The following is a 99732-nucleotide window of genomic DNA, read 5'->3' as shown; positions in this document are numbered from 1 at the left end:
AAAAGGAACCAAGATCCGAACCAGTCCGAAAAACCCGGCCGACAAAACGCCGCCCACGTCTCTCTTTCTTTCTCGCTTTATTCAATTGTCAAAGAGCCCGCCGGAAATCCGGCGCCGGAGACAACAAACCACCGCCCCTCGATACAAGGGGTGCAGGCGACCCATTCAACCCGAAAAAACAAACAACGAGCGGCGCAAAACCGAACCGGCCGCCTCCTTCAGGAGTTCAACCAGTTCGTGACTGCCTCAGGGCCGCTCATCCGATCCGCAGAACCGCCCGAAGGCAACCCGTCCGATCCGTCTCGCTTCCCTCTTCCGAGGCCGCCGCGGCGCCACCGCCGTCGTCGATGAGCGCCATATAGGCCCCAGCTCCGCGCCCCGTCAACACCCCTCTTCGTAAAAAGTTCAAAAAAGTTCGGGCACGGTCTGAATGGGCGCCCATGCGGCTGTGTGGCGGCTGGAGCCTATAGGGAATCGCGCGTGCTCGCTCGCGAGCGCGACGCGTCCATGGGAAGAACAGGCCCAATCGCCCTCCCGCCCTTGCACAGGGCCGGGGACAGCCGTCCAGTCCCCATACAAAATCCCCCGCCTTGCTTGCGGCTTAGTGGTCGAGGCGCTCCGTCAGCTCGGCCCCGCCTCAGGACGGCGTTGGCCGTCGCTCGCTCTCGCCGTCTTTTGCTCAGCGTCCGGGCTAGACGGAAGTGCGAAACGGCCAAGCGTATTGTCCCATGCGTCTCGACCTCTCGGCGTCCCGAGCGCCCCCCCTTCCACTGACCGTTCCCCTTCGCGTGGTTTCGTCGCTCGTCATCGATCCAGAAGCCCACATCCATGAGAACGGCATGAAGCCGGAGCCCGGATCGAATTCGTCGATGACGAAGGGTCCGCGTGCGCTCTTGCTTCTGCCTGTCGCCGAGCGTCACAATCCGAAGAGGGAGTGCGTCGGTATCTCGGCCGTGGTCACGAGGACGTATGACCGTCGCGGATAATGAGATGCGATTGCCCGCAAGCGGCGCCAAGCAGTCTGCGACGCGGGCGTTATCGAGACGCGCAGAGTTTCGATGGTGACGCCTAAGTGCTTGGGAACGAGCGCTCGTGAACTCGGCTCTCGCGGGCCCCATGAGCGCGACGCCCAGAACCGCGTGATGGACGATCCGGCCAAGCGGTCCATCGCGCTCTTGTCGTGATCGCGTGCCTCCGCTATAGGCTGCGGCGTCCGCGCGGACACCCTTGGAGGCAGCGCGGAGAAAGCGGTTCCCGGCCGGGTGCCGCTTTTCGTCGTTTCCGGGACAGCGCGTCCCTTGAGCGACCACCTCGATCAAAAAAGGACAAGAACCATGCACCAGACCTTCACGGTCAAGGCCGAGAAGCGCGATAAGGTCGGCAAGGGGGCCGCCAGGCATCTGCGCAATAATGGCCTGATCCCCGCCGTCATCTATGGCGACAAGCAGGAGCCCCTGTCGATCGCTCTCCCCTATAAGGAGACGTTCCTGGCGCTTCATGGCGGCGGCTTCATGACCAATATCGCCACGATCGAAGTGGACGGCAAGAAGATCAAGGTCCTGCCGAAGGACTACCAGCTCGAGCCGGTCCGCGACTTCCTCATGCATGTCGACTTCCTGCGCGTCTCGGAAAAGACCCGGGTCACCGTCGAGGTGCCCGTGCATTTTGAGAACGAGGACGAGGCTCCGGGTCTGACCCGTGGCGGCGTGCTCAATGTCGTGCGCCATGCGGTGGAAGTCGAATGCCCGGCCGGAGACATTCCGGAGGCCTTCACGCTCGATCTGACCGGTCTCGATATTGGCGACTCGATCCATGCCTCGGCTCTGAAGCTGGCGAAGGGCGTCGAGCTGACCATCACCGACCGCGACTTCACCATCGCGACGATTGCGGCGCCGGCGGCTCTGCGCTCCGAGGAGGACGAGGCCGAGGGGACGGAAGAGACCGAGGTCATCGAGCAGACCGACGACACCGTCGAGGACGAAGACAAGGGCGAGTAAGCGGCCTCAAGCCCCTCCCCTATCGACATCAAAGAGCGGCTGGGTTTCGATCCGGCCGCTCTTCCTTTATGTGCAACGACCGCAATGGGCCGCTTGTCGCCGACAAACCAAGCCGGCCGATCGAGGCGCCCGCTTCGCCCTGCCCTTTCCATACGGGCCCCAACCGAAGGAGACTGGCATGATGCTCGTTGCAGGCCTCGGCAATCCCGGCGGTCGTTATGCCGGCAATCGGCACAATATCGGCTTCATGGCGATCGACGAGATCGCTCGCGATCCGGCCTTCTCGCCTTTCTCCAAGAAGTTTTCGGGCGAGATCGCGGAAGGCGTGATCGACGGCGAAAAGATCGTGCTTCTCAAACCCCTCACCTTCATGAACGAGTCCGGTCGTTCGGTCGGCGAGGCGGCGCGCTTCTTCAAGATCGAGCCGAAGGACGTCGTTGTCATTCATGACGAACTGGACCTGGCGGCCGGGCGGGTTCGCGTGAAGACCGGAGGCGGCCATGGCGGCCATAACGGCCTTCGCTCGATCGACGCTCACCTCGGGACCCGGGATTACAAGCGCGTGCGTCTCGGCATCGGCCATCCTGGTCACAACGACCAGGTGAGCCCTTACGTCTTGAGCGACTTTCACAAGGTCGACCGCGAATGGCTCGATCCCCTCATCGAGAATGTGCGCCGTCATTTCGGCCTTTTGGTGAAAGGCGACGACGCGCTTTTCATGAACCGTCTGGCGCCGACCGGCAAAGTTCCGGAGAAAGGCGAGGCGACGGTCTCGGCCGAAAAGCGCAAGGGCAAGAGCCATATCCACCAGGCCCGGTCCGGCAAGCCGTCCGTCGCCATTCCTGAAAAGGGCCCGATGGCCGAGATGCTGAAGCGCATGTTCGGCAAGACCGACAGCTGAGCGCGGCGAAACTCAAGGTTGCCGCGATGTCGCATTCTGAAGACGCGCTACGTGGACGATTGCGGGCAATGAGCGTTTCGCGCGCCTATCACCCACCGTCACACGGCCCCTCTAAGTCCGGCCCTGTGCCGCATCGAAGTCTCAGGGCGCGCCGCGGTCGTGCGCCCACCTGACGGTGGCCGTCGTCAGATCGTGCCGATCAGGATGAGGACGAGCACGAGAACCAGCAGAAGTCCGATGATCATCGTCGGTCCGATGGTCCAACGGCGCGAAAACGGCCAGATAGGCAGAGCGACGATCAGAGCGATCAAAAGGACGAGGAAGAGAAATCCGCCGGTGGACATGAAGGCACTCCAAAGACATGTCGGACACGAGGGCCGGAGTGCTCCGCGAGAATTCCCGCATGGAGCCTCGGCAAACGCGATGATCGGTGAGCCTCGTAGCGGTCCGGGCTGCGCGGCGCAATCGACCAAAAGAGGATAATACGTCAACGCGACGCCGGAAGAGGCCTTAGCTTCCTTCCAAGGTCGACGTTCGGCGTTCGACAGGACCCGATTGGCGCATGCCGCGTCAGATCGGCTCGCCCCGCAAGAGACGCGGGCTCGGTCCCCTGCTGAGCCCTGCGGCTTGGGAGATGAAAAATTCCTTCAAAGGCGGCGCCCGGTCGACGAGCGAGAGACCGAAGGAGCGAATCGAGCGCAAGAGGCTGTTGTCATTGGAAAACAGGCGGTTGAGCACGTCCGTCGTGACGCCCATCTGCATCGTGTCGAAGCGGCGCCAGCGCTGATACTCTTCCAGAACGTCGATCGCGCCGATATCGAGGCCGCGTCGTTCGGCCTCCACAATGGTCTCGGCCAGGGCCGCAGCGTCCTTGAAACCGAGATTAAGCCCCTGGCCCGCGATCGGATGAATGCCATGGGCCGCGTCGCCAGCGAGCGCCAGGCGCGGCTTCACAAAATCGCGGGCGAGTGTCAGCCCGAGCGGAAAAGCGCGTTTTCCACCTTCAAGCGTCAGCTTTCCGAGCTTGTGTCCGAATCGCTGTTCGAGCTCCAATTCGAACAGCAGGTCGTCGCCATTCACCAGCCGCTCGGCATCGCGTGTCGATTCGGTCCAGACCAGCGATGATCGATTTCCCTTCAGTGGCAAGATGGCGAAAGGCCCGGAGGGCAGGAAATGCTCCTCGGCTCGCCCTTCATGGGGGCGCTCATGGGCGACCGTTGCGACAATGCCCGACTGGTCGTAGCGCCAGGATACCGTGCGAATACCCGCCATGTCGCGGATCGCGGAACGCACGCCGTCACAGGCGACGAGGAGACGGGCCGTCACATGACGACCGTCGGAGAGGTCGACGCCGATCGCGCCCGATCGCGGATCGATCGCGCTGACCCCGACCCCTTGCTCGATCGCAATCCCCAGTTCCGAGGCCCGCTTCCGAAGCGCGCCGTTCAAGACCTTGTTGGCCAGCATATTGGCAAAGGGCTCGCCCGGCTGCGCTTCCCCGCCAAAGGTCAGGAAGACGGGGCGCACGACGTCGCTCGTCTTCGAATCGGTGACAATCATCTCGTTGATCGGCTGGGCCTTACCGGCGACCTCATTCCAGACATCGAGGCGCTCCAGCATACGTACGGCAGCCGCCGCGATGGCCGAGGCGCGCTCGTCGCGCTCGAAGGCGCCCTCGGGCGCGAGATCGACGACCCGCAGAGACAGATGCGGCGCGGCGGCCTTCACCGCGACGGCGAGCGTCAGGCCCACATAGCCGGCGCCTGCAACGAGAATGTCACATCGCTCACTCTCGCCTGCCACGGCCCGCTCTTGCCACTCGTCGGCCATTCGGCCCTCCTTCATCAGATGTCGGCCGCGCCGTCATGCGAGACGCCCAGCCATCTCCCGTCGACGCGGGCACCGTTTCACAATAGGTGTCCGCTTATCGCCTTGCCAGCGCCGCAACGCCGCAATCGGCGTCGGAGCTTGGTAAAGCCAACAAACAGAGAGAAGGGTAGGATGCAGGACGCGGTCGAAAAGCTCTTGGGAATTCTCGATCTCGAACGTCTCGAGGATAATCTATTTCGCGGCGTCAGCCCGGATCAGAGTTGGCAGCGTGTCTTTGGCGGACAGGTCGTCGCCCAGGCCTTGGTCGCGGCCCAAAGAACTGTCGACCCGGCACGGTCCTGCCACTCTCTCCATTCCTATTTCCTGCGGCCGGGCGATCCGGCAACGCCTATCGTCTACGATGTGGAGCGAATACGCGACGGTGGCTCCTTCACGACAAGACGCGTGGTCGCGATCCAGCATGGGCGCGCGATCTTCTCCCTTTCCGCCTCGTTCCAGATCATGGAAGAGGGCTTCGATCACCAGATGCCAATGGCCGAGGTGCCGGGGCCAGACGAGGTTCCGCATGGCAAGGACTTGAAGGAGCGAATTTTGAGAGACGCTCCCCCCGCCGTGCAGCGCTACTGGATGCGGCCAAGGCCGATCGAGTTCCGCCCGATCCTGTTCGATCACTATCTGACCGAGAACAAGCTCGATCCGGTCCAGCGCATCTGGGTCCGCTGCAATCGGTCGGTCGGCGACGACCAGCCGCTCAACGCCGCCGTTCTCGCCTATCTCTCCGATATGACGCTGCTCGACACGTCTTTGTTCGCCCATGGGCTGTCGGTCTTCGATGAACGGGTGCAAGCGGCGAGCCTTGATCACGCCATGTGGTTTCATCGGCCGGTCGATGTGGGCGAGTGGCTGCTTTACGCTCAGGACAGCCCCTCCTCGTCCGGCGGGCGCGGCCTCACACGCGGGAGCCTCTATCAGCGAGACGGAACGCTCGTCGCTTCGGTCGCTCAGGAAGGTCTGATCCGTCCTGTGCGCAGGGGCTGATATCTCGGCGTTGCGGTAGCTCTCACACAATCGGACTTTTGAAAGAATTGGTTGCGAAGCGCCGCCGGGCTTTACGTGCGGCGTTTGCTCGACGAACTCCTTGATCAATAAACGTCTTCATACGAAATCCGTTTGATCGCTTCGCGATGCGGATTTTTAAAGCCGCTCAAGAACTGCGCGGGCTTTGATGCGGAAGCCACACTAAATCCTTCAGACGCCGGCCATTCTCAAACTCCGCGAAGCACCCTGCCTGCGTCTTCTGCCCGCGAGGCCGGCAGCGTGGGTTGATGCGTCTGATGAGCAGGCAACTTCGCCCGTATGCCGGCAATCCCCTACCCCCTAGTGATCACCATTGCCGCGCCTCTCTGCCTCATCGAGAGGCGTCCGAGGCTGCAGGCGGAGACAGACCTCCTCTGAATGCACAGAAATTGAGCACACTGTTCATCGCAGTGGCGCTCGCAACGTGTCGAATCGGTGGCAACCTTGCACACCATCGTCGTGCATGGCCGCAAGTAACTGATTTAAAATTTTTTTCTGCCCCGCACCCCGTTTGGCACGGGCCTTGATTCAACAAAGTCAGTCGTCGCGTGCTGCGGTGCGCAACGTCTCATTGGCATTCCACCTGCGGCAGAGCCACGCCGCGACAGGTTCGAGGTGAACATGAAAATTGTGATGGCGATCATCAAGCCATTCAAACTCGACGAGGTGCGTGAAGCCCTCACGGGTGTCGGGATCCAAGGTCTGACCGTGACCGAGGTCAAGGGATATGGCCGCCAGAAGGGTCACACCGAAATCTATCGCGGCACCGAATATGCCGTGAGCTTCCTGCCCAAACTGAAGATCGAGGTGGCGGTGCCGATCGACATGGTCGATCGGGCCGTCGAGGCGATTCAGGGCGCGGCCAAGACCGGCCAGATCGGCGACGGCAAAATCTTCGTCTTCGGCATCGATCAGGCCGTGCGGATCCGCACAGGCGAAACCGACGCAAACGCGCTTTGAGCCCCAAGGAGATTATGCCGAGTATGACGTTTAAAAAGACGCTCTTCACAGGCGGCCTGATTGCGGGACTGGCCGCGACCGCCGCTTTCGCCCAAGATGCGACCGCTCCGGCTGCCGATGCCGCAGCCGCGGCCGCCGAAGCTGCGCCGGCTGCCGCCGGCGGGGTCTCGCCCGAGACCGCCTATATTCTCAATACGTTGCTCTTCTTGATCGGCGGCTTCCTGGTCATGTGGATGGCCGCTGGGTTCGCCATGCTCGAGGCGGGCCTCGTCCGCTCTAAGAACGTTTCCATGCAGTGCCTCAAGAACATCGCGCTCTATGCGATCGCGGGCCTGATGTACTGGATCGTGGGCTATAGCCTCATGTATACGGGGGTCGACGGCGGCTATATCGGCACCTTCGCGCCCTATGCCTTCGATCCGGTCGGCGGCAATGCACTGGACACCGGCTATTCGACGGCGTCTGACTGGTTCTTCCAGATGGTGTTCGTCGCGACGGCCGCCTCGATCGTTTCGGGCACTCTGGCCGAGCGCATCAAGCTCTGGCCCTTCCTGCTTTTTACCGTCCTTCTGACCGGCTTCATTTATCCAATCGCCGGCTCTTGGAAGTGGGGCGGCGGTTGGCTGAACGAGATGGGCTTCCAGGACTTTGCCGGCTCAACGCTCGTCCACTCGGTCGGCGGCTGGGCGGCTCTCGCCGGCGCGCTTCTTCTCGGCGCTCGTAAGGGCCGTTTCCCGAAAGAAGGCGCTCCGACCGCCATGCCGGGCTCCTCGATCCCGCTGGCGACCCTCGGCACCTTCATCCTGTGGCTCGGTTGGTTCGGCTTCAACGGCGCCTCGCAGCTGGCGATGGGCACGATCAACGACGTCTCCGACGTATCGCGGATTTTCGCCAACACCAATCTCGCCGCCGCTGGCGGTGTGGTTGCGGCCCTCATCCTGCTGCAGGTCATCTATAAGCGCGTCGACGTCACCATGGTGCTGAACGGCGCTCTGGCGGGCCTCGTCTCGATCACCGCCGAGCCGCTGACGCCTTCGCCGCTCGCCGCGATCCTGATCGGCGCCGTCGGTGGTGTCATCGTGGTCTTCGCCGTGCCGATGCTCGACAAGCTGAAGATCGACGATGTGGTGGGTGCGATCCCGGTCCACCTTCTCGCCGGCATCTGGGGCACGATCGCCGTGCCGCTGACCAATAGCGGCGCCAGCTTCTCGGTCCAGCTCATCGGCATCGTCGCCTATGGCGTCTTCACCTTCGTTGTCAGCTTGGTGGTCTGGGGCATCCTCAAGGCGACCATCGGCATCCGCGTCTCGGAGGAAGAAGAGGCCCTTGGTCTCGACCGCACGGAAGTCGGCGTCGAAGCATATCCGGAATTCGCGGTCGGCCGCGCCTGATCGCTCGATCGCCTGGCAAGTTTGAAAAGGGCCCGCGCGGGCCCTTTTCTCGTTTCGGACATCTGCCAATCGGCCATCGGTCTCGTGAGCCGCGCCTGCGTTAGGGCATCAAAGCGGCCGGATCACTGCAGATGAAAAATTGTGCAGAAGACTTAGGCATCCTGCATAGAAAACGCGCAGCACAAGCCGCCATCACGTCAAAATCACAAGAATGTGGGCCGTTTTACATCATGCAGCGCAGCAAACCGCTTTTGGCACGGCTTTTGATTCAGGGCTTCTGGACGCGCCTCGATCTGGCAGCGCCGATCCTTATGGAAAGCAAGGCACGGATGCTCACGACCCCTCCCTTCAAGCGGCCCCTTGCGACGGTCGCCGCGGCTTGCGCCGCATTTCTCAGCACAACAAGCGTCTTCGCGCAGGATACGGTCGCCGCAGGCGGCGCCGGCGTCGAAGCGGCTGCCGAAACCGCGATCTCGACCGTCAACAAGGGCGATGTCGCCTGGATGATGACGGCGACGATCCTCGTCCTCTTCATGACAATGCCCGGCCTGGCCCTGTTCTATGGCGGCCTCGTGCGCGCCAAGAACATGCTGTCGGTCCTGATGCAATGCACGGTCATCTGCGGACTGATGATCGTGGTCTGGACGCTTTACGGCTATTCCTTCGCCTTCGGCGGCGGCACCAGCCCGTTCTGGGGCGGTTTCGGCAAGCTCTTCCTCGCCGGTGTGACGACGGACACGCTCTCGGCCACCTTTACCGACGGCGTCGAAATCCCCGAATATCTCTTCATCGCCTTCCAGATGACCTTCGCCGTCATCACGCCCGCCCTGATCGTCGGCGCCTTTGCCGAACGCATCAAATTCTCGGCGGTCGTTCTGTTCACGTTGATCTGGGCGACGTTCTCCTACTTCCCCGTTGCCCACATGGTCTGGGACGCGGCCGGCCTCATCTTCAACGGCACGCTTGCCGGAGGCGTCGCTGCCATCGACTTTGCCGGCGGCACGGTCGTTCACATCAATGCCGGCATCGCGGCACTTGTCGGCTGCATCATGGTCGGCAAGCGCACGGGCTTTGGCCGGGACATGATGGCGCCGCACTCCATGACGCTCACCATGGTCGGCGCCTCCATGCTCTGGGTCGGTTGGTTCGGCTTCAATGCCGGCTCCAACCTTGAATCGACGGCCGCGGCCGTTCTGGCGATGATCAACACCTTCACGGCAACGGCCGGCGCGCTTCTCGCCTGGTGCGCCATCGAGGCGGTGATGCGCGGCAAAGCCTCCATGCTGGGCGGCGCGTCCGGCATTGTTGCCGGCCTCGTCGCGGTAACGCCGGCTTGCGGCACGATCGGCCCGGTCGGCGCGATCGTTCTCGGCGTCATCGCCAGCGCGTGCTGCTACTTCTTCGTCTCCGTGGTCAAGAACGCGCTTCGCTATGACGACTCGCTGGACGTGTTCGGCGTCCATGGCATCGGCGGCATCATCGGCGCCATTCTCACCGGCGTCTTCACCTCCACCTCACTCGGCGGCATCGGCTACGCCGAAGGCGTCACGATGGCCTCCCAGGTTTGGGCGCAAGTCACGGCCGTCCTCATCACCATCGTCTGGAGCGGCGTCGTCTCGATTATCGCCTTCAAGATCGTCGATCTCATCGTAGGCCTCCGGCCGTCGGTCGAAGCCGAACGCGAAGGCCTCGACCTCAGCTATCACGGCGAGGTCGCCTACCATTCTTGATGGGTAAGGCCGGCAACGGCCCGTTTGACGACGATGCTCTTCGAAAGGTGCGCTGGCCAAGCGCCCCTTTCAGCCATTCTCGGTATATGTCGACCTCGGAGTTGACACCGTCTCAGCCGCGCGGGGGCCTTGGACACCATATCGCAGTGCTTCGCCTACACACCGATATCGCTCGAAAATGCTTGGAAAGCCGGCGAAATGGCATTCCTTCTGTTCCCAAGAATTGCCCGATCTCCCTATGGTGTTTGAGTCTATAACGGGCGATAGGCTGACTGGAACTTGTGCAAAAGCGAGCACACGGGACGCCCCGGGGATTTGGTCTGACATCTGAGGTCATTGAATTACGGCCTCGACCACTGAATGACCGCATTCTTTCGTTCGAAGGGCAACACGAACACGTGAACCATCCCGCCAGCCGGACGAGACCATGACGAAACAATCAAAGGGGTGGACGCAAAGCGCCCTGCCCTTCCTGTCCGTATGCGCGGCGGCGATCCTCTTTGCAGTGGCGCTCGCACTTTTTCAGGGTCAGGATCAGAATTACGATCAAGGCAATTATCACATCTATGACGCCTTTGCGTTTCTAAACGACAGGGCGAATAACGATGTGACTGCGGCGGGAATTCTGACCTTCCAGAATCCCCTGGTCTATGTGCCGCCTTTTCTGCTCATCGATCGCTTGTCGCCTGCTGTCGCCTCGGCCCTGATCGCCGGTGTTCAAGCGCTGAACATCGCGCTAGCCTTTCTGATCGGCCGGATCCTGTTGGTCGCACAGTCCGCCAGTTCACGGCGTCTGGCGGATCTTCTGTCCGTCTTCGGTGCCGTGATCGCAGCTGCGGCGCCGATGTTTTTATCGGAAATCGGCACGACATTCGCGGATTCGTCGACGAGTCTTCTTTGCCTTCTCGGCCTTCTGCTCGTTCTACGGGCAGGTCACGATCGCTCGAGCGCGAACCGGATCGCTTGGCTTCTGCTCCTTCTTGGCGGCCTCCTCGTCGGGTCGGCGGCCGGTCTGAAACTGACCAACGCGACTTTTGCCGTCGCTATTCCGATCGCTGCGCTTTTTGGCTGGCACCGCTTTGGCGATCGCCTGAAGGCGGCCATTCTCGTCGGCGTCGGCGTCGGCCTCGGCTACATCCTGACAGGCGGATATTGGTCGCTTAAGCTGTATCTCGACTACGGTAGCCCGGTCTTTCCCTTCTTCAACGAAATCTTCAAATCACCGGATTTTCCGCTGACAGACATTCGCGACGCACGTTGGCAGATCGAGAGTCCTCTCGAAATCATCACCGCCCCTTTCGGATGGGCGGTGGGTGAACAGCGCTCGAACGAGCTCTACTTCCGAGACATGCGATTTGCGGTCGCCATCATGGTCGCCGTCGTCTGGCTCGTCGTCATTGCATGGCAGCGGGCGCGCGCACGACCCCAAATCGCCCTTTCCAATGCCAGCGGTATCGGAGACCCATCTGGCGAAACAGATCGGCCGGGTCTTCGAATTGCGCCGGACCGCTTGGTCCGACTGATCGTCTTTTGCGCCATCGCTTACTTTCTTTGGGCCAAGCTTTTCTACATCCAGCGCTATCTCGTCGTGGTCGAGCTCCTGATCGGACCGCTCACGCTCGGGCTCATCGTCGCTATCGTCACCGAGATCGGGCTTCGCGCCCGCTATGCGGCCTATGGGATCGGAGCGCTGACATTGGTCGTGGTCGCGACTGCGCGCTTTCCCGACTGGGGCCACGTCCCGTTCGACGAAGATTGGTATGCGGTCCCGGACACTCCCCCTTTCGAGGAGCCCGCCGCCTTGATCGTCTTCGATCGAGACGCGCGTCTGGCCTGGGTTGCGACGAAGCTGCCGGACGCGTCGACATTTTCAAGAGTCGGAAATCTCCCGATCATACCCGGCGGCCAGTTCGATCAGGCGATCCGTCGCAATCTGAACAATGCGCCGAATGGGCGCGTCTTCGTGGTGACCGTCGATGGTAGGAATGCGGATCGCGATGGGGGCTTACGCGCCTTCGATTTGCTGCCGGCATCGAACTGCCGCGAGGTTCACCTGGAAACCGACATCCTGCATGTCTGCGAAACGGGGCCGGACAATCGCCCATCCTGGACGATCGCGGTCGGCGATCCCGAGTTCAATGACATGCTGGGCGAAGGCTGGACCTGGATCGATGGCCATTTCATCTGGTCGGACTCCCCGCTCACCAAGTTGTCGATTCCCGTCCCGCCCGAGCTGCGCGGCCGACCGGTAGAGCTTCTTCTCGATCTCGAACGCTTCCAGGGGTTGCTCACGCCGGAGGGCGAGCCTGACATCCGAATCGTGGTAGACGGTGGCGATCCGCAGGACAGGAACTTCATTGAAGGAAGTCCGCGACGTCTGCAGCCGGTCTGTCTACCCGCAAACGTTACCGATCACGCTGATGGGAGAGTGTCGGTCGACATCCTGGCGAAGCCCGGCAAGACCCCGCGCGAGACCGGATACGGGCCCGACGACCGGACGCTAACAGTCGCCCTGCGCAGCATCACCATGAAGCCCGCCAAAGACTGTCCGGCCGAGGATCCGGCCTGATGCCCGCAAAGCCCGATCACCGCACCTGCCGGTCCGTCGGGGTCTTCAGTACGTGCCATTGTCCTCTTCGAGCTTGCATTGCCCGGCCTGGAAGTCCAATCGGAACATGATGCCTATGTCTGAACACGAGCGCAGCGAGTATGAGAGCGACGCCATCGCAGGTCTTGCGGTCGCGGTTCTCATCCCATGCTACAACGAAGAGAGCACTGTTGGCGCCGTCATAGACGGTTTTCGCACAGCGCTCCCGTCCGCCACCATTCATGTCTTCGACAACGCCTCGAGCGATCGCACGTCCGAAGTGGCGCTTGCCCATGGTGCTCAGCTGTCGCGCGTCGTCCGCCGGGGCAAGGGAAATGTCATCCGACGGATGTTTGCCGATGTGGAGGCTGACATCTATGTCCTCGTCGATGGCGATGCGACTTACGACGCCTCTCGCGCGCCCGATCTCATTCGCTGCCTCGTCGAGAACGGAAACGACCTCGTGAACGGCGCGCGGAAATCGGAGGCCGTCGGCGCCTATCGCTTGGGTCATCGCTTCGGAAATCGTCTGCTCAGCGGCATGGTACGAACCATGTTCGGTAGCCAGATCTCCGATATGCTGTCGGGCTACAAGGTCTTTTCGCGCCGTTTCGCGAAGTCCTTCCCCGCCATGTCCAACGGTTTCGAGATCGAAACCGAGCTGACGGTCCATGCTCTGGAATTGCGGATGCCGATCGGAGAGATCGAGACCAATTACGGCGAGCGGCCGGAAGGCTCCTACAGCAAGCTTTCGACCTATCGCGACGGCGCTCGCATCCTGCGCACGATCATCCGCCTCCTCCGCATCGAGCGGCCACGCCTCTTCTATGGTGGTCTTGGGGTCGCATCGGGTTTGCTCGGCGTGCTCCTCGCCGTGCCGCTCTTCATCACCTACTCCCAGACGGGTACCGTGCCGCGCCTGCCAACGGCGGTTCTGTCGACCGGTCTCGTGCTGCTCGGCGGGATTTTGGTTGTCGCCGGCCTCATCATGGATCTCGTCACGCGTGTGCGCCAGGAAATGAAATGCCTAAGCTATCTGACCATCCCATCGATTCGAAGCATGGCAGAGGTCAAGAAGCGGACGTGACGGCGCCGCAAGCATCGCGCGCGCAGTTTCTACGATTTGCGGTCATTGGCGCAATCGGCTTCGCTCTCGATGGCGGTGGCTTGTTGATCCTGACGGAAGGGTTCGACGCCGACCCGATCGCGTCCCGATTCGCGACGTTTTCCTGCGCGGTCGTAACCACGTGGCTCCTCAACCGCCGCTTTGCCTTTGTCGGCGGCGGGCGAAGCCTCATAGCTGAATTCGGAGCCTATCTCGGCGTGCAGGGATTCGGTTTCCTCTGCAATCTCGCCGTCTACTCCATCGCGGTGCTTTTGCTGCCTTATCCGTTGGACATTCCGATTGTCGCGTTGGTTATGGCGGCAGGCGTGGGCCTTCTCGCCAATTTTCTCGGCTTGAAGCACCTCGTCTTCATTCGGCCGGAAAAAAGCGGTCGCCGCGAAGGCTGAAACGTCGGGAGGTCGGTTGGCCTCTTCGTGCTTGCGAATTACATGTGGCCGTGCCGCCGCCCTGCCCGCGCGGCCGCTGCTATCTAGCAGCGATCCAGTCCTCGATCTTTCAGAGAGCCCATGGACCGTCTTCGCCTCCTCGCCGTCGATCCGGACGATCTTGCGGTTCTTTCCGCCACCTGCCAGGACGCCGTCGTCCATCCGAAGGACTGCGTCCATCGCAGCCGGCAGAAGCAGTTCGTGATGGAGTTCAACCGCTTCGTCTGGGAATCCGCGCAGAAGCGACGGTTCGGCCTGTTTTCCAAGCCGAGCTATGAGCGACGACGCGCGGTCCTGCATTTCGACAGGGTGAATGAGGTCAAGAGCACCGGCTTCGATGGCCAGGACTCGGACGCGGTCCTTGTTCTTCTTGCGATTCGTTTCACGCCCTCGCAAGACCCATCGGGCGTGATCGATCTGGTTTTCGCAGGCGGCGCCACGATCCGTCTCTCCGTCGAGGTGATCGAGGCCCAACTGACCGATATTGGCGGGGCTTGGTCGACAAAATTCAAGCCGGATCACGATCGCGATCCGGCTTGAAGCCTTGTGTCGTTCAGAGGTGACGGGCGCCGCCTTCGGGCAGCGCCATCGGTCTCAGATGTGGATTGGCTTGCCGTAAGCGGCGGCCATCGCCGCCTCGCGCATCGCCTCCGAAAGCGAGGGATGGGCATGGCTGGTCAGAGCCACGTCTTCGGCCGAGCCGCCGAACTCCATGACCAGCGCAGCTTCCACGATGAGATCGCCGGCGCCCGCCCCCAGAATATGGCAGCCGAGCAGCTTGTCGGTCTTGGCATCGGTGAGCATCTTCACGAAGCCGTCCGTCGCCAGCATGGCGCGGGCGCGCCCATTGGCCATGAAAGGGAATTTGCCGACCTTATAGTCGATGCCGGCCTTCTTCAGCTCTTCCTCGGTCTTGCCGACCGAGGCGACTTCCGGCGCCGTATAGACCACCGACGGGATTGCGTCGTAATTCACGTGACCCGACTGGCCGGCCAGGATTTCGGCGAGCGCGACACCCTCGTCCTCCGCCTTATGGGCAAGCATCGCGCCGCGCACCACGTCGCCGATCGCATAAATGCCGCCCACATTGGTGCGGAAATGCTCGTCGATATGGACCCGGCCGCGATCGTCGAGCTCGACCCCGGCACTCTCGAGGCCGAGACCTGCGGTGTAAGGCTTACGGCCCGTGGCAACGAGCACGACATCGGCCGACAGCGTTTCCGCCTCGCCGCCCTTGGCCGGCTCGAAGGTGACGGAACCCTTGTCGCCATCCTTGGAGACGGCGGTCACCTTGGCGCCCAGCTTGAAGGTGAAGCCCTGTTTGACGAGAAGCTTCTGGAAAGCGGTTGATACCTCTGCATCCATCGGGCCGAGCACCTTGTCGAGATATTCGACGACGGTGACCTTGGCGCCGAGACGCGACCAGACGGAGCCGAGCTCAAGGCCGATGACGCCGCCGCCGACGATCACCATCTCGCCGGGGACCTGGGACAGGGCTATCGCTTCGTCGGAGGAGACGATCGTATCGGCGTCGAACTGAACCTCGACGCCCGGAATGCCGGCGACCTCGGAGCCGGTCGCAATGACAATGTTTTTCGTCTCCAAGGTCTCGGTCGAGCCGTCGTCCTTGGTCACCTCTACGGTTCCCTTGCCGGTGATCTTACCGGTCCCGACGACGCCGGTGACTTTATTCTTCTTGAACAGATAGGCGATGCCGTCGACATTCGACTTCACCGTCTTGTCCTTGTGACCCATCATCGTCGGCAGATCGAGCTCGGGGCTCACCTTGATGCCGAGATCGGCAAGCTGATGGCCGGCTTCGTGAAAGCGCTCCGAGGCATGGAGCAGAGCCTTGGACGGTATGCAGCCAACATTGAGGCAGGTGCCGCCATAGGTCTTGCGCTTCTCGACGCAGGCGACCTTCAGGCCGAGCTGCGCGGCTTTGATGGCGCAGACATAGCCGCCTGGCCCCGAGCCGATGACGACAAGATCATAGGTGTCAGACATGGTGTGCCGTTCCTGTTCGAAATTCGTATTCAACGTGTCTGTTTATGTGATCGACCCTAATGCGGCGATTCGCTCTTTCGCACCACCGATCAGGAGCCCAATCCGACGATCGAGACGCGAAGCTCATTGCAAGCCCCGTCAGGACAGTTGCCTCTTGCCTTATCGAAACTTAGCTCGGTCGATTGCAAATGCGCAGCTTCGATCTGCAGGGGACGAAAAGGCGGCTCCGCCTGAACGCTCGGCTGGACGAGACGGGTCTGGTAGCAACCAGCGAAGATTTTTCTATCACCGTTCGTGGAGAGCGATTCGATGACGGTCGGAACGCTCGAATAGACGGTGCCCGCCGCCCCCTCAGAGACAACGTCGCCGAGTTTCACGCGAACGCTTTTCGTCGTCTCACAGCCCGAAGCGAATGTCTCGAAATCGGCGCGGCCAGACTGGCCCGTGAAATAGCTCCACGCTCTCAGATATTCCTGTCGATCGATCGCATTATAGAGCGACTTGATCAGCGTCTCCGGCGAGGAGCGGTCGTCCATATATTCGGGGATGGTCTCGCTTGTGGTCGCCGCCGCGAGCGTCGGTGTGGCTCCGCTTATCGCGATCATGAGAGTAACAAGATCGAAGGCTTTGGGACACTTCCTCATGGCAAGATCGACCTCGCTCCAGAGACGTCGAGGATCGCGCCAGTCGAATAGGACGCTTCGGACGAGGCCAGCCAGAGGATCGCCTTTGCGACTTCTTCCGCGGTTCCAGCGCGTTTCATAGGGAGCGTCGGCGCAAGATCGGCGACCCGGTGCGGCTGACCGCCGGACGCATGAATTTCGGTATCTATGATCCCGGGCCTCACGCCATAGACGCGGATATCCTCCTCCACGACCTCCTTGGCGAGGCCCACCGTGAAGGTGTCGATCGCGCCTTTCGACGCGGCATAGTCGACATATTGGCCCGATCCGCCGAGCTTGGCGGCGACCGAGGAAACACTGACGATTGCGCCGCCCTCCCCGCCACGACTCTTCGACATGCGGCGGACGGCTTCGCGAGCACAAAGAATACTTCCGGTCACATTGACCCGCATCATCCGGTCGATGCGCGCGATGTCCATCTCGGCGACGGTTTGAGCGCGGTAGACGATCCCGGCATTGTTGACGAGACCCGAGAGACGCCCGAAGCGATCGGCAGCCTCGAAGAGGTGAAGCACATCGCGCTCCTCGGCCACATCGCCCTTGACCGCGATGGCGCTGCCGCCAGCCGTTTTGATCGAGGCGACGACATCCTCGGCTGCAGTCTTGTTCGACACGTAATTGACGACGACCGCATAGCCGCGCTCTGCCGCAAGGCGCGCGGTCGCAGCCCCAATTCCGCGCGAGCCTCCGGTGACGATCATGACATTGGCCAAGACATGTCCCTTCGCGTCTTCGTCAATCCACCGGCGTCAGCGTCAGACGCGCGCAGTCGATATAAACGGGAATCTTCGTGGTCTTGTCGACGCTGGCCGTCTGAAGCTGCTCCATCACATGGACCCGCCGGGCGAGTGTCCCCTAAAAAGCCGCGGAGCCAGCCTGGATCGTCTCCGGACCGAGCTTCTTCGAAGCGAGAGATGCGCCGACGGCGGCGGCCGCCGTCAGCGTCAGATTGCGAAGGATCTCAGAGACATCGACCAGGGTCTTCATCTCGAAAATCCTTCACCCCCGGATCAAAGATCGAGAATCAGCCGCTCGGGATCTTCCAGGTTCTCCTTGACGCGCACCAGGAAGGTCACGGCCTCCTTGCCGTCGACGATCCGGTGGTCGTAGCTGAGCGCCAGATACATCATCGGGCGAATGACCACCTGGCCGCCGATCGCCATCGGCCGCTCCTGGATCTTGTGCATGCCGAGAATGCCGGATTGGGGCGCGTTGATGATCGGCGTCGACATCAGCGAGCCATAGACGCCGCCATTGGTCAGGGTGAAGGTGCCGCCCTGCATGTCGGCGACGCCGAGCTTGCCGTCGCGGGCGGCCTTGGCCAGACGCCCCAGCTCCTTCTCGACCTCGGCGATGGTCATCTGGTCGGCGTCGCGGATGACCGGGACGACAAGGCCCTTATCCGTGCCGACGGCCATGCCGATATGGCAGAAGTTCTTATAGATGATGTCCGTGCCGTCGATCTCGGCATTGACCGCGGGGATCTCCTTCAGGGCATGCGTGACCGCCTTGGTGAAGAAGCCCATGAAGCCGAGCTTCACGCCATGCTTCTTCTCGAAGAGATCCTTGTATTTCTTCCGCATTTCCATGGTCGCGGTCATGTCCACCTCGTTGAAGGTGGTCAGCATCGCGGCCGTGTCCTGCGCATTCTTCAGACGCTTGGCGATGGTCTGGCGAAGCTTGGTCATCTTGACCCGCTCTTCGCGTGCCGCGTCGTCTGGCGCCGATTGCGGACGGGCCGCAGCCTGGCTCGGCTTTTCCTGGGCCGACGATGGCGCCCCCTTGGCGACCGCTTCGAGAACGTCGCCCTTCAGGATCTGACCGTCTCGGCCCGAACCCGAAACCTGCGACGCCGAAACGCCCTTTTCGTCCATCATCTTGCGGGCAGAGGGTGCCGGCGGGCGACCCGCACTTTGGTCCCGCACCTCCTCGCGCGCGGTCGCACCAGCGCCCGGGGTCGGCGCGGCGGCCTCACTCTTCGGGGTCTCTTGGCCGCTTCCGGCAGACGCGCCTTCTTCGATCTTCATCAACAGCGCGCCAACCTGCACATCGTCGCCTTCCGAGACGAGCACTTCGCGGATGACACCGGCGACGGGCGACGGCACTTCCTGAGCGGCCTTGTCGGTCTCGAGTTCGAGGAGCGCCTCGTCGACGGCGACCGCTTCGCCGACCTTCTTGAAGATCGAACCGACCTGGGCCTCGGTCACGCTTTCGCCTGCCGCCGGAACATTCACCTCGACGAGCTTACCGCTACCCGAGCCGCTTGCCTGCGAACCGGACGCTGATTCACCGCCATAGCCGCCGGCATCATCGGACGCAGCCTCCGCTTTCGCCTCGTTCGAAGGCGCCTCGGTCGCGTTGTCCGTGCTGGTGGAGGAGCCCTCGCCTTCGCCGAGCGTGCCGATCAAGGCACCAACCTCGACAGTCTCACCTTCCTTGGCAACGATTTCCTGCAGAACGCCTGCGGCCGGCGCGGGCACTTCGACCGTGACCTTGTCGGTCTCCAGTTCCGCAATCGTCTCGTCCTGCTCGACGCGATCGCCGACCTTTTTGAACCACTGGCCGATCGTCGCCTCGGTCACGGATTCTCCGAGGGTCGGAACTTTGATGTCGGTGCTCATGACTTAATGGTCTCTCGCCGTCTCGTATCGGTCGGATAATGGCTGATGGGAAACGCGCCGGCGATCAGCCGAGCGCGTCTTCGAGGAATGCTTCGAGCTGCTTCATATGGGTGCTCATCGTTCCGGCGGCCGGAGACGCGGCAGCCGGGCGGCCGGCATAACGCACTCGGCGCTTGTCCGCCTCGATATGGTCGAGCACCCACTCGAGATAGGGATCGATGAAGGACCAGGCGCCCATATTCTTGGGCTCCTCCTGGCACCACACCATCTCGGCCTGCTTGAAGCGCGACAGTTCCGTGATCAGGGCCTTGGCCGGGAACGGATAAAGCTGCTCCAAGCGCAGGAGATAGACGTCGTCGACACCGCGCTTCTCGCGCTCTTCGTAAAGGTCGTAATAGACCTTACCCGAGCACATTACGACGCGGCGAATCTTGTCGTCCGGAACCAACGAAATCCCACCATCCTTGAAGCGCTGGGCGTCGTCCCACAGAAGGCGGTGGAAGCTCGTATCGCCCGACATCTCGGAGAGTTCGGAAATCGCCCGCTTGTGGCGCAGCAGTGATTTCGGGGTCATCAGAATCAGCGGCTTGCGGAAGTTGCGCTTCAGCTGACGGCGAAGGATATGGAAATAGTTGGCCGGCGTCGTGCAGTTGGCGACCTGCATGTTGTCCTCGGCGCAGAGCTGGAGGAAACGCTCCAACCTCGCGGAGGAATGCTCCGGTCCCTGGCCCTCATAGCCATGGGGCAGCAGCATGACGAGGCCGGACATGCGTAGCCATTTGCGCTCGCCCGACGAGATGAACTGGTCGATCACCACCTGGGCGCCATTGGCGAAATCGCCGAACTGGGCCTCCCAGAGCGTCAGAGCGTTGGGCTCGGAGAGCGAATAGCCGTATTCGAAGCCGAGCACCGCTTCTTCCGAGAGCATCGAATTGATGACCTCGTAGATCGCCTGACCCTTGGAGACATTGGCAAGCGGAACGTAACGCTCCTCGGTTTCCTGATCGTAGAGAACCGAATGGCGCTGGGAGAAGGTGCCGCGCTCGCAGTCCTGACCGGACAGGCGGACGGGATGGCCTTCGGAGACCAGCGAGCCGAAGGCCAGCGCCTCGGCCGTCGCCCAATCGATCCCCTCGCCCGAGTCGATCATCTTGGCGCGGTTGTCCATGAAGCGTTGGACCGTGCGATGGACGTTGAAGCCATCCGGCACGCGGCAGAGCTTGGAGCCGATGTCCTTCAGCGTCTTCATCGGAACGCCGGTCCTGCCACGACGCGGCTCGTCCTCTTCCTCGGCGCGGCGCAGGCCCGACCAAGCCCCGTCCAGCCAATCCGCCTTGTTGGGCAGATAGGCTTGACCGGCCTCGAATTCCTCGTCGAGCTTCTGACGCCATTCGGCTTTGCGCTTATCCACGTCCTCCTCCGAGAGGAGGCCTTCGGAGACAAGCTTCTTGGCATAGATTTCCAGCGTCGAAGGGTGATTGCGGATCACCTTGTACATCTTCGGCTGGGTGAATGCCGGCTCGTCGCCTTCGTTGTGACCGAAGCGCCGGTAGCAGAACATGTCTATGACGACCGGCTTGTGGAACTTCATCCGGAATTCGGTCGCGATCTTCGCCGCATAGACCACCGCTTCCGGATCGTCGCCATTGACGTGGAAGATCGGTGCCTCGACCATCTTGGCGACGTCCGAGGGATAGGGCGAGGAGCGCGAGAAGCGCGGATTGGTTGTGAAGCCGATCTGATTGTTGATGATGAAGTGGATCGAACCCGCGACCCTATGGCCGCGAAGTGCCGACAGATTGAAGCATTCCGGCACAACGCCCTGGCCGGCAAAGGCCGCATCGCCATGAAGCAAGAGCGGCAGAATGCGCCCGCGGGTTTCCAGCGGCACGATATCCGTGCGCGTCGCGCCGGCGATCTGGTCCTGCTTCGCCCGAGCCTTGCCCATAACAACCGGATCGACGATCTCCAAATGCGAAGGGTTCGCCGTCAGGGATAGATGGACATTGTTGTCATCGAAGGTGCGATCGGAAGACGCACCGAGATGGTATTTGACGTCGCCCGAGCCTTCCACATCCTCGGGCTTGAAAGACCCGCCCTTGAACTCGTGGAAGATGGCTCGATGCGGCTTGGCCATCACCTGGCTAAGGACGTTCAGGCGGCCGCGATGGGCCATGCCGAAGACGATCTCTTTGAGCCCCAGCTGACCGCCGCGCTTGATGATCTGCTCTAGCGCCGGGATCAAAGCCTCGCCGCCATCCAGGCCGAAACGCTTCGTCCCCTTATATTTGACGTCGAGGAACTTCTCGAAACCCTCGGCTTCGATCAGCTTGTTGAGAATCGCGCGCTTGCCTTCGTCGGTGAAGGCGACGCCCTTGTCCGGCCCCTCGATCCGCTCCTGGATCCAGGCCTTCTCCTGCGGATTGGAGATATGCATGAATTCGACGCCGAGGGTCGAGCAATAGGTGCGCTGGAGGATCTCCAGCATCTGGCGGATCGTCGCGAATTTCAGGCCGAGGACGTTGTCGATATAGATCTGCCGATCGTAGTCGGCCTCGCTGAATCCATAGGCCTTGGGCGACAACTCGTTGTAATCGTCGTCGGCGGGCTTTGCGATACCGAGAGGATCGAGCTTGGCGTGAAGATGGCCGCGCACGCGATAGGCGCGGATCAGCATAAGGGCGCGCACCGAATCCTGGCGCGCTTGGTTGAGCGCGGCCTCGCTCAGCTCGACACCCTGCTTCTGGGCTTCCTTCTTGACCTTCGTCTCGATCTTCTGGTCGACCGCGCCCCAGTCGCCATCGAGAGCGGAGACGAGTTCGCCATTCTGCGCGATCGGCCAGTTGGTCCGCTGCCAGGACGGGCCGTCCGCATTCTTCTTCACGACGGCCGCGTCGTCCTTCAGGCCGCCGAAGAAATCGCTCCAGTCCTGCGAAACGGAGGACGGATCGGCTTCATACTGCGCGTAGAGTTCCTCGATATAGTCGGCATTGCCGCCATAGAGAAACGAGGTCTCGGCAAAAATATCGTTGGCTTGATTGCTGCGTGCCATCTGGACGTTGCGGTGCCCGGCGAAGGGGCCCGCCTCCTCGTTCTGTTACCGAATGCAGAACCCGCTGGGTTCTGCCCTTGCATCCTGTTCAAAACCCTGCCGCAACGGCAAGGCCATAACCGCATTTTAGAAGCGGCGCGCGATCTCGGCAGGCAAATAGAACGTGTTCATGGTTTGCCTATCGCCGAGCCTCAGCGTCATGCCGTCATAATGGGCGGCTTCGTAGCCTGCGGGCAGATGGGCGAGCATGTCGACATCGTGCCGCGACTCCAGCATAACCACCGGGCGAGCGCGCTCCAGAAGAGCCCGGCCACCGTCGAGAACGTTGGGCTCGAAGCCTTGCACGTCGATCTTGACGAAGACAGGGCTCAAACCCGGACATTCTGCATCGAGCGTCGAAACCTGACAGGTGACCTCGCGGATCGTCACCTTTTGAGGGTCGAAACCGGCCAGATTGTCGGCGCTCAACCAGCTTTCCGCCTCGGCTCGATCGAGCGAGGCGAGGCCGTCAAACATCCAGCCATTATAATAGGGAATGAAAAGAGTGAATTCACCAGGGCGATCGCCGAGCGCGCGCTGGCGAATCTCCACATTCGCATCGGCCTTGAACAGGTCCTTCAAGTCGTCCGCGAGCTGAGGATTCGGCTCGAAAGAGATGATCGGCGCGCGGGGAAGCGTCAGCCGCACCGCATCGATGCTCTGCCCGCGATTGCCGCCAATATCGAGAATGAGGCCGCTGGGATCGAACCCGAGCGCCCTCAGCGCTTCGAAGTCCTGTTCGAAAGGACGTTTGAGGCGGCGACGCACGCCCCGCTGGACGGCATTCTTCAGTCCGAACAGCCAGGGCGCCCGAACCTGGGCACCCCGAATCTGACGCGCGATCGCCTCTCGCATGGTGGTCAGCCCTTCAGGACTTCGACAAGGGTCTTGCCGAGCTGGGCGGGCGAGGGCGACACACGGATGCCCGCAGCCTCCATGGCCGCGATCTTGTCTTCCGCGCCGCCTTTGCCGCCGGAGACGACGGCGCCGGCATGGCCCATGGTGCGGCCCTTCGGCGCGGTGCGTCCGGCGATGAAGCCGACCATCGGCTTCTTGCGGCCCTTCTTCGCCTCGTCAGCGAGGAACTGCGCCGCGTCCTCCTCGGCCGAGCCGCCGATCTCGCCGATCATGATGATCGACTTGGTCGCCTCGTCCGCCAGGAACATTTCGAGGACATCAATGAACTCGGTACCCTTGACCGGATCGCCGCCGATGCCGACGGCCGTCGTCTGGCCGAGACCGGCATTGGAGGTCTGGAAAACGGCCTCATAGGTCAGGGTACCGGAGCGCGAGACGATGCCGACCGAGCCCTTCTTGAAGATATTGCCCGGCATGATGCCGATCTTGCACTCTTCCGGTGTCAGAACGCCCGGGCAGTTCGGGCCGATCAGACGCGAGGATGACTTGGCGAGCTTGGCCTTCACCTTGACCATGTCGGTCACGGGAATGCCCTCGGTGATGCAGGTGATGAGGTCGATCCCCGCCTCGATCGCCTCTTCGATGGCCGCAGCCGCGCCTGCCGGCGGGACATAGATCACCGAAGCGCTCGCGCCGGTCTTTTCCTTGGCTTCAGCGACCGAAGTAAAGATCGGCAGCTCGGCGCCAGCTTTCGCGCCGGCCCCCTCGCCCGCGGTCCAGGTCTCGCCGCCCTTCTTGGGATGGATACCGGCCACCATCTGGGTGCCGTGATAGGCGAGCGCCTGCTCGGTGTGGAAGGTGCCGGTCTTGCCGGTCAAGCCCTGCACAATGACCTTGGTGTTCTTGTCGACCAGAATGGACATGGGTTGATACTCCTTGACGGTCACCCAGCTCAAAGAAGAGGGCGTTACAGAAAGGGATTGATCGCGGTCACCGACCCGTAGACCTGATCATGACTGAGGTCTTCGGTGTAAAGCGTCTTGGCGCCGAGACGCTCCGCAGCGGCGATGATGGCGCCGTCCCAGTAGGAAATCTTGTAGCGCTGGGAAAAATCGATCCCCGCAAGAACGAGCCTGTCATCAACGACGACAAACGGCTTTCGCCCAAGCAGCGAAACCCATCGCCGCGCCTCTTCCGGAGAAACCGGCACCGGCTTCGTACGGACGGCATTTGCATAAAATTCAGCGAGAACCTGACCGCTGGTACCGAACTGCGTCGTGAGGAGACCATGGGCAACTTCCCATTTCGCCGGCTCGCTCCACTGAGCGCTCGCAGCGTAAATGAGGATGTTGGTGTCAAGAAAGACATCAGCGCCAGCGATCAAAACGCGGCTCTCCGGAATAGGTCTCTTCACGACTGGGACGCCAGCTCCCCATATCCGCCTTGCTTTCACGAGAGAGCTTCAGAAGCTCTTCGGTAATCTCGTCATGCTCTTGCTCCAGCGCCACGAGCCGCTGCAGATAACTGCGCACCATCTCGTTGACGCTCGTGCGCTTCATCGCAGCGAGAACCCGGACCTTGTCGAGCAGGTCCTCATCGATCGCGAGAGTGATGTTTTTCGCCATGGCAACCCCACACGGATTATGTGCTACACATAACCCGTGTGGCTCCCATATTCAAATCGAAAAGCGCCTCAGCCGACAGCCGCGACGATCTTCTGGGCCGCGTCGTCGAGATCGTCGGCCGCCGTGATGGCGAGGCCACTCTCATTGAGGATCGCCTTGCCCTTCTCGACATTCGTGCCTTCGAGACGCACGACCAGCGGCACCTGCAGGCCCACATCCTTCACCGCCGCTACGACGCCCTCGGCGATAACGTCGCAGCGCATGATGCCACCGAAGATGTTGACGAGAATGCCTTTGACGTTCGGATCAGCGGTAATGATCTTGAAGGCGGCCGTCACCTTCTCCTTGGACGCACCACCGCCCACATCGAGGAAGTTCGCCGGCTCTTTGCCGTAGAGCTTGATGATGTCCATCGTCGCCATGGCGAGGCCGGCACCGTTCACCATGCAGCCGATATTGCCGTCGAGTGCCACATAAGCGAGGTCGTATTTCGACGCCTCGATCTCCTTGGCATCCTCTTCGCTCTCGTCGCGCAGCGCCTTGATGTCGTCGTGACGGAACAGCGCGTTACCATCGAAAGAGACCTTGGCGTCGAGCACCCGCAGATGACCATCGGTCATGACGATGAGCGGATTGATCTCCAGAAGGCTCATATCCTTCTCGACGAAGGCCTTGTAGAGGATCGGGAAGAGCTGCATCCCATCGACCTTGGCCGCGCCACCGAGCTTCAGTGCATTGCAGAGCTCTTCGGCATTGGCCGCCGTCACGCCCGCGACAGGATCGATCGGCAGAGTGAGGATCTTCTCTGGCGTCTCTTCGGCGACCGTCTCGATGTCCATGCCACCTTCGGTGGAGGCGACGAAGGCGATCTGACCGACCGTACGGTCGACGAGCAGCGAGAGATAGAGTTCGCGATCGATATCGGCACCATCCTCGATATAGAGGCGGTTGACCTGCTTGCCGGCATCGCCCGTCTGCTTGGTGACGAGCGTGTTGCCCAGCATGTCCTTCGCGTTGGCGACGACCTCTTCGACGGACTTCGCGAGGCGAACACCGCCCTTGGCATCGGGCCCGAGTTCCTTGAACTTGCCCTTACCGCGACCGCCGGCATGGATCTGGCTCTTGACCACATAAAGGGGGCCTGGAAGCTGCTTGGCAGCAGCCTCGGCTTCGTCCGCGCTGGTGATGGCAACACCGGAAGCGACCGGCGCGCCATAGCCCTTCAGGACTTCCTTGGCCTGATATTCGTGAATGTTCATGAAAGTGTCCTCGTCCCTTGCGGCGAGCAGAGTTAAAAACGGGCCACCTACAAGAGGCGGCCCGGACAGGTTCGATCAGCCGAGATTGGGCGCGATGCCGCGGCAGGCTTCCATCAGGCCCTTCACCGAATCCACCGACTTGTCGAAATTGGCGCGCTCGTCCGTGTCGAGTTCGATCTCGATCACGCGCTCGACGCCGCCTTCGCCAATGACGCAGGGCACGCCCACATACATGTCGTTGAGGCCGTATTCGCCCTTGAGCGCTGCGGCGCAGGGCAGAACGCGCTTCTTGTCCTTTAAATAGGACTCGGCCATCTGGATCGCTGAGGCGGCCGGCGCGTAATAGGCCGAGCCGGTCTTCAGAAGGCCGACGATCTCGGCGCCGCCGTCGCGGGTGCGCTGGATGATCTCTTCCAGGCGCTCATTGGTGCACCAGCCCATCTTGACGAGATCGGTCAGCGGAATGCCGGCAACGGTCGAATAGCGGGCGAGCGGAACCATCGTATCGCCATGGCCGCCAAGCACGAAGGCGGTGACGTCCTCGACCGAGACCTTGAATTCGGATGCGAGGAAATGACGGAAGCGCGCCGAATCGAGGACGCCAGCCATGCCGACGACCTTATTGGTCGGAAGACCGGAGAACTTCTGCAACGCCCAGACCATCGCGTCGAGCGGATTGGTGATGCAGATGACGAAGGCGTTCGGCGCATATTTGGCGATGCCGGCGCCGACCTGCTCCATGACCTTCAGATTGATGCCGAGAAGATCGTCGCGGCTCATGCCGGGCTTGCGGGCGACACCGGCGGTGACGATGCAGACATCGGCGCCTTCGATCGCGGCATAGTCGTTCGCGCCGGAGAAAGTGCCATCGAACCCTTCGACCGGACCGGACTCGGCGATGTCGAGCGCCTTGCCCTGCGGCGTGCCTTCCGCGATGTCGAAGAGAACGACGTCGCCGAGGTCTTTCAGACCTGCGAGATGGGCAAGCGTTCCGCCGATCATGCCGGAACCGATCAATGCGATTTTATTGCGGGCCAAGGTCGAGCCATCCTTCTTTCAGGCGATGCCCAAGGGCCATGGATCGACATCCACGCCGGGCACCTTCTGCGATTGACACCAGTGCCGCGCCCGCATTCAATACAGGTGCGCCGTTACGTCAGGTGGCGATCCGTCAAGAGACGGCCGGCCGAAGCAGGCCTGAACCCAACTGTCGAAAGTTGGACTCCAACGATGCGCCACCTATTCGGCGTCGCAATATACCGCACCTGAAATGCAATCAACCGCCCCAAAAGTCGCTTCAACAAACTCAATCGGTTAGAGACAACGGGACTTACGTAAACGTCAATATGAACCGTCAATGATGTCAGTGGGAAGCCGGCTACAGCGGTAATCCGCAAGGAGCTTTAAGTTTTTTCGATAAACGCCTCAAAAATCGAATTGAGGCTTACGAGGAAAGGTCGGATCGCGTTCCTTCATAGGCTGACCGGTGGCTCATCACCGTTGGAGCGGCAGGGGTTCGAAGGCTCGACAAGCGCTTCTTCAGCGCAGAGCGACAAGGGTTCGACCGAGCGGCGCAGGACCTGCCCAAGGCCTATGAGACCCTCATTCGCCGGAATTCTCCCCGAAATTTCGGCACATCGCATCCGACACGTGCTTCGAGGTGAGTCGATTCGACAATCGCCTCTCCCCGGAAGGGCTATGCCTCGCCTTTGTCGTGGCTGAAATAATCCTCACTGCGCATCTCAAAGAGTCGGGACACCGTGCGCTCGAATTCGAAGCGCTCCGTCCCCGATGGCGCGGTGTAAAGCTCTTTGGCCGGCACTTCCGCCGAGAGGATGAGACGCCGGCGCCCGTCATAAAAGGTGTCGACCAGATTGATCAGACGTTTGGCCTCATTGCGCTGGGAGACGTCCATGGCGGGGACATTCTCGACCACGACCGTATGGAATCGGCGTGCGAGAGCCAGATAGTCCTGGGCGCCAAGCGGTCGCTGAAGGAGATCACCGAAAGAGAAGCGCGCTGCACCATTGCCGGCGCGCGGCACCGGGATTGTCCGGCCCTTGACCGACAATGAGGCAGTCCCCTCCTTCTCGCCCGAAAGAAGCGTCGTCCAGACCGCGTCGATCCGAGCAACCGCTTCCTCACCGAGCGGCGTGACATAAAGGTCTTCCGAACCGATTGCGGCAAGCCGATAATCCTCGGTGCCGTCCAGGGCCAAGACTTCGACATGGTCCTTAAGCCTGTCGACGAAGGGCAGGAAGAGGCCGCGATTGAGGCCGTCCTTGTAGAGATCGTCCGGCGCCACATTGGAGGTCGCGACGAGGACGACACCCTCGGCAAAGAGGGCGTCGAAGAGCCGCGAAAGGATCATTGCGTCAGCAACGTCCGTAACGGAGAATTCGTCGAAACAAAGGAGCAGGCTCTCTCGAGCAATCTGTTCGGCGACCGGCGGGATCGGATCGTCCTGCTTGGCCGTACCGTCGCGAACCTTGTCGCGATGCGCGCCGATACGATCATGGACGTCGCCCATGAAGGCGTGGAAGTGGACTCGACGCTTCTTCGAGACCGAACTCTGGCGGAAGAACATGTCCATGAGCATGGTTTTTCCGCGCCCGACCGATCCATGGACATAGAGGCCGCGGACCGGCTCGCGCTTACTCTTCTTGCCGAACAGCCAGCCAAGCGCGCTCGACTTGGTCGCAAGGCTCGTCGCCGAAAGGTCCTTGTCGAGCCGGTCGAGGCGATCGGCCAGAAGGCGCTGGGCCGGGTCCGCCTCTATCTCGCCGGTGCCGATCAAATGCTCGAGGGCCGTCCGCACTGGACCCCAATTCTTGCGATCGCTTTCGAAACGGCTTGCGGGCATTGGAACTCCGGTCGGCACTTAAGAGATACCGTCTCCATAGCGAAGGTGCAGCCTCGGCTGCAACGCGTCGCCTCCACACTCCGTAGGCGGCTATATGACGCCCGACGGCATCATCCCTGAAACTTCACTCAGCGCAAGATGATGCGATCGCATCCTTGCGATGATGCGAAAGCGCTTTTCACGCTTCCGCTCGATGCTCTAGAAGCACGAAGGACAATCAAAGGCGTAAGAGGATCATTATGGCAGGCAATGCCGGGCGGCGCGATGCCACGATCGAGCGGACCACCAAGGAAACGGCGATCCGCACGCGAGTCGATCTAGACGGGAGCGGCCGCTCGACGATCGAGACCGGCATCGGCTTCTTCGACCATATGCTCGACCAGCTCTCGCGCCACTCGCTGATCGACATGGAGATTGAGGCGAAGGGCGACCTGCATATCGACGATCATCACACGGTCGAAGACACCGGTATCGTCATAGGTCAGGCGATTCGCCAAGCATTGGGCGACAGGCGCGGGATTCGCCGCTACGCCTCGCTCGATCTCGCCATGGACGAATGCCTGACCCGCGCGGCGATCGACGTCTCAGGGCGGCCTTTCCTGGTGTTTTCAGCCGAGTTCCCGCGAGAGAAGATTGGCACCTTCGACACGGAGCTCGTGCGCGAGTTCTTTCAGGCCTTTGCCCAGAATGCCGGCGTGACCCTCCACATTACAAACCTCTATGGCGCGAATGCCCATCATATTGCGGAGACCTGCTTCAAGGCCGTGGCGCGGGTGCTGGGCGATGCCATCGCCATTGATCCGCGCCAGGCGGACCTTGTCCCGTCCACGAAGGGAATGCTGGCGTGAGGCTCGCGCGCTGGATTGTCTTGGAGCCGCCTGGTGGCGGGCCATCCGACAGCGGAGGGGCGAAGCCAAGCGAGAATGCCCGCTTCATCAAGGATCGCTTCTCACCGCTTGCCTTCTTCTTCACGTTTCTCTGGCTCTTCTGGCACCGTCTCTGGATCGCAGGTCTCGTCGTCCTCGGCCTCGACATCGGCCTTTATGTCCTGATGGCCGGGTCGGATCTTGAACTTCTCTCCTCCGCCATCCAGATCGGTCTGGCGCTTCTGATCGGCCTAGAAGGCAGAAACCTCGTCTGCGAGCGGCTGCGCTGCAAAGGTTGGCGCGAGGCGACCGTCATCCATGCCGGCAATCTGTCAGAGGCCGAGACGATCTATTTTCACGGGCAGAGCCCCGTGCTGGAGGGGGCCGGCAACAAGCGCGCGCTGAAGAGAACGCCGCCACCGGTAAGCCCGCCAGTCACCCTGCCCTGGACTGCACCGACGCCGCCCGCCTCGCCCCCCAGCGCCTGAAGCCCATCGGAGACATTCATGCAGACCGTTGCGATCATCGACTACGGCTCCGGCAATTTGCGCTCGGCGACCAAGGCCTTCGAACGAGCGGCCCGCGAAAGCGGGGTCGATGCGGATATCATCCTCACCGACGATGCCGAGGTCGCCCGCAAGGCCGACCGGATCGTGCTTCCGGGGGTCGGCGCCTATGCCGACTGCCGCGCCGGGCTCGACGGGGTCTCTGGAATGGCTGAAGCCCTGCAAGAGGTGATCGAGACCGCTGGCCGCCCCTTTCTGGGCATTTGCGTTGGCATGCAGCTGATGGCCGAACGGGGCTTGGAGAAAGCGACAACGGCGGGTTTCGGCTGGGTAGACGGCGATGTCGTCAAGATCGAGCCGGACGATGCGAAGCTGAAAATCCCCCAGATCGGCTGGAACACGCTCTCCGTCGTCACCGACCACCCGCTTCTGAACGGAATCGAGACCGGCCCGGACGGGCTCCACGCCTATTTCGTCCACTCCTATCACCTGGCCGCGGCACGCGCCGACCAGTTGGTGGCAACGACCGATTACGGCGGCGATGTCACTGCCATGGTGGCGAGCGGCAACAAGGTCGGAACGCAGTTCCACCCTGAAAAAAGCCAGACGCTCGGCCTCAAGCTGATTTCCAACTTCCTGACCTGGACGCCTTGAAAGCTATGCCAATTCTCTTCCCAGCCATCGACCTTAAGGACGGTGCTTGTGTGCGCCTCAAACTCGGCCTGATGGACGAGGCAACTGTGTACAATGCCGATCCCGCGGCCCAGGCCCGTAGCTTTCAGGCTGATGGGTTCAGCCATCTTCATGTGGTCGATCTCAATGGCGCATTCGCTGGCACCGCCATCAATGGCGAGGCGGTCGATGCCATTCTCACCGAGGTCGGCGGGTTGATGAAGGTCCAGCTCGGCGGCGGTATCCGCACCATGGCCGATATCGAAAGATGGCTCGGCAAGGGCTTGGCGCGCGTCATTCTCGGAACGGTCGCCGTGCGCGACCCCGATCTCGTCATCGAGGCCTCGCGCCGCTTTCCCGGTCAGATCGCCGTCGGCATCGACGCCAAAGGCGGCAAGGTCGCGGTGGAAGGCTGGGCGGAGACGTCCGAACTTTCGGCCATCGAACTCGCCAAACGCTTCGAGGACGCCGGCGTCGCCGCGATCGTCTATACGGATATTGACCGCGACGGCGTCCTTGCCGGCATCAATTGGGAGGCGACGATCGATCTGGCCGAAGCCGTCTCAATCCCGGTCATCGCCTCGGGCGGCCTTGCCTCGATGGCCGATGTGGTTCGGCTGACGATGCCGGACGCCGCCCGCCTGGAAGGCGCCATCTCCGGCCGCGCTCTCTATGACGGCCGCATCGATACGAAGGAAGCATTACGGGTTCTCGGCGGGGACTGTTGACGGAGGTTCCAGCACCGCATTTTGGCTGAGCCAAAGAGGCAAACTATTCCGGCGCCAGCCCACTCTTCTCCAAGACCTCGCCGACGAGATAGAGCGAGCCGCAGATGAGGAAGCGGGGGGCAGGCTGGACCTGCCAGTTGTCTGAAACAAGGCGCAGTGCGGCCTCGACGCTCTCGACTGCTTCGCCGTCGAGGCCTGTATCGAGAGCGAATTCGGCAAGCTCTTCCGGATCGATCCCGGCGTCGGTCGTCGAAAGCGGCACGGTCAGGACGCGCCGGGCGATCCCGCCGAACGCCTCGAAGAACCCCGTCGGGTCCTTGGTGTTAAGCATGCCGCAGATGAGAAAGAGCGGCCGGGACACCTTGTCTTCGAGATTGGCGAAAACCTCCGAGATGACCGCCCCGGCGCCCGGATTGTGCCCGCCATCGATCCAAAGTTCGCCGCCGGGAACCATCGCGTCGAAGAGCGGGCCCGAGGTGATTTTCTGTAGACGACCTGGCCATGAGACGGTTCCCATGGCAGCCGCGATCGCGTCTTCGCTTGGATCGAAGCCGGCGCTGCGAAGCGCCGCGATGGCCGTGGCGGCGTTCGACAGCTGGTGGCGTCCGGGAAGCCTCGGCAGGGGAAGATCGAGCAGTCCGATATCGTCCTGAAAGACCAGACGTCCGCGTTCTTCGAAGGCGAAGAAGTCCTCGCCATAGAGTTTGACAGGCGCGCCATTGCGGTCGGCGATCGATGTGATCACGTCGACGGCGACCCGCTCGCTCTGCTGGCCGATGACGAGCGGCACGCCGGGCTTGATGATCCCCGCCTTTTCCGCGGCGATGAGTTCGACCCGGTCGCCGAGGAAGGACTGGTGGTCGAGGGATACCGGCGTGATGATTGAAACGGCCGGGCGTTCCAAGACGTTGGTCGCGTCGAAGCGCCCGCCCAGTCCGACCTCGATTACGGCCACATCGGCCGGGTTTTCCGAAAACAGGAGAAACGTCACGGCCGTCAGCACTTCGAAGACGGTAATGGAATCGTCGCCATTGGCCCGGGCAGCGCGCATCACCGCGTCGGCCAAGACATCGTCGGCGACCAGACGGCCCGGCTCGCCCTGGCGGCCCAGCCGGTATCGCTCATGCCACGAGACGAGATGGGGCGAGGTGTGCACATGGACCGAACGGGTGTCGGCTTCGAGGATCGCGCGGCAAAAGGCGGAGACCGACCCCTTGCCGTTGGTTCCCGCCACATGGACCACGGGCGGCAGACGCTTTTGCGGATCGCCAAGCTTGGCGAGCAGCTGGCGAATTCGATCGAGCGAAAGATCGTAACCTTTCGGATGGCGGGCAAGGAGCCGCTCGATCTCCATGGTGGCGAGGGAAGTGGTCGTCATATCCTCACGACTTATGCCAGCCGAAGAGGGTTTGCAAAGCGCAAACCCCTTCAAGAGATCGCCATTGGGGTGTTTTCAAACCACGCCGTGACGGAGGGTCGCATCGCGATAAGACACGGCGGAAGACCAGCCTGAAAGGCGGCGCAAGATCGCGCCCCGCAGGATATCAGCTCGGTTGCGCCTCGGCTTGTTTGACGTCCTTCTCGGTCAGGCTCGCCGCCTCAACGCTGCCGTCGCTCGACGCGGCCGCATCCGCCGGCGTCTTGGTCAGGAGTTTCAAAAGCCCGGCGATCTTCGCCTTCAACTCATGGCGATGGACGACCATGTCGACCATCCCGTGCTCCATCAGATATTCGGCCCGCTGGAAGCCTTCCGGCAGTTTTTCGCGGATCGTCTGCTCGATGACCCGGGCCCCGGCAAAGCCGATGACCGCGCCGGGCTCGGCGATATGCACGTCGCCAAGCATCGCATAGGAGGCCGACACGCCGCCTGCCGTCGGGTTGGTCAACACGACGATATAGGGAAGTCCCGCTTCCTTCAGCATCTCGACGGCGACCGTCGTGCGTGGAAGCTGCATGAGAGAGAGAATGCCCTCCTGCATGCGGGCGCCGCCAGAGGCAGAGAATAGGACCAGCGGACGGCGCTCTTCGATCGCGGTCTCGAAGCCGCGGACGATAGCCTCGCCCGCCGCCATGCCGAGAGAGCCGCCCATGAAAGCGAAATCCTGAACCGTCGCGACGATTGGCAGACCTTCGATCGCACCCTTTGCGACGAGAACCGCATCATCCATCTCGGTCTTGGCGCGATACTCCTTCAAGCGATCGGTGTAGCGCTTAGAATCCCGGAATTTCAGCGGGTCGCTCGCGACTGGCGGCAGATCAATCGTCTCGAAGGCGCCGTCGTCAAAGAAGGCCGTCAGCCGGTCCTTCGCGCGAATCTTCATGTGGAAGCCGGAGGACGGGACCACCCACTGATTGGCTTCGAGATCCTTGTGAAACACCATTTCACCGGTCTCGGGACATTTGATCCAGAGATTGTCCGGCACTTGCCGAGGACCCAGAAGGCTGGAGAATTTCGGACGGACGTAGTTGGTGATCCAGTTCACGGGGCTCAGGCCTTCGTCAGCATGTCTCGTTTCAGTGTGCGGATGTGGTCTATCCGTCAGGCTTTCGCAAGTCGCGCGGCAGAAACACCCTTCGAGAGCTCGCCCACGATGCGCAGGACGTCGGAAACTGTCGTCTCGCCCGCATGTCCGTTCACAAGCGAGGCCTCGATCGCCGAAACGATCGCCGAGCCGACGACGACGCCATCGGCTCCCTTGCCGATCTCCTCGGCCTGTTCAGCCGTCCGGACGCCGAAGCCGACGCAGACGGGAAGACTGGTATGGCCCTTGATCCGTGTGACGGCAGCCGCGACCTTGCCGGCGTCCGGGGCAGCTGCGCCGGTGATCCCGGTGATCGAGACGTAATAAACGAAACCGGACGTGTTCTTCAGCACAGCCGGGAGGCGCTTGTCGTCGGTCGTCGGGGTCGCAAGGCGAATGAAGTTGAGCCCGGCCTTCAGAGCCGGCAGGCAGAGCTCCTCGTCCATTTCCGGCGGCAGATCGACGACTATGAGGCCGTCAACGCCGGCATCCAACGCGTCACGGACGAAAGCGTCGACGCCGTAGATATAGATGGGGTTGAAATAGCCCATGAGGATTAGCGGGGTCTGTGCATCGTCGTCCCGGAAGGAGCGGACGATGTCGAGCGTCTTCTTCAGGCTCGCACCGGCCTGAAGCGCTCGAAGGCCCGCTTTCTGGATCGAGGGACCATCGGCCATCGGATCGGAGAAGGGCATGCCAAGTTCGATAATGTCCGCACCGGCGCCCGGCAGAGCCTTGACGATGTCGAGCGACGTCTGATGATCAGGATCGCCTCCCATGACGAATGTCACGAGCGCCGGACGTCCCTCGTTCTTCAATTTCGCGAAGCGGTCCTCGATGCGTGTCGTCATGGCTGTCTTTCAGGCGCTGTCTTCGGGCGAACCAGGGCCGGTTTGGAGGTCGCCTTGATGCGACCGGCCCAGTCTGTGTGATGCGCTCCTTACGCCATTCGCCGCAGCCATGCCAAGCATAAGCCGCCTTTGGCCTCATGCTTTCGCCCGAACGCAACCCACCATTCGCATTTGGCATTGATGGCGCGGACATTAGCTTTCGGGTTAGGTGTTCAAGCCTCGCCCGTACAGGTCTCGACGATCCAGGCGACTGTCGCCTCGTCCGCATAATCGGGCTTGAAACCGATAATAGCGGGTGTCTCGTAACTGTGGCTTTCACGGATCACCGCCGCGACCTTGTCGAAAAAGTCGCCACGCGTCTTGATGACCAGCGGGCTTTCATCGCCTCGATGCTGCTTGCCGCCATACCAATAGCGGCTGTCGATATCCTTGCCGATCTGGCAACAGGCCGCGAGCTTCGCGTCCAGCAATTGATGCGAGAGCTGACGCGCCTCCTCGAGAGTCGAGCAGGTCACGTGGATATCGACGATTTCAGTCATGATCGGCTGCCATTCGGTTTGCTGCCACCCAAGGGGTCAAAACCGGACATAAGATCGGTATGAGACTGTTCAATCCTTCAGCCAAGGGTGACGGCCGGAGATTGACGTCACAAGACGCCTTCTCCGCTATCGTAAGGGATGAAGCAGGTCTCCGGCGTCAGAGATCGACGCCCAGATGTTTGGCGGCGGTGAAGACGTCCTTGTCCCCTCGCCCGCACAGATTCATCAGGATGATCTGGTCCTTGTCCATCTGCGGAGCGCGCTTGACCACCTCTGCGAGCGCATGGGCCGGCTCCAGTGCCGGGATGATACCCTCGGTGCGAGTCAGAAGCTGGAAGGCCGATAGGGCCTCGTCATCCATGATCGGCACATAATCGACGCGGCCGGTCTCCTTCAGCCATGAATGCTCAGGCCCGATGCCGGGATAATCGAGACCGGCGGAGATCGAATGGCCTTCCTTGATCTGCCCATCTCCCGTTTGCAGGAGATAAGTGCGATTGCCATGGAGGACGCCCGGCGAGCCAGCCGTCAGAGACGCGCAATGCTCTTCGCCGTCGAGGCCCTTGCCGCCGGCTTCGACGCCGACGATGGAAACGTCCTTGTCGTCGAGGAAGGGGTGGAACAGGCCGATCGCGTTTGAACCGCCGCCGACGGCGGCCACGAGCATGTCCGGCAACCGGCCTTCAGCGGCGAGCATCTGCTCCTTGGCCTCCTTGCCGATCACCGACTGGAACTCGCGCACGAGTTCGGGATAGGGATGCGGGCCGGCGGCCGTGCCGATCAGATAATAGGTCGAATCGACATTGGTGACCCAGTCGCGCAGCGCCTCGTTCATGGCGTCCTTCAGCGTGCCATGGCCAGCCGTCACCGGTTTCACCTCAGCGCCGAGCAGCTTCATGCGGAAGACATTGGGCGCCTGACGCTCCACGTCGGTGGCGCCCATATAGACGACGCAAGGCAGGCCAAAGCGGGCACAGACCGTTGCCGTCGCCACGCCGTGCTGCCCGGCCCCGGTCTCGGCGATGATCCGCGTCTTCCCCATCTTGCGGGCGAGCAGGATCTGGCCAAGGCAATTGTTGATCTTGTGCGAACCGGTGTGATTGAGCTCATCGCGCTTGAAATAGATCTTCGCGCCGCCGAGTTTCTCGGTCAGCCGTTCCGCGAAATAGAGCGGCGACGGCCGGCCTGTATAAGTCGCGTTGAGGCCGTCGAGCTCGCGCTCGAACTCAGGGTCCTTTCGCGCCGTCTCCCAAGCCTCCTGCAGATCGAGGATCAGCGGCATCAGCGTCTCGGCAACGAAGCGGCCGCCGAAAATGCCGAAGCGACCATCCTCGTCGGGGCCGGCGCGGAAGGAATTCGGTGTGAGAGGCTGGTTCATCGTCTTGGAGACCTTCAATTCAAAAGGGGCGCTTGGCAAACGACATGATGGGCGATCAAGCGGCGCGCTCAAGCGAGCGTTCGAGAGCGTCGAAAAACGCATGAATGCGCCCGATATCCTTGACGCCCGGCGCGCTTTCGACGCCAGACGAAATATCGAGGCCGGCCGGACGCGCAATCCGCAGCGCATCCGAGACATTGTCGGCGTTCAGACCACCGGAGAGCATGAAGCCGATCGCGGGGTCAAGCGCTGCAAGGATCTGCCAGTCGAAGGACAGCCCATTGCCGCCCGGCAGCACCGAGCCTTTTGGGCGCTTGGAATCGAGAAGCAGCGCGTCGGCGACCGGCCGATAGGCGTCGACTGGCAAGAGATCGTCATAGGTGGAGACGGCCAGGGCCTTCATGACTTTCAGGCCAGAGCGATCCTTGATGGCGGCGACGCGCTCGGGGCTTTCCTTGCCATGCAGTTGCAACCAATCCGGCCTGACCTCACCGCAGATTTTGTCGACGAGATCGTCACCCGGATCGACAGTCACGATAACGATCTGCGCCCGGCCGCGCGCGATCTCGGCGAGCTCCGCCATCGCACTCAAAGCCAGATGGCGCGGGCTTCGTTCGAAGTGGACGAAACCCACATGGCTCGCGCCGCGCAAAATCGCCGCATCCAGTGCCTCAGGGGACTTCAAGCCGCAAATTTTCACGTCGAGCGTCAAAGCGCCTCTCTTTCCGCACCATTCCTCTCTGCAAAGCTATACACCCGGCAAAGGGCCAAAATCGACCCTTTCGAGCGGAGCTGGAGCCAGATGACGCGGAGCAGCGGAATATAAGCGCTCAAATCATAAACCAGTTGAAAGACGCGACGGATTAAGCGTGCGAATCTACCCGAACCTCGCGCGATGGAGACCGCCCGTGTCCACCGAATCCGATCGAGAATTGGCCGAGCTTGTCGGTGACGCGCTTCGATCCCTGGAGATCGTCAGAGCCCCCAAAAGCGACGAGAGTTATGGCCGCATCCTCGGTGAACTCGCCGATGGCGGAGAAGTGACGTCGATCGTTCCCGCCGAAGCAGATCGGGAAAACGGCGCGGCTTCTTGATCGTTCGCGTGTTCATGATCGATTGCTGACGAACGAGCCGAACGTTCCCTGACCGGCTCCGCCGAGGTCATGCGACTGCAGTCCCTCGACCATTCTCTTTCAACCAATCGCCAAGCCGACGGAATTGGAACGCAGGGCAAAGAAGTGCGTGCCGGTTTGTCGGCCACCCGGCGAGGCGTCAAAGCCATCAACAGCATCTGCCGGCGCCGATTGATCGCCTGACGCTTTAGTCCTCCGCGTCGTGTCCCTGATCGGATGAGACCGCGGGTCCGGGAATCACATAACGCCCAGACAGCCAGCGATTGAGATCGACCGACTTGCAGCGATCGGAGCAGAACGGAAAATGCACGCGATCGGCAGCGCGGCCGCATTCCGGACAACGGCGCTTCGGACGAAGCGGCGTCACCTTGGCGTTGTCACCACTCATGCTCGCACCTCCTGATCGCCTCGAATCTCGGCGGCGTCCGTTTCTTCCGTTTCGGTGACGCGCTCGTCCTCCGTCTCACGGAGCGCCTGCGAAGGACCGACCTCGTCGTCCTCATCAAGCGACAGGCCGCTCCGTGAATCGATGTCGTAGCCCTCGCCGGACAGAAGATTGACCGTCTCATAGAGAGGCAGTCCGACCACATTCGAATAAGATCCCACCAGACGAACGACGAAGGAATCCGCGCGCCCCTGGATTGCGTAGCCGCCCGCCTTGCCCCGCCATTCGTCCGAGGCGATATATCGCTCGATATCGATCCGCGAGAGGCGCTTGAAGCGCACGCGTGTCTCCACCAAGCGCTGGCGCAAGGCGCCGCGCGGCGTAATCAGAGCCACACCCGTATAGACCCGATGCGAGCGCCCCGACAGCATTCGCAGACTCGCCACCGCATCGTCGATGATCTCGGCCTTGGGAAGGATATCTCGGCCGACGCTGACCACCGTATCGGCGGCGAGAATATAGGCGTTGGCATAATTCAGCTGATCGACGCGCTTGGCTGTCGCCAAGGCCTTATCCTTTGACAGGCGCTTGGCCAGCGAACGTGGGTGTTCGCCGCGCGCCGGGGTCTCGTCGAGATCGGCGGGCATCATCTGGTCGGGCTCGATTCCGGCCTGCTGGAGCAAGGCCAGGCGCCTCGGCGAAGCAGATGCGAGAACGAGCATGAAAGGCCTCGGGCGTCGTTGAGCGAGTAAAGAGCGGTCCGATCCGAACGGCTCTCACTTGAAGCGGTAGGTGATCCGACCCTTGGTCAGGTCATAGGGAGTCATCTCGACGAGGACCTTGTCACCGGTCAGAACGCGGATGCGGTTCTTGCGCATGCGGCCCGCCGTATGGGCGATGATCTCGTGGTCGTTCTCCAGCTTGATGCGGAAGGTCGCATTGGGCAGGAGCTCGGTGACGACACCGGGAAATTCCAGGACTTCTTCTTTAGCCATTCGCTATCCTAACTCATATCCTGACGACGACGAGCCGCCCAAGGCGGCCCGCGAATATCCATCTGTGGCGCGCATTCAGCGCGTCATCTAAACGGGGATTGGGCTCTAGATCGTAAGAATCGGGAGAAAAAGCAAGTTGCGCCAATGAGAATGGCACCCTTGGACCCGAACGCGACCGGCAGAACAGGCGGCGAGTCTAATTGCATGGGAGGCGCGCCGACATGAAAAGGCCGGACATCTCCCCCGAGATGCCCGGCCACGGCGTCCCCCGCCGTCGATTCGTTGCCGTCAGCCTTATCAGCTGAACATGGCCTCAACGTTGCGCAAGCCGCTCATTGCCCTGCTTGACGATGACCTTGGCCTTGAGCGGAACGCGCTCATAGAGATCGATCACGTCCTGGTTGATCATGCGGATACAACCTGACGAAGCGGCTGTTCCGATCGTCCACCATTCCGGCGTGCCGTGAATGCGGAAGAGCGTGTCGCGACCGTTCTGGAAGAGATAGAGAGCACGGGCGCCGAGCGGGTTGGTGAGGCCTGGCTCCATACCGCCATTGCGATACTCTTCGAGTTCCGGCTTGCGGTCGATCATCTCTGCAGGCGGATGCCACTTAGGCCAATGCTGCTTCGAATTCACGTAGGCATCGCCCGCCCAGGAAAAGCCGGCGCGGCCGACGCCGATGCCGTAACGCATCGCCATGCCGTCGCCTTCGACGAGGTAGAGGAAGCGATTCGGCGTGTCGATGATCACCGTGCCGGGCTCGTGCTGAGCACCCTCCGGGAAGGAGACGCGCTGGCGCAGATATTGCGGATCGATCTTCTGCGCGGGCACGGCCGGCAACGCATAGCCATCGTCGACCATGGCGGCGTAGTCGGGATTGGTCACGGCATTGACGCTGCCGCTGACCGGCATGGACGTCGGCGCGGTATAGGCCGCAGCGACCTCCGCGGACATTGGCGGGACGCTGACGACCTTCGAACGATTGGTCGCCGAGCAAGCCGACAGCGCCGCAAGCGCAAGGAGGACCGCACTGGCCCTGAGAATGGAATGAGTCGTCATCAGTCTGGCCACTTAAGGTGATGGGCCGCGCATTAGAAGCGCGCTCTACGGGTCCTGGTCGTTACGCAACGCGAGAAACAAGGCGCATCCAGGACGAAGCCTTCGTGAAACTGGATAGGCGCCTGCGACTTGCGAGGCAATGTCGAGAGCATGGCATTCCATGGTTAAGAAAGGTTTTGTTGCGATGCCGACACAGTTGACGCCCCCCACTTTCGCCTCATCTCACGCCAGAGGGTCGCCAGACGCGCGGCAGCCGAAAAAGACGAGGACGATCATGAACATCGGCGAAGCGTCGAAGCGCTCGGGCCTGCCGCCGAAGACGATCCGATACTATGAACAGGTAGGGCTGTTGCGTCCGCGCCGCGCGTCCAATGGCTATCGGGACTATGGCGATCGGGACATCCATATCCTTCGCTTTCTGCAGCGCTCGCGCTCGCTCGGCTTTTCCATCGAAGAAGCCCGCCATCTCCTCTCCCTCTACGCCGACGAGAATCGCCATTCCCAGGACGTGAAGACCGTGACCCGGCGACGCATTAGCGAGATCGATCGGAAGATCGAGGAATTACAGAGCCTAAAACGCGCGCTTGCCGAACTCGAAGAGCGCTGCCACGGAGACGCCGCTCCCGACTGTCCGATCCTGGAAGAAATCGGCGGTGCGAAGAAACTCTGACAAGCGGCTCCGGCCCTTCGACAATCGGACGTTCGTTCTTCTTTTGTCTTGCCGCGTGATTCGTCTTGCGCCATAAACGATCCATGCCCCTGGTCTCGCCTTTCCCATACGAGCCTTTAATCGACGGTCGCCAATCGGATCGTGCCATGATGGTCCGCAGGGGTGTCCAACGTCTGATGATTGCGCGGCGGGTATCCGTGCTTCCCGAACTCTCGCTCGCTTCGGGACGGCGCGCCGATCTCGTCTGCCTGTCGGAAAAGGGCGAGATCACAATCGTCGAGATCAAGACGTCGATCGAGGACTTTCGCGTCGATACGAAATGGCCGGACTACCGCCTCCATTGCGACAAGCTTTACTTCGCCACCCATCCCGGCGTGCCGCGCGAGATCTTTCCCGAAAGCTGCGGGCTCATCGTCTCGGATGGTTATGACGCCGAGATTCTGCGGGAGGCAGAGGAAGATAAACTCGCTCCCGCGACGCGCCGCGCCATGACGCTGCGCTTTGCCAAGGCCTCGGCAGACAGGCTCCTGAACGCGGAATGGGCCGCCAATCCGTTCTTTACGGACTGACGGCCCCGCCAAAACGTCAGGCGATGCTTCCGACTACGGTCAACGCGGCGCGCGCTTGGCGAGAATGCGCTGCAAGGTCCGGCGATGCATGGAAAGGCGCCGTGCCGTCTCAGAGACGTTGCGGTCGCAGAGCTCGTAGATGCGCTGAATATGCTCCCAGCGAACGCGGTCTGCAGACATCGGGTTCTCCGGCGGCTCCGGTCGCTCATCCGGTTCGCGCATCAAGGCGGCAATGACTTCGTCGGCATCGGCTGGCTTTGCGAGATAGTCGATCGCACCGAGTTTCACTGCAGTCACGGCCGTCGCGATATTGCCATAGCCGGTGAGAACCACCGCACGCGCATCCTCGCGCGCGCTGCGCAAAGCCTGGACGACATCGAGCCCGTTGCCGTCGCCAAGCCGCATGTCGACAACCGCGTAGGCGGGAGCTGACGCCTTGAGAGCCGCGATGCCCTCGCTGACGCCTTCGGCGGTGGTCACCGCAAACCCGCGCTGTTCCAGAGCCCGGCTGAGCCGTTGCAGGAAGGGTCGATCGTCATCGACGAGAAGCATCGACATGTCACCGGTAGGCGCCATGGCGGGGCGTGGAGCGAAGGCTGTTTCTGTCTGCATGGTCAACTCCCATTCGCGGCCCGGTCGAGCAGTATCGCCGGAGAGGACGAAGCACGACTGCCGAGGTTCAACGTGCCTTCGGCAGCGACGGACTGCCAAGACCCAGACCGCCAATGCTCCTAGCAAAGAACTGTTCATGTCTGAATTGGTCCATGCAACCGCTCCGTTCAATGGGTAAATTCGTTTGGATGCGACCGTTCCGGCTAAATGTTCCGTGATCGCAAACCGAAACTTGATTCGTTCAGGGACATTTCGCTTCGATGAAGAGCGAGGTTTGATCCCAATGCGCGTCGAGACGGCCCCAAAACCGTTCCGGCGCTGTCTAAGCCCATTCGCTCGCTCAGACGTCGGGTTCGTCGAGATCGATCCCATAGGGGTGTACGGCTTCGAAAGCCGATCGGGTCCAGGCGATAGTGACGATCGCACCCGATGCGCCATCATATTCGCGATTGGCGAAGGTGATGTCCGCCCCAGATCGCTCCAGGAGCGTTTTGGCGATGAAAAGGCCCAAGCCAAGACCGCCGCCATTGCGCCGCTCGCCGCGCAAGCGGTCGGACATATAGGGATCGCCGATCCGGGCGAGCACGTCGGGATCGTATCCCGGTCCATCGTCGGCAACGGTGATCGTCACACGTTCGTGGCTCCAGGCCGCCCGAATCGTGACAGAGCCTGATGCGAAATCCACCGCGTTCTCGACGATGTTGCCGAGGCCGTAGACGACGCCGGCATTGCGACGCGTCACGGGTTCGGGGCCGTCGCGTTCGACTTCGACCGAGATCGAGACGCCGAAATGGCGATGGGGCTCGGCGACTTCGTCGATCAAGGCGAGCATCGTCAATTGCGCCATATGGCTCTCCGACGATGACGAGAGCGAGGAGAGCCGACGCAGGATTTCGCGGCATCGTTCCGATTGCTGCAAGAGAAGATCGACGTCTTCGCGCATCGGGCTCTCGCGTGGCACCGTCCGCGCCATTTCCTTCGAGACGAGCGCAATCGTCGCAAGCGGCGTGCCCAGCTCATGGGCGGCCGCGGCAGCAAGGCCGTCAAGCGCGGAGAGATGTTGCTCGCGCTGGAGTACGAGCTCCGTGGCACTGAGCGCGTCGGCGAGAGCTCGGGATTCGGCTGCGACGCGATAGACATAGGTCGCCGAGAAGATCAGCGTGCCGACGATCGCATACCAAAGGCCCGCAACATAGATCGGCGGCAGGGAGAAAATCACGCCATCGGGCCATGGCAATGGCAAGTGGAAAACCGCGAGAAGCGTCGCGGCCAGCGCGGCCAGCACACCGAGGCCGAGCGTCGTCGCGGGGGGCTGGGTCGCCGAGGCGATCAGAGTCGGGACGATCAAAAAGACCGAGAATGGGTTGTGGATGCCGCCGGTCAGAAAGAGGAGGCCGGTTGGCTGGAGAATGTCGAATGTCAGAACCCCAGCCGCCGCCATCGGCGACAGGCGCCGACTCGCCGGGTATCGTGCCGTCAGCCAAAGATTGAGGCCGATGGACATCGCGACCAGGCCGAGACAGGCCCAGACGGGGAACGGCCACCAGACACCCCAGGCGACAAAGACAATCGTGGCGACCTGCCCGGCGACCGAAAGCCAACGCAGGCGCACGAGGGTCGCCAGCCGTAGACGCTGGCTTTCCCGCATCGTCGTGGTGAAGCTCGGCAGGCTCAGATTGAAACTGTCGCGATTGGTCGCATCCATGGATGGCGGGCCCCTATATGGCAAACCGGCGGCGGTGACGGGCGCCCGATGCGCGAGCGATAGGCAGTCGCAGGATCTACAGGCTTCCGCGTCCCGCAGACATGGGGCGCAAAGGCGCAGGCGCCAGGACCCCTCCTCTCCTCAGATGCGGACGACTTTACCGTTCCCACCCATGACCGGCCGCCCGCGACGCACTTTCCGGACCGACCCTTGCGAAGTGGAACCAATCGGCCTCGGAGGCGCTAACGGGGCACGCAAACACCAATCGAAGGGAGGCCCCACTCATGGCCCTCGACAGTCTCAAGGACCTCTATCTCGACCAGGCCGAGGACATATTCAGCGCGTGCAAGCAGTCCGAGGCCGCGACGCGCGAGCTCGCCTCGGCCGCCAATGACAGCGACCTAAAGAAAGCGCTCGAAGCCGGCGTCGATGGCATAGAGGACGGCATGAAGACGCTGACCGAGATCATCCGCAGCCACGGCGGCGATCCGAAGGGCGAATTCTGCAAGGGCATGGAAGGCCTGGTAAAGGAGGCGCGTGCCCATGGGATCGAGGAGGAGATCAGCGATCCGCACGTCCGGGACGCCATGATCATCACCCAATATCAGCGCATGACCCATTATGCGATCGCCGGCTATGGTTGCCTCCTGGCCTTCGCCGATCGTCTTGGCCTCAAGGACGATGCCGAGAAGCTGCGAAAGGCGCTTGAAGCCACGCGTCATGGCGACAAGACCATGACGGAGCTCGCGACCGGCGGCATCAACAAGGCCGCGGCCTGATCGGCTTTTATGAACGGCCGATCGTCGCTCAGACGATCAAGCAAAAGAGGGCTGTCGGTTCCGACCGGCGGCCTTTTTTTTGTTTTGGCCAGCATGCCTCGTCGATCAGCGTTTTTCATCTCTTTTTGGATGTGTCGATAGACAGACGAGTTACCCACCTGCTCCGCCCAATGCTAAGCAATACCGTCTAAAGGCAAGCTTTCTTAACCAATAGAAGGCAGGATGTCCGATGGGACCAGCCGGGCGGATGGCGAAGACCCTGTTGCAACTTCTCGATCGAAGCTCTTAGCAGCCACATCCGTCAGGCGATGAGGGTGGGACACGGTACGACAATGCGATTCAAGACTCCCTTTTCGGGCTCGGACGCCGAGCATATCCTGGAAGCCGTCGGCAAGACGCTGATCATGATGGAAATGGATCTCGACGGGACGATCCGCTCCGCCAACAAGATGTTCTTCGACTATTTCGACTTCGATGCGAAGACGATCGCCGGCCGACCGCATTCGACCTTTCACGACGCCGACTATGCGGCGAGCGCCGAATATCGAACGATGTGGCAAAAGCTCGCGGCAGGCGAATTCCAGTGGTGCGAAGCCAAGCGCCGGAATCGCTTGGGCGAATGGGTCTGGATGCAGGTCTGGTACTACCCGATCCTGGGTCGAAACCAGAAGCCCTACAAAATCGTCATGCTCGCCGCCGATGTGACCTATGAAAAGGTCCAGCATGCCGAGGCGCAAAGCCAAATCGACGCCATCGACAAGGTCCAGGCGATCATCGAATTCTCGATCGACGGGACGATCCTGAGGGCCAATCGCAAGTTCCTCGACTGCATCGGCTATGAACAGAACGAGATCGTCGGCAAGAAGCACGCGCTCTTCATCGACCCTGCCGAGGCCGGGACGCCTCAATATCAGGAGCATTGGCAGAAGCTGACGCGCGGTGAAGCGGTGACGGGTGAGTTCCGGCGGATCGGCAAGGGCGGACGGGAGGTCTTCATCCAAGGTTCCTACAACCCCGTCTTCGATATGCAAGGGCGCGTCGCCAAGGTGGTGAAATACGCGACCGAGGTGACGGGTCGAGTGATCGCCGTCAGGGCGATCGGAAACGGTCTGCGCGACCTTGCCGTTGGCCAGGTCACGCAGCGTATCCAGACCCCCTTCATTTCCGAACTCGAACAGCTGCGGACGGATTTCAACGCCTCGATGCAGGCTTTGGAGGACGCACTTCGCCAGGTCGGCGAAACCGCCTCCTCGATCAGCGGCGCAACCTCGGAAATCCGCGTCGCGTCGGATGATCTGTCCCGCCGCACCGAACAACAGGCGGCCTCGGTCGAACAGACGGCTGCTGCGCTTCAGGAACTAAGCGATACCGTCCGTCAGTCGACCCAGAAAGCCGTCCAGGCCGGCGATCTCGTTACGCGCACCAAATCGGGCGCGGAGAAATCCGGCGAGGTGGTGCGCCACGCCGTCGAGGCGATGAGCAAGATCGAAGCCTCCTCCGATCAGATCGTCTCGATCATCGGCATGATCGACGACATCGCATTCCAGACCAATCTTCTGGCGCTGAATGCCGGCGTCGAGGCCGCGCGTGCAGGTGAGGCTGGCAAGGGCTTTGCCGTTGTCGCCCAGGAGGTCCGTGAGCTTGCCCAGCGCTCGGCGAATGCGGCCAAGGAGATCAAGGATCTGATCAATCAGTCGAGCGAGCAGGTCAAGGAAGGCGTCGGCCTCGTCGGCGAAACCGGCCGCTCCTTGGAGACGATCGTCGCCGAGGTCAAAGCGATCGACGAGAATGTACGGGCGATCGTCGAAAATGCCCGCAATCAGGAGACGGGTCTTTCGGAGATCAACAAGGCGGTCGGCTCCATCGACGAAGGGACCCAGCAGAACGCCACGATGGTCGAAGAGACCGCCGCAGCCTGCGGGCATCTGGCATCTCAGGCCGGCGATCTGACCGAGCTTCTGAGCCGTTTCGACATCGCCCAGACCAAGGCGGCAAGCCTGGCACGCCCATCGGCGCCTCGCGCGGCATCGGGTTTTACGCCCGCCGCTGCCAAGCCGAAACTGCCGGCGGCAAAACCGACTGCCATTAAGGCGATCAAGCCGGCTTCCGCCGTCTCGCGGCCGGCCGCATCGCCGGCCCGAAAGCTGGTCGGCTCCCTGGAAAACGCCTTTTCGGGCGGGCGTCCGGCCGGTGGGTCCGGCGGCGGCGCGGCAAGGGCCGCGACCGCACGCGCCGAGGACAGCTGGGAAGAATTCTGATCGGATAAGCCGATCACCACCTCTCGGTCGAGCGCGCCCGGCTGACACCGTCTGCGCTCATGCTTCGGGTGCTCGGTTCCGAGACCGGAAAATCCTCAGCGGTCTGAACCATTCAGCATAGGGGGCTGCGAACCGACGCGTTCGTGGCCCCTTTTCGTTGCGTCTCGAAGTGCGGACGAATGGTGGTCAGCGTCTTGCCCGCATGAGGGAAAGCGGCTCAGACGCCGCTTCCAATCCCAAACGATCGCTCGATCGATCAAAACCCGAAGATATGGGTAGCGATGCCGAAGATTTGCGGCGGCTCGGCCCCTTGCCGGCTGGCGAGATCGCGCGAGGTTTGACCCGTCACGCAGGTCATGGCGTGCCGATGCCGGCCGAACGCTTCGCATCGCACCGCTTTCGAGCCTGATCTCACCTCCTGCTTCGCTTTTCGGGCAATTGATGGCTGACTTTCTGACCGACTATTCGGCCTATGTGGGACTTGCGATCATCGTCGCCGTCTTCGTCGGCTTTGCTTTGGAGCGCTTCCCGCCGGAAGTGATCGCTTTGGCGGGCGCCGTCTCCTTCATGGTGCTCGGCTATATGAACAGTGCCGAGATCTCGACGGTCTTCGCCAACCCGGCGCCGATTACCATCGCCGCCATGTTCGTGCTGTCCGGCGCTCTCTTGCGCACGGGAACCCTCGAAGCGGCGGCCAGTTGGCTCGTATCGCGCGTCGACGAACGTCCGGCCGGGACGCTGATCATCCTGACGATCGGCGTCATGATCGCCTCGGCCTTCATGAACAACACGCCGGTCGTCATCGTCATGATCCCGATCATGGTCGAGATCGCGCGGAAGCTGAACATGGGTTCATCCCGGCTTTTGATGCCTTTGTCCTTCGTCACCATTCTCGGCGGGACCTGCACCCTCATCGGCACCTCGACAAACCTCCTCGTCGATGGTGTGGCACGGCAACAGGGCCTCGAAGCTTTTTCGATCTTCGAGATCACGCCGATCGGCCTTTTCTCCGCCGCCGTTGGCCTCGTTTATCTAACGATCGCCGGCCCGCTTCTTCTCCCGGACCGCACGAGCCCCGATCAGACCCTCGACGAAACCGGCGAGGACAAGTTCCTCACCGAGATCGTCGTGCGGGACAAGTCCAACGCCATCGGCCGAGCGGTCAAGGATATCGGCAGTCTGGCCGCCCGGGGCATCAAGGTGGTGGCCGTCAAGCGCGGCAACGCCACCTTCAGACGCGAGATCGCCGATATCGTCGTGGAAAAAGCCGATCGCATCGTGCTGTTCGCCACGGCGGAAGAGTTGTTGACCCTCAATAACAGCGAGAATTATCGGGTCGCCCGCGTTTCGCGCCAGAACGAGAGCGAAGACCGGGTCGTGGTCGAAGCGACCGTCGCGCCCCATCGGCGAGGGATCGGCCGCAAGATTGCCGAACTGATCGGAATTTCCGGCTCCGGCGTCGCGGTTCTTGGGGTCCAGCGCCATCGCCACAGCCCCGGCCCGTCGCTGCAGGAAACCCGCCTTCGCCCGGCCGACAGGCTGCTTTTAGAAGGTCCGGCCGATGCCATCGCCCAAGTTGCCGAGGCCAATGATCTGATCGGCGTCGATATTGCCAGGGCCCGGCCCTTTCGCCGCCATAAGGCACCGCTGGCAATCGGAGCACTCGTCGCCGTCGTGGCCCTTGCCGCCTTCAATGTGGCGAGCATCCAGGGTCTCGCCTTTGTGGCCATTGCCGGCCTTCTCCTCTTGCGTGTCCTCGATTCGGACGAAGCCTGGCGTTCGATCCGGGCCGATCTCCTCATCCTCATCTTTGCCATGCTCGCCATTGGCGAGGGTCTTGCGAGGACAGGCACGGTCGACCTCATCGTGTCCATCGTCGAACCAGCGATCGCGAACGCTCCGCCCTTCGTCGTCCTACTTCTGATCTATGCCCTCGCATCGCTCCTGACGGAGATCGTCACCAACAATGCGGTCGCCGTTATTATAACGCCCGTGGCGATAAGCCTCGGCAACTCAGTTGGGATCGAGCCACGCGCGCTGGTTGTCGCGGTCATGTTTGGTGCCTCGGCCTCCTTTGCGACCCCGATCGGCTATCAGACGAATACGCTCGTCTATGCGTCCGGCAACTACCGTTTCATGGACTTCGTGCGGATCGGAGCGCCGATGAACATCATCGTCGGCATTGCGAGCTGCATCGCCATTTCGTTCTATTACGGCACCTAGAGCGCCAGGCGATAAATCAGACTCGCCCGGTGCCCTCTAAATCTTTGATAATCCGCAGGGCTGTCGAAAAACGGTATCCACTTTATCGCACGGTGCGCTAAGGCCCTGAGCCTCAGCGCCACGACCGTCCGCGCGAAGCGCGCGCCTCGCGGATCGTCGATTGGGCGGCGGCAAGACGCGCGATCGGAACGCGGAAGGGCGAGCACGACACATAGTCCAGCCCGGCCTGTTCAAAGAACGCGATCGAGGCGGGATCGCCCCCCTGCTCGCCGCAGACGCCGAGAGAGATGTCCGGCTTGGTGCGCCGGGCCTTCTGAACCGCCATCGCGATCAGTTCGCCGACGCCTTCCACATCCACCGTTTGGAACGGATCGCGCTCGATGATCCCTTCGCGCACATAGGTGGACAGGAAATTGGCGGCATCGTCGCGGGAGATCCCGTAGACGGTCTGGGTCAGATCGTTGGTGCCGAAAGAGAAGAAGTCGGCGACCTCGGCGATCGTATCGGCCCGCACGACGGCGCGCGGCAGCTCGATCATCGTCCCGACCGTATAGGTAAAGCGGCTGCCGCTTTCGGCCGTCACTTCCGCGGCCACCCGGTCGATCCGCTCCTTCACGAAGTCGAGTTCGCGCCTGAGGCTCACCAGCGGCACCATGATTTCCGGCACAACCGCGCTGCCGGTCTTCTCTCCCGCCGCTATCGCCGCCTCGAAGATCGCACGGCTCTGCATTTCGACGATCTCGGGGTGGGAGATCGCCAAGCGACATCCCCGATGGCCGAGCATCGGATTGAACTCTTGGAGAGCGGCGATCCGCTGGCGCACGCTAGCTTCGTCGATGCCGAGCATCTCGGCCGTTTCGAGGATATCGCTTTCCCCTTGCGGCAAAAATTCGTGCAAAGGCGGATCGAGGAGCCGGATCATTACCGGAAGGCCCGCCATGATCTCGAAGAGCTCGATGAAATCGGCGCGTTGGATCGGCAGAAGACCGTTCAAGGCGGCCCGGCGACCCTTTTCGTCCGGTGCGAGAATCATTTCGCGCATGGCGCGGATTCGGTCGCCCTCGAAGAACATGTGCTCGGTCCGCGACAGGCCGATACCCTCCGCGCCGAAGCCGCGCGCGGCCCGCGCCTCCGCCGGCGTTTCGGCATTGGTGCGCACGCCCATGCGCCGAGCCCTATCGGCCATCTCCATCAAAGTCGCAAAATCGCCATCGAGCGAAGGGCGAACCAGCGGCACGGCGCCTTCGATGACCTCGCCGGAGGTTCCGTCAATGGTGATCTCGGCGCCTTCCTTCAGGATCGTGCCGGCCGCGTGGAGTTCACGCGCATCGGAGAGGATACGCAGGGTACCGGCACCGGTGACGCAGGGCTTGCCTATGCCCCGGGCAACGACCGCCGCGTGGCTCGTCGTGCCGCCGCGAATGGTCAGGACGCCCTCGGACACGTGCATGCCGTGGATATCCTCGGGATGGGTCTCGTGACGCACCAGAATGACACCTCGCCCATCCGACGCGAGCCGTTGCGCGGCATCGGACGAAAAGACGATCACCCCCGTCGCCGCGCCCGGCGAGGCCGGCATGCCGCGGGCAAGGACGCGGTAATCGGCGGGGCGCTGGATCGTAGGATGAAGAAGCTGGTCGAGCGAGGCGGCATCGATGCGCAGAAGCGCCTCCTCCTCCTCGATCAGGCCTTCGCGGACGAATTCGACGGCAAGGCGAACGCCTTCGGCGACCGAGCGGCGCGCGATCCGGGACTGGAGGAGAAACAGTTCGCCGTCGCCGACCATGAAGTCGACTTCGACGACATCGCCGAGATGGGCCTCCAGAACCTTCACGCATCGCGTGAGCTCGCCGACCTCGCCCGGAAAGCGCTCTGACGTCTTGCCGCCCAGCTCGCCGAGGTCGATGGGGGCCGCGCGCTCGATCTTCTCCAGGAGATCGCGCGAGCCGAGCAAGAATTCGCCGGTCAGTCGTGAGCGCCCCGTCGCGAGATCACGGGATAACGCACGCCCCCGACCCGAATGCCGGTTGCGCTCGTTGAAGATCATCGCATGGACCGTAACCGCAAGACCCGCATTTTCGGGGATCCCATGCAAAATCCGGTGCGCTGCCGCCGCCGGGCTGCGCCAACTGGCGAAGCTCGCCGAGACGACCTCGACCAGCTGCTCGAAGGGCGTCTGAGGCATGACGACGCCGAGCTCGCTGTCGAGAAAGGCGTGATAGCGTGCCATTAGGGCTCGCCAATCCTCGATCGTCGAAGGCTCACCGCTCCAGCCGCGCTCGGCCGCCTCGGCATCGGAAAGCTCTTCGAACTCGGTCGGATCGGCGTCATGAACGATCTGGGCGTAGCTTTCGACCAAACGGCGATAATTGCGAAAGGCGAAATCCGTATCACTCAGTTCCCGGGCGAGAATCTCCACCGTCCGGTCGTTGAGGCCGATATCGAGCACGCTGTCGGCCAGCCCCGGCATCGCCGTTGGTCCGCTTGTGCGCACGGCCAGGAGCAGGGGCCGCCGATCCCCGTCGAAACGCCGGTCCGTCACGCGCTCCAGCCATTCGACCATGGCGTTGAGGTCCGAACGCAGCGCGATCGGCATCGATTCGCCGCTTGCCTTAGCTTCGCGCCAGGCGGCGGTCGAGATCGTGAAGCCGGGCGGAACCGGCAGATCGAGGGAGGCCAAAAGCGCCAGATTGGCGCCCTTCAACCCCAGGGATTCGATGGCGTCCGCCGGCCTTTCGGCCTCGCCTTTGCGAAATGTGAAAATGCGTTTGGGCATGCGGACCGCCGGGAATGACCTCTCAATGGCGGCGAAACCCTAACGCCGCAGGCTCTTCCCTAAAAGAAATCAGACGAAAGGCCAATCACCGCATCTCGGTCATCCACGACGTCAGAGAGGCGGTGATGTCTTCGTCTGAGACCGAGCCCCATTCCTAAACGAGGGCCCCGGCTCCTCTGCATCAGTTCGAGGGCGTCGCGGCCTCAATCACCGCCGCCATCTGAGGCGCGCTCATCTCGCCTGAATATTTCTTGCCATTGACGAAGAATGTCGGCGTCGCACTGACACCGAACGTGTTCTGAGCGCGCTGCTGGACGGCAACGATCTTCTCTTGAAGTTCGCGATTGTTGAGGCAGGCGACGAATTCGTCCTGGCTCAGTCCCGCCATGCGCCAGATCTTCAAGAGAGCCTCGGAGGCATTCTCGGCACCGGCCCAGGCGCGCTGCTGATCGAACAATACGTCGACCATGGCGGTCCGCTTAGCGTCGTCCCCGGCGCAACGCGCCAGCATGAAGGCAGCCAATGCACGCGGATCAAAGGGGAATTCGCGGATGATCAGCTTGGCCTTGCCCGTGTCGAGATAGGCCTTCTTGATCGCAGGATAGGTCGTCTCGTGGAAGTTTGCGCAATGGCTGCAGGTCATCGAGGCATATTCGACGATCGTCACCGGCGCATTCGGATCGCCGATCACGACGTCCGGCAGCGCCTCTTCGGCCATCAGGTCTTTCACGTCGACCGAACCATCGGCTTCAGGCACTTCGGAGGCCGGCGTGATCGTGGTCTCCGACTTCGACGCATCCGCTGCGCCGTCGCTCGCCGGTGCTGCATTGCCCGTATCGGCCTGGGCGATGAGCACTGAGTCGGGCTGCACAAGCGCGTTGGCCGAGGTCTTCTCGTCGCTGCAGGCCGTCATCGCCAGCAAACCGGCGCCCGTCATCAAAAGCGCGGCCCGCTTGGCGAGGGTCGAGGTGGATCTGGAGGAAGCGTTCGTCACCGGAATTCTCCGTCGTCGCGTCAGGAATGGTCTTTGGCTCGGATGTACAGGGCGGATCGCCATTTTCCAACCGCGCTATTCGGCACCTGGGCGACGAGCAAGCGTCACGAATGCGTCATGGCGAGGGCAGCGCGCTTTCGCGATCTGCGTTCAGTCCCCATCGCGGCGTTTGCGCGAAAGCGTGGCTTCGGCAAAGGCCTTCAGCGTCTCGCGCAGGCCCTCGTCCTCGATATGGCCGGTCATCGCCTCGATACTCTCGCGGTCTGCGGCACTCAAAGGTCGGATCGAGACGCGTCGATTAATCGGGGCCTCCCGAACCGTGCCCTGGACGATTTTTAGACGGGCCACTGCCGCATATCCGTAGAAGCGGTTGACGCGCGAGACCAGTTCGCCGGCTTGTTGCTGGAGGCGAAGCGCCGCTGGGCCCTCGCAGGCGACGATGAGCGTGGCCGGCTCGAAGGCGTTCTCCTCGCCGGGATTACCGCGCGCCGGCGGCCAGGCGAGCTTGATTGGGCGAGACGCGTCGCCCAGTCGAAGGCCGGCGATTACCGGCCAGGCCGCCAGAAGATCGGCCGTCATTCCGGCCTTTCGGCGCAAGACCGGATCCATGACCTTGGAGGCAATGTCCGCCAAAGGCCGTGCACCGAAGCGCCGATCACTGGCCATAACGCATCGTCCTTTAATTATCGGCGTGTCCGACGCCGAAGAAGCCGCCGAAGGCAGCGTTCTCGCGCTTCACAGAGGCCGCCTCATGGTCTAGGCGAAGACATAGACCATGAGCGCAGGCGCTCTCAACCATCGCCGCTCCGCGCCCTTCGCGGATCGGCCATCGTCCAGAGCAGGGACCATCGCGCATTGCGGCTCTATGTCATCAATCTCGATGGATCGACGGATCGATGGGACGGCTTTCAGGAAGCCGCCGAGGGGATGGACGCTGTCATCACGCGCCTGTCCGCCGTCGATGGGCGGACCGTCGATCGCGACGATTGGATCGATGTCGATCACAAGCGCTTCGTCCGATGCCATGGCCGCACGATCCTGCCGGGCGAATATGGCTGCTACCGCTCCCATCTGAAAGCGCTCGACGCGATCATAGCATCAGACGATCGCCATGCGATCATCTGCGAGGATGATATCGCGCCCCATCGTGACATGATCGACATCGTGCGGACAGTGTTGACCGAGAAGCCCGATCTCCACCTTCTCAAGCTCGCCAACCACCGGATTCAGGGCTTCATCCGCCACGGCGGGGCAAGCGAAGCGGCGACGTTCGGCCGATGCGTCCACGGGCCCCAAGGCTCGGCCGCTGCCTATGTGGTGACCAAGGAGGGCGCAAAGAAGCTTCGAGCGGCCCTGGCGACCATGTGGTTGCCCTATGACGTCGCTTTCGAACGCGGCTGGGCGATGAATACGCGGGTCTATACGCTGAAGAATGACGCCGTCGACATCGTGAAGAAGCGCTATCGCTCGACGATCTCTTCGGGCCCGAAGATCAATTATCGCACGACGAAGCTCTTCTGGCTGAAACGGGCGCCGACGGCTGTCTTTCGCGGCATGGACTATCTGGCCCGGGCGAGGTACGCGCTGCGATGAGGGGTCTCGCCGCCCGCGGTTTGCGTGGTCTCTCGCTTCTCAACCTGCTATGCCTGTTCGGCCTCGTCTCGGCGGTCTGGGTCGAGAGCGACTTCTATCGCTACACGGCGCCCTTCCTCCTCCTCGAAGCAATTCTGATCTATTATTTCGTCGATCCGAAACGTCCGCCGATCGGGCCTATGGGATGGCTTTGCGCGGCCTGGGGCGCCTTCGTCGCTTATCGCCTGGCCGATGGCTATCTGATCCACCCTTTGGCGACGACTGGCTCGTCGGAAGGGATCTATCTGTTTCCGCTGATCTATCCGACGCTCGGCTACGCGCTTCTCTTGCATCGGCGACATTTGCGAGTGATCTCGCTCGCCTTCATCCTCATAAGCCTCGTGATGGTCGTGGCGACACTTCATCCCCTTATAGCAATGTCGGGTCTGCGGGCGCCCTTCCTGATCCATCACAACCCGATTCATTCGGCCGTCGCCGGCGGCTTCATCGTCCTTGCAGCCATCGGGTTCGCCCTTGATTGCCTGAGACAGTGGCGCCGATGCTGGCGTTTGCACAAAACGATCCTCGGCCTGGCCTTGGCAGGCACTCTCGTCTCCCTGACCATCATCGGCATTTTGGGGGCCCAATCGAAGGGCGTCTGGATCGCCCTCGCCTTGGCGCTTCCGATCATGGGAATCATGGTCATCGCCGGGCGTAACGGCCGGGGGGCCGGACTGCTCGTCGGTGCAACGCTCCTGGCGCTCACCCTGTTCGCCATCCTCTCGCGCCAGGAGATCGTTCAAATCATCGGACCGAGCGTGACGAGCGCGACCGGCCTCGCTGCATCGATCGGTGAAAGCGGCGATCCGGCCGATGCCTTTCGAGCCGCCATTGCCTCGGGCAGTGTTCCCTTGAGCTTCGAGGAGCGCCTAAAGATCTGGGTCAATGCCTGGGAGATCTGGCAGACCGATCTTCTTCTCGGCACCGGGCTTTCCTGGGACCAGCTTTGGGACGGCACGAGCTATGCCGATGTGGGCTATCGGCTGATGCATAACGGCTATCTGGAGATCGCGGTCCGTTATGGGTTGGTGGGCCTCGCCTTCTATGCGCTCCTCCTTCTATGGGGCCTCTACCAATCCCACCTCTGCGCCAGACGCCGGCTTATCGCGCCGGCTGCCCACGTTCTCTTCACGGCGTCCACGGTCTATTTCAGCCTGACCCTTCTGACCAATTCCAACAACCGTCTTGCGCTTGGCGAATCCTTCATGCTGATCGCCGGCGCCTTCGCCTTTTACTGCCGTTTTGTGCGCTGGCAGGCCGATCATGGGGTTGCGCCGGACGCCATAAGGCACAGGCTCCGGCCATGAGGCGACGCGTGCGAGACACGGCCGGTGCGCAAGGGCGAAGCGGAGCCGCCGCAGCCGTGCTTGCCTGGTACGACACCCATGCCCGGGACCTGCCATGGCGGCGCCCGCCGGACCCGACTGGCCAGGCGCCCCTGCCCGATCCCTACAGGATCTGGCTGTCGGAGATCATGCTACAGCAGACGACGGTCGCTGCCGTGGCGGCCTATTTCAAGGCATTCACCGAACGCTGGCCGACTGTCGAGGCGCTCGCTGCAGCCGACGAGACCGAAGTGACCGCCGCTTGGGCCGGGCTTGGCTATTACAGCCGAGCCCGCAATCTCCATGCATGCGCGCGCATGGTCGCGAACGACTATGGCGGGCGGTTTCCCGAGAGCGCGGCGGAGCTGAAACGCCTGCCGGGGATCGGCGACTACACATCCGCGGCCATCGCGGCGATCGCCTTCGGCGAGCCAGCGCCGGTCGTCGACGGCAATATCGAGCGGGTCGTCACGCGGCTCTTTCGGATCGGCGAGCCGTTGCCCGGCGCAAAGCCGATCGTCCGCGCCAAGGTCGCCGAGATGATGCCGGGCGAACGGCCCGGCGATTTTGCCCAGGCGATGATGGATATCGGCGCGACGATCTGCGTGCCGCGCCGGCCGGCCTGTCTCCTATGTCCCTTGCGCCCCGACTGCGAGGCGGAGACGGCCGGCGACCAGACGGCCTACCCCGTCAAAGCGGCCAAGAAGGCCAAGCCGAAACGCCGAGGCGCCGCCTATGCCGCCTTCGACAGGAGCGGTCAGCATATCTGGCTGCGGCGCCGGGTCTCGAAGGGCATGCTCGGAGGGATGGTCGAGGTGCCGTCCTCCCAATGGTCCTCGCGCAGCGATGGCGCGACAGGTCCGAACGGGGCGCCCTTTGCCGCCAATTGGCGAAAGATCGGCGAAGTCGAGCATGGGTTCACCCATTTCGATCTGACGCTCGAGGTTTTTGCAGCCGTCATTGACGAGACGCCCGAGAGCGACGGGTGGTGGGCGAAGCTCGAAAGGCTTGGCGCCGAAGGCCTGCCGACCCTCATGCGAAAGGCGATAGATCTCGCCATCGCCTTTCAAGAAAGCCAATATAGGCTTTGAGCGCTCAGGCAGGCGCCGCAACCTGCATGCGCTCGCGCGCGGTGCGGCGGAGCTCGTCGATCGGCATCAAGTCCTTGCCACGCTTGACGTGCCAGAAGGTCCAACCATTGCAAGCATCGAGCCCCTGAACCCGCGCCCCGATGCGATGGATCGAGGCGGCATCGTCCCCGACGGCGATCGTGCCGTCGGCCCGCACATAGGCGCGGTAGCGGCGTTTGGCATCTGTGAGTTCCGTCCCCGGCGCGACGAGGCCTGACTCGACGAGGCTGGCAAAGGGAACGCGCGGCTCGGCGCGCTTACCGGCGGCGATACGCAGGACCTCGTCCGTCAACGGCTCGACCGCATCGATCCGTTCCTTCGCGATCCGCACATATTCGTCTTCGCGCTCGATCCCGACGAAATGACGACCGAGTCGCTTGGCGACTGCGCCGGTCGTGCCGGTGCCGAAGAAAGGATCGAGGATCACATCGCCCGGCTTCGAGGAGGACAGAATGATGCGCGCCAGCAGCGCTTCTGGCTTCTGGGTCGGATGAGCCTTGCAGCCATCCTCGTCCTTCAGGCGTTCGGAACCCGAGCAGATGGGGAACAGCCAGTCGGAGCGCATCTGCACGTCGTCATTGGCCGCCTTCATCGCTTCGTAATTGAAGGTGTAGCTCTTGGCGTCCTTGTCGCGCGAAGCCCAGATCAGCGTTTCATGGGCGTTCTGAAAGCGCCGGCCGCGGAAATTCGGCATCGGGTTCGACTTGCGCCAGACGACGTCGTTGAGGATCCAATAGCCGAGATCCTGGAGGCTCGCTCCGACCCTGAAGATGTTGTGATAGGAGCCGATGACCCAGAGCGTGCCGTTGGGCTTCAGGACGCGGCGTGCCGCCAAAAGCCAGGCCTTCGTGAAGGCGTCATAGGCCTCGAAGCTCTCGAACTGGTCCCAGGCATCGTCGACCGCATCGACACGCGAGTGATCCGGGCGCAGAAGATCGCCGCCAAGCTGAAGATTATAGGGCGGATCGGCGAAGATGACGTCGACCGAGGCCGGCGGCAGCTTGGCGAGTTCGGACACGCAATGGCCCTGAAGGATCTTGTCTTTCCAGCCCGAATGGGGGGCTTCCTGGGTGTGAACGAGGACGGGTCGGATACGCTTCATACTCATCACCGATTGCGCGACGCTTCGAAAAACTTCTGCCAACAAGGTTACCGAACAGGGTAAACAAGCGATGAAGATGCGGTGCGGCGGATCGAATGGAGGGTCGATTTTGTCCTCTGCCCTGCCCCGCACTTTGTCACGGCGGTGCGGGCATGCTACCGGCCCACGCGGCGATGCCCCTTTGGGGCCCCCGCCCGAAACAGCCTGGAGACGAGACGCATGGCAACGCCCCTTCTGATCATTTTCGATTGCGACGGGGTCCTGGTCGATTCCGAAATCATCGCCGCGGATGTCGAAGCGAAAATGCTGAAGGACTATGGGCTGGAGATGAGCGCGGAGGACTTCGCCATCCGCTTCGCCGGTCTAACCTGGCCCACCATCCTTTCGCGCCTGTCAGAAGAAAGCGGTATCCGCTTTCCCGACGATCTGACGGAAAAGGCCGAGGCCGAGATTGATCGACGCCTGGCCGAAGAGGTGGAGGAGATCGCCGGTGCGCGCGAGGCGATCGAGGCGACGGCCACGGCCGGACTGCATCGCTGCATCTGCTCCAACTCCTCGATGAAGCGGCTGGAGCTGGAGCTCGATCACGTTGGGCTGTGGGATTATTTCACGCCCTTCGTCTTCCCGGCACGGGAAGTGGCGAGTGGCAAGGGCAAGCCGGCTCCCGACGTCTTCCTCCATGCCTGCAAGGAATTCGGCGTCGAGCCGTCCCGCGCCTTCGTCATCGAGGATTCGGTCCATGGTGTCAGCGGAGCCGTGGCCGCTGGGTGCCGGGTCATCGGCTTCACGGGAGCGAGCCATAGCTATCCGGGCCATGCCGACGCCTTGACCGAAGCTGGCGCAACCACCGTGATTAGCCGCTTCAAGGACCTTCCCGCAATGATCGAGGCGCTGGCCCATTGGGATGAGGCTTGACGAAAGGCGCGGGCGCTCAAGTCTAGCGCTCGCGCGCCGATCCCTTTGGAAGGCCGATCTTTTTGGGAGGAATGACGATGTTCGACGCCTCCCACCTCACGCTCTTCTATCTGCTTGCCGAATGGGCGATCCGATTGGTGATGATCGTCGTGATCCCCCTGCGACGGCCGCCGGAAGCTGCGCGCAGCTGGCTCCTGCTGGTTCTCTTTCTCCCAATCCCCGCCTTCATTCTCTATCGCCTCATCGGCCGCGCGAGCTTTCCCACCTGGCGGCGCAACCGGTTCGCCAAGACGGAGCCTGAGCGCGCGCGGATTGCTCAGCGTCTCTGGGACCCGGATATTCCGCAATCGCGCCTGTCGCTCCTGGCCGAAGCGCTGGGCGGCTTCCCGGCCTCGGCCGGTCATCGGATCGAGCTTCTGACCGATTACGAGACGTCGATCAGGGCAATGGTCAAGGCGATCGACGGCGCCGAGACGCGCGTCCATATCCTCACTTACATCTTTGCGGATGATGCGACCGGCCAGACCATCACCGACGCTCTCTCCCGGGCGAAACGACGCGGTATCGAAGTGCGCGTCCTGTTCGACGCCCTCGGCTCGCGGCCGTGGGCCGAGAAAACGAAGGCGATGCTAGCTCTCGCGGGGATCGAAGCGAGAGTGGTCCTACCCTTTCGCTTCGCCGCCCTTCGCCGAGCCCGAGGCGATCTGCGCAATCATCGCAAACTCTGCCTGATCGACGGACGCCTCGGCTTTGTCGGCTCACAGAACATCGTCGATCGCGATTTCCGCCCTGGCGTCGTCAATGACGAACTCGTCGCCCGCGTCGAAGGCCCCTGCATCGCCGCGCTCGACGCGGTCTTTGCCAGCGACTGGTATCTTGAAACGCGTGAGGAGCTCAGCGCATTGCCGCCTGTTCCAACGGAGCAAGCCTGCGTCTTGCAGGCCATGCCAAGCGGTCCCGATTTCGGCACGCCGGGATATGAGCGGCTCCTCGTCGAAATGGTCCATTCGGCCGAGCAGCGCGTCACCATCGTCTCGCCCTATCTCATCCCTGATCAGGCGCTTCTGACGGCGATCGGCAACGCTGTCGCGCGCCGTGTCCGGGTCGACATCGTCATTTCGAGTGTCGTGGACCAACGGCTCGTCAGTCTCGCTCAACGCTCCTATTACGACGAACTCCTCGCCTCCGGCGTGAGGCTGCACCAATATCGCGAACGCCTTCTTCATGCGAAGAATGTCTTGATCGACGAGACGGTCGGCATTGTCGGATCGAGCAATGCCGATGTCCGTTCGTTTGTCCTGAATGCCGAGATCAGCCTGATCTTCTACGGGGGTGAGGCAAGCAGCAGCCTCTCGGCTATCCACGAGGCCTATCTCGCATCAAGCGATGTTCTAACTCTTCAGGAGTGGCGATCGAGACCCAAAAGCGCCCGGCTCGCGGAGAATCTCGCGCGCCTCGTCAGCCCGCTTCTTTAAAGCCTCTCACGCTCTCGAACGCAGCCATTTGCGGACGAGAAACGCGATGCCCGCGCCTGCAAGAACGATCGCGATGCCGATCACGAGCACATGCTCCACCTGCCCGAGACGACCGAATGCCGCTTCGATCGCATGGCCGAAGACCATGCCGAGCGTCACGAAGACGCTCGCCCAGACCACGGCTGCAATCGCGTTGATCACCATGAAGCGGACAAGCGACAACCGGGTCGTGCCGACGGCGATCGGGCTGACGGTCCGCAAACCATAGAGAAAGCGGAACGCGAAAAGGAAAAGCGTCGGGCGTCTCTCGAAGGCGGCCAGGGCTCTGGCAAAGGCCTCGCGCGCCTGGATTCGCTTTACAAAATCATGGTTGCGAAAGCGGCGTCCCAGGCCAAAGAAGGCCTGGTCGGCGATGAAGGAACCGAGCGCGGCAGCGCCGATGCAGGGCAGCAGGGGCAAAAGCCCGCGATGGACCATCAGACCGCCGAGCAGGACCACGGTCTCTCCTTCCAAGCCCGAACCGATCAAAACAGTCCAGAGCCCGTATTCGGAAAGGAGATGTTCGAGATTCACGAGTGGCGCCTGCCTTTCTCAAGGACGAAAGAGCGCGACGATCGGGAGCCGACCTTGCGCCGAAGCCTCGCAATATAGGGCGATCGGTCTGGGAAGGCGGATTATTCGATTCCGGCAGACAGCCCCCTCCCGCAACGCCTTCGAAAGCCTCTTGACGGGCACAGCAATCTGCTATTTCTGTCTTTACAGAAATTATGGGATACAACGATGCTGCTGACGCCGGTCATGGAAAAATTCATCCTTCACTGGGGCGAGATGGGATCGCGCTGGGGGGTTAACCGCTCCGTCGCCCAGATCCACGCTTTGCTCTATCTTTCCGACCGCCCGCTTCCTGCCGAGGAAATCGCGGAGACCCTGGCCATCGCCCGCTCCAACGTCTCCAACAGCCTGAAGGAGTTGCAGGCCTATCGGCTGATCGAGACCGTCCATCTGCGCGGCGACCGGCGCGATCACTTTTCGGCCGAGACCGACCCGTGGCAAATCATGCTGCGGATTGCGGACGAGCGGAAACGCCGGGAGATCGACCCTCTCCTGACCATGCTGCATGAATGCGCGGAAGAAGCGCAGAAGGGTGGCTCGGAGGATCAGGTCGTGCGCCAACGGGTGATTGATATGCAAACCTTCATCTCCGACCTATCGGCCTGGTATGGCGAGATGAACCGTCTGCCACGCTCGAAACTGAAGATCCTTGTGCAGCTCGGAAGCCGGATCTCGGCCTTCATTCGTCAATAACTCGAACGCCGCAGTGCTTCATCCCCCTCTTCACGTCGCGTTATTTCTCTTCTTACAGAAATAACAGGAGAATCAGTATACCCATGACCCTGACATTCGCTCTCGTCCTCGGCGTATCGGGTACGGCGGCCGCCCTGATCTTCTCCATTCTCTATCGCCCGCTCCTCAAGAGCGTAATCGATCTCTGCGGGACCGAGAATCGCGACCGCTTCTGGACGATCTATTCGGGCATCATGATCGTGCTCTCGCCGATCCTCATGATCAGCTGGGCCGCGCTGTCCGAGGACTTTCTTCGCGACGACTTTCTCCTTTTGCAACAATGCGTCTTCTGGGCGGGGACCGGAGTGATGCTCGCGCTTCTCGTCTTCCGCTTCATGCTTTGGATCTCAAGCAACCGCCTCTTCGAGCTTCGCGAGGCCGAGCACATGCGCTTTGCCAATGGCGAAAGCCAGCTCATGGGAAAGGGCCAATGATCGTCGCCGTCTTCGGAGCCACGGGCTTCATCGGCGGGCGAGCCGTCCTCGAGCTCGTCCACCGGGGCCATCATGTTCGCGCTTTCGGCCGCAACCGCCGACAGCTCGAACACCTCACCGCCCTACCAAATGTTGAGACGATTGATCTCGCAGGTCCTTGGCAAGAGGCTCTAGAGGGCATCTCCGCCGTCCTTATCGCCCTCGGAACCCTCGACCCCAATACCATGCAGGCCGCTCATCAGGATTGACCGAAGCAGATATGCGAGACGGCGGCCAACCATGGCTGCGCGCGCCTCGTCCATGTCTCGGCGATCGGGGCAAGTCCTGACGCACCAACGGCCTTTCTGCGCACCAAAGCCGTTGGCGAGACCTTAGTCCTCGAACATGGCCGGCCTGGATGGACCGTCATGCGACCATCGCTCGTCTATGGGCCTGGCGGCGAGAGCATGGCGTTTCTCGCCAGCCTCGCCGCCCTTCCGGTCCGCTTCACGATCAGAAGCGGTCCAGTGAGGCCGATTGCAGTGGACGATCTGACCGTGTCCATCGTCGATTGCTTGGAAAGTAAAAAGCCCCTGCCGCCTATCCTGGAAGCTGTTGGCCCAAACGCCATGACGATCGGCGACTATGTGGACGGTCTCAGCCGGTGGCTCGCCGTCGGCCAGCGCTGGAAGAGCCCGATTGCTCTCAACGGCTTGATGCGTTTCGGGCGTCTCTTCGGCCAGCGCTTCGTGAATCCAGACACGGCCGCCATGCTGGCGCGCGGCGCCGATGGCGATCCGGCGCCCCTCGGTCGGCTGACTGGAAAACGCTTCGCGTCGCTGGACAAGGGACTCGCCCGCCATCCAGCCACCAAGGCCGATCGCATCGCCGCGATTGTAAAGCCTTGGATCGAAGCTCTCGCCCCGGCTCTCGGCCTGTTCTGGATCGTCACCGGCGTCATTTCGATTGCCGCTCACGAGAACGGCCTCAGCCTTCTCGCGTCGGCCGGCATCACAGGCGGTGTCGCTATCGCGTTGATACTGGCGGGCGGTGCGCTCGATGTCGCCCTCGGCCTGATGACCTTCCCGCGCCGCTGGCGGATGAAGGCGTTGCTCCTCCAAGCGGCGACGATCCTGCTCTATACGGCGATCGCCACGATCCTGGTGCCCGGCGCATGGGCCGATCCGCTCGGCCAGCTTCTGAAGAACGGACCGATCGTCCTTCTCACGCTCTTTCTCGCCCATCTCTCCAAAGCCGACGCATAGGAGCACCGAAACTCGATGGACACTTATTTCCTGATCAAGACGCTGCACATTCTCGGCGCGACGGTCATTTTCGGAACCGGGCTCGGCACGGCGTTTCAGATGCTTTCCGCCCACCGCCGCGGCGATCCATCGGGGATCGCGCTCGTTGCCCGCAACGTCGTCAGCGCCGACTGGGTCTTCACGACGCCGGCCGTCATTCTGCAGCCAATCACCGGGACCGCCCTCGCCCTCCTCGCCGGCTATAGCCTTTGGGACGACTGGATCCTCGGATCGATCCTGCTTTACGGCCTTGCCGGCGCATGCTGGCTGCCGGTCGTCTGGATCCAATATCGCCTGCGCGATCTGGCCCGGAACGCGGCCGAGACGGGGCAGGATCTGCCGGCCGAATATCACCGCCTGTTCCGCTGGTGGTTCGCGCTCGGCTGGCCAGCCTTCGGCGCCATGCTCGTCGTCTTCCACCTCATGGTTTCAAAGCCAACGCTCTGAGCCTTTGGTCCGACTGCGTCAGTTCGTAAATAACCGTCGGGTCTGTAGAGTTCGACGGTGAGACCGATTCCCCCAACGCTTCGCCATCCTCACTCTCACAAGAGAGCGGGGACCCATGCTATCACCATCAGACAAGCATTCCGGCTGAGGAATTGCATGAAGCAGACCGCAATCCGTCTGTGGATGTGAGCAGCGTTCGAAGCATGGGTCCACGGCGCTAAAGGGCCGAGGATGCCCACCGGTATCGAAGCCTCATCCAATCGTCGGCCGTTTCCCTCTAACGCAGTAGGACTAGACCCAAGGCTGACGAAAGCCGCCGGCGCCGGACGCCGGTGAAACGTCCATCGGCATCGGACGAAGAGACGACTGAAAGCCAAAGGGCTTATTCCGGCGGGCCTTCGTCGAAGCCGGTATAAATGATGATGTTTCGCTCCTTCGGCTCGGCGAAGGCGATGCGGTCGTCGACATATTCGAAGGTCTGGGCGGACTGCCCGCTCTGGGCATTCACTTGGCGTTGGCCGAGCTCGGAATAGATCACGTCTTCGCCGCGCAGAACCGCAATGCGGATCGGCAGCGTCACGGCGCCGGGCGCGGCCGGACCGGGCATCACGCGGCCGAAGACCGCGATCTTCATCCGCAACTGGCCATCAACGATGCGGCAATCGCGGTTCGTGCCAGTGATGTTGGCACTATAGGCGAGCTCCTCGCCATTCTTCTTGTCGAGGATCGCCGTCCCCTGGCGCAGGGTTATCTTCGGGCAATAGGCCGCTTCGAGGCCGCCAGGCGCCCATTCGCTTTGCGCCGGAGCGACGCTCGCGGCCGTCTCCTCCAAGCCCTCGCCCGGCCCCGTCGACGAACAAGCCGAAACAATCGCCGCCAGTCCGAGGAACGCCATCGCCCGATAAGGCTTCACCATCAGCATCAATCCGTTCTTCCCTTTGCATGGCTTGAGGGTCTATACCAGCCCGACTTGCCGGATGCGACCCGCTTCAGGCGCCGCCCGGAAAACGACATCGCAGGATGCGCGCAACCTTTCTCCAATAGCGTGATGGTGAGGCGTGCGTCGAACGCGCATGGGAGCAGACGTGGATTATGTGAGCACGCGGGGCGAGGCACCCCGACTGGGTTTCGCCGATACTCTCCTGACCGGGCTCGCCGCCGATGGCGGCCTGTATGTGCCAAGCGAATGGCCCCAGCTTTCTAAAGAGACGATCCGCGGTTTTGCGGGTCGGCCCTATTCGGAGGTCGCTTTCGAGGTCATGGCGCCCTTTGTCGGCGATGACATCCCGGCGGCCGATCTGAAGCGGATGATTGATGAGGCCTATGCGACGTTCCCGCATCCGGCCGTTGCCCCGCTCGTCCAGCTCGGCGCCAACCATTTCGTGCTCGAACTCTTCCATGGGCCGACCTTGGCCTTCAAGGACGTGGCGATGCAACTCATCGCCCGGCTGATGGATCACGCGCTCACCGAGCGTGGCCGCCGTGCGACGATCGTCGGGGCGACCTCGGGCGATACGGGCGGAGCGGCAATCGCGGCCTTTGCCCATAGCGAGCGCGCCGATCTGTTCATTCTGTTTCCCCATGGCCGCGTCTCGCCCGTCCAGCAGCGCCAGATGACCACATCGGGCGCTGGTAACGTCCATGCCGTCGCAGTCGACGGGACGTTCGACGACTGCCAAGCGCTTGTGAAGGCGATGTTCAACGATCGCCGCTTCCGCGACGAAGTTGCACTCAGCGGCGTGAACTCGATCAATTGGGGCCGGATCATGGCCCAGATCGTCTATTACTTCACCGCCGCCGCGAGCCTTGGCGCTCCGGATCGCAAGGTCTCCTTCACGGTCCCGACAGGCAATTTCGGCGATATCTTCGCCGGCTTCGTTGCCAAGCGGATGGGCCTTCCGATCGAGCGCCTGATCATCGCGACCAATGCCAACGACATTCTCGACCGGACGATGAAGTCGGGCCGCTACGAGACCTCCGGCGTCGAAGCGACCATGTCGCCTTCGATGGATATCCAGGTCTCCTCCAATTTCGAACGCCTCATCTTCGAGGCGGCCGGGCGCGATGGCGATTTGGTCCGCCGGCTCATGGCGCAATTGTCCCAGTCGGGCTCATTCAACCTGCCCGAGGATGTCGCGGCGACGATCCGCGCGGAGTTCGACGCCGGGCGCACCGGAGAGGACGAGACGGCGGAGACGATCCGCACGGTTCTCGACGGTCAGGCCTATCTTCTCGATCCTCATACCGCCGTGGGCGTCCGCGTTGCAGAATCCCATCTGGGCGATGCTGCGATGGTCACCCTCGGGACCGCGCATCCGGCGAAATTCCCAGATTCGGTCAAGAAGGCCTGCGGCAAATCGCCGGAGTTGCCGCCGAGCCATTCCGATCTGATGCAGAAATCGGAAAGCTTCGACCGGATCGCCAATGATCTCGGCCAGTTGCAGGACTATGTCCGGCGCCGTTCCCGGGCCAAGAACGGCGCGGAGGCCGCATGAGCGTTGAAATCACGAAGCTTTCCAATGGGCTGACCATCGCCACCGATTCCATGCCGCAGCTCTCCAGCGCGGCGCTCGGCATTTGGGTGAAGACCGGCGCCCGCGACGAGGAACAGGGCGAGCATGGCATCGCCCATCTCCTCGAGCATATGGCCTTCAAGGGAACCCATCGGCGCAGTGCCCGGCAGATCGCCGAGGAGATCGAGAATGTCGGTGGCGAACTCAACGCCGCCACCAGCGTCGAATCCACTTCCTATTACGCCCGCGTCCTGAAGGACGACGTCCCGCTCGCCATTGATCTGCTCTCCGACATTCTCGTCAATTCGAAATTCGACGAGGAGGAGCTGGAACGCGAGCAGCATGTGATCCTGCAGGAGATCGGCGCCGCCGAGGACACGCCCGACGACATCGTCTTCGACCATTTCCAGGAGACGGCCTTCACCGGTCAGATCATTGGTCGGCCGATCTTGGGTACGCGGGAGACCGTCAAGGGCTTCACGCCGGCTGATCTCAGACGCTATCTCGCCCGCCAATACGGCCCGGACAAGATGATCGTTTCGGCGGCCGGCGCCGTCGATCACGAAGCGATCGTTAAGCAGGTCTCCGCGATCTTTGAGGGCATGACGGCGAACCCCATCCTGACCCCGGCGGCAACACCGCGAGCGGGCGCCTCCTACACGGGAGGCGAATTCCGGCGCACCCGGGACTTGGCCGACGCCCAGCTCGTTCTCGGCTTCGAAGGTCGGCCCTATTATGCGCGCGACTTCTACGCCTCGCAGGTGCTCTCCATGGTCCTCGGCGGCGGCATGTCGTCGCGTCTCTTCCAGGAGATTCGCGAGCGTCGCGGCCTGTGCTACGCGATCTATGCGTTCCATTGGAGCTTTTCGGACTCCGGCATTTTCGGCATTCATGCCGCAACCGGCGAGGATGAACTTGCCGAACTGGGAACCGTCATTGTCGAAGAGCTTCTGAAGGCGAGTGAGGAGATCACCGAACCGGAAGTGACACGCGCCCGCGCGCAGATGCGCTCCAGTCTTTTGATGAGCCAGGAAAGCCCGACCGTGCGCGCCGGTCAGATGGCACGGCAGCTCTTGTTCGCCGGTCGCACGATCGAGAACGAGGAACTGCTCGACCGCCTCTCGGCAATCGACGCCAAGCGCTTGATCGAACTCGCCGACCGCACATTCCGAGGTTCGCCCGCGACCATGGCCACCATCGGTCCGGTCGACAAGCTTCCGAGCGTCGCGGCGCTGACGGAACCGCTGGACCGGTCCGCCAAGCCAACGGCGATCGCGGCGGGCGCCCGTCATTGACGACGAGGGGATGAACCTCGTCGACGCCTTGCTGCGGCCGCAGGTGCCGGTGCTCAAGGGCGAGCGCGTCAGCCTGTCGCTGCCGAAGCGCGGCGACTACACGGCATGGCGCGATCTGCGGGGCGAAAGCGCCCATTTCCTGCGTCCCTGGGAGCCGGAATGGGCTCCGGACGAGCTGTCCGCGCGTGCCTTCGCGGCGCGTCTGCATCGCTATTATGCGGAGGCCAGACATCGGACGGGATTCACCTTCTTCCTGTTCGATCGGACCCGGACGACCCTTTACGGGGGAATCACCCTCGGACAAATCCGACGCGGGGTCGCGCAAAGCGGCACGCTGGGCTACTGGATGGGAGAGCGATTTGCGGGTATGGGCCTGATGCGCGAGGCAGTCGAGGAAGTGGCTCGGTTTGCCTTTTTCAGCGAGAGGCTCCATCGCATCGAGGCAGCCTGTTTGCCGCAGAACGAGCGTTCGATCGGCCTCCTATCCCGCTGCAGCTTCACCTGCGAAGGGCGCCTGCGCAGCTATCTTAAGATTGCCGGGCGATGGGAAGACCATTGCCTCTATGCGCTGCTTGCCGAAGAATGGCCGCGATCCAACGCGATGCGGGCGCGGATTGACGAGCTGGGAGTTTGACTACGCCGTGTCGGTGCCGCCCCCTATTGTCGCGCTTCTGCTTTCCGTCCGGCATGCCATGTCGCGACTGATCGGCCTTGGCGCGCGTTTCTCCGCCTTGCGCCTGACGCTCCTCTTCTGGCTAACGCTTCTTGCCGGCGTTTGCGCGGCGCCTGCTTATGCAATCGATGTCGTCCCCGTCGGCCCGAACGAGACCGTGATCGATCTCAGACCCGCGATGGAAGTCTATCGCAATGCGGGCCGCAGCTTTCAGGTCTCCGCCGTCCCCGGCCCGGAGGGCATCGTGCGGCGCATCGAGATCGAGGCGAATTCTCCCCAGGCCAGCGGCAATTGGGCCGTCTTCGCGCTGACCAATGACAGCGACGAACAGATCGACCGGTTGATCGTCGCCCCTCATTTCAGGCTTGTCGGTTCAGGGATCTTCGAACCCGATCTCGGCTCCCAACGCATCGCCGCGATCACGCCGAGCCAGGGTTTCGCGCTCGAACGCCAGCCTTCCAGCGAGGCGGACGAATTCTTGGTCACGCTGGACCCGGGCGCGGTGGTCACCTTCGTCGCCGAACTGACGGCCGAGCGCCTGCCCGACGTCCGCATCTGGGAGCCAAACGCCTATCGCGACACAGTGAACGCCTTCACCCTCTATCGCGGCATCGTGCTTGGCATTGCCGGTCTTCTTGCCGTGTTCCTCACCATTCTTTTCGTGGTGAAGGGATCGGCGATGTTTCCGGCGGCAGCCGCCCTCGCCTGGTCAGTTCTCGCCTATATCTGCGTCGACTTCCAATTCTGGGAAAAACTCGTCGCCTTCCAGGCCGGCCAGGAGCCAATCTGGCGAGCGGGCATCGAAGTCTCGCTTCTCTTCACCCTGGTCCTCTTCCTCTTCGCCTATTTGAATTTGAACCGATGGCATGGGATTCTGTCGGTCTTTGCGGTGGTGCTTCTTTCGGCGATCGCGGGGCTCGGCGTCCTGGCCGCCTTCGACCCGGTTCTCGCCTCTGGCCTCGCAAGGGTCTCGCTCGCAGCGACCGCCCTGCTCGGTCTTGGCGCGATACTGACACTCGCTCTGCAGCGCTTCGACCGCGCCATCATGCTTCTGCCCACCTGGTGCCTTTTGATCGCCTGGCTCTGGGCCGGTTGGATGACGGTGACCGGCCGAATCGACAACGACATCATCCAGCCGGCGCTCGGCGGTGGTCTCGTTCTCATCGTCCTGCTCATCGGCTTTACCGTCATGCAGCATGGCTTCGCCGGCGGCACGCTCGCTCAAGGGCTCGTCTCCGACCTGGAGCGGCGGTCCCTTGCGTTGGCCGGCTCGGGCGATGCGGTTTTCGATTGGGATATCCTACGCGACCGGATTTTTGCCGATGGCGAAAGCGACACTCTGTCGAGCCTGCCGGTTGATTCGATGAATGGACCGGCGCGCAACTGGCTGCCGATCCTGCATCCAGACGATCGGGATCGGTTCAAGCTGACCCTCGACACGATCATTGAGCATCGGCGTGGCCGCATCCACCAGGATTTTCGTGTCCGCGACGCCGACGGCCATTATCACTGGCTCGCTCTCCGTGCCCGTCCAATGCTCGGCAGCGACGGCGAGGTGATGCGCTGCGTCGGCACACTGAAGGACGTGACGGCGCTGAAGAAAGCCGAGGAGCGGCTTCTACAGGACGCGCTCTCCGACCAGCTGACCGGCCTGCCCAATCGCGAGCTCTTCAAGGACCGGCTGGACGCCATCTCGGTCCTTGCCACAAGCCGGGCCGACGTCTCGCCGACGGTCTTTGTCATCGACCTTGACCGCTTCAAACAGGTCAATGACGATTACGGCCTTGCGACTGGCGATACACTTCTCCTGACCGTTGGACGGCGACTGAACCGCACTCTGCGTCCGCAGGATACCCTGGCGCGCCTCTCCGGCGACCAGTTCGGTCTGATCCTCGTTTCCGAATCGACGCCGGACGGCGTTGCGGCTTTCGCCGAGCGCCTGCGCGACGCTATCCGCGCGCCGATCAGCTTTGCCGAACGCGAGATCGTGCTGACGGGATCGATCGGCCTCACCGGCTGGTCGGGCGAACAATCGCCGCAGGAAGCGCTCAAAGAGGCCGAACTCGCCATGTATCAGGCCAAGCGCATGGGCGGCGATCGCATCGAGCCCTTCCGCCCAGCCTATAAGACGATCAGCTCCAGCCGCCTCGCCTTGGAGACGGATTTGCGCCGCGCCTTCGAGCGCAGCGAGTTGTCGCTCGCCTTCCAGCCGATCGTCGATCTGGAAAGCGAGACGATCGCCGGCTTCGAAGCCTTGATGCGTTGGGAGCATCCGCGCAGAGGCGCGATATCGCCAGCCGAATTCGTCCCGATCGCCGAAAGCTCCGGCCTCATCGTCGAATTGGGGCAGTTCGCGCTCGACGAAGCGACGAAACGCTTGAGCGACTGGCAGCGCGCCACCGGTAATTCCAAGCTCTTCATGTCGGTCAATGTCTCGAGCCGCCAGCTGATCTCCCAGGACCTCATCGCCGATGTCGAAGCCGCGCTGAAGCGCTATCGCATCCCGCCGCACACCTTGAAGCTGGAACTGACCGAATCGCTGGTGATGGATAATCCCGAGCGCTCGGCCCAGCTTCTGACAAAGCTGCGCGATCGCGGCATCGGCCTGTCTCTCGATGATTTCGGAACGGGCTATTCTTCGCTCGCTTATCTGATGCGATTCCCCTTCGACACGCTCAAGATTGATCAGTCCTTCCTGAGGCACAATGCCCAGCCGCAACGCCCAATCATCCTGCATTCGATCGTGACGATGGCGCACGATCTGGGATTGAAGGTCGTGGCAGAAGGCGTCGAAAGCGAGTCGGATGTCGTTCAGCTCCGGCAGTTGAACTGTGAATATGCCCAGAGCTTCCTGTTCTCGCCGCCCATGACCCGAGAGGCTGTCCGGCGGGTTCTCGTCGAGGGCGAGACGATGCTGCGTCGTAGCGCCTGAACATGAGAAAGGCCTCGGTTGTGAACCGAAGCCGTCGATCTCCTTGCGATCAGGCGAGCGGATATCTTCAGCAGTGCCTACCGATGCTGGCCGGTCAGGCGTGGCCGGCTTCGGAATTCAGGAAGGCCGGATGGATGCCGAGCAGGGCCAGAGCGCGATCATATTTGCGGTCGAGATCGTTTCCGAAAACGATGGACAGGTCAGCCTTGCAGGTCAGCCAGCCATTCTGCGCGATCTCTGTCTCAAGCTGGCCTGGCGCCCAGCCGGAATAGCCGAGGGCCATGATGGCGGTCTTCGGCCCGATGCCTTGCGAAAGGGCGCGCAGAATATCCGTGGTGGGCGTGAGGGAAATGTCCTTGTCGACGATGACCGTCGATTCCGATTCGTAATCGGCCGAATGGAGAACGAAGCCGCGACCTTGCTCGACCGGGCCGCCCATGCAGACCGAGACCTCGGACCCCCGCCGGGGAAGCCGAATGTCGCTCGCGCTCGATACCACGCCGAGCTGCGTGAGAAGTTCGGCGAAACTCGTCGGCTGGGCTTTATTGATGATAAAGCCCATCGCACCATTCGGGGAATGGGCACAGAGATAGACGACCGTACGGGCAAAGGGCTCGCCGTCGACGCCGGGCATCGCGATCAGGAAATGCCCCTCCAGGGAAGTCGTCAGCGCATCGTCGAACTCGCCTTCGCTCATGACGTCACTCCTTACCATCGTCACCGGATCGAGCCTCTGCCCTGAAAGTGCCATCGACCGCTGGTCTTTGCCCGTTCGGCCCCGTCTCCGGTTCGTCATCTCACAGATGATAACATAAGAATGGGAGAGACCGATCCGGTCAATATTGGTCCAGTGACGAGAATTTGCGCAAAGGATGAACGCAAGTGCTGTCCACCTTCACATGCCGACGCTCCCGTCTTGCCCGCGCTCGGATGACAAGGTTGGCGGCGGGCCTCCTCTTTCTCTTCGGCTCGTCCGTGAAGTCCGTAGCGAGCGAACGGCATATCGAGGAACCAGCGATCCTGACGTTGCAGGTTGACGAAGCAGACGGAGCCGATGTGGTCCGTGGAACGCTGACGGTTGATCTTCGCCCGGGCTGGAAGACCTATTGGCTCGATCCCGGTGCATCGGGAATTCCGCCGACGATCGATTTCTCGCGAACGGGAGGCATCGCCTCGGCACGGATCGAAACGCCCCTGCCCCACCGATTCGGCGAGGATCTTGCGCGCGCCAACGGGTTCAAGACGGCGGTGGATTTCCCCTTCGAAATTGCGCTTGCGGAAGGCCATGCGAGCGGGACGCCGATCGTCGCGGATGTCTTTATCGGCGTTTGCGACGAAATCTGCATCCCCATTCAAGCGCGCTTGGAGGCTGCACCGAGCAAGGCGTCGAGAGCGAAGGTGACCGAAGCCTTCGCCAAGCTTCCAGAGCTTGCCGACATATCCGGCGTCACCGTCGCCCTGGATGACGAAATTCTTCATGTCACCCGGACCGGCGATGATGCCGATAACCTTCGCGATCTTTATGTGATGGGTCCCAAGGGCTGGTATTTCGGCGAACCGGAAGCGGAAGAGGCGAGTGCCGGGACGGCGCGTTTCACCGTCCCGATCGAGGAGGCGCCGAAAGACGGCCACCTCCCGACGGTCGACCTCCTCTTCGACGATGGCGGGCGCGGAGTGCAGATCCGGCAAGTTCCGGTGACGCAGGACCGCTGACGCAAAGTTCGGCCTTATGCGAAGCGCAAGGCCGCCGCGCCATGCTCGTCGCGCAATCGGGCAAGGTCCAGACCGACCGGCAAACCGTCCAAGACGCGCCAGGTCCCTTTGACCATCACCCGATCTGCGCGCGTCGCCCCACACAGCACGAGCGCCGCGATCGGATCGTGAGCGCCGGAAAAGCGCAGCTCGTCGAGGGTGAACAGCGCAAAGTCGGCCTGAAGACCGATAGCGATGCGGCCGATATCGGTGCGGCCAAGGCAGGAGGCGGAGCCAACGGTCGCAAGATCGATCGCTTCACGTGCCGTGATCGCCGTCGCCGAACGATAGTTCAGCCGCCCGACCATCAAGGCGTGGCGAACCTGCTCCATCAGATTGGATGCATCGTTCGACGCCGAGCCATCGACACCGAGCCCCACCGGTGCACCGGCAGCCCTCAATTCGTTGACCGGGCAGAAACCCGAGGCCAGCACTGCGTTGGATGCCGGGCAATGGCAGACGCCGACTTTGTGCCGACCGAGCCGCGCACATTCCTCGGTGGTGAAATGGATGCCATGGGCGAGCCAGGTGCGGGGACCGAGCCAGCCGACCTCCTCAAGATAATCCACCGGCCGGCAGGAGAATCGTTCTTCGCAAAAGGCGTTCTCGTCCTCGGTTTCGCCGAGATGGGTGTGAAGCCGGCACTCATGGCGTTCGGCGAGCGCGGCGCTCTCCATCATCAGCCGCTTGGTCACCGAGAAGGGTGAACAGGGCGCAAGAGCGATCTGCACCATCGCGCCTTCGCTACGGTCATGATAGCGGCCGATCAGCCTTTCGGAATCGGCAAGAATCGTGTCGGCATCCTGGACGACGCTGTCCGGCGGCAAGCCGCCATCCTTTTCGGACAGATCCATCGAACCGCGTGTCAGCGTCACGCGCATGCCCACGCTTTGGGCTTCCTCGGCCTCGATGTCGATCGCATCGTCGAGACCGCCAGGGAAAAGATAATGATGGTCCGCCGCCGTGGTGCAGCCCGACATGAGAAGTTCGCTCAAAGCGAGCCGGACGGAGAGACGGAAACTGTCAGGGTCGAGACGCGCCCAGATTGGATAAAGGCTCTGGAGCCAAGGGAAGAGCTCCTTATCGATTGCTTGCGGATGGGCCCGCGTCAGGGTCTGGTAGAAATGGTGATGGGTGTTGACGAGCCCCGGAAGAACCACATGCCGAGAGGCATCGAAGGTCTCGTCCACCGGCGCCGACGGGTTCGCGCCCGAGGCGAGGATTTCGACGATCCGGCCGTCCTCGATGACGATCCCACCATCTCCGCCATCGGCCAGGACGGCGAGCGGCGTTTTCAGCCAAAGACGGGTCATGCAGCGCTCTCGATCGCGGAAAGACCACCCGTTCGGGCGAGAAAGGCCAGGATATCGCCGATGCCTCGGCCATGCTTGAGGTCGGCGAAGACGGTCGGACGCTCGCCGCGCCCTTTGGCGGCATCGGTCCGCATGCGGTCCAGATCGGCGCCCACATGGGGTGCGAGATCAGTCTTGTTGACGATGAGAAGATCGGACCGCGTGATCGCCGGGCCGCCTTTGCGCGGAATGTCGTCGCCTTGGCAGACCGAAATCAAATAGATCGAGAGATCGACGAGATCCGGCGAGAAGGTCGCCGCGAGATTGTCACCACCCGATTCCACGAGGACCAGGTCGAGATCGGGATGCCGGTCCGTCAGATCGCGGATCGCGCGCATGTTGATCGAGGCATCCTCGCGGATCGCCGTATGGGGACAGCCGCCGGTCTCGACACCGACGATGCGATCGGACGTCAGCGCCTGGGCGCGCACCAGCGCCTCGGCGTCTTCACGCGTATAGATGTCGTTGGTGACGACGGCGATCGACCAATGGTCTCGGGCAGCCTTGCAGAGCTTTTCGACGAGCGTGGTCTTGCCCGAACCGACGGGACCGCCGATTCCGACGCGCAAAGGGCCGTGAGCTTTGATCATGAGCGGAAGAGCCTTGGTTGAAGCGTTTCGTGCCGCATTGCGGCAATGTCCGAGACTAGCGCCGCCGATCCGAGATCGTCCAGGGATGCCCCGCTCGCCTCTCGTGCGCTGGCGACGATCTTTTCGGACAGGTCGTGGAGGATTTGAACGGCTTCGCTTTGGCCAAGGGGAACCAGTCGAGATGCCGCTTGGACGAGATTGGAAACGAATCCGTTGAGAAAGGCAGCAAGCGAGGCCTGAAGTGGCAGGTCGAGCTTTGCGGCGAGCCATCCCGCCGCGATCGCATAGGCAATAGCGCGATCACGCATCGCCGGCATATCGCCTCTCCAGGGAAGCGATGCCCGGCAAAAGGCCTCTCCGAGATGCTCCGATTCCAGGCGCCGTTCCGCTGCGCCCGGAAGTGCGAGGGCCAAGGCGTTCGCTTCTCTCAAGCGCGAAGTGTCGTTTGACGAACTCGCCCGCCAAGCCTCCGCGAAAAGAACCGCATCGGTCCAGCCGCTCCCATGCGCCAACAGGAAGGCGATCCAGTCCCGCGTCGTCGCGGCGTCCTCAACCCGACCCTCGCGGATGGCCGATTCGAGACCGTGGGACCAAGCAAAGCCCCCAATCGGAAAGCTTGGCGAAAAAAGCGTCATGAGCGCCGTCAAACGCCGCAGATCGTCGGCATCGTTCGGGGCCTCTGGCGTCCTCGTCGCGGGCGCGCCAAGAGCGCTCGTTTGGCTCATGCCTTCGGCTCGTAGCCAGTGAGGCCGCGGTTCAGCCGGGGCAAAGTCTGTCCGGCCTCGGGGTGGTCCGTATGATGGTGATGATGCGGCATATGCCGATCGCCATAAGCACCGCCTTCCGGATCGAAGCTGGCCTCGACCACCGTCAAACGCGCCCCGAGGCCCTCAAGCATTTCGGCGATGACCCGATCCTTGCGGATCACGATCCGGTCTTCGTGCAATTCGGCTGGCAGATGCCGATTGCCGATCTGCCAAGCCAGAGCGACGAGATGGCCTCCATTGCGCCCGCGCACTTCGAGAAGAGACTCAGGCCGCGCCTTCACCTCCACATGACGCCCATCGGACAGGAGAATGGCGTCGCCATCGCGAATCAAAACTGCCTCGGCCAGATCAAGTAGAAAGGCGATGCCGCCATCCGAGACCATGGCCATTCGGCGACGATGGCGCGCCTGTTCGTCGAGTGTGATCGTATCGGCAGCGTCCTGCCATGCGCCACGGCTGACGATCGAAGTTCCGACGATCATGGACGGTTCCGTTTTCCAGCTACTTCCAATTCGCGTGAAGATATTGGTGCGCGATGAGATTTACCAGCATTCGTTCATACGACCAGATTCCTAAACGATAGCAGGCACTGGACGGACTAAGACTCACATCGCAATCGTCCAGTCACCCCATCCGATCTCTAAAACTGAGCCATGCCGTGGCGGACCTAGCCGCCGCAGCGAGCTCGAACAGTATTCACAGAATCATAGAGAAAGGGGTGCCCCCGGATTGGACTTAAGGGCAAGAACCACAATGAGTTTTCTGCGAATTAACAAAATTGTCAGGATACCAAAGCAATATTTTGATCGATCGGGAGACCTCATTCATGGCCTATACTGCAGCCGTTCGGCACATCGATGATATTGATGCGGAGCCTGTCGCCACCCCGTTCGGTGCCGCCGGTTCAGTTCGAATGGCGCCGGCGGACGAAGCCGCAAAGGCCCTCGTCGAGATTGGTGGCAGCGTCGATGTACTCTCCATCACGATCGCCGAATTGAACGGCACGGTCGGCGATGTCTCGAAGACGCTCTCAGGCCAGGCTGCGACGCTCGATCACCTCGCTCATGCGGTCGGCGAAATCGATCAGGCCAATCGAATGGTCGATGATGCGACACGGACGGCGATCACCATCGCGGTGGAGTCTCATCGCGAGGTGGATGAAAAATCGGGCACGATCCGCCATTCGCTTGAACAGGCCAGCCGCGAGATTGCCGGCATGGCGAAGGTCGCCGCCGAACTCACCACGGATCTCGACCGGGTCGTCGGCGAGCTCAAGGCGATCAACGGCTTTTCGGAGACAGTCCAGGAAATCGCGACCCAGACCCAGCTGCTCGCCATCAATGCCGGCATCATGGCGGCGCGTGCCGGTCAAGAAGGCAAGGGTTTTGCCGTGATCGCCGAATCGATCAAGCAGCTGGCCGACAGAACCTCCGTCACATCTCGCGAAATCATCGGCCGGGTGGGCGCGATGAGCGGAACGGTCAAGCGTCTTCAGGCCCTGAACGCCCAAAATGGCGCGGCCGCCGGAACCGCGATGGAGCGGGCGGCTCAGATCGAGACGGATCTGAAAGCCTTCGACACGGTCACCGCCTCGATCGGGACGATGGTCGAACGGATGGAGAGCGTCTCCGATCCCCTCGCCTTGACCCGCCGTCTGGTCGCACAGGTGACGCATGAAGCCAACGAGCTGAATGAAGACGTTCAAGCCAGCGTTTCCCATCTCGGCATAGCGGCGGAAAGCTTTGACGGCTTGGTTTCCTTCGCCGAGCGCCTGGTCGGTCTTGTCGCCCATAGCGGCGTCGAAACGCCTGACAGCGCTCTCATCGCGCGATGCATGGCCGACGCTGCTCACGCCGGCAAGCTGATCGAAGAGGCCGTCGACAACGGCATCATTCGCATGGAGGATCTGTTCGACGAGGCTTATCGGCCCATCGAAGGCTCCGATCCCGTTCAGTATATAACCCGCTTCACCGAATTGACCGACCGCATCATGCCCGACATCCAGGAAGCTATGTTGGAAGCTGACAGTCGCGTTGCCTTCTGCGCCGCCATCGATCGCAAAGGCTATATTCCGACACACAACCGCATCTATTCGCAGCCGCAAGGCGCTGACCCGGTCTGGAACGCGGCGAATTGCCGGAACCGCCGCATCTTCAACGACCGGACGGGGCTCGCCGCCGGCCGCAACACCGAGCCCTTCTTGATGCAGACCTATCGCCGAGACATGGGCGGCGGCGTCTTCGTCCTGATGAAGGACCTCTCAGCGCCGATTATAGTCCATGGCCGCCATTGGGGTGGCCTGCGCATAGGCGTGCGCATCTGATACGAAATCCGTTTGATCGCTTCGCGATACGGATTTTGAAAGCCGCTCAAACCCTGGCCACGCCTTGGTCCAGACGAGCGGACCTCACCAATGGAACGGCCCCCGGATGTCAGTCCGGAGGCCGTTTGCATTCATTGACTCGGCATGCAGGCCTTCACCTTGCTCTAGTCGACATCCTCGACATCGCTTTCCTTGCCATGGACGCGGTGAGCGAGCGCGGCTTCCATGAAGCCGTCGAGATCGCCGTCCAGCACTTCCTGAGGCGTCGTGTGCTCGATGCCCGTCCGCAGATCTTTGACCAGCTGATAGGGCTGAAGGACATAGGAGCGAATCTGATGGCCCCAGCCGATATCGGTCTTGGAGGCTGCTTCCGCATTCGCTTCGGCCTCGCGCTTTTCGAGCTCCGCCTCGTAGAGACGGGCCTTCAGCATGTTCCACGCCGTGGCGCGGTTCTTGTGCTGCGAGCGCTCCTGCTGACAGGCGACGACGATGCCGGTCGGGATATGAGTGATGCGAACGGCCGAGTCCGTCGTGTTGACGTGCTGGCCGCCCGCGCCGGACGCCCGATAGGTGTCGATACGCACATCCGATTCCGAAACCTGGATGTCGATCGTGTCGTCGACCACCGGATAGACCCAGACTGACGCGAAAGAGGTGTGACGGCGCGCCTGGCTGTCATAGGGCGAGATTCGCACGAGCCGATGGACGCCGGACTCGGTCTTCGCCCAGCCATAGGCATTGTGGCCCTTGATCAGGAGCGTGGCGCTCTTGATGCCGGCTTCTTCGCCACCCTGTTCTTCCAAGACTTCGACCTTGAAGCGCGAGCGCTCGGCCCAGCGAATATACATCCGCTCCAGCATCTCGGCCCAATCCTGGCTCTCGGTGCCGCCGGCGCCCGAATGAACTTCCAGATAGGTATCGTTGGAATCGGCTTCGCCCGAGAGAAGCGTTTCGATCTGACGCTTGTCGGCTTCGACCTTCAGCTCTTTCAGAGCCGTTTCGGCCTCGGCGACGATGCCCTCATCATTTTCCTCCTCGCCCATGGCGATGAGTTCGACATTGTCCGTCAGACGCTGCTCGAGTTGTCGGATCGCCGCAATGCTTTCCTCGAGCTGCTGGCGCTCGCGCATCAGCCCCTGGGCTTCCATGGGATCGTCCCAGATGGAAGGGTCCTCGGCCTTGGTATTCAGATGATCGAGACGCTTGAGAGACTTATCCCAGTCAAAGATGCCTCCTCAGCAGGCCAATGGCCTGCTTGGTCTCGTCGACAATATGTTCGATCTCGGCGCGCAAGCCCAAGTCTCCCTTTCGCTTTCTGCCAATGGACGTCCGACTTCGAGGTCCATCCAGCCGCACAGACCAATCAGGCGGCACCGGACATGACGAAGGCGGGCGTGAAACGCGCCCGCCTCGCCTCAAAGCGGATTAAGACGTTCTTATAGGGATCGACAATCGCTTTGACCACCACCGGGTGAGGGGCCGAGCTCTCGCTTTCGCTGCTCAGCGCTCCAAGGCTTCACACGAGCCGGCCTTAAAAGAGGCCGCCCGCCCCCGCCGAGATGGCCTGGCGTGTCTGTTCGGAGACGACCCCGCGCTGCACGTCCGAGGCGACCGCATCCATGCCGATGACGCTGTAGCTGTCGGCTGGCCCCGTTCCGGGCTTGAAGGCCTCCATGATAACGTCGGCTCCGCCACCCGAACTGCGCATGCCTGTCTTGCGGTTGACCGCGACGAGCTCCATACCTTCCGGCACCTTAAAATCGACCGGCGGCTTGCCCTTCATTGCCTCCTTCATGAAGTCGATGAAGACCGGCGCCGCAAGGCCACCACCCGTCGCTCCATGCCCCATCGGACGCGGCTGGTCGTAGCCGAGATAGATACCGGCAACGAGATCGGGGGTGAAGCCGACGAACCAGGCATCCTTTTCCTCATTCGTCGTGCCGGTCTTGCCGGCGACGGGGAAGCCGAGTTCGCGCACTTTGGTCGCGGTTCCGCGCTGAACGACGCCTTCCATCATGGAAGTGATCTGATAGGCGGTCATCGGGTCGAGGACCTGATCGCGCTCGTCGACGAGTTCCGGTTCGGACTGGCCTTGGTAGTCCGGCGTATTGCACTCGGCGCAGAAGCGGCGGTCGTGCTTGTAGATGGTGCGACCGTAGCGGTCCTGGATGCGATCGATCAGGGTCGGCTCGATCGAGCGTCCCCCATTGGCGAGAACCGAATAGGCGCCGACCATGCGCAGCACCGTCGTCTCGCCGGCGCCGAGAGCCATCGGAAGATAGGGCTTCAGCTTGTCATAGATGCCGAAGCGCTCGGCATATTCGGCCACGAGCTTCATGCCCATATCCCGCGCCAGTCGCACGGTCATGAGATTGCGGCTTTTCTCGATGCCGAGGCGCAATGTCGAGGGACCCGCCGAACCGCCACCGTAATTCGAAGGCGTCCAGAATCCACCAGTGCCATCGGGCAAGGAGATCGGCGCATCGAGGATCACCGAAGCCGGCGTGTAACCATTGTCGAGCGCGGTCGCATAAACGAAGGGTTTGAAGGAGGAGCCCGGCTGGCGATAGGCCTGAGAGGCGCGATTGAACTCCGATTCCGAATAGGAGAACCCGCCGACCATGGCGCGAACGCGTCCGGTCTCTGGCTCCATGGCGACCAATGCGCCCTGCACTTCCGGCGGCTGACGCAGCTTCCAGCCATCGTCGCCGGCCTGGACATAGACAACGTCACCGCGTGAGAGTACGTCGGAAACGCTGCCGACGCGCCCCTTTCTCTCCGATGTGTTGAGCGTCATCGCCCATTTCATATTCGCTTTGTCGAGCGTGGCGATCTCGCGCGCCGAGGACAGCTTGTTGCCGCCTACGCGCTCCGGCTGAAGGCCGATACTCGCTTCGCCGTCGTTTGCCGACAGAACGACGGCGAGCCGCCATTCGGGCACGTCGGTGAAGGCCGGCACCTCGCCGACCGCCACACCCCAGTCGCTGCCGAGTTCGACATGCTTCACCGGACCGCGCCAGCCATGCTTCTGGTCGAAATCGACAAGCGCCTTCTGCAGCGCTGCGCGGGCAAAGCTCTGAAGCTGGGGATCGAGCGTCGTTCGGACCGACAGACCGCCCTCATAGAGCGCATCGATGCCATAGCGTTGAATGATCTCGCGCCGCACATCCTCGGTGAAATACTCTGCCGTGGCGAGATAAGTGCCTGATGGCCGCGGGTTGACCTCGAACGGACGCGCCTTTGCGGCGTCGCCTTCCTCGGCGGTGATGAAGCCGTTCTGCACCATCTGGCCAATGACCCAATCGCGCCGTCTCTTCGCCTCGTCCGGGTTGCGATAGGGATTATAGTTTTCCGGCGCCTTGGGAAGCGCGGCCAGATAAGCCGCTTCCTCGATGGTCAGATCGTTCACCGACTTGTCGAAATAAGCGAGCGACGCGGCGGCAATGCCATAGGAGCCCATGCCGAGATAAATCTCGTTGAGATAGAGCTCCAGGATCTTGTCCTTCGGATAGGCCTGCTCGATCCGCATGGAAAGGATCGCTTCCTTGACCTTGCGGTCGAAGGTCCGCTCATTCGACAGAAGGAAATTCTTGGCGACCTGCTGGGTGATCGTCGAAGCGCCCTGCATGCGTTGGCCCTGGGCCATCACCATGACAGCGCGCGCAATGCCTTCAATATCGACGCCCGGATGTGTGTAGAAGTTCTTGTCCTCCGCTGACAGGAAGGCGTTCTTCACCCGATTCGGGATCGCCTGGATCGGCAGGAACAAGCGACGTTCGCGCGCATATTCGGCCATTAAGGCGCCGTCGGAGGCATGGACGCGGGTCGTAACCGGCGGCTGGTAGTCGGCCAGGACCTGGTAGTCCGGCAACCCGTCCCCGATCTTCTCCACATACCAGGCTACACCACCTGCCACGAGGAGAAACAGAACGGATCCGATCCCGAAGAAATAGCCGATCAGTCTGATCATGAATCTGTCGCCTCAACCCATGCGGACCCTCGCCGCAGGTCCTTGTCAACGCCTTGCAAACCCACGATTCGGAGCTCGCCTTGGCGCGATCTTTATCATTGTCACCCTGCGGGGTCGCGGGTCTAGGCGCCAAGCCCCAAGCCCCCGCCAGAACCGATTTTCGCTGCCGGCTAATTTCGTCCCGGTAAACGTCGTCAACGCGCCCTTAATGGGCTGACCCTAGACTTTCGCGCCCCTCGCCCGATCTCCCATGCAGGGAAAATGCGGCGCGGGCGTGAACCGATGGCGCCTCATTCGCCTTCGTTCCGCCACCTGTTACTCGTCTGACACAGTGGCCGCCGAAAGCTGGCGCCGATCCGCATCTTCGCCTCCGGCCTCCCGGGCTTCGGCAGTCTTGTCCAGCCGATAAAAGCTAATGATGGAATGAGCCAGCGTCCCCATCGTCTTCTCGCGCCAAGCCTCGCTCATCAGGAGTTCGGCGTCCTTCTCGTTGGAAAGAAACCCCATTTCGACGAGGACGGACGGCACGTCGGGCGCTTTCAGCACCCGGAAACCGGCGGAGCGTTTCGGGTTGTTGATGAGCCGGATCCCGGCTTTGCGAAAATCTTCCAGAAGCGCCGTGGCGAAATGCTCTGAATAACCGACCGTCTCGCGGCGCGTCAGGTCGAGAAGGATGTCAAAGACCTCCGGGGCTTCGGCGGCAAGGTCCGGAGCGCCATATTGATCGGCCGCGTTTTCGTTCTCGACGATCTCGCGCGACAAAGCATCGGACGCCCTGTTGGATAACGTATAGATCGTTGCGCCGCGAAGCCCGTGATAGCGGATGCTATCGGCATGGAGCGAAATGAAGAGGTCGGCGTCTTTCTTCTGGGCAAAGGCCGTGCGCTCGCCGAGCGCAATGAAGCGGTCGTCCTCGCGGGTGAGGACGACCCGGATGCTGGAGACCGTCTCCAGACTGTCCCGCAGGCTTTTGGCCGCTGCGAGATTGATATCCTTCTCTTTGACGCCGTTCTCGCCGATCGCCCCATTGTCGACGCCGCCATGGCCGGGATCGATGACAATGGTGAAATGATGTCCCTCGCCCGTTGCCTCACCGGCAGTTACACCGGTCGCACGGGCATTAGCCTCGGTCACATTGGGGGAAATAGCGTTTGCGCCGACTATGGCGGTATCGGCGCCCGATTCCGATAGTCGCAATTCATAGGTTGGGCGTCCAGCCGGAGCACCGACATCGACGAGACTGGCCTCCACCGGGCGGCTCGGCGTCAGGAGATAGCGATAGCGCTCGGGACCGGTGGCCCCATGTCGCAGCGTCTCGATGAGCGTCGCCGCGTCCGTGCCGTTTGGTTCGACCGCCGGAATTGCGTCGCTGAAATCGAGCGCGATCCGGTCGGGATGCTTGAGGAGGATAAGCCGGGCCGCCGGCGCTGTCGTGAATTCGAACCGGATGACCTGTTCGCCGTCACTCGCCTTCATAATGTCAACGGCCGTGACCACTGCAGTTTCGGCACTTGCCGATTGCGGGAGGCACGCCAGCAAAGCCGCAAGCGAAAGCAATAGGACAGCTGCAGCCCGCCTCTTGGCGCATGATCCGCGCCGGGCAGCCGTCAGTGCGCGCCGCCAAAGATCGCGTCCCCGCATGGATCGCGTCCCTCTCGCTTTCCTTAAGGTCGCACCGAGCCGCGTCTTAAATTGGAACGCGCCCGACGTTTCGACAATTCATCTCCTGGATTTGAAGCCCGTATCACAATTCACCGCCTCCCCTCAAAAGAATGTCAATTGCGAAAGCCAACGAGAGACAGCTTCTGACCGAGCGCATCTCTCAAGGACATCGACGCCGCTCCCCGCTCCGATCCGTGAGGAATGTGGCCAGGGCTTGACGCGTCTCACCTCGTCGTCGGCCTGTCCCGTCGGCAGTCGGAAGGCGCTAAAGCGATACAAGGCCACCATCGCCATACTGTGATGCCTTAGCTTGCGCGAAGCCAGCCACGGGGTTTTGTGCCCTTGTTTCTTTTCCAGGCAACGCATAAGAGTAACGCAGAAGCCCCAGTCGGGATGACGATCAAAGGGATCGGCAGCGCGACGACGATTATTCGGCGGAGACGAGAACGGCGATCCATGCCGCTCGTCTGGTCACGCCATTCGTCCCGTTCGTCCGAAGAAGGCTTCCCGAATTCCTGCCGGGAGCGTGCTTATGAGCCCTCGCCCGGCATACGGCCTCGCCCTGGATATCAAATGGGGTCGGCCATCCATCGGCTGTGAAAGCAGCCACCCAGTCGTATTTGCAAGGGTCCGTCTTGACCACGATGCTCCGACCATCGCCGCAGGAAACGCAGTCCGCACGAGCGGACAGAAGCGTCTCGCGGCTGAGAGCGGAAGCGGGGGATCGAGCGACGGATCTGCTTGCGGCCCGGCGCCTTACGTATTCCGCCTTGCCATCGTTCAGAAGCCTAGCCGATCGTAGCGACCGGGCCTTGGAGAGTGTCCATGGCCAACAAAATGCTGATCGACGCGTCCCATCCGGAAGAGACGCGCGTCGTCGTCGTCCGCGGTAATCGCGTCGAAGAATTCGATTTCGAGTCCGAGCATAAGAAGCAGCTGAAAGGAAATATCTATCTCGCGAAAGTGACCCGGGTCGAACCGTCCCTGCAGGCCGCCTTCGTGGAATATGGTGGGAACCGTCACGGGTTCTTGGCTTTCAGCGAAATCCATCCCGACTATTACCAGATCCCCAAGGCCGATCGCGAAGCGCTTCTGGCCGAGGAGTTGGCTCGTGGTCACGAAGACGACGACGAAGACGACGTCGTCGAGCGGCCTGAGAAGCGTCGGCGCCGGCCTGCCAAGGCGGCCGCGCGCAAGCGTTCCGACGAGGATAGCGTTTCCGAGAGCGTCGACACGGATGGTGTCGAGATCGATAGCGACGGCTCGGACGAGACGTCGGTTGCGTCTTCCTATGATGGCGACGCAGACGCAATTACGGCGGGTGACGATGCTCCGAACGCGCAGCAGGATGGCGCATCGGACGAAGCAGGCATCCAAGCCGACGACGACGCCTCCGGTGAAGTGAAGGCGCGGAAGCACGATCGGGACAACGACCAAGACGACGACAGCGATAGCGCCGAGGACGAGGACGACAGCTCCGACGAGGATGATGACGAGGACGCCGAAGACGAGGAGGCTGACGACTCCGATTCGGACGATTCATCATCTGAAGACGAGGAAGGTGGCCCCTCCTCGGAGCGCTCAAATGGCGCTCGCCGTGGGCGCGGACGTCGGCGCGGTCGGCGCAAGCCGAATGCCGAGGCGCGCAACGGCAACGACCAGGACGGCGATGACGACAACGGCTCGGACGACGATTCCGACGACATCGACGAGATCGGGTCCGAGGACGCGATGGAGGAGGTGCCTGTCCGTCAGGCTCGTCCCCGCAAGCAGTATAAGATCCAAGAGGTCATCAAGCGCCGACAGATCCTGCTCGTCCAGGTCGTCAAGGAAGAGCGCGGCAACAAGGGCGCCGCACTAACCACTTATCTGTCACTCGCAGGACGCTATTCGGTTCTCATGCCGAACACGGCGCGCGGCGGCGGCATTTCGCGCAAGATCACCAACCAGGCCGATCGCAAGCGTCTGAAGGACGTCGTGCGCGAACTCGACGTGCCGCGCGGCATGGGCATCATTCTGCGCACGGCCGGAGCGAACCGCACCAAGGCCGAGGTCAAGCGCGACTACGAATATCTGATGCGGCTTTGGGAGTCGGTGCGCACGCTGACGCTGCAGTCTACGGCGCCCGCCCTCGTCTACGAGGAAGGCAGCCTCATCAAGCGGTCGATCCGCGACCTCTACAACAAGGACATCGACCAGGTTCTCGTCTCCGGCGAAGCCGGCTACCGCGAAGCCAAGGACTTCATGCGGATGCTGATGCCGAGCCAGGCGAAAGCGGTTCAGCCCTATAACGAGCCCGTGCCGATCTTTGCGCGCCAAGGGATCGAGGGCCAGCTCGACAAGATGCTGCAGCCCCATGTGACGCTGAAATCGGGCGGCTACATCATCATCAACCAGACCGAAGCGCTGGTTGCCATCGACGTCAATTCGGGTCGCTCGACCCGCGAAATGTCGATTGAATCGACGGCTCTCCAGACCAATCTGGAGGCGGCCGAGGAGGTCGCGCGCCAGCTGCGCCTGCGTGATCTCGCCGGCCTCATCGTGGTCGACTTCATCGATATGGACGAGAAGCGCAACAATCGCGCCGTCGAGAAGAAGCTGAAGGACTGCCTGAAGAACGACCGGGCGCGAATCCAGGTCGGCAAGATTTCGCATTTCGGCCTTCTGGAGATGAGCCGTCAGCGTATCCGCGCGAGCGTCCTGGAATCGACCATGCGCGCCTGCCCGGTCTGCGAAGGCGCAGGGCTCATCCGTTCGGCCTCCTCTCTGGCGCTCCATGCGGTCCGCCATATCGAGGAATATATCCAGAAGAACGCCAGCAACGACATCATCGTGAAAGTGCCGATCGAGACGGCGCTCTATATCCTCAACGAGAAGCGTCATCACATCGACGATCTCGAGCAAACGCATGGCCTGCGCATCCTGATCGAGGCCGACGCCTCCATCGGCCATCAGGGCCTGACGATCGAGGCGGGTGGCCCCTCGACCCAGCCGATCACCAAGGAATTCGTCAGCCCGATCTCGATGAGCGCGGAAGATGCGATCGACGAGGAACTGGCGCGCGAGGCCGCGGCTCTCGAGGCCGAGGACGAAAGCGTGGAAGCCTCGGAGCCTGAGGCCCGGAATTTGATCGCTGAGAGCGACGAGGATGACGACAGCGGCAACAAGCGGCGCAAACGACGCCGGCGGCGGCGGCGCGGCGGCAAAGGAGACGAAGCCGAGACGAACGGCGATGCCGAGAGCGCGTCCGACGATGACGATTCCGATGACGACAGCGACGATGAGACGAGCGACTCGGACAATGACGAAAACGGCCAGAACGGCTCTGGTCGGCGCCGGCGCCGTCGGGGTCGTCGCGGCGGTCGTCGTCATCGCGACGGGACCAACAATCGCGACGACCAGGCGAACGACAATGACGAGCGCCATGACGGCGACGCCGTCGCGGCTTCAAGCGCCAAGGCACCGTCTGACGATGCAAAGCCGGGTGAACAGAAGAGCGGCGAGACTTCGGACCAGGGCCCTGAGGCGGAGGAACCGGTCAGCGCAGCCGACACCGAGACGCCAGCCGAAAAGGGTGTTGTCGAGCCGGATTTGAGCGAACCGGTCGTGACGTCGACCTTGGACGAGGCTCCGGAAGCCGAAACGGCTCCGACGCCGGCGGCCAACGCCGACGAACGGCTCGACGAGCCGGTCGCGAAATTGGTCGAGCCCACAAATCAGGATGAAAGCGCAGCGCCAGTCGCGGCATACAACGACACATCCGATGAGGTCGAGGTTCTGGAGACCAAGTCTGCGGTAATTGAAAGCGATCGCGCCGAGGCCGCTGCTGTCTCCGTGTCCGCCGAAGGCGAGAAAGAGCCTCAGCAGGTTGAAGCAGCGGCGTCTGAAGAGCAGCCATCCGCCGATACCGAAACGCCTCCGGTCGCAGAGAACGTGGCAGAGGCTGACGCGGATATGACAAGCGAGACGGTCGACGAGCCCGCGGCGACAGCGGCGCCGTTGACCCAACCGGTCGTCACCTCTGGCAGCGAGAGCGAGGGCGAGGATGAGCGGCCGCGCCGCACCGGCTGGTGGTCTCGTCGGGGGTTTCTTTGAGCGGATCCGGCGGCTGAAAGCGGCGGCCGCGCGCATCATAGGCGTCGGCCCCCCACCGGATTAGAAATGACTGAAAACACAGGACGGCGGGGTGCTTCGGCCCCCGCCTTTCTCATGATGAGGGCCCTTAGCGACGGGTGACGAAGTGCCCCATCCGCTCCAAGGCTTCGGCAAGGCTCGTCTCGTCGCAAGCATAGGACAGACGAACGAAGCGAGCCCCGCTCACCGGATCGAAGTCGATGCCGGGCGTCACCGCCACAAGGCTCTCGTCGAGCAGTGCCTTGGCGAATTGCGTCGCGTTCCAATCACCGTCAGGGATCGCGGCATAGGCATAGAACGCCCCGTCGATCGGCGCGATGTCGCGAAAGCCGATGCCGGGCAGTTCGGCGATCATCCGCTCGCGATTGCGTCGATAGGTTTCGCGCACCGCATCGAGTTCCTCGCTCGCCCCGAGAGCGGCGAGCGCCGCAACCTGGGAGATTTCGGACGCGGAGATATAGAGATTCTGGCCGATGCGTTCCGAGACCTCGACAAGGTCCTCCGGCAAAACCGCCCAGCCGATCCGCCAGCCTGTCATGGCGTAATACTTCGAGAAGGAATTCACGACCACGGCGCTTTGAGTAAATTCGAGGGCGCTCACTTCCGGCTTGCCGAAACCCAGACGATGATAGATCTCGTCGGAGATGAAGCGCACACCGCGCCGGTCGCAGAATTCGACGATCGCCCTGAAGTCCTCAGGCGACGTCATGGTGCCCGTCGGATTGGCGGGATTGGCGATCAGAACGCCTTGGAAAGGCCGTTCGGCAAAGACGCCTTCGAGCCGGTCCGCGGTCAAGACATAGTCCTCGGTGGGTCCGACGGCGATCTCCACCGGCTCGATGCCGAGCGCGCGCATGATGTTGCGGTAGGCCGGATAGCCCGGCGAGGCGATGGCGATTCGCGCGCCGACGTCGAACGCCGCCAGAAAGGCGATGTTGAATCCGGCGGACGCACCCGAGGTGATCATCACCCGCCGGGGATCGATAACGACGCCATGCGCCTGTTCATAGTGTCCGGCGATCGCCTCACGGATGTCGGCCCGCCCCATCGCATCGGTGTAAGCGACGCGGCCATGGGCGAGCATCGCCTGAGCCGCCTCTCTTGCTGCGCGTGGAGCCGGCGCCGCCGGCTGCCCGACGGCCAGGGACAAGACCTTCGACCCGGCGGCCTTCAGCCGGTTCGCCGCCGCCATGACCGCCATCGCCCGAAACGGTTCCACATGGGCCCGGGCCGAAGGCTTGAAACCAGGTGTATCCATAATGCCTCTCTTGTGCTCGCAATCGGCTTCGGCCAAGCGTGATGCCGTCCTTTCGCCACCTTGAGGTGACGAGGAGTGGTCGTCTCGACGATGGTTTGACGGTCTCGACCGGCCGAATGCAACCCCTGTCGAAATCGAAGCCGGAGGTCTCTTTCGACATGTTCCGACGTATCAGCTCGCTCGCCCGGACCGGCCTGTCTGCCATGGCCGCAGCTTGCGTCGCCTTGACAGGCCCCGTTGCCGAAGCCGCTCCGTCGTCCAAGGGTAATCTGCCGATCGTCCGCGATGCGGAGATCGAACAGCTCGTCACGGAATACGCCGCGCCGCTCCTGAAGGCCGCCGGTCTGTCGCGTTCGGGCATCGAGATCATTCTGGTCAATTCGTCCGATTTCAACGCCTTCGTGTCCGGCAGCCGCATCTTCGTCAACACTGGCGCGATCCTGGCGACGGAGACGCCCGGCCAGCTACAAGGCGTGCTCGCCCATGAGATGGGGCACCTCGCCGGCGGCCATCAGCTCCGTCTTCGCGAGCGCATCGAAAACGCCAAGGTGCTGACCGCCGTCACCAGCCTCTTAGGGCTTGGCGTCGCGGCGGCGGGCGCCGCCACCGGTTCGCGCGAAGCGGCACAGGCCGGCACCGGCATCATGGCCGGCGGCACGGGTCTCGCGGCCCGCGATCTGATGGCCTACAAGCGTGGAGAGGAGATGACCGCAGACCGCGCCGCCCTCACCTATCTCGAACGGGCCGGATTGTCCGGACGCGGCCTCGTCGATTCCTTCCGCAATCTCGATCGTCAGAGCTTCTTCTCGCGCTCCAGCGGGCGCAACTACCTTTCCTCCCATCCCATGCCGAACGACCGCGCTGCCGCGATCGAGGATGCCGCGCGGCGCAGCCCCTATTGGAGCAAGCCGGACGATCCCCGCCTTGTCGAACGCCATCAACTCGCGCGCGCGAAGATCGCCGCCTATACGGGGAGTCCTGGCGATGCCAAGCGTCTCTTCTCCCGCGATCCGCGATCGATCGCGGCCTTTTACGGCGACGCGATCGAGACCCATCTCGCCGGCTCGTCGAGTTCAGCACTGAAGAAGGTCGACGCGCTCATCGCCGCTCGCCCCCAAAATCCCTGGTTCGCCGAATTGAAGGGCGAGATCCTTCTAGAAGCCGGGCGGGGCGCGGAAGCCGCCAAGGCCTATCGCACGGCCACCAAGCTCGATCGGTCCAATTCCAGCCTTTTGCGAGCCGAGATCGGCCAGGCGCTGGTCGTCAGCGGCGATCCAGCCGTGCTGCCGGAGGCCATCGATCTCATCGAGGAAGCGCTTCGACGCGATCCGAGCAATGCCAACGCCTATCGCTTCCTTGCTATGGCCTATGGCCGCAAAGGCGATATCGGTCGGGCCGAACTTGCGACGGCCGAGCAATATTGGAACACAGGCCGCCTGACGGATGCGCGCATTTTCGCTGCGCGCGCGGCCCAAAAACTTGCGCCCTCGACACCTGCGGGACGCAGAGCCCGCGATATCGTATCGACGCCCAGGCCCTGACGAGGGACGAGACGAAAAGGATAATCCGATGAGATCGCTACTGACGAAGACCCTGCTTGCGAGCGCGATCGCTCTTGGCGCAGCAACCGCTCCGACGCTCGCCGAGGTGCCCTTCAAGGGCGAGGAGAAAGCCGCAATCGAGACGATCATCCGCGATTATCTCATCGCCAACCCGGAAGTGCTCATCGAAGCGATGGATGCGCTGCAGACCAAACAGGCCAATGCTCAGCGCGAAGCACGCGCCGACGTCATCGCGAAGGCCGGTGACACGCTGACCGACGCCCCGGAGGGCATGGTCCTCGGCAATCCGAATGGCGACGTCACGGTGGTCGAGTTCTTCGATTACAATTGCGGCTATTGCCGGCAGGCGCTCGAAGACATGAACGCCCTGATCGAGGCCGACGACAATGTGCGATTCGTGCTCAAGGAATTTCCGATCCTCGGGCCGCAATCGATCGAAGCCTCGCGGGTGAGCCTTGCCTTTCGCGATCTGGCGCCGCAGAAATACCCCGAATTCCATCGCGCTCTGCTCGCCCGGCGGTCGATGGCCGACAAGGCCGCGGCCCTCGAAGTCGCCAAGGATCTTGGCGTCGAAGCCGACGCGATCGAAGCGAAGATGAACGACACGGGCCATATCCAAGAGCTGCAGGCGATCCAGGATCTCGCCGCCAATCTTCAGATCAACGGGACGCCCTCTTACGTGATCGGCGGCGAGGTCATCCAGGCGCGCGTCGGGATCGATGGGCTCAAACAAGCTGTCGGGAACATGCGCGAATGCGGGAAGGCCGATTGCAGCTGACGCCGAACCAAAGCTGAAGACGGGATGGGGCGAGGCGGCTCTGCCAGGTCTCTTCCTGCTGACGGCTATCAAAAACAGCGAAACCGCCCCAAAACCGGCGCAAAGTCGTCGAAAGCCGGGTTAGAACCGTTGAAATCGCGACGCCAAGAGTGCATGCACCGGCGCGATGGACGAAAACCGGCCTCGCGGGCCCTCCTGATCGCCCTTGCCCAATTGCTGAGGGCGGCCACTTTCAAGTGCCGAGGGAAACGGCCGACGCGATAGCGACAGGGACAAACAATGACGGATAAAAGCGTGGACCCCGATCTCGTACGCCAGCTGGCGGGCATTCTCAGAGAGAGCGAACTGACCGAGATCGAGGTAGAACACGACAAGCTTCGGGTCCGACTGACACGGAAGGTCGAAGCGGCCCCAATGGTCTATCCGCAACATTTTCAGGTCCAGGCGCCGATGGCACCGCAACACGCGGCGCCGGCACCGGCTCAACAGGGTGGCGCGCCAGCCGCGGCTCCTGCGCCCGCCGTCGACGAGGGCGCTGTTCCCTCCCCCATGGTCGGGACGGTCTATCTCGCTCCGGCGCCCGGCGCGAAAGCCTATGTCGAGGTGGGCCAGAGCGTGAAGGAAGGCGACACGATCTGCATCGTCGAAGCGATGAAGACGATGAACAACATCCCCTCGCCGCGCTCCGGAACAGTGCGCAAGATCTTGGTCGAAAACGCGCAACCGGTCGAATACGGCGAACCCCTCATCGTCATCGGCTAAAGGCGCGACCCCATGGTTTCGAAAGTCCTCATCGCCAATCGTGGCGAGATCGCGCTCCGCGTGCTGAGAGCCTGCAAAGAGCTCGGCATCCAGACCGTCGCGGTCCATTCGACGGCCGATAATTCGGCCATGCATGTGCGCCTCGCGGATGAAAGCGTCTGCATCGGTCCGCCGCCCGCCCGCGACAGCTATCTCAACATTCCCCAGATCGTCGCGGCTTGCGAGATCACCGGCGCCGATGCCGTCCATCCGGGCTACGGCTTCCTTTCGGAAAACGCTCGTTTCGCCGACATTCTCGAAGCCCATCAATTGACCTTCATCGGCCCGACCGCCGAGCATATCCGGGTCATGGGCGACAAGATCGAGGCCAAGAAGACGGCGCAGCGTCTTGGCATTCCGGTGGTGCCCGGCTCCCCCGGCGCAGTCACCGACGATAAGGAAGCCGCGAAGATCGCGGCCGAGATCGGCTATCCGGTGCTCGTTAAGGCTTCGGCCGGCGGCGGCGGACGCGGCATGAAGGTCGCGCGAAACGCCGAGGAATTGCCGGTGTCGCTCGCCACCGCCCGCTCCGAAGCCGGCGCCGCCTTTGGCGACGACGCCGTCTATATCGAGAAATATCTCGAAAAGCCGCGCCATATCGAGGTGCAGGTCTTCGGCGACGGTATGGGCAATGCGATCCATCTCGGCGAACGCGATTGTTCGCTTCAGCGCCGCCACCAGAAGGTTTGGGAAGAGGCCAATTCGCCGGCCCTGACCAACGAGCAGCGCGAGCGCATCGGGATGGTCTGCGCAAAGGCGATGCAGGGCCTCGGCTATCGCGGCGCGGGAACGATTGAATTCCTCTACGAGGACGGCGAGTTCTATTTCATCGAGATGAACACACGCCTGCAGGTCGAGCATCCCGTGACAGAAGCAGTGACCGGCCTCGATCTCGTTCATGAGCAGATCCGTGTCGCCAGTGGCGACGGCTTGTCCGTCACGCAGAAGGACGTGGTCTTTTCCGGCCATGCGATCGAATGCCGGATCAATGCCGAGGACCCGCGAACCTTCGCCCCCTCGCCCGGCGAGATCACCCATTACCATGCCCCCGGCGGGCTCGGCGTGCGGATCGACTCGGCCGCCTATCACGGATACCGAATTCCGCCCTTCTACGACAGCCTCGTCGGCAAGCTGATCGTTCACGGTCGCACGCGCGAGGAAGCGATGATGCGATTGAAGCGTGCGCTTGACGAGATCGTGCTGGATGGCGTGAAGACGACGCTTCCCCTCTTCCGTGATCTGGTGGAAGATGAGGACATCAAGCGCGGTCGTTACGACATCCACTGGCTGGAGCATTTCCTCAAGGGCGACAAGCACTAAGGGGCGGAGATGGCCCGCACCGGGCGCGGAAAAGGATTCGAGATCACGCCGGCGGTGTTGCTGAAGGCTTATGCCTGCGGCATCTTCCCGATGGCCGAGTCATCGACCGATCCGCGCCTCTTCTGGGTCGATCCGAACGAGCGCGGCATCCTGCCGCTCGACGGTTTTCATTGCCCGCGAAGCCTGAAGAAGGTTATCAAACGCGAGACCTTCACCGTGACCGTGGACACCGCCTTTGCGGCCGTGGTCGATGGTTGCGCCGAGCCGGCACCGGGTCGGATCGAGACCTGGATCAACCCGACCATTCGCAATCTCTATCTGGCGCTCTTCGAAGAGGGATACGCCCATTCCGTCGAGACCTGGCGGGACGGCTTTCTGGTGGGGGGTCTCTATGGCGTCTCGCTGGGCGGCGCCTTCTTTGGCGAGAGCATGTTTTCGCGCGAGACGGACGCCTCGAAGGTTGCCCTCGCCTTTTTGTGGGAGCGCATGGTCCGTGGGGGCTACACGCTCCTCGACACGCAATTCCTGACCAGCCATCTCGCCCGCTTCGGTGCGATCGAGATCACGCGGGATGTGTATCAGGCACGGCTTGCCGAGGCGATCGAAGCGGATGCGACGTTCTATTCGGCGGGCGCCGGAACGTCTGTTTCCGTCTTACAGGCTTTGAGCCAGACGTCGTAGACCGGGTGCTCGATCGCGTTAAGCCCGGGAGACGCGGCGAACATCCAGCCTGAGAAAATGCGCTGGATATCGCGGTCGAGAGTAATCTCATCCACTTCCACGAAGGCGTCGGTCCTGGCCGCTTCGCCCTCGGCGCTCGTCAGACAGACCTTTGGTGTGACCTGAAGCGCGCCGAATTGAACCGTCTCGTTGATGAACACGTCGAATGTGGTGAGCCGGCCCGTAATCTTGTCGAGCCCCGAAAAGACTGCGACCGGATTCTCGATTCGCGTCTGAGCTTCGGCTGATGTCAGGCCGGATGCGGCTAAGCTGGCGAGCCCTGCGAGAGAAAATCGGAAGAGGATCGATGAAAGCTTCGGCATGGTCGACTTTGCGCAAGGAACATTCGGGCGGCAACTCGCCCTCGACCGGGCTCAGGAAAACGGTTTAGAGCCAATCGAGATTGTGCCGGGAAACCGAACGGACCGGCTCCCCTTATCATTCCCGATCTAGCGACCGAGCCGGACCAAAGAAAGGCGAAGTGGAGATAAGAGCCTTGTTAGGGCATCCACCTCGCCACCTTTCGACAACGGATTTGAAAACGCGCAGGCAGGATGCGGCTTCTCGGCCCAGACAACCGTATACCGCAGATGACGATCACGGGGTCCAGGCGTCGTATTCGCCGGTGACGCGCGGGCGCTCCTGGCCAGGGCGCAGAAGCGAGCCGGCTGGCCGATAGGCTTTGCCGGTGCCCGTCCAATTCTGCACGAAGGGCTTCTGCCAGTCCCTAGGCTTATAGTTCTCCTCGGAAGGCGGCGTCGCCACGCGGTGATGCATCCAGCCATGCCAACCCGTGGGGATCGTCGTCGCCTCGACCGGACCGTTGAAGATCACCCAACGGCGCGTATTGTCGGCATTGGTGTAATAGACGTTGCCGAATTCGTCCTCACCGACCTTCCGGCCATGCCGCCATGTGTAGAAGCGGGTACCGATCGTCTGCCCGTTCCACCATGTGAAGATCTGCAGAAGCCACTCTTTCATCGAGCCACCCGTCGCTTGTGTTACCGGTCTTATGCTGCGGCGCGCGCCCATTGTCCACCCATGAGAGGCCAGCCGAAAGGTCGCTTTGCAACGAGGAAAGCTTGTGGCGCGGCGCAACGCTCAAGCTTCCCCCTTTTCATCAGTGCTGATCTGGTTTGCGCTCTGCCGCTCCCGTTCGTCCCGTTTTTGAAGATGTCCGATCATCAGAAGAACGAGACCGAGTGCGAGGATCGTTGCCGCGAGGCCCACGAGGAACGCCCCCGAGGTGCTGTCGACCTCGAGGAGTATCAGCTTTCGCACCACAGCCAGCATGCCGATGACGACAACGGTTCGAACCTGGGCGAGACGATGGTCGCCTAGCGCCATCTGATGGATCGAATGGGCGAGTTCCAGCGCGATGATGGCGGCCAGAACCCGATCAAATAAGGTCTGGAAGGCCGAGTAATCGAGCGGATGACCGAGATCGAACAGCGCGAGCGCCGTTGCCCGAAAGAAGCTCCAGGCCGCGAGCAGAACCACGCCGACCATCCCAACCAGAAGGAGGTGCGAGATCACCCGTTCGAAACCGAAATAAAGCTTGAGTAGGCGCATCTTCGTGCCTCGACTCCTCGGTTCGCGCCAGAAGCGACGCGTGCCTGACGAGTTGGCGCAGCGGAATGCGACGTCCACCTTGCGGTGCGGAAGAGGGGGCGACCGGCGAAAGAGCTTAGCCGAGAGGTCGCTCCATAACGAGGGCGGGAATTCCGCTCGTCCGATCACCGCAATTGTCGGTCCGTCCCGTCGCCACGAAACCGTGGCTCTTGTAGAAATTCAGAGCCTTTTCGTTGGCTTCCTCGACCTCCAGCCGGATCGTCAAGGCATCCGGGAACGCCTCGAAAATCTCCCGCAGAAGCTCGGTTCCGATCCCCTGTCCCTGGACACTCGGATGCACATAGAGCTGGTGCAGAACGACCAGCTTTCGCTGCGCGTCCGAGGAGGCAGCAAAGGCCATGCCGCCCAGACGCCGACCGTCGTCGGCGACGACAAATTCCGATTCCGGGCGACCCAATCGCGGTTCGAGCGCTTTCAGCGAATGCCAGGACTTGGTGATCTCCGAGACGCGGTCAACACCATAGATACCGTCGTAAGTGTCGTGCCACGTTTCGGAGAGAAGCGCGCTGATCGTCGGCAGATCGGCGCGCCCGGCCGTGCGAATGAAGAAGGTCATTCGACCCCCAGCTTTTCCTTCACGAGGGCGTTGACCGCCTGCGGGTTAGCCTTGCCGCCCGTCGCCTTCATCACCTGGCCGACGAACCAACCGGCGAGTGAGGGCTTGGCCTTCGCCTGCTCGACCTTTTCGGGATTGGCGGCGATCACTTCGTCCACCGCCTTCTCGATCGCGCCGGTGTCGGTCACCTGCTTCATGCCGCGGCTCTCGACGATCTCCTTGGGATCACCGCCCTCGTTCCAGACGATCTCGAAGAGGTCTTTGGCGATCTTGCCTGAAATTGTGCCTTCGCGGATGAGATCGAGGATCGCGCCGAGTTGGTCGGCCGAAACGGGCGTTTCGTCGATGTCCTTGCCGGCTTTGTTCAGGGCGCCCAGAAGATCATTGATGACCCAGTTGGCCGCCTGCTTGGCGTCGCGGCCCTTGGCGACCTTCTCGAAGAAGTCGGCGATCGCCTTGTCGGAGACGAGGATCGAGGCGTCATAGGTCGACAGACCGGATTCGCTGACAAAGCGAGCCTTCTTGTCGTCAGGAAGCTCCGGCAGCTCGGCGAGAAGGGCGTCGATATAGGCCTGGTCGAATTCGAGCGGCAGAAGGTCGGGATCGGGGAAATAGCGATAGTCATGCGCATCTTCCTTTGTGCGCATGGCCCGCGTCTCGCCCTTGACCGGATCGAAGAGCCGCGTCTCTTGATCCACGACGCCGCCATCTTCGATGAGCGCGATCTGGCGACGGGCTTCCGATTCGATCGCCTGACCGACGAAGCGGATCGAGTTGACGTTCTTGATCTCGCAGCGCGTGCCGAAGGGACCGCCGGGACGCCGGACGGACACATTGACGTCGGCACGCATGGAGCCTTCGTCCATATTGCCGTCGCAGGTTCCGAGATAACGCAAGATCGTGCGCAGCTTGGTGAGATAGGCCTTCGCCTCTTCGGCCGAGCGCATGTCCGGCTTCGACACGATTTCCATCAGCGCGACACCCGAACGGTTCAGATCGACGAAGCTCATCGTCGGATGCTGATCATGCATCGATTTGCCGGCATCCTGTTCCAGATGCAGCCGCTCGACACCGACTTCGATGTCGCGGAACTCGCCGCTTTTGTCCGGGCCGACCGAGACCGTGACGATGCCTTCGCCGACGATCGGATCCTTGAACTGGCTGATCTGATAGCCCTGAGGCAGATCGGGATAGAAATAGTTCTTGCGATCGAAGATCGAACGCTTGTTGATCTGCGCCTTCAGCCCGAGCCCGGTGCGGATCGCCTGCCGCACGCATTCCTCGTTGATCACCGGAAGCATGCCTGGCATGGCCGCATCGACGAGGCTGACATGGGCGTTGGCCTCCGCACCGAAATCGGTGGAGGCGCCGGAGAAGAGCTTGGCCTCCGACGTCACCTGGGCATGGACCTCCATGCCGATGACGATCTCCCAATCGCCCGTGGCGCCGGAAATGAAACTCTTCGGATCGGGTTCACGCGTATCGACGAGGGTCATGGCGGTTTCCGCTGAATGCAAAATCTTCTTTTAAGCTGGCTAGAGGAAAGGGGCGAAGGCATCAAGCGGTTCGGCTCGTCTGCCATCGCTCGCCTAGGTCTCCTCGGCGCTGGCGTCGGCTTGTTCGTGCTGAAGGCGAGGCCGATCTGCTATATATGGGACTGAAGGACGGATCAGGAGGCCGGCATGAGCGCGCTTGCAGATGACCGTAAGATTGACGAAGCGGCGCAGCCCCTGACTGTCGAGGCGTTCTTCGATTGGATCGAGCACCGCGAAGAGCGCTTCGAACTCGTCGAAGGGGTCGTGAGAATGCTTCCGAATGTCACGCGCTCCCATGCCAACATCGTCAGCAATATCGACTATGCGTTGCAAAGCCGGCTCGACCGTTCGCGCTACATGGTCACGCAGGGCGACTTCGCGGTTCAGACTGGGCCAAAGACGGTTCGCTATGCCGATCTCATGGTCGAAGAGACCAACGACGATTTGATGGCGAGGAAGAGCGACTCGCCCCTACTTCTCGTTGAAGTGCTGTCCCATTCGACGGCACCGTTGGATTTCGGGATCAAGCGGTTCGAATACCAAGCTTTGCCCAGTCTTCAGGTCTATATGATCGTCGACCAGACGCGGCCCTTCGTCTGGCTGTTCTTGCGAGACACGGAGGGGACGTGGAACGCCGAGCCCCGATTGATCGATGAAGGGGCCATTCCAATCGCTGTGCTTGGTGTCGAGTTGGACCTTGCCGAGATCTATCACCGCATCTTTTCACTAAAGGTTGGCGGCGGCCAGACCGGATAAGTCGCTACCGAAAATCCGTGGACGCCCCTTATTGATGATATCGTACATCAGGTCTATGCGGGACATCTCTCCCATCACCTGAGATGCGAGGTGCCGCCGTGCCCCACCTGTCCCGCCGCGCTTTTCTGAAGTCCTCCGTGATCGGCGCAAGCTGTGCAGCCGGCGCCGGCCTCGGGGTCCGCTGGCCGCAAGCCTTCGCCGGCCCGGCTCCGATCGAATTGAAGCCAAGGCCGACCGACGCGCGGATCTTCGGCGAGATCCCGACCAAGAACGTCTTCACCTATGGCGAGGCGCCCGGCGCCATGCCGCCGGTTCTGCGCCTGAAGCGCGGAGACCCGTTCGCCGCCCGTCTCGTCAACCAACTCGACGAGCCGACGACCATTCACTGGCATGGGCTTCGCATTGCGAACAAGATGGACGGCGTTCCGTTTCTCACCCAACCGAACGTCTCGCCGGGCCGCAGCTTCGACTATGCCTTCACGCCGCCCGATGCCGGCACGTTCTGGTATCAT

Annotated in this window: 92 protein-coding genes and 1 pseudogene (1 of these 93 cut by a window edge); 46 read left to right on the top strand and 47 right to left on the bottom strand. The window is 62.2% G+C overall.

What is annotated here, in order from left to right:
• From B9A15_RS23135 to pth, 4 genes are all read left to right on the top strand, one after another.
• On the top strand, positions 1-351 hold a 351-nt coding region (locus B9A15_RS23135; RefSeq protein WP_210190481.1), incomplete at its 5' end, for a hypothetical protein.
• A 707-nt stretch (positions 352-1058) separates the two neighbouring features.
• Positions 1059-1184: a hypothetical protein gene (locus B9A15_RS23610; protein WP_280173780.1), complete on the top strand. Its 126-nt coding sequence runs from the start codon at positions 1059-1061 to the stop codon at positions 1182-1184.
• Positions 1185-1334: 150 nt separating this feature from the next.
• Positions 1335-1997 carry a 50S ribosomal protein L25/general stress protein Ctc gene (locus tag B9A15_RS05985; protein WP_084409113.1) on the top strand — a complete coding sequence of 221 codons (663 nt, stop codon included), beginning with the start codon at positions 1335-1337 and terminating at the stop codon, positions 1995-1997.
• Positions 1998-2175: 178 nt separating this feature from the next.
• Positions 2176-2898, top strand: coding sequence for an aminoacyl-tRNA hydrolase (gene pth / locus B9A15_RS05980; protein ID WP_084409112.1), 723 nt, complete (start codon positions 2176-2178; stop codon positions 2896-2898).
• A 185-nt stretch (positions 2899-3083) separates the two neighbouring features.
• On the opposite strand, the gene B9A15_RS05975 is transcribed toward pth, so the two are convergent.
• Both B9A15_RS05975 and B9A15_RS05970 read right to left on the bottom strand, forming a co-directional pair.
• Complete coding sequence (locus B9A15_RS05975; protein ID WP_084409111.1) at positions 3084-3242, bottom strand: DUF3309 family protein; 159 nt, start codon at positions 3240-3242, stop codon at positions 3084-3086.
• Between the two features lie 226 nt (positions 3243-3468).
• Positions 3469-4728 (bottom strand): ubiquinone biosynthesis hydroxylase, encoded by a 1260-nt coding sequence (locus B9A15_RS05970; RefSeq protein ID WP_084409110.1) that lies wholly within the window; start codon positions 4726-4728, stop codon positions 3469-3471.
• 171 nt (positions 4729-4899) lie between these two features.
• On the opposite strand from B9A15_RS05970, the gene tesB reads away from it, so the two are divergent.
• The 8 genes from tesB to B9A15_RS05930 all read left to right on the top strand — a co-directional run bounded on the left by tesB (position 4900) and on the right by B9A15_RS05930 (position 14564).
• Entirely contained in the window at positions 4900-5766 is an 867-nt protein-coding gene (gene tesB / locus B9A15_RS05965; protein WP_084409109.1) for an acyl-CoA thioesterase II, read from the top strand.
• Positions 5767-6426: 660 nt separating this feature from the next.
• On the top strand, positions 6427-6765 hold the full coding sequence (locus B9A15_RS05960; protein WP_084409108.1) for a P-II family nitrogen regulator: 339 nt from the start codon (positions 6427-6429) through the stop codon (positions 6763-6765).
• Between the two features lie 23 nt (positions 6766-6788).
• Positions 6789-8156 carry an ammonium transporter gene (locus tag B9A15_RS05955; protein WP_084409107.1) on the top strand — a complete coding sequence of 456 codons (1368 nt, stop codon included), beginning with the start codon at positions 6789-6791 and terminating at the stop codon, positions 8154-8156.
• Positions 8157-8485: 329 nt separating this feature from the next.
• Positions 8486-9886, top strand: a complete 1401-nt coding sequence (locus B9A15_RS05950) for an ammonium transporter (RefSeq protein ID WP_139798229.1) — start codon at positions 8486-8488, stop codon at positions 9884-9886.
• 427 nt (positions 9887-10313) lie between these two features.
• Positions 10314-12455: a hypothetical protein gene (locus tag B9A15_RS05945; protein ID WP_084409105.1), complete on the top strand. Its 2142-nt coding sequence runs from the start codon at positions 10314-10316 to the stop codon at positions 12453-12455.
• Between the two features lie 115 nt (positions 12456-12570).
• A complete protein-coding gene (locus B9A15_RS05940; RefSeq protein ID WP_084409104.1) occupies positions 12571-13560 on the top strand; it encodes a glycosyltransferase family 2 protein in 990 nt (329 codons plus the stop codon).
• A complete protein-coding gene (locus B9A15_RS23785) occupies positions 13497-13985 on the top strand; it encodes a GtrA family protein (protein WP_084409103.1) in 489 nt (162 codons plus the stop codon). The genes B9A15_RS05940 and B9A15_RS23785 overlap by 64 nt, the downstream gene beginning before the upstream one ends.
• A gap of 120 nt (positions 13986-14105) precedes the next feature.
• Entirely contained in the window at positions 14106-14564 is a 459-nt protein-coding gene (locus tag B9A15_RS05930; protein ID WP_084409102.1) for a DUF2948 family protein, read from the top strand.
• Between the two features lie 54 nt (positions 14565-14618).
• On the opposite strand, the gene lpdA is transcribed toward B9A15_RS05930, so the two are convergent.
• The 13 genes from lpdA to zapE all read right to left on the bottom strand — a co-directional run bounded on the left by lpdA (position 14619) and on the right by zapE (position 29031).
• Complete coding sequence (lpdA, locus tag B9A15_RS05925; RefSeq protein ID WP_084409150.1) at positions 14619-16031, bottom strand: dihydrolipoyl dehydrogenase; 1413 nt, start codon at positions 16029-16031, stop codon at positions 14619-14621.
• Between the two features lie 89 nt (positions 16032-16120).
• Positions 16121-16675, bottom strand: coding sequence for a hypothetical protein (locus B9A15_RS05920; protein ID WP_139798223.1), 555 nt, complete (start codon positions 16673-16675; stop codon positions 16121-16123).
• Entirely contained in the window at positions 16672-17415 is a 744-nt protein-coding gene (locus B9A15_RS05915) for an SDR family oxidoreductase (RefSeq protein ID WP_084409149.1), read from the bottom strand. The genes B9A15_RS05920 and B9A15_RS05915 overlap by 4 nt, the downstream gene beginning before the upstream one ends.
• Before the next feature lie 154 nt (positions 17416-17569).
• Positions 17570-17701: a hypothetical protein gene (locus tag B9A15_RS23605; protein ID WP_280173779.1), complete on the bottom strand. Its 132-nt coding sequence runs from the start codon at positions 17699-17701 to the stop codon at positions 17570-17572.
• Positions 17702-17724: 23 nt separating this feature from the next.
• A complete protein-coding gene (odhB, locus tag B9A15_RS05910; RefSeq protein ID WP_084409100.1) occupies positions 17725-19335 on the bottom strand; it encodes a 2-oxoglutarate dehydrogenase complex dihydrolipoyllysine-residue succinyltransferase in 1611 nt (536 codons plus the stop codon).
• A 64-nt stretch (positions 19336-19399) separates the two neighbouring features.
• Complete coding sequence (locus B9A15_RS05905) at positions 19400-22387, bottom strand: 2-oxoglutarate dehydrogenase E1 component (protein ID WP_084409099.1); 2988 nt, start codon at positions 22385-22387, stop codon at positions 19400-19402.
• 126 nt (positions 22388-22513) lie between these two features.
• The gene (locus tag B9A15_RS05900; protein ID WP_084409098.1) at positions 22514-23281 is read right to left on the bottom strand and encodes an FkbM family methyltransferase; all 768 of its coding nucleotides are present in this window, start codon (positions 23279-23281) and stop codon (positions 22514-22516) included.
• Positions 23282-23286: 5 nt separating this feature from the next.
• A complete protein-coding gene (gene sucD, locus B9A15_RS05895; RefSeq protein ID WP_084409097.1) occupies positions 23287-24207 on the bottom strand; it encodes a succinate--CoA ligase subunit alpha in 921 nt (306 codons plus the stop codon).
• A 44-nt stretch (positions 24208-24251) separates the two neighbouring features.
• Positions 24252-24668, bottom strand: coding sequence for a PIN domain-containing protein (locus B9A15_RS05890; RefSeq protein ID WP_084409096.1), 417 nt, complete (start codon positions 24666-24668; stop codon positions 24252-24254).
• Positions 24652-24909, bottom strand: a complete 258-nt coding sequence (locus B9A15_RS05885; RefSeq protein WP_084409095.1) for a DUF6364 family protein — start codon at positions 24907-24909, stop codon at positions 24652-24654. The genes B9A15_RS05890 and B9A15_RS05885 overlap by 17 nt, the downstream gene beginning before the upstream one ends.
• Before the next feature lie 68 nt (positions 24910-24977).
• Positions 24978-26168, bottom strand: coding sequence for an ADP-forming succinate--CoA ligase subunit beta (gene sucC / locus B9A15_RS05880; RefSeq protein ID WP_084409094.1), 1191 nt, complete (start codon positions 26166-26168; stop codon positions 24978-24980).
• Between the two features lie 75 nt (positions 26169-26243).
• On the bottom strand, positions 26244-27206 hold the full coding sequence (mdh, locus tag B9A15_RS05875; protein WP_084409093.1) for a malate dehydrogenase: 963 nt from the start codon (positions 27204-27206) through the stop codon (positions 26244-26246).
• 658 nt (positions 27207-27864) lie between these two features.
• Complete coding sequence (gene zapE, locus B9A15_RS05870; protein WP_084409092.1) at positions 27865-29031, bottom strand: cell division protein ZapE; 1167 nt, start codon at positions 29029-29031, stop codon at positions 27865-27867.
• A gap of 239 nt (positions 29032-29270) precedes the next feature.
• Here zapE and hisB point away from each other — a divergent pair, with 239 nt between their 5' ends.
• The 4 genes from hisB to hisA are packed head-to-tail and all read left to right on the top strand — an operon-like array spanning position 29271 to position 31803.
• Complete coding sequence (gene hisB, locus B9A15_RS05865; RefSeq protein WP_084409091.1) at positions 29271-29879, top strand: imidazoleglycerol-phosphate dehydratase HisB; 609 nt, start codon at positions 29271-29273, stop codon at positions 29877-29879.
• Positions 29876-30385, top strand: coding sequence for a DUF2628 domain-containing protein (locus B9A15_RS05860; protein ID WP_084409090.1), 510 nt, complete (start codon positions 29876-29878; stop codon positions 30383-30385). Before hisB ends, B9A15_RS05860 begins: the two co-directional genes overlap by 4 nt.
• An 18-nt stretch (positions 30386-30403) precedes the next feature.
• Positions 30404-31057 carry an imidazole glycerol phosphate synthase subunit HisH gene (gene hisH, locus B9A15_RS05855; RefSeq protein ID WP_084409089.1) on the top strand — a complete coding sequence of 218 codons (654 nt, stop codon included), beginning with the start codon at positions 30404-30406 and terminating at the stop codon, positions 31055-31057.
• Between the two features lie 5 nt (positions 31058-31062).
• Positions 31063-31803, top strand: a complete 741-nt coding sequence (gene hisA, locus B9A15_RS05850) for a 1-(5-phosphoribosyl)-5-[(5-phosphoribosylamino)methylideneamino]imidazole-4-carboxamide isomerase (RefSeq protein WP_084409088.1) — start codon at positions 31063-31065, stop codon at positions 31801-31803.
• A gap of 43 nt (positions 31804-31846) precedes the next feature.
• Here hisA and B9A15_RS05845 read toward each other — a convergent pair whose 3' ends face one another.
• The 6 genes from B9A15_RS05845 to B9A15_RS05820 all read right to left on the bottom strand — a co-directional run bounded on the left by B9A15_RS05845 (position 31847) and on the right by B9A15_RS05820 (position 37805).
• Positions 31847-33181 (bottom strand): bifunctional folylpolyglutamate synthase/dihydrofolate synthase, encoded by a 1335-nt coding sequence (locus B9A15_RS05845; RefSeq protein WP_084409087.1) that lies wholly within the window; start codon positions 33179-33181, stop codon positions 31847-31849.
• A 166-nt stretch (positions 33182-33347) separates the two neighbouring features.
• On the bottom strand, positions 33348-34286 hold the full coding sequence (gene accD, locus B9A15_RS05840; RefSeq protein ID WP_084409086.1) for an acetyl-CoA carboxylase, carboxyltransferase subunit beta: 939 nt from the start codon (positions 34284-34286) through the stop codon (positions 33348-33350).
• A 56-nt stretch (positions 34287-34342) separates the two neighbouring features.
• Complete coding sequence (gene trpA / locus B9A15_RS05835; RefSeq protein ID WP_084409085.1) at positions 34343-35176, bottom strand: tryptophan synthase subunit alpha; 834 nt, start codon at positions 35174-35176, stop codon at positions 34343-34345.
• A gap of 212 nt (positions 35177-35388) precedes the next feature.
• On the bottom strand, positions 35389-35715 hold the full coding sequence (gene cutA / locus B9A15_RS05830) for a divalent-cation tolerance protein CutA (protein ID WP_084409084.1): 327 nt from the start codon (positions 35713-35715) through the stop codon (positions 35389-35391).
• 157 nt (positions 35716-35872) lie between these two features.
• The gene (gene trpB, locus B9A15_RS05825) at positions 35873-37093 is read right to left on the bottom strand and encodes a tryptophan synthase subunit beta (protein ID WP_084409148.1); all 1221 of its coding nucleotides are present in this window, start codon (positions 37091-37093) and stop codon (positions 35873-35875) included.
• Positions 37094-37148: 55 nt separating this feature from the next.
• The gene (locus B9A15_RS05820) at positions 37149-37805 is read right to left on the bottom strand and encodes a phosphoribosylanthranilate isomerase (protein WP_084409083.1); all 657 of its coding nucleotides are present in this window, start codon (positions 37803-37805) and stop codon (positions 37149-37151) included.
• Between the two features lie 196 nt (positions 37806-38001).
• Between B9A15_RS05820 and B9A15_RS05815 the strand changes: the two genes are divergently transcribed.
• Complete coding sequence (locus tag B9A15_RS05815; protein WP_084409082.1) at positions 38002-38187, top strand: hypothetical protein; 186 nt, start codon at positions 38002-38004, stop codon at positions 38185-38187.
• 226 nt (positions 38188-38413) lie between these two features.
• Here the strand turns inward: B9A15_RS05815 and yacG are convergent, their stop codons facing one another.
• The 4 genes from yacG to B9A15_RS05795 form a co-directional block, all read right to left on the bottom strand.
• A complete protein-coding gene (yacG, locus tag B9A15_RS05810; RefSeq protein ID WP_084409081.1) occupies positions 38414-38614 on the bottom strand; it encodes a DNA gyrase inhibitor YacG in 201 nt (66 codons plus the stop codon).
• The gene (locus B9A15_RS05805) at positions 38611-39333 is read right to left on the bottom strand and encodes a Maf-like protein (protein ID WP_084409080.1); all 723 of its coding nucleotides are present in this window, start codon (positions 39331-39333) and stop codon (positions 38611-38613) included. Before B9A15_RS05805 ends, yacG begins: the two co-directional genes overlap by 4 nt.
• Positions 39334-39387: 54 nt before the next feature.
• Positions 39388-39606: a translation initiation factor IF-1 gene (gene infA, locus B9A15_RS05800; RefSeq protein ID WP_019994787.1), complete on the bottom strand. Its 219-nt coding sequence runs from the start codon at positions 39604-39606 to the stop codon at positions 39388-39390.
• 313 nt (positions 39607-39919) lie between these two features.
• Positions 39920-40666, bottom strand: coding sequence for a L,D-transpeptidase (locus tag B9A15_RS05795; protein ID WP_084409079.1), 747 nt, complete (start codon positions 40664-40666; stop codon positions 39920-39922).
• Positions 40667-40940: 274 nt separating this feature from the next.
• Here B9A15_RS05795 and cueR point away from each other — a divergent pair, with 274 nt between their 5' ends.
• A complete protein-coding gene (gene cueR / locus B9A15_RS05790) occupies positions 40941-41336 on the top strand; it encodes a Cu(I)-responsive transcriptional regulator (RefSeq protein ID WP_084409078.1) in 396 nt (131 codons plus the stop codon).
• Positions 41337-41419: 83 nt separating this feature from the next.
• Entirely contained in the window at positions 41420-41905 is a 486-nt protein-coding gene (locus B9A15_RS05785) for an MmcB family DNA repair protein (RefSeq protein ID WP_084409077.1), read from the top strand.
• 39 nt (positions 41906-41944) lie between these two features.
• On the opposite strand, the gene B9A15_RS05780 is transcribed toward B9A15_RS05785, so the two are convergent.
• Together B9A15_RS05780 and B9A15_RS05775 are read right to left on the bottom strand one after the other, a co-directional pair.
• Positions 41945-42481: an ActR/PrrA/RegA family redox response regulator transcription factor gene (locus B9A15_RS05780; protein WP_084409076.1), complete on the bottom strand. Its 537-nt coding sequence runs from the start codon at positions 42479-42481 to the stop codon at positions 41945-41947.
• A gap of 376 nt (positions 42482-42857) precedes the next feature.
• Positions 42858-44222, bottom strand: a complete 1365-nt coding sequence (locus B9A15_RS05775) for an ActS/PrrB/RegB family redox-sensitive histidine kinase (RefSeq protein WP_084409075.1) — start codon at positions 44220-44222, stop codon at positions 42858-42860.
• A 284-nt stretch (positions 44223-44506) separates the two neighbouring features.
• Here B9A15_RS05775 and B9A15_RS05770 point away from each other — a divergent pair, with 284 nt between their 5' ends.
• The 3 genes from B9A15_RS05770 to B9A15_RS05760 all read left to right on the top strand — a co-directional run bounded on the left by B9A15_RS05770 (position 44507) and on the right by B9A15_RS05760 (position 49482).
• Positions 44507-45001, top strand: coding sequence for a YciE/YciF ferroxidase family protein (locus B9A15_RS05770; protein ID WP_084409074.1), 495 nt, complete (start codon positions 44507-44509; stop codon positions 44999-45001).
• A gap of 332 nt (positions 45002-45333) precedes the next feature.
• On the top strand, positions 45334-47259 hold the full coding sequence (locus tag B9A15_RS05765) for a methyl-accepting chemotaxis protein (protein ID WP_084409073.1): 1926 nt from the start codon (positions 45334-45336) through the stop codon (positions 47257-47259).
• A 441-nt stretch (positions 47260-47700) separates the two neighbouring features.
• The gene (locus B9A15_RS05760; protein ID WP_084409072.1) at positions 47701-49482 is read left to right on the top strand and encodes an SLC13 family permease; all 1782 of its coding nucleotides are present in this window, start codon (positions 47701-47703) and stop codon (positions 49480-49482) included.
• Positions 49483-49594: 112 nt separating this feature from the next.
• Here B9A15_RS05760 and ppdK read toward each other — a convergent pair whose 3' ends face one another.
• From ppdK to B9A15_RS05745, 3 genes are all read right to left on the bottom strand, one after another.
• The gene (gene ppdK / locus B9A15_RS05755) at positions 49595-52258 is read right to left on the bottom strand and encodes a pyruvate, phosphate dikinase (protein ID WP_084409071.1); all 2664 of its coding nucleotides are present in this window, start codon (positions 52256-52258) and stop codon (positions 49595-49597) included.
• A gap of 181 nt (positions 52259-52439) precedes the next feature.
• Positions 52440-53252 carry a DsbA family protein gene (locus B9A15_RS05750; protein ID WP_244556807.1) on the bottom strand — a complete coding sequence of 271 codons (813 nt, stop codon included), beginning with the start codon at positions 53250-53252 and terminating at the stop codon, positions 52440-52442.
• A 150-nt stretch (positions 53253-53402) separates the two neighbouring features.
• Positions 53403-53918, bottom strand: a complete 516-nt coding sequence (locus tag B9A15_RS05745; RefSeq protein WP_084409146.1) for a DUF721 domain-containing protein — start codon at positions 53916-53918, stop codon at positions 53403-53405.
• Between the two features lie 189 nt (positions 53919-54107).
• Between B9A15_RS05745 and B9A15_RS22875 the strand changes: the two genes are divergently transcribed.
• From B9A15_RS22875 to mutY, 3 genes are read left to right on the top strand one after another with little or no spacing between them, the layout of a single operon-like run.
• The gene (locus B9A15_RS22875) at positions 54108-54845 is read left to right on the top strand and encodes a glycosyltransferase family 25 protein (protein ID WP_170923181.1); all 738 of its coding nucleotides are present in this window, start codon (positions 54108-54110) and stop codon (positions 54843-54845) included.
• Positions 54842-56191, top strand: a complete 1350-nt coding sequence (locus B9A15_RS05735; protein WP_084409069.1) for an O-antigen ligase family protein — start codon at positions 54842-54844, stop codon at positions 56189-56191. The genes B9A15_RS22875 and B9A15_RS05735 overlap by 4 nt, the downstream gene beginning before the upstream one ends.
• The gene (mutY, locus tag B9A15_RS05730) at positions 56188-57300 is read left to right on the top strand and encodes an A/G-specific adenine glycosylase (protein ID WP_084409068.1); all 1113 of its coding nucleotides are present in this window, start codon (positions 56188-56190) and stop codon (positions 57298-57300) included. The genes B9A15_RS05735 and mutY overlap by 4 nt, the downstream gene beginning before the upstream one ends.
• A 4-nt stretch (positions 57301-57304) precedes the next feature.
• Here mutY and B9A15_RS05725 read toward each other — a convergent pair whose 3' ends face one another.
• Complete coding sequence (locus B9A15_RS05725; RefSeq protein ID WP_139798222.1) at positions 57305-58441, bottom strand: site-specific DNA-methyltransferase; 1137 nt, start codon at positions 58439-58441, stop codon at positions 57305-57307.
• 219 nt (positions 58442-58660) lie between these two features.
• Between B9A15_RS05725 and B9A15_RS05720 the strand changes: the two genes are divergently transcribed.
• Together B9A15_RS05720 and cls are read left to right on the top strand one after the other, a co-directional pair.
• Complete coding sequence (locus tag B9A15_RS05720) at positions 58661-59356, top strand: HAD family hydrolase (RefSeq protein WP_084409066.1); 696 nt, start codon at positions 58661-58663, stop codon at positions 59354-59356.
• A gap of 77 nt (positions 59357-59433) precedes the next feature.
• Positions 59434-60831 carry a cardiolipin synthase gene (gene cls, locus B9A15_RS05715; RefSeq protein WP_084409145.1) on the top strand — a complete coding sequence of 466 codons (1398 nt, stop codon included), beginning with the start codon at positions 59434-59436 and terminating at the stop codon, positions 60829-60831.
• 6 nt (positions 60832-60837) lie between these two features.
• On the opposite strand, the gene B9A15_RS05710 is transcribed toward cls, so the two are convergent.
• A complete protein-coding gene (locus tag B9A15_RS05710; RefSeq protein WP_084409065.1) occupies positions 60838-61404 on the bottom strand; it encodes a DedA family protein in 567 nt (188 codons plus the stop codon).
• Positions 61405-61611: 207 nt separating this feature from the next.
• Here B9A15_RS05710 and B9A15_RS05705 point away from each other — a divergent pair, with 207 nt between their 5' ends.
• The 5 genes from B9A15_RS05705 (at position 61612) to B9A15_RS05690 (ending at position 64339) form a co-directional block, all read left to right on the top strand.
• A complete protein-coding gene (locus B9A15_RS05705) occupies positions 61612-62136 on the top strand; it encodes a GbsR/MarR family transcriptional regulator (RefSeq protein WP_084409064.1) in 525 nt (174 codons plus the stop codon).
• Between the two features lie 83 nt (positions 62137-62219).
• Complete coding sequence (locus B9A15_RS22870; protein WP_170923180.1) at positions 62220-62609, top strand: hypothetical protein; 390 nt, start codon at positions 62220-62222, stop codon at positions 62607-62609.
• Entirely contained in the window at positions 62606-62857 is a 252-nt protein-coding gene (locus B9A15_RS22865) for an NAD(P)H-binding protein (RefSeq protein WP_170923179.1), read from the top strand. Before B9A15_RS22870 ends, B9A15_RS22865 begins: the two co-directional genes overlap by 4 nt.
• 159 nt (positions 62858-63016) lie before the next feature.
• A complete protein-coding gene (locus B9A15_RS05695) occupies positions 63017-63853 on the top strand; it encodes an SDR family oxidoreductase (protein ID WP_084409062.1) in 837 nt (278 codons plus the stop codon).
• 15 nt (positions 63854-63868) lie between these two features.
• Positions 63869-64339 carry a DUF2269 family protein gene (locus B9A15_RS05690; RefSeq protein WP_084409061.1) on the top strand — a complete coding sequence of 157 codons (471 nt, stop codon included), beginning with the start codon at positions 63869-63871 and terminating at the stop codon, positions 64337-64339.
• A gap of 382 nt (positions 64340-64721) precedes the next feature.
• Here B9A15_RS05690 and B9A15_RS05685 read toward each other — a convergent pair whose 3' ends face one another.
• The gene (locus B9A15_RS05685) at positions 64722-65255 is read right to left on the bottom strand and encodes a hypothetical protein (RefSeq protein ID WP_139798220.1); all 534 of its coding nucleotides are present in this window, start codon (positions 65253-65255) and stop codon (positions 64722-64724) included.
• Positions 65256-65424: 169 nt separating this feature from the next.
• Between B9A15_RS05685 and thrC the strand changes: the two genes are divergently transcribed.
• Genes thrC through B9A15_RS05665 form a run of 4 tightly spaced genes read left to right on the top strand, consistent with a single transcriptional unit; the run spans position 65425 to position 71752 of the window.
• The gene (gene thrC, locus B9A15_RS05680; protein WP_084409144.1) at positions 65425-66834 is read left to right on the top strand and encodes a threonine synthase; all 1410 of its coding nucleotides are present in this window, start codon (positions 65425-65427) and stop codon (positions 66832-66834) included.
• Positions 66831-68147: a M16 family metallopeptidase gene (locus tag B9A15_RS05675; RefSeq protein ID WP_084409059.1), complete on the top strand. Its 1317-nt coding sequence runs from the start codon at positions 66831-66833 to the stop codon at positions 68145-68147. The genes thrC and B9A15_RS05675 overlap by 4 nt, the downstream gene beginning before the upstream one ends.
• 10 nt (positions 68148-68157) lie before the next feature.
• Entirely contained in the window at positions 68158-68781 is a 624-nt protein-coding gene (locus B9A15_RS05670; RefSeq protein WP_084409058.1) for a GNAT family N-acetyltransferase, read from the top strand.
• Positions 68782-68839: 58 nt separating this feature from the next.
• On the top strand, positions 68840-71752 hold the full coding sequence (locus tag B9A15_RS05665; protein ID WP_084409143.1) for a putative bifunctional diguanylate cyclase/phosphodiesterase: 2913 nt from the start codon (positions 68840-68842) through the stop codon (positions 71750-71752).
• 94 nt (positions 71753-71846) lie between these two features.
• Here the strand turns inward: B9A15_RS05665 and B9A15_RS05660 are convergent, their stop codons facing one another.
• A complete protein-coding gene (locus B9A15_RS05660) occupies positions 71847-72449 on the bottom strand; it encodes a YqgE/AlgH family protein (protein WP_139798219.1) in 603 nt (200 codons plus the stop codon).
• 185 nt (positions 72450-72634) lie between these two features.
• Between B9A15_RS05660 and B9A15_RS05655 the strand changes: the two genes are divergently transcribed.
• Complete coding sequence (locus B9A15_RS05655) at positions 72635-73465, top strand: protein-disulfide reductase DsbD domain-containing protein (RefSeq protein ID WP_084409057.1); 831 nt, start codon at positions 72635-72637, stop codon at positions 73463-73465.
• Between the two features lie 14 nt (positions 73466-73479).
• Here the strand turns inward: B9A15_RS05655 and B9A15_RS05650 are convergent, their stop codons facing one another.
• The 4 genes from B9A15_RS05650 to B9A15_RS05635 are packed head-to-tail and all read right to left on the bottom strand — an operon-like array spanning position 73480 to position 76695.
• Positions 73480-74817, bottom strand: a complete 1338-nt coding sequence (locus B9A15_RS05650) for an 8-oxoguanine deaminase (RefSeq protein WP_084409056.1) — start codon at positions 74815-74817, stop codon at positions 73480-73482.
• Complete coding sequence (gene ureG / locus B9A15_RS05645) at positions 74814-75446, bottom strand: urease accessory protein UreG (RefSeq protein ID WP_084409055.1); 633 nt, start codon at positions 75444-75446, stop codon at positions 74814-74816. The genes B9A15_RS05650 and ureG overlap by 4 nt, the downstream gene beginning before the upstream one ends.
• The gene (locus B9A15_RS05640; RefSeq protein ID WP_084409054.1) at positions 75443-76171 is read right to left on the bottom strand and encodes an urease accessory protein UreF; all 729 of its coding nucleotides are present in this window, start codon (positions 76169-76171) and stop codon (positions 75443-75445) included. Before B9A15_RS05640 ends, ureG begins: the two co-directional genes overlap by 4 nt.
• Complete coding sequence (locus tag B9A15_RS05635; protein WP_084409053.1) at positions 76168-76695, bottom strand: urease accessory protein UreE; 528 nt, start codon at positions 76693-76695, stop codon at positions 76168-76170. The genes B9A15_RS05640 and B9A15_RS05635 overlap by 4 nt, the downstream gene beginning before the upstream one ends.
• A gap of 344 nt (positions 76696-77039) precedes the next feature.
• Here B9A15_RS05635 and B9A15_RS05630 point away from each other — a divergent pair, with 344 nt between their 5' ends.
• Complete coding sequence (locus B9A15_RS05630; RefSeq protein WP_084409052.1) at positions 77040-78536, top strand: methyl-accepting chemotaxis protein; 1497 nt, start codon at positions 77040-77042, stop codon at positions 78534-78536.
• A gap of 164 nt (positions 78537-78700) precedes the next feature.
• Here B9A15_RS05630 and prfB read toward each other — a convergent pair.
• The 3 genes from prfB to B9A15_RS05615 form a co-directional block, all read right to left on the bottom strand.
• Positions 78701-79829 (bottom strand): peptide chain release factor 2 gene (gene prfB, locus B9A15_RS05625; protein WP_139798218.1). Its coding sequence is split into 2 segments (ribosomal slippage): positions 78701-79759 and positions 79761-79829, totalling 1128 coding nucleotides; the frame shifts between segments, so codons are not numbered across the junction.
• 238 nt (positions 79830-80067) lie between these two features.
• The gene (locus B9A15_RS05620) at positions 80068-82506 is read right to left on the bottom strand and encodes a penicillin-binding protein 1A (protein ID WP_084409050.1); all 2439 of its coding nucleotides are present in this window, start codon (positions 82504-82506) and stop codon (positions 80068-80070) included.
• Positions 82507-82821: 315 nt separating this feature from the next.
• Entirely contained in the window at positions 82822-83982 is a 1161-nt protein-coding gene (locus tag B9A15_RS05615; RefSeq protein WP_170923178.1) for an N-acetylmuramoyl-L-alanine amidase family protein, read from the bottom strand.
• Positions 83983-84993: 1011 nt separating this feature from the next.
• Here B9A15_RS05615 and B9A15_RS05610 point away from each other — a divergent pair.
• Positions 84994-87354, top strand: a pseudogene (locus B9A15_RS05610) (Rne/Rng family ribonuclease); the annotation flags it as partial.
• Between the two features lie 1036 nt (positions 87355-88390).
• On the opposite strand, the gene B9A15_RS05605 reads toward B9A15_RS05610, so the two are convergent.
• Positions 88391-89560, bottom strand: a complete 1170-nt coding sequence (locus B9A15_RS05605) for a pyridoxal phosphate-dependent aminotransferase (RefSeq protein ID WP_084409141.1) — start codon at positions 89558-89560, stop codon at positions 88391-88393.
• A 158-nt stretch (positions 89561-89718) separates the two neighbouring features.
• Between B9A15_RS05605 and B9A15_RS05600 the strand changes: the two genes are divergently transcribed.
• The 5 genes from B9A15_RS05600 (at position 89719) to aat (ending at position 94702) form a co-directional block, all read left to right on the top strand.
• Complete coding sequence (locus B9A15_RS05600; protein ID WP_244556806.1) at positions 89719-91101, top strand: M48 family metalloprotease; 1383 nt, start codon at positions 89719-89721, stop codon at positions 91099-91101.
• Between the two features lie 28 nt (positions 91102-91129).
• The gene (locus tag B9A15_RS05595; RefSeq protein WP_084409047.1) at positions 91130-91900 is read left to right on the top strand and encodes a DsbA family protein; all 771 of its coding nucleotides are present in this window, start codon (positions 91130-91132) and stop codon (positions 91898-91900) included.
• Positions 91901-92179: 279 nt separating this feature from the next.
• Positions 92180-92662, top strand: coding sequence for an acetyl-CoA carboxylase biotin carboxyl carrier protein (accB, locus tag B9A15_RS05590; RefSeq protein ID WP_084409046.1), 483 nt, complete (start codon positions 92180-92182; stop codon positions 92660-92662).
• A gap of 12 nt (positions 92663-92674) precedes the next feature.
• The gene (gene accC / locus B9A15_RS05585) at positions 92675-94021 is read left to right on the top strand and encodes an acetyl-CoA carboxylase biotin carboxylase subunit (protein ID WP_084409045.1); all 1347 of its coding nucleotides are present in this window, start codon (positions 92675-92677) and stop codon (positions 94019-94021) included.
• A 9-nt stretch (positions 94022-94030) separates the two neighbouring features.
• Positions 94031-94702, top strand: coding sequence for a leucyl/phenylalanyl-tRNA--protein transferase (gene aat, locus B9A15_RS05580; RefSeq protein ID WP_084409044.1), 672 nt, complete (start codon positions 94031-94033; stop codon positions 94700-94702).
• Here aat and B9A15_RS05575 read toward each other — a convergent pair.
• From B9A15_RS05575 to gatB, 5 genes are all read right to left on the bottom strand, one after another.
• Positions 94642-95064 (bottom strand): DUF2155 domain-containing protein, encoded by a 423-nt coding sequence (locus tag B9A15_RS05575; RefSeq protein ID WP_084409043.1) that lies wholly within the window; start codon positions 95062-95064, stop codon positions 94642-94644. The genes aat and B9A15_RS05575 overlap by 61 nt on opposite strands.
• 274 nt (positions 95065-95338) lie before the next feature.
• A complete protein-coding gene (locus tag B9A15_RS05570; RefSeq protein WP_084409042.1) occupies positions 95339-95722 on the bottom strand; it encodes an NADH:ubiquinone oxidoreductase subunit NDUFA12 in 384 nt (127 codons plus the stop codon).
• A gap of 120 nt (positions 95723-95842) precedes the next feature.
• Positions 95843-96313, bottom strand: coding sequence for a phosphate-starvation-inducible PsiE family protein (locus B9A15_RS05565; protein ID WP_084409041.1), 471 nt, complete (start codon positions 96311-96313; stop codon positions 95843-95845).
• Positions 96314-96428: 115 nt separating this feature from the next.
• The gene (locus B9A15_RS05560; RefSeq protein ID WP_084409040.1) at positions 96429-96929 is read right to left on the bottom strand and encodes a GNAT family N-acetyltransferase; all 501 of its coding nucleotides are present in this window, start codon (positions 96927-96929) and stop codon (positions 96429-96431) included.
• Positions 96926-98425 carry an Asp-tRNA(Asn)/Glu-tRNA(Gln) amidotransferase subunit GatB gene (gatB, locus tag B9A15_RS05555; RefSeq protein WP_084409039.1) on the bottom strand — a complete coding sequence of 500 codons (1500 nt, stop codon included), beginning with the start codon at positions 98423-98425 and terminating at the stop codon, positions 96926-96928. Before gatB ends, B9A15_RS05560 begins: the two co-directional genes overlap by 4 nt.
• A gap of 186 nt (positions 98426-98611) precedes the next feature.
• Here gatB and B9A15_RS05550 point away from each other — a divergent pair, with 186 nt between their 5' ends.
• Both B9A15_RS05550 and B9A15_RS05545 read left to right on the top strand, forming a co-directional pair.
• Positions 98612-99220, top strand: coding sequence for a Uma2 family endonuclease (locus B9A15_RS05550; protein ID WP_084409038.1), 609 nt, complete (start codon positions 98612-98614; stop codon positions 99218-99220).
• Positions 99221-99318: 98 nt separating this feature from the next.
• Positions 99319-99732: the 5' portion of a multicopper oxidase family protein gene (locus B9A15_RS05545; RefSeq protein WP_139798217.1), read on the top strand. It continues 984 nt past the right edge of the window; 414 of the gene's 1398 nt are visible here — the first part of the coding sequence; it begins with the start codon at positions 99319-99321; its stop codon lies beyond the right edge, outside the window.

The sequence above is a fragment of the Fulvimarina manganoxydans genome, from assembly GCF_900176465.1.
Taxonomy (GTDB): Bacteria; Pseudomonadota; Alphaproteobacteria; order Rhizobiales; family Rhizobiaceae; genus Fulvimarina; species Fulvimarina manganoxydans.
Note: the sequence above shows the minus strand (reverse complement) of the source record. Positions and strands in the feature narration are given on the sequence as shown.

Coding starts and splice junctions, on each gene's coding strand:
- B9A15_RS23610 (WP_280173780.1), top strand. CDS start 1,059: ATGGTGACGCCTAAGTGCTTGGGAACGAGCGCTCGTGAACTCGGCTCT.
- B9A15_RS05985 (WP_084409113.1), top strand. CDS start 1,335: ATGCACCAGACCTTCACGGTCAAGGCCGAGAAGCGCGATAAGGTCGGC.
- pth (WP_084409112.1), top strand. CDS start 2,176: ATGATGCTCGTTGCAGGCCTCGGCAATCCCGGCGGTCGTTATGCCGGC.
- B9A15_RS05975 (WP_084409111.1), bottom strand. CDS start 3,242: ATGTCCACCGGCGGATTTCTCTTCCTCGTCCTTTTGATCGCTCTGATC.
- B9A15_RS05970 (WP_084409110.1), bottom strand. CDS start 4,728: ATGGCCGACGAGTGGCAAGAGCGGGCCGTGGCAGGCGAGAGTGAGCGA.
- tesB (WP_084409109.1), top strand. CDS start 4,900: ATGCAGGACGCGGTCGAAAAGCTCTTGGGAATTCTCGATCTCGAACGT.
- B9A15_RS05960 (WP_084409108.1), top strand. CDS start 6,427: ATGAAAATTGTGATGGCGATCATCAAGCCATTCAAACTCGACGAGGTG.
- B9A15_RS05955 (WP_084409107.1), top strand. CDS start 6,789: ATGACGTTTAAAAAGACGCTCTTCACAGGCGGCCTGATTGCGGGACTG.
- B9A15_RS05950 (WP_139798229.1), top strand. CDS start 8,486: ATGCTCACGACCCCTCCCTTCAAGCGGCCCCTTGCGACGGTCGCCGCG.
- B9A15_RS05945 (WP_084409105.1), top strand. CDS start 10,314: ATGACGAAACAATCAAAGGGGTGGACGCAAAGCGCCCTGCCCTTCCTG.
- B9A15_RS05940 (WP_084409104.1), top strand. CDS start 12,571: ATGTCTGAACACGAGCGCAGCGAGTATGAGAGCGACGCCATCGCAGGT.
- B9A15_RS23785 (WP_084409103.1), top strand. CDS start 13,497: ATGCCTAAGCTATCTGACCATCCCATCGATTCGAAGCATGGCAGAGGT.
- B9A15_RS05930 (WP_084409102.1), top strand. CDS start 14,106: ATGGACCGTCTTCGCCTCCTCGCCGTCGATCCGGACGATCTTGCGGTT.
- lpdA (WP_084409150.1), bottom strand. CDS start 16,031: ATGTCTGACACCTATGATCTTGTCGTCATCGGCTCGGGGCCAGGCGGC.
- B9A15_RS05920 (WP_139798223.1), bottom strand. CDS start 16,675: ATGAGGAAGTGTCCCAAAGCCTTCGATCTTGTTACTCTCATGATCGCG.
- B9A15_RS05915 (WP_084409149.1), bottom strand. CDS start 17,415: ATGATCGTCACCGGAGGCTCGCGCGGAATTGGGGCTGCGACCGCGCGC.
- B9A15_RS23605 (WP_280173779.1), bottom strand. CDS start 17,701: ATGAAGACCCTGGTCGATGTCTCTGAGATCCTTCGCAATCTGACGCTG.
- odhB (WP_084409100.1), bottom strand. CDS start 19,335: ATGAGCACCGACATCAAAGTTCCGACCCTCGGAGAATCCGTGACCGAG.
- B9A15_RS05905 (WP_084409099.1), bottom strand. CDS start 22,387: ATGGCACGCAGCAATCAAGCCAACGATATTTTTGCCGAGACCTCGTTT.
- B9A15_RS05900 (WP_084409098.1), bottom strand. CDS start 23,281: ATGCGAGAGGCGATCGCGCGTCAGATTCGGGGTGCCCAGGTTCGGGCG.
- sucD (WP_084409097.1), bottom strand. CDS start 24,207: ATGTCCATTCTGGTCGACAAGAACACCAAGGTCATTGTGCAGGGCTTG.
- B9A15_RS05885 (WP_084409095.1), bottom strand. CDS start 24,909: ATGGCGAAAAACATCACTCTCGCGATCGATGAGGACCTGCTCGACAAG.
- sucC (WP_084409094.1), bottom strand. CDS start 26,168: ATGAACATTCACGAATATCAGGCCAAGGAAGTCCTGAAGGGCTATGGC.
- zapE (WP_084409092.1), bottom strand. CDS start 29,031: ATGCCCGCAAGCCGTTTCGAAAGCGATCGCAAGAATTGGGGTCCAGTG.
- hisB (WP_084409091.1), top strand. CDS start 29,271: ATGGCAGGCAATGCCGGGCGGCGCGATGCCACGATCGAGCGGACCACC.
- hisH (WP_084409089.1), top strand. CDS start 30,404: ATGCAGACCGTTGCGATCATCGACTACGGCTCCGGCAATTTGCGCTCG.
- hisA (WP_084409088.1), top strand. CDS start 31,063: ATGCCAATTCTCTTCCCAGCCATCGACCTTAAGGACGGTGCTTGTGTG.
- B9A15_RS05845 (WP_084409087.1), bottom strand. CDS start 33,181: ATGACGACCACTTCCCTCGCCACCATGGAGATCGAGCGGCTCCTTGCC.
- trpA (WP_084409085.1), bottom strand. CDS start 35,176: ATGACGACACGCATCGAGGACCGCTTCGCGAAATTGAAGAACGAGGGA.
- cutA (WP_084409084.1), bottom strand. CDS start 35,715: ATGACTGAAATCGTCGATATCCACGTGACCTGCTCGACTCTCGAGGAG.
- trpB (WP_084409148.1), bottom strand. CDS start 37,093: ATGAACCAGCCTCTCACACCGAATTCCTTCCGCGCCGGCCCCGACGAG.
- yacG (WP_084409081.1), bottom strand. CDS start 38,614: ATGAGTGGTGACAACGCCAAGGTGACGCCGCTTCGTCCGAAGCGCCGT.
- B9A15_RS05805 (WP_084409080.1), bottom strand. CDS start 39,333: ATGCTCGTTCTCGCATCTGCTTCGCCGAGGCGCCTGGCCTTGCTCCAG.
- infA (WP_019994787.1), bottom strand. CDS start 39,606: ATGGCTAAAGAAGAAGTCCTGGAATTTCCCGGTGTCGTCACCGAGCTC.
- B9A15_RS05795 (WP_084409079.1), bottom strand. CDS start 40,666: ATGACGACTCATTCCATTCTCAGGGCCAGTGCGGTCCTCCTTGCGCTT.
- cueR (WP_084409078.1), top strand. CDS start 40,941: ATGAACATCGGCGAAGCGTCGAAGCGCTCGGGCCTGCCGCCGAAGACG.
- B9A15_RS05785 (WP_084409077.1), top strand. CDS start 41,420: ATGCCCCTGGTCTCGCCTTTCCCATACGAGCCTTTAATCGACGGTCGC.
- B9A15_RS05780 (WP_084409076.1), bottom strand. CDS start 42,481: ATGGCGCCTACCGGTGACATGTCGATGCTTCTCGTCGATGACGATCGA.
- B9A15_RS05775 (WP_084409075.1), bottom strand. CDS start 44,222: ATGGATGCGACCAATCGCGACAGTTTCAATCTGAGCCTGCCGAGCTTC.
- B9A15_RS05770 (WP_084409074.1), top strand. CDS start 44,507: ATGGCCCTCGACAGTCTCAAGGACCTCTATCTCGACCAGGCCGAGGAC.
- B9A15_RS05765 (WP_084409073.1), top strand. CDS start 45,334: ATGCGATTCAAGACTCCCTTTTCGGGCTCGGACGCCGAGCATATCCTG.
- B9A15_RS05760 (WP_084409072.1), top strand. CDS start 47,701: ATGGCTGACTTTCTGACCGACTATTCGGCCTATGTGGGACTTGCGATC.
- ppdK (WP_084409071.1), bottom strand. CDS start 52,258: ATGCCCAAACGCATTTTCACATTTCGCAAAGGCGAGGCCGAAAGGCCG.
- B9A15_RS05745 (WP_084409146.1), bottom strand. CDS start 53,918: ATGGCCAGTGATCGGCGCTTCGGTGCACGGCCTTTGGCGGACATTGCC.
- B9A15_RS05735 (WP_084409069.1), top strand. CDS start 54,842: ATGAGGGGTCTCGCCGCCCGCGGTTTGCGTGGTCTCTCGCTTCTCAAC.
- mutY (WP_084409068.1), top strand. CDS start 56,188: ATGAGGCGACGCGTGCGAGACACGGCCGGTGCGCAAGGGCGAAGCGGA.
- B9A15_RS05725 (WP_139798222.1), bottom strand. CDS start 58,441: ATGAAGCGTATCCGACCCGTCCTCGTTCACACCCAGGAAGCCCCCCAT.
- B9A15_RS05720 (WP_084409066.1), top strand. CDS start 58,661: ATGGCAACGCCCCTTCTGATCATTTTCGATTGCGACGGGGTCCTGGTC.
- cls (WP_084409145.1), top strand. CDS start 59,434: ATGTTCGACGCCTCCCACCTCACGCTCTTCTATCTGCTTGCCGAATGG.
- B9A15_RS05705 (WP_084409064.1), top strand. CDS start 61,612: ATGCTGCTGACGCCGGTCATGGAAAAATTCATCCTTCACTGGGGCGAG.
- B9A15_RS22870 (WP_170923180.1), top strand. CDS start 62,220: ATGACCCTGACATTCGCTCTCGTCCTCGGCGTATCGGGTACGGCGGCC.
- B9A15_RS22865 (WP_170923179.1), top strand. CDS start 62,606: ATGATCGTCGCCGTCTTCGGAGCCACGGGCTTCATCGGCGGGCGAGCC.
- B9A15_RS05695 (WP_084409062.1), top strand. CDS start 63,017: ATGCGACCATCGCTCGTCTATGGGCCTGGCGGCGAGAGCATGGCGTTT.
- B9A15_RS05690 (WP_084409061.1), top strand. CDS start 63,869: ATGGACACTTATTTCCTGATCAAGACGCTGCACATTCTCGGCGCGACG.
- B9A15_RS05685 (WP_139798220.1), bottom strand. CDS start 65,255: ATGGTGAAGCCTTATCGGGCGATGGCGTTCCTCGGACTGGCGGCGATT.
- B9A15_RS05675 (WP_084409059.1), top strand. CDS start 66,831: ATGAGCGTTGAAATCACGAAGCTTTCCAATGGGCTGACCATCGCCACC.
- B9A15_RS05670 (WP_084409058.1), top strand. CDS start 68,158: ATGAACCTCGTCGACGCCTTGCTGCGGCCGCAGGTGCCGGTGCTCAAG.
- B9A15_RS05665 (WP_084409143.1), top strand. CDS start 68,840: ATGTCGCGACTGATCGGCCTTGGCGCGCGTTTCTCCGCCTTGCGCCTG.
- B9A15_RS05660 (WP_139798219.1), bottom strand. CDS start 72,449: ATGAGCGAAGGCGAGTTCGACGATGCGCTGACGACTTCCCTGGAGGGG.
- B9A15_RS05650 (WP_084409056.1), bottom strand. CDS start 74,817: ATGACCCGTCTTTGGCTGAAAACGCCGCTCGCCGTCCTGGCCGATGGC.
- ureG (WP_084409055.1), bottom strand. CDS start 75,446: ATGATCAAAGCTCACGGCCCTTTGCGCGTCGGAATCGGCGGTCCCGTC.
- B9A15_RS05640 (WP_084409054.1), bottom strand. CDS start 76,171: ATGAGCCAAACGAGCGCTCTTGGCGCGCCCGCGACGAGGACGCCAGAG.
- B9A15_RS05635 (WP_084409053.1), bottom strand. CDS start 76,695: ATGATCGTCGGAACTTCGATCGTCAGCCGTGGCGCATGGCAGGACGCT.
- B9A15_RS05630 (WP_084409052.1), top strand. CDS start 77,040: ATGGCCTATACTGCAGCCGTTCGGCACATCGATGATATTGATGCGGAG.
- B9A15_RS05620 (WP_084409050.1), bottom strand. CDS start 82,506: ATGATCAGACTGATCGGCTATTTCTTCGGGATCGGATCCGTTCTGTTT.
- B9A15_RS05615 (WP_170923178.1), bottom strand. CDS start 83,982: ATGAAGGCGAGTGACGGCGAACAGGTCATCCGGTTCGAATTCACGACA.
- B9A15_RS05605 (WP_084409141.1), bottom strand. CDS start 89,560: ATGGATACACCTGGTTTCAAGCCTTCGGCCCGGGCCCATGTGGAACCG.
- B9A15_RS05600 (WP_244556806.1), top strand. CDS start 89,719: ATGTTCCGACGTATCAGCTCGCTCGCCCGGACCGGCCTGTCTGCCATG.
- B9A15_RS05595 (WP_084409047.1), top strand. CDS start 91,130: ATGAGATCGCTACTGACGAAGACCCTGCTTGCGAGCGCGATCGCTCTT.
- accB (WP_084409046.1), top strand. CDS start 92,180: ATGACGGATAAAAGCGTGGACCCCGATCTCGTACGCCAGCTGGCGGGC.
- accC (WP_084409045.1), top strand. CDS start 92,675: ATGGTTTCGAAAGTCCTCATCGCCAATCGTGGCGAGATCGCGCTCCGC.
- aat (WP_084409044.1), top strand. CDS start 94,031: ATGGCCCGCACCGGGCGCGGAAAAGGATTCGAGATCACGCCGGCGGTG.
- B9A15_RS05575 (WP_084409043.1), bottom strand. CDS start 95,064: ATGCCGAAGCTTTCATCGATCCTCTTCCGATTTTCTCTCGCAGGGCTC.
- B9A15_RS05570 (WP_084409042.1), bottom strand. CDS start 95,722: ATGAAAGAGTGGCTTCTGCAGATCTTCACATGGTGGAACGGGCAGACG.
- B9A15_RS05565 (WP_084409041.1), bottom strand. CDS start 96,313: ATGCGCCTACTCAAGCTTTATTTCGGTTTCGAACGGGTGATCTCGCAC.
- B9A15_RS05560 (WP_084409040.1), bottom strand. CDS start 96,929: ATGACCTTCTTCATTCGCACGGCCGGGCGCGCCGATCTGCCGACGATC.
- gatB (WP_084409039.1), bottom strand. CDS start 98,425: ATGACCCTCGTCGATACGCGTGAACCCGATCCGAAGAGTTTCATTTCC.
- B9A15_RS05550 (WP_084409038.1), top strand. CDS start 98,612: ATGAGCGCGCTTGCAGATGACCGTAAGATTGACGAAGCGGCGCAGCCC.